The sequence below is a fragment of the Mesorhizobium sp. M8A.F.Ca.ET.165.01.1.1 genome (assembly GCF_004792065.1).
GTDB lineage: Bacteria > Pseudomonadota > Alphaproteobacteria > Rhizobiales > Rhizobiaceae > Mesorhizobium.
Map to the genome: position 1 here is coordinate 1 of NZ_SRTH01000019.1, position 82,950 is coordinate 82,950.

Sequence of the window (82,950 nt, forward strand, 5' to 3'; positions counted from 1 at the left end):
TCATCTGGGTGCGAGGCTGCCCGACTACATGGTGCCGTCGGCCTTCGTGCGGCTGGATGGGCTGCCGCTGACACCGAACGGCAAGCTCGACCGCCAGGCGCTGCCGGCGCCGGCCGACGAGGCCTATTCGCACACCGCCTATGAAGCGCCGCAGGGCCGGGTCGAGACGCTGCTGGCCGGGATTTGGGCGGAGCTTCTCGGGGTCGAGCGGGTCGGACGCCACGACAACTTCTTCGAACTCGGCGGCCACTCGCTGTTGGCCGTGCAGTTACTCAGTCGAGCATTAGATGTTGGGCTGAACTTTAGCGCCGCCGACCTCTTCCGAGCCCCTGTTCTGAAGGAATTTGCATCGAAGGTTCATTTGGAGCCACAGCCCAGGACTCCTGGACTGATTTCCGTACAGGCGACCGGATCGCAGCCACCGCTCTTCTTTGTCCCCACAGGTTTTGGCGATTGTTCCTACGTCCCCAGGTTGATGGAGGAGATGGACGTAGACTGTCCCGTCTACGCTCTGCCATGGCCCCCCTTCAATAACCTAGGTCCACCAACTCTTGAGGCGATAGCCGCGGAGACCATCGTGGCGATTAGAAAGATCCAGCCGCGGGGTCCGTATCGTTTCGCTGGATACTCATCAGGCGGAATCTTGGCTTACGCCATAGCCCAGCTCTTATCTGGTCGCGATGAAGCTATCTCTTTCATCGCGTTGATCGATGTTACGCTACCTGCAAACTTGACAAAAATATCACCCATCCAAATGGTACGAGACGTGGTGCTGGATTCTTTTGAACCCTTAGATGATCAGAGCTTCGAAGTGTTGGAGCAATTTGCTAGACAAAGTTCAATCGCTCAGCTGCTCGAAAAGGCTCAGCAAATTGGGGCAATACCTCTGGATCGTAATCTCCATAACGATGTTTTGATGTATGAAAGGACCGCCCGGTTTCACGAGGCGCTGCAGGCGTACCAAGTCCCAACCCTGCCAGTTGAGATACATCAGTTTTATGCCACCGAGGCTCTCTTCAGTTCTCGGGCACGACAAGCTAAGAGTTCATTATGCCCAGAGGCACGTTCGCCTATGCGCGGCTGGGACCGAGTCTTGAGTCCGGACGCCATTACTGCCGTACCGATTGTAGGCGACCACGTGACGATGATGAGTGTTCTGGAAAACCGCAAGGCTCTGGCCCGAGCTATTTCTACGCACTTAGCCGGGGTTCTTGAAAAAGATCCCTAGCGAACTGCACCGAAGATTCTGGCACCCAGACGAGGTTCAGTCTCGGATCGCGACAATCCCCCAAATGTCGGAGAGTTCTGGCTCGGTGATACAAAGATGGGAAGCATATTTGGTCTGCCGCCTCTGCTGCTCGACGACCGAGTCGAGCAACTTCAAGGCCAAGCTGCATGGGCTGAGCTTCTCATCCGAAAAGCTCAAAGGGGACCAGATAGAATGGAGACTATCACCATTGATCAACAGAACATCCTCGTTGGCATCCGTCCAATAGAACCGGGCGACGAATCCACCTTGTACGATTCCGAAGTTACCTCGTTGGGACGCTCTGTTACCAAAGTTCGCCGCCAAAGCGGTGCTGCAAGAATAGTCGCTAGAACACTCCTTGGGCAACTGGGATTCCCACAACTGCCGATCCTAAAGACGCGCTCTGGTGTTCCGATCTGGCCACCCGGCATCCTCGGATCTTTGGCGCACCATGATACCGTAGCAGCCGCCGCCATTGCAGGGACGAAAAGGATTGCGGCTCTCGGCATCGACATTGAGCCTAATGAACCTCTGCCGGAGAACCTGATCGAATTGATTGCCACCCCTAACGAGCAACGCGTGTACGATCTACATCTGCTCAAGCGGCGGGACCTCTTCGTTTTGAAGGAGGCGGTATATAAGGCGTATTTTCCACTGCACAAGCAGTTCATTGAATTCCATGACGTGGAAATTGATATCCCTGCGCGGTTAGGACACGTGTCGAATTCAAATTGCACGTTTTCGCTTGAGTTACTTATTTCCAACAATGTAATCGGGTTCGCGTATTCAAGCCCGACATGACCTTGCCCCGCTGATCTAATCCGGTTGACGTTCGTTCTCGCCCCATCGAGACGACCACGGCATGAAACGTAGCCGCTTCTGCCGGCCAGAGGCTGCGCACGCTCAGTGAGGGAGTGGGTTCCGAAGTCATCGAGGATGAGCAGTTGTGCGCGGGTGAGTTTGTCGATGAGGGGTGGGAAGCGGCCATCGAGGCGGGCGAGCCAAATCCTCGAACAGGCGCGGCACGCGCAGCTGTTAACGCCGGATGCCGGCGCGACCTGGCTCCTGACGGAAATTGACCCGGAGGACCCGGACCTCGCATTTGGACTTTGTGACCTGGGACTTGGCTACCCGGAGATCGGTAGTCTGAGCCTCTCCGAGCTCGCTGCTGTTCGTGGCCGCCTGGGCTTGCCTGTCGAACGCGACCTGTGTTTCAGGCCGGACAAGCCGCTGTCGGCCTATGCCAGTGAGGCTCGACGCCTCGGCCGCATCAAGGAGTGACGTTCGTCACGATGCTCAACGCCATCCTTCCGGGTGGCGTTGAGTGCCGAAGGCGATAGCGGCCAGACCTCAGGCCCTGGCCTTGCGTTTCGTCGCAGGTTTCTTGGCTGGAGCTGGCTTTCGTCCCAAGCCCAGCGACTTTGCCAATGCCGATCGGGTCGCCGAATAACTCGGCGCAACCATGGGATAGTCCTTGGCCAAACCCCATTTCGTCCGGTATTCGTCAGGCGTCAGCCCATGACTGGTCGCAAGATGGCGCTTGAGTGACTTGTATTTCCTGCCGTCCTCGAGGCTAATGATGTAGTCCGGAAAAACCGACCTTTTGGGGTTAACTGCCGGTTTGGGGGCAGGCTCTGGTGTGGGAGATGGCGGGCTAATATTCGACAATGCCGAATTCACGCTCGCGATCAAATCCGGCAATCCGGACACTGGAACAGCGTTCTTTTGGACATAGGCGGCAACGATATCGGCAGTAAGTTCAATCATATTATTGTTAGGTTCCCCGGGCATTGGCGTGCTCCTTCAATCACCACGTCCTCATATCCGTCAAGTGACGATATGCGTTCAACCTATGCCACTTGGAATTTGTCCGATCAATCCGGATATTTGATATTTCTGTATGACGCGGGGGCAAAACGAACTTTCGTTTGGCGGCAAAGCGTATCCACGCCAAACCTGCAGCCTGAATGGTATAGAGAGAATGATGTTGAAATTGCCTCAATGGACGGTAGGCTTGGGCACGAAAGGCGGGGTCTGGATTATGCGAACTAGGATATCATTTGGTATCAAATGCATAATGGAATTATTACTCCAAGATTAGTCTGAGAAAAGCGCGCCAGCTTCTTGAGGTGACAGATATGTTGGTCATTGAAGTGGCCATGGCCTGCTAGTCATACCACGTCAGTGGGTAAGCAACGTTGTGCAGGCATAGGTGGCCCAAACATGGCGCAGCGTTGAGTGAATAGCAAATGGCAATCGTCGATGGAGCTCGGGCCGTCGACAGCCTTCCATACAGCCTAGCCCGGTCGGCCATATGTATCAGGCGGTGGCCGGCGCGCTCGGCAGAAGGACTCAGGAACGTTGAATGAAGGGGAATGGACGCTGTCAACCTCGGCGAGCAAGGATGGGAACCGGCGAAGCTTCCGCTATCGCCCGGAGCTCTCCGGTATTTGGCCGATGCATTTCTTCGAGCTTCTCCAGGCGAACTTCGCCCTGCGAAGTTCATGGCCGGCTTCGAAACGTTGATGGCGTCCCAAAGGCGTGGTCGTCATGAGGTCGCGCTCCAGTTCGGCAATGCGCGCGCGCACCTGTCGAGCGTCGTCCTGGCGCAACGCTCTAATCAATCCACGTCCACGCATCAGTCTTCCTTGCACCACCCAAAAAGCATTGCGGGTCTATCCACGGAGACCCTAATTTCCGGCAAGCCGAAACGCTCGAAATTTAACTTTGGCTACTTTAGCTGGCGAAGACAAAGAGGCTCCTGGGAAAAAGTCCGGCGAGTAGCAGCAAAGGGCTTGAGCACGGGGCGGACGCGCGAAGGTAGCGCCGGCGAACAGCGCGACAGCGACGCCGCATCGGCTGCGGAGTGGCGGTTGAAGTGTGGATAACCAGCCCTGGCTATTGCTGCTTGCGCCAGCCGGCGCGCACCCTGGCAGTCATAGTGGCGGAGCATGTTGAACTGGCGTTGTTTGAGCAGTCACTCGGCGATCGCGAGGGCGTGCACCAACCGTTCGGGGATCGCGTGGCTGACGCCGCGGACAAAACCGGAGGATCGGTTCTATTCGACGTACGTGTCGACGGCGATATCTACATTCAGCGGATGGCTGCAATTGGATATGCCGAAACCGGCACAGCAATAATCGTGATGGAGAGAAGCGGACTCTACCGTGCAGCGGTCTTGAAAAATGTGACACATGGACCACAATAATCAGGCGCTCGCCTTTTGCGGTTGGCTGAAGGTGTTGTCAGGGCGCGGCAGACCGAAATGGTCCCTCAGCGTTGCCCCCTCATAGTCGTGCCGGAAAAGTCCGCGTCGGCGCAAGATCGGCACCACCTCCTCGGCGAACACGTCGAACCCGCCCTGCAGATAGGGCGGCATGACATTGAAGCCATCCGCCGCACCATTGTCGAACCATTCCTGGATGTTGTCGGCGATCTGTTCGGGCGTCCCGGCCTGGACCCAATGCCCGCGCGCGCCGGCGAGGCGGTGCAGCAACTGGCGGATGGTTGGATTCTCGCGCTCGATGATGTCAAGCACGACATGGAACCGGCTGCTCGCACCGCGCTCGCCCTCGACACTGATGAGCTCGCGCGGAAATGGGCCGTCCAGATTGTAGCCGGAAAGGTCGGCATCTACGATGCGGCGTAGCTGGTGAAGGGAATATTCGGGCTGCGTCAGCTCATTGAACTCGTCATGCAGTGCCCGGGCTTCAGCCTCGGTCGAACCGATGAACGGACTGATGCCGGGCAAGACCTTGACGTGGTCAGGGTTGCGGCCAACCGACTTCACCCGCGCTTTGATGTCGGCATAAAATTCCTGCGCGTTGCCGAGTGTCTGATGTGCCGTGAATATCGCCTCGGCATAGCGGCTTGCGAACGACCGTCCGTCTTCCGACGAACCCGCCTGGACATAGACCGGACGCCCCTGCGGAGAGCGCGGCAGCGTGAGCGGACCCTTCACCCGATGATATTTGCCGATGTGGTTGATCGGGTGGATCTTGTCGGTATCGGCAAAGATGCCGGACTGCCGGTCCGAGACGAGCGCGTCGTCCTCCCAGCTGTCCCAGAGCTTGGTTACCACATCAACGAACTCGCCGGCGCGCTCATAACGGTCGGCGTCGGTTGGATGTCGGTCAAAGCCGAAATTCAACGCTGCGGACGCGTCGCCCGTCGTGACGATATTCCAACCGGCGCGCCCACCGCTCAGATGATCGACAGAAGCAAACAGCCTGGCCAGGTTGTAGGGTTCGTTGTAGGTGGTCGAGGCGGTCGCGATGAACCCTATTCTTTCCGTCACGGCGGCGAGCGCCGAAATCCAGGTCAGCGGCTCCAGCCTGAAGCGGCTCGCGTAGCGGATGTTGTCGGCGAGCGCGGGCCCATCGGCAAAGAACAGCGCGTCGAACTTGCTCGCCTCGGCCTTCTTCGCCAGTTCCTGATAATAGACGATGTCCAGCACTCTATCTGGGGCGGAATCCTTGTATCGCCAGCCGGCTTCATGATGGCCGCCAGGATAGATGAAAAGGTTGAGCTTCAACTGCCGTGATTGGGCGGGCATATGTTGGTCCTCCTGGGTGGTGAGGCTGAGCGAGAAGTCTTGGGGGCCTTCAGACCGGCAGCACAGGCTTTGTCTCGACGCCGAGATGACGCAGAAGTTCGGAGCGGATCTCGCCGAACCGGCGGTGGCCATGATCGCGTGGCCTGGGGATATCGATGACGATGTCGGCGGCGATGCCGCCCTTGTCGAGCACCAAGACCCGGTCCGCCAGCGTCACGGCTTCGTCCACGTCATGAGTGACCAGCAGCACGGCCGGCTGGTGACGGGCGCAGAGCTGGCGCAGCAGATCGTGCATGCGCAGGCGGGTCAGCGCGTCGAGTGCGCCGAACGGCTCGTCCGCAAGCAGCAGCTCAGGATCACGAACCAGCGAGCGCGCCAAGGCCACGCGCTGCTGCTCGCCACCAGACAGTTCAACCGGCCATGCGGTCTCGCGACCGCCTAGGCCAACCTCGTCGAGAGCTATCCGTCCGCGTTCGGCGGCGTCCGGCAGGTCGAGGCCAAGAACCACGTTCTCCAGCACGCGTTTCCACGGCAACAGTCGGGCATCCTGAAACACCACCGATTTCTTATCGGGTGTCTCGAGCCGGCCGGACCCGGAGACCTTGTCATCGAGATCGGCGAGCGCGCGCAACAATGTACTCTTGCCTGACCCGCTACGGCCGAGAAGGGCAACGAACTCTCCCTTCTCGATGTCGAGGCTGAGGCCGTCCAGAATGGTCCGCGGCCCGAAACTCCTCACGAGCCTCTCGACCCGCACAAGCGGCGCGCCGCTCAATCCGCCAAGGTGCGACGCCATGACAGCGACCTTTCCTGGAAGAGCCGGACGATGCCGTCGCAGCCGAGACCGAGCAATGCGTAGACGACGAGGCCGACGATGACGATGTCGGTCTGGCCGTAGTTGCGCGCCAGATCGATCATATAGCCGATGCCGCTGGTGGCATTGACCTGCTCGACCACCACCAGAGATAGCCAGGCATAGGTCACCGCCAAACGCAGGCCGAGGAAGAAGCCGGGAAGGGCGCCCGGCAGGATGACCTCACGGATGAATTCGCCGTAGCCCATTCGTAAGGTCTGGGCCAGTTCGACATAACGGCTGTCGATGCTGCGCAAGCTGCTGTGGGTCTGGATATAGATCGGGATCAGGACAGCCAGCGCGATGGTCGTTACTTTCATGCCTTCGCCGATGCCGAACCACAGCATCAGCAGCGGGATCAGCGCGAGCGTCGGTATCGCCCGCTTGATCTGAACCGGGCCGTCGATGATGGCCTCGCCAAGCCGCGACAAACCTGAAATGAGGGCGAGGGTGGTCCCGATCAGGACGCCGAACGCCAGCCCCTGTGCCGCCCGCCAGGCAGACGTCATCAAATGATCCTGAAGCTTCCCTTCGGCTAAGAGATCGATGGCTGTGCCGACAACCGACCAGGGCGCCGGCAGCGTTCTTGGGTCGATCAGGCCGGCGATACTGCCGATGGACCAGATCACGAGAAGAAATGCAGGCCCGATCAGCGCGCCGAACGGGATCGCTCGCCCAAGCGCAAGACGACGCCTCGTCGCGGTCTTGTGGGCCTGTACAGCGGGCGTAATCACCCCCCTTTCATCCGATGCGTAGGGAACGGGAAGTGCAACCGCGGCGGTATTTGAGATTGCGTTCATCTGGGTCGTCTCCAGTCTCGGGAAGCGGCGTCAGGACGCGTTTAACGCATTTGCGGCGATCGTCTCGAAGCGCCTGTCGAAAAGGTCGTCTGCCTTGATCCTGGGCCTGTTCAGTTCCCTGGCCAGGAGATCGATCGTCGCCTGCTGGCGCGCGATCACATCGTTCCAGTCCGGGGGAATGTCGAACTGACCGTCGGCGTCGACGAGATACTGGCCATCTTCTGCGTTGAGGCCTTGGGTGGCGACGTAGTAGCCCGCGATCCACTCCTTCGGATGTTCCTGCACCCATCGCGTCGCAAGGGCCCAGTAGCGCACATATTCGCCGAGAGCGGCAGCTTTGGCCGGGTCGTCAAGCACGGCCTGTGGAGCATAGAGATGGGCTGGATCGTCGCGCAGGCCGTGTGGGATGGTGGTGGCGCCGTCGGCGCCATACTGGTGCAGATAGTGCTTGACGAGGACACCCCAGATCGGTGCGACGTCGACTTGCTTGCTGGCAAGTGCCACCGGATAGGCATCACCCTTGCTGGGCAATTCGATGAGAGTGATATCCTCTCTTTTAAGGCCTGCAGCCTGCAGCACCCTCAGCACCAGCGCGCCTTGTGCCTGACCAGGGCTGAAGGCGATCCGTTTGCCGCGCAAATCCGCGAGCGTCTTGACCTCAACGCCCGGCGCAATGCCGAGTTGATAAATCGGGTGCGCAACCGGTTCCTTGCGGAACTTCGCGGCAATGATCTTGACCTTGAGGCCCGTCCAGGTCGCGTGGATAGGCGGGATGTCGGCGACGGATCCGACGTCCAGCGCGTTGGCGCGAAAAGCTTCGATTGTCTGTGGACCGCCGCTGATATTGGCCCATTCGACCTTGAACGGCAGTTGATCGATAAGTCCGGAAAGTTCCAGAGCCCTCTGCGTCTCGGGATCGCCGATGCGAAGCACGGTGCCTTCCGGAATTTTGGACGGCAGCTTACCCGCGCCCGGACTGCCCGCCTTGGCCCCGAAAGGGGCGGAAGAAGCAACCAAGGTCACCGCAAAAGCGGCCACGAGGGCGCCAAACCTCCTTCTCGAAAATCTCTCCACAGCTGACATCCTCGTCTTGCTCCTTGGAAATGGCTCACGAGGTCAAGTATGTTTATCAAATATGTAGACGATAAAGAATCCGAGGCTGTTCTTAGCTGCCAGAGAGAAACGCTGTTCGTCTCCAATGCTCATTTGGGGAACGCGTCCCTCGAAAAGGCGGAGGGACCGCCGCAAGACCACCGCTGTCATGGCGAAGATAGGAGAAAGGCGGTCCGCCTGGCCGCCGGGGAACGAGGGGCGAGGTTGCCCATCGCTACAACAGCACGATTTCGCGGCTACATCCGCCGCAGTGAAGGGACGTTCTCTTCATACTTTGGCCGTTCGCCAACCGGGCCCACATGCTTCCCATTCGGAGCAGAAGCCCACGGTTTTATACGCATGGCCAGGTAATATTCCTTGACCGGCACGCGACAAATATGCTCGCCCCGGTCGTTGACGTTTCCCTTACGTCATAACCTGCCTTGCGCCCTGTGGGCTCGCTCGATGACGTCCATAGGAGTTCGAGCGGCAGCCGCGGTCGGTCGTCGGCCGCGACATAAGGCGGCAGACGAGATCCCAATCAGCACTCGATTGCAAAACGGGCTTTGAGAAGCGTGCGCCACCATGCTGTTCGCCCTTTACGCCATGGCTGAACCGCTTTCCCATCACCATCACTCCGTAGGGGAGGATGCGTTTGCCGTGGCAAAAAATCCAGAAGGCGCGAGCAAGCAGCGAGGTTGGATCTTCACCCTGGTGTTTTGACGTCTGACCTGCGGCCGAGACCAGCTGACTTTGCAAGACGAGAACGCTGAGCGGCATAATTGGGCGCCACCATCGGATAGTTAGGGGCAAGTCCCCATTTTGCTCTATAATCCTCGGGTGTCAGGCCGAAATGGGCTTTGAGATGCCGTTTAAGGGACTTGTATTTTTTTCCGTCCTCTAGGCAGATGATATAGTCGGGAAACACGGACCGCTTGGGGTTGACTGCCGGAACGAGCCCGGGGCCTTCTGAATCAGGCGGCAGCACGACAATCCCCCTCAACGCAGAATTGACACTAGCGATCAAGTCCGGAAGCCCAGCAACAGGGGTCGCATTCATCCGGACGTAAGCCGCGACAATATCTGCCGTAAGGGCCAGTAAATCCACGCCTGGCTCCTCGGCAATCTCCTCATCCACGTTAATGTGTTCAGTATTCTCCTCAATCGCGCCCGTCTGTTCTGTATTGTCGTCTTCTGCGCTTGTGCGCTCGGTATTGTCGTCAATCATAATCATGCTCCTTGCTTTCTGTAAGCCTTCCTATTCGAGACGTTCTGGTGGTCCAAACGCGCGGTGCAAATTGAAGGCATCATCTCAAAAGGCGCAAACTGCACATTCCCACTAGATCTCATTGCAGCCATCGAAGGGATTGCATCTCGTTTACTTCGAGTACCGGCCGATTGAGGATCGAGCCTAACCTCTCAACGAAGATTACGTGCTTGTTCAAGTAAGGGGAGGGCCTAGATCGGTGGGCCATTGTCTTCGCCAGTGCGCCCGCCCCCGGAATCCGCCCGGGTAGCATGCCAAATTGCCCGAATTCGATCGCTGGCTTCTAGGTAAGCCATCTCGACCAAATAGGTCAGGAGGCTCTCACCATCTGCCTGCGCCGTCTGACGAATTTGTCTCAACATTGCCTGGGCATGGTGCAAGTTCTGCAACTTTCTGGACTGTTTCACTGGAATCCCGGCTTCCAAACGGCGTTCTCCCCAAAGACAACTGAAACTCGCTCCAACCCGAAACCCGTACCCTCTCAGAGCTTCGCGCGACGCCCTTGCTCAGGTCGGATGTCTCGATCCACATACAGTCACCGATGATGGCATTTTGTCGCATGACGACCTCATTTCTCCCAATCCAAGCGAATCCGGCGGCCTGGTCGGCCCTATCTCGGAAGTGGGGTGGATCTCGTTTCACGGACAAATTCATGATGGAAACCTCACGCTACTATTGCGTTTTGACCGGCAAGAGCTTGCGGCTACGTTCGCGGGATTGATCTTGCCATCGCACGGCCGCCGCGGCGCCGAGCGATCCCGGCTTCGGTTTCCTGGGAGGCCTCGGTAAGCGTTCGAAGCGGCGGCTCGTTTCCATTTGCCTTCCAACCGCTCCCGAGGGGTCGAGGCTCGCCTTGTGGCGAACGGTCGACACCATCGCGAATGCAAGCATGACGAGCGAGACGTGGCGATGCCATCCGTGCCAAGAACGGGTTTCGTTATGGTCGAGACCCAGCTCGTTCTTCGCCGTGCGTAGGCCTTCCTCGACAATCCTGCAGCATTGGTGCACTGCGACAAAGGTTTCGATCTCGGTTCCCACTGGAGACCATGTTGAAAAGTAGCTGAGAGCCTGGTTCGCATCGCGTCGGATCAAGAGCCCAGCGGTCCAGAGGCCTGAGCGGGTTTTATCGAATTGCGCGACGTCCGTGTCAGTGAGCGGGCAGTAAGCCCATGATTTAGAGGCCTGGAGCGCCTCTCCTGGGGGGAAGCTCCGCCAGACGGAGAGATCGAGGTTCCGTGCGATATCTTCGGCCGTTCCTCCTTCCGGAAAAAGGCGATTTCGGAAAGCGAAATGATGGTCTGCACTAACGGCGAGCACGTATCCCTTGGACCAGCGTCGTAGAGCCATCTCGATGTCGACGCCACTGTAGACCAAGTCGACGGCTACCCAACTGAAGGGTACGTCGGCTGAGACGATACGCGCGATCATATCAAGTGCTAGGCGGGACTTTGTCGCGAAAGTCCTGCCCGCAGGCACGTGGGCCCGCGCCAGGCGGGCAGGGTCTTCCGTCCAGGCCCTCGGCAGATACAGCACACGATCGACGAAAGCATTCCCGTGCTTGGATGCATAGGCGGCGAACACGCCGATCTGGCAGTTGGCCATCTTGCCCGTCGAGACATTGACCTGCCGCGCTACCCCACAGGACGTCTTGCCTTGCTTGACGAAACCCGTCTCATCGATCACCAGGACCGCTTCGGCGTCAGCCAACGTTTCGAGGGCATATTCGCGCACAATGTCGCGCAGGGCGTCTGCGTCCCACCTGCCCCTTCCGAGAATGGCCTGTTGACGCCACGGTCCAGGGTCACCGGCAGCCTCGGCGCGCATCCACCCGGTTTTGCGATGCGCATCCCGGAGCAGACCTTCAAGGAAAAGTCCGGCCGAAATCGCCACACGTTCCTGAGGGAAAAGTCTCCTGATCCGGGACTTCACCTCGCGCAGCGCCGAGGCCCATATTTCCAGTGTCATTTCAATCGATTCAACCATTGTCAATAACCCCCCTCTGGCCGCCCAGCGCAGAATCGACAAAAACAACTAATTCACCCGTGAAGCGCAATTGTAATACTGGCCGGCTCTCCTTTGTTTTTTACCGATAACAGTAATGCCTGAGCGACAATTTGAGCGGCGCACAACTCTCACATTCTCTTGTTCAGGACAAGCTTGACTTAACAACCCGTGATTGCCATAACCCCGACGTAGACGAAAATGCAAGCATCGCCGCGAAGGATAAACGGGAAAATCGCAAACAGGGCTCGCGCGATAAAGTTAGATATGTTTAATAAGCGTTGGCTCACAGCGGATCTGTAACCCGAGAGGCAAGTACCGAATAAACAAAGCAAAAGGTGGCAACCTTATTTTGTGGCAATTACATCATTCCGGACTTCATGTGCTTGCGTGAAGTCCGGAATGGTTAAGTTTGTCAGTGAGTAATTCGCGCCACCGCAAGAGAGTCCCTCGGGCGCTGAAGTGACCACATGACGTGAACTTATCTGCATCCCTGTGCAGTCGATCTCTTTTCGAATGCACCAAGCGGTTGCAGAAGAGTACTTCCGAGACAAAGAGAAGAGAGCTGAGATGACCGGGGGTTCGATGGTGCGCGGCTTGCTAAGACTTATGATCAACGCAAGGGAGACCTATTCGAAAGGCTCACGCTTGAGACGGCGTTTGTTGATCAACGGGTGAGCATGGCCGATCCCGATGAATTCAGAAAATCCAAGATCGGGCTGCGACGATGACCTGTTCGGAGGGCAGCCTGTCGGTATCAGCGGGCGTCAGCAGCATTCGCAGAACGCCACTCTGCGTGTGACAGGGTCGTCTAGCGGGCCTATCCGTAGCCGGGCTGGTCGGTCAGTGGCGCTTCGCTCTTGGGACCTCTGCGCCCGTCAATACGGCTTCAGGCCTGCGCTTTGGCTATCACTAATATGGTATTAGTAAGTGCGAGAGCCCATGCCATGACGCGGTTGCCAGGGGGTATTGCGTTCGTGTGGGTTATCTTGGCTGGCAATGCCAACGCCCATGATTGGTACGCAGGCAAGACGGACCCTGTTCTTCATTTTAGGTGCTGCGGCAATCGAGATTGCCATCCAATCGAGTCCAGCGACGTGAGACCTACTAAGGATGGCTACTACGTCAAGCAACCTGAACCATCCTCTCGGAATGATCCGCCGACGGGAGAGTGGTTTATCCCGAGGGACCGCGTCCAGGCCGCGCCGGATGAGCGGTATCATATCTGTGAGTCTTTGTTTCCGACATTTCGCGTCGGCAGATACAAAATGAGATGGACGTGCTTCTTCGCGCCGCTTGGCACAGGCTCAATCACGAGCGCCGAACGTCGGCCATGAGGTAGGTTCATCGACCTAAGGATCCGAAGCAAATGGGAAGGTATGCAAGTCCTGCGATTTCGTAGGGCAACGACCGCCGTCGAGCGCATAACCACCAGCACGCCTATTCAGACGACGGCGCCTGCACCAATCAGGCCGAAAGCTTTTTCTCGCGCCTTCGCCGCGCCGAGATCGGAACCCACCACCAAATCAGCGGTCGCTATCTTCGCGCCTATGCGTCGGAGATGGATCCTGCGCGATGCGACGGGGTGGCTGAGGCTGGCGCATTCGCCGTCGTTCTTGAGAAGATACCGGAGGCTTTGGCTCGGCTGATTACAGAGCAAGTGGCGATCCCAACAATCGGTATCGGTGCATCGCCGGCCTGCGACGGTCAGATCCTTGTTGTCGATGACATGCTGGGCTTGTTTGGCGCTTTTCGGCCAAGATTCGTCAAGCGCTACGCAGAGCTGGGAAGCGACGCCGAGGCAGCGATTGCGGCATACGCAAAGGAGGTGCGCGACCGCAGCTTTCCGACCGCGGATCACGTCTTCGGCCATGAACCGGGCCCAGTCAGTGGAGGAGAGGCCCTATGAGCACCCCGATCGTCCGCATCGTCTCCGAACTTCGCAGCATCGTTGCCGCCTGGCGCCGCGAGGGCCTAAGAATTGCCGTTGTGCCAACGATGGGCGCCCTGCATGAGGGGCATCTCAGCCTCGTGCGAGCCGCGTTGGCCAAGGCTGATCGGGTGATCGTGACGCTGTTCGTCAACCCGACGCAATTCAACAATGCGGCCGATCTGGCCGCCTATCCTCCGCGCACCGAACATGATGACGCGGCGAAGCTCGCATCTGTCGGCACCCATATCCTTTACGCTCCCAACGCCGCCGACATGTATCCGCCAGGCTTCGCGACCAGCGTTTCGGTCGGTGGTGTGAGCGACGGGCTTTGCGGCACGTTTCGGCCCGGCCACTTCGATGGCGTGGCAACGGTGGTCACGAAGCTGCATCTGCAGACTGGGGCCGACCTGGCGTTTTTCGGCGAGAAGGATTTTCAGCAGCTCCACGTCGTGCGCCAGCTTGTCCGTGACCTCGATATTCCAATTGAGATCATCGCTGGTCCGATGGTGCGCGAAGCCGATGGCCTGGCAATGTCGTCGCGCAACGCGCGGCTCACTTTGGCTGAGCGCAACAGGGCGCCTCGGTTGGCTGAAGTCCTGGTCCAAACCGCCGGGCAGATCAGTTCAGGAGAATCTGTACCTCGCACGCTGAGTGTCGGGCGCGAGGCGATCCTCGCCGCCGGTTTCTCACAGGTCGATTACCTCGAATTGCGCGCGGATAGTGATCTTGCCCCAATGCTCACGTTAGATCGACCAGCGCGGCTGCTTGTCGCTGCGTGGCTTGGCGAAACGCGGCTAATCGACAATCTCGAGGTGGCGCTGCCGCGTCCTGAAGGGTTGCGTCAAGCCGCTGCCTGAATCCAGAGGACCTGGCGATATACTGCTTGCCTGCGCACATTGCCCCGTCACCTCTATTATGAGCGCAATGAGACCTCAAACGTCGAGCTTGGAACTTATTTTTTTAGGCGCTGCTTTGCATCGGGTGGGATCAGCCGGGTTAGAAACCGACCACAAGCGCCCCACCGACAAGACCTGCTCCCGCGGCCGCCAACAGCAGCTTCTCACCCGGTCGCAAGGGGTTGGCGCTGTGGGCAACCGACAGCGACAGGGGGATCGTAGCGGCCGACGAGTTGCCATGGTCGGCGATGGTCTTGACGATGCGCTCATCGTCGATGCCAAGCGACTTGCCGACGGCGTTGAATATGCGGGCATTTGCCTGGTGCGGCACGAAGCGGGCGAGGTCCGGCGCTGAAAGACCAGCCGCGTCCAGCGCCTCGACGGAGCAGCGGCTCATCATCTCCACCGCCTTGGCGAAGACGTCGCGGCCATTCGCGATGGTCATACGGGTTTCGGCAATGTCGATTTCTTGCGCGAACGGACGGTTGCTGCCGCCCGCCGGGATGCGGATCAGGCCATAGGCGGATCCATCCGAGGCAAAGGACGAGCCGAGAATGCCGTAGCCGGGATCGCTGGAGGGAGCCAGCACCACCGCGCCGGCGGCATCGGCGAACAGCACGGCGCTCGCCCGCTCGGCCGGGTTGATCCGACGGCTTAGTATGTCGGCGGCGATGACGATGGCCGGCTTGCTGTGCAGGCGCACGAAGCCGTCGGCGAAGGCCATGGCGTAGATGAACCCCGCGCAGGCACCCGCCAGGTCGACCCCGCCGGCATTTTCGAGGCCGAGCCTTTGCGCCACCAGCGGCGCGCTCGGTGGCAAGAGATGATCCGGCGTCGACGTGGCGAGCAGCAGCAGGCCGATCTCCTTGCGATCGAAACCGGCGGCTTGCAGCGCCATCTCGCCTGCCTTGGCCGCCAATCCGGAAAGCGTGTCGCCAGGCTCTGCCCAGAAACGCGAGCGAATGCCGGTGCGCCCCTCGATCCAGCCTGCCTCCAGTCCGAGGCCTGCCTCGATTTCGGCATTGCCGACTTTTCGGGCCGGGACGTGATGGCCAAGGCCAATGATGCGCGCCGTGCGGTTCATCGGCCAGTGTCCGCCAGCCCGGCCGCCTCGTCTATTGCCGCGTAGAGCCGGTCGAGTTCGCCCGACGTCACGCAATAGGGCGGCAGCACATAGATGACGTTGCCGAGCGGTCGCACCAGCAATCCGCGCTCGAGGAAGAAGGCGCGCAGCTTGGGCCCGACCTCGGCGAGATAGCCGGCACTGCCGACGCTGAGGTCAAGCGCGGCGATGGTACCGGTCGTGCGCACATTCTCGAAACGCGGGTCCCCGTCGAACCGCGCAACCTTCTCCGCCTGCATCCGCGACAGGGCGGTCACACGCTCCGCCACCGGCTCGTCGTTCCAGATACCAACATTTGCCAGTGCTGCCGCGCAGGCGATCGGGTTTGCAGTGTAAGAACTCGAATGGAAGAAGGTCTTGGACCGATCCGTCGAGTAATGCGCTTGGAAGATCGCGTCGGTGGCAAGCGTCGCCGCAAGCGGCAACGATCCACCCGTCAGTCCCTTGGATGTGCACAGAATATCGGGCGCGACCGCCGCCTGTTCGCAGGCGAACATGGTGCCTGTGCGGCCCCAGCCGGTCATGACCTCGTCGGCGATGAAAAGCGTCCCCGAGCGCTCGGCAATGCGCTTGAGTTCGGCGAGAACTGAGGCCGGGTACATCAGCATGCCACCGGCGCCAAGCACCAGCGGCTCGACGATCAGCGCGGCAACCTCGTCGTTACGCGCCAGCCGTTCGAAGGCGTCGAGTGTTTCCTGCTCGTGGCCCGCGGCCGGGAAGGGGATGGTATCGACCTGAAACAACAGCGGTTTGTAAGCGGCGTTGAAGACGCCGCGCGCGCCGACGCTCATCGTGCCGATGGTGTCGCCGTGATAGCTGTGTTCCATGACGACGATGCGCGAGCGCGGCGCGCCGGAGTTGCGATGAAAGCCGAGCGCCATTTTCAGCGCCACCTCGACACTGGTCGAGCCGCTGTCGGAATAGAAGACCCAGTCGAGGCCCGCCGGCGTCATGTCGACCAGCGCCGAGGCCAATCGTTCTGCCGGCTCGTGGCTGAGGCCGGCGAAGATCACCTGGTCGAGCGTCTCGGTCGCCTCCCTGATCGCCTCTACGATCTTCGGGTGGCGGTGGCCGTGGGTGATGACCCACCAGGAGGAGATCGCGTCGAGGATGCGCCTGCCGTCGCGCGTCTCGACATAGGCGCCCTCAGTGCGCACGATCGTCGGCGGCACCGGCTCGGTGGCATGCTGGGTGAAGGGGTGCCAGACGGCGGAGCGGCGACTCATGGCCGGATCTCCGCGAAATCGGCGGCGTTAAACGAAGCCTTCATGGCCGCGAAAAGTGTTCCAGGTGTCAGCGACTGAAGAAATGGGAGGCGACCCAGCACGCGCACCTTGCCCATCTGGACGATCGTTTTTTGCGTATCGACCATCCTGTCGCCGATGAACACCACGCCGAGCAGCGGGATTGAGCGGGCGCGAAGAGCCTCGATCGAGAGCAGCGTGTGGTTGATGGTGCCGAGCGCGGTGCGGGCGCAGAGCACCACCGGCGCGTTCCACTGTGCGAAGACGTCGATGTAGAGTGTGCGCCTGTTCAACGGCACCATCAGTCCGCCGGCGCCCTCCACGACGAGCGGACGGTCAGTCCTGGGCAGTGCGAGTTGACCTGCATCAATCTCCACCCCGTCCAACTCCGCGGCGCGGTGTGGGGACAGCGGCTCTCTAAGGCGCCAGGCTTCCGGCAACACCCGGTCGGCAGACAGTCCTGCCAGAAGAGAGACAACCTCGCTGTCGGTCTCTTCGCGGTTGCCCGCCTGCACCGGTTTCCAGTAGATGCCATCGAGAAGCGCCGTAAGGCCCGATGCGAACACCGTCTTGCCGATGCCGGTGTCGGTGCCGGTAATGACAATCTGCACCGTCATCGGGCGCGCTCCCAATCTGCAGCCAAAGCATCAAACAGCGCCGAGACGTCGGCCTCGCCGACATTCAGCGTCAGCGAGATGCGCAGTCTTGCCGTGCCCTCGGGCACGGTTGGCGGGCGGACGCCGCGGACATCGAAGCCGCGCGACTGTAAGGCCTGCGCCAGCCCCATGACGCGGGCATTGTCGCCGACGACAACCGGCAGGATCTGCGAGCCGCTCGCGGGCAGGCCCAAACCCTCGGCCCTCTTGCCAGCGATTGCGACCAGCCTCGCAAGACGCTCGCGGCGATCCGGCTCATGCGCGACGATGTCCAGGGCCGTGGCCGCCGCCACGGCCATCAAAGGCGAGGGCGCGGTGGCGTAGATGAAAGGCCGGCAGCGGTTGACCAGATAGTCGCACAGCACAGCGGGCGCGGTAACCAGCGCGCCGGATGCGCCCAGCGCCTTGCCGCAGGTGTGCAGCACCACGACATTGTCACGGCCTTCGAGTTCGTGCGCGAGTCCCCGCCCATTCGGGCCGTAGACGCCGGTGGCATGCGCTTCGTCGACGAACAGGAATGCGTCGTGGCGGTCTGCGACCTCGATCAATTCGCCGAGCGGAGCCGTGTCGCCGTCCATGCTGTAGAGGCTCTCGGCCACGATCCAGGCTTGGCCGGCGCCACCTCTCGCGCGCCACGTCGCGATTGCATCATCCACGGCGTTCGCATCGTTGTGCGCGGCTTGCGCCACTTCGGCGCGGCCGGCTCTCGCGCCCTCATGCGCACTGGCATGGATGAGTTCGTCCAGCACGACCAGATCGCCCTTCTGGGGCAAGGTCGTGAGCACCGCGAAATTGGCGACATAGCCGCCGCCGAAGAACAGCGCGCGCTCGGCGCCGAAAAAATCGGCCGCCTTGGCTTCGAGCGCCTCGTGTTCGGGGTCGTTGCCGCGCAGCAGCCGCGAACCGGTCGCTCCGACCGGCGTGCCGGCGGCGAGTGCGGCCGCGATCCGCCCCGCCATGCGCTTCGAGCGCGCGAGGCCGAGATAGTCGTTGGAGGCGAAATCGGCGCCTGAGCGGCCGCTGAGGCTCCGCAACCGGTCCTTGCGTGCCAGCCCGCGCAGGCTGGCCTCATAGCGGTCGAGCATGGCTCGGCCCTTCCCGCGCCCACTCACTGGGCTTCGCGCGCAAAAGGCTTGATGGCCAGCCGGCGAAACAGTGCGCTGTCCTTGTCTTCTCCGGGATTGTCGGCGGTCAGCAAGGTGTTGCCGAGGAAGATGGAGTTGGCGCCGGCGAAGAAGCACAGCGCCTGCATCTCGTCGCTCATCGCCGTGCGGCCGGCCGAGAGCCGCACATGCGATTTCGGCATCATGATGCGGGCCAGCGCGATGGTGCGCACGAATTCGATCGGTTCGATGGGTTCGGCCTCGCCAAGCGGCGTGCCCTCGATCGGGATCAGCATGTTGATCGGCACGCTGTCGGGCGGCTCCGGCAGGTTGGCGAGCGTCACCAGCATGTCGATGCGGTCGGTCTGCTCCTCGCCCATGCCGACGATGCCGCCGCAGCAGACCTTGATGCCGCTGTCGCGGACATTGGCAAGTGTGTCCAGCCGCTCAGTGAAGGTTCGTGTCGAGATGACCTCGCTATAGTAGCGCTCGGAGGTGTCGATGTTGTGGTTGTAGTAGTCGAGCCCGGCCTGCTTGAGCCGTTGCGCCTGATCGAGGTCGAGCATACCGAGCGTCATGCAGGTCTCCATGCCGAGCGCCTTCACGCCCTCGACCATGGCGATCACCGCCTCCATGTCGCGCTCCTTGGGGCTGCGCCACGCGGCCCCCATGCAATAGCGCGTGGCGCCGGCATCGCGGGCCTTCGTCGCCTCGGCGATGACGCGTTTGACCTCCATCAGCTTCGAAGCCTTGAGGCCGGACTGGTGATGGGCGGACTGACTGCAATAGCCGCAATCCTCGGGGCAGCCGCCGGTCTTGATCGAGAGCAGGCGCGACAACTGCACCCGGTTGGGATCGAAATTCTCGCGATGGATCGTCTGGGCCCGGAAGAGCAGGTCGTTGAAGGGAAGATCGTAAACCGCCCGGGCTTCCGCCCGGGTCCAAGGCGGAAGCGCCCAACCGAGAGGGTCCGATGTCAGGTCCAGGCCAAGTTCCGCGTTCATTCCACCTCCATCAGCAAAAGCGTTTGGGTATCAGCCAAGAAAACGGACTTCGGAGCCCGTCACGATCTGCCCACCAGCGCCGGCACGGGCAGGGGAGTGCGAGCTTCGTCGAGGATGGAGAAGCTGTAGCCTCCGCCCGCATCGCGCTCGACCGAATAGGTCAGGCGGTCGACGATCCGATTATCCTTGTCGAAGGTCAGCACACGCGGTTTGAGAGCGGTGAGCTCCGCCTGGTCCACATAGACCGAGTTGCAGATGATGACCTGGTCGCCTGGCTGGCAGGTGCGGGCCGCGGCGCCGTTGAGAATGCAGCAGCGCGAGCCGCGTTCGCCGAGGATGACATAGGTCGAAATCCGCGCGCCCGAATTCTTGTTCCAGATCTCGACAAATTCCATCGGCAGGATGCCTGCCTGTTCGCAATGGTCGGGATCGAGCGTGATCGAGCCGTGATAGTCGAGATTGGCCTCGGTGACATGGATGCCGTGCAGCTTGCCGGCAACGATTTTGCGCATCCCTTCCTCCAAAACGACTTTCGATCCTGTGCCCCTGTGCCCCTGTGCCGCTGTGCCCCTGTGCCTCGCGTTCGCGGCTATCGCGTGCCTTCTTCGGCTTGAGCGCAAGAACGCTCCCTTCTGATCGCGTCGCAGGATTCGGTGAAGGCGACATCCAACAGGCAACCGAGTGCTTCCAGTCCGTGAGAGGCAGCCATCTGCCGCAGTTCGTCGAGCCGGCAGATGATAAAGCCAAGTGCTTCCACGCGGTCCTTTGTTTGCCCCTGGCCCGTCGCTTTCTCCTCGCCGCTAGAGTTATGCGGTGCGCCAAGGAGCAGGCTTGGGTCAGCGGTCGGTGGAACTAAGGACGTTGTGGCGCGAGTTAGTCTGCGGCCAAAGGAGTTCCTGCGGTCCCGGTTCATGCCCTCTCCCTCAGTTCAGATGCCTGCGGCAATTCCGGTCCGCAGGCATATCCAGGCCAATGTCGAGAATGGGAGCGCTATGGGTAAGCCAGCCGACCGAGATGAGATCGACGCCGGTCGCCGCGATTGCGGGAGCCGTTTTCGGTGTCACCCGACCCGACGCCTCTGTGAGAGCTCTGCCGCCGACCATCGCCACAGCCTGGGCGAGGTCCTCGAGCGACATGTTGTCGAGGAGCACGGCGTCGACGCTCGCCTGCAGCGCCATCTCCAGCTGGTCCAGCGTGTCGACCTCGACCTCGATCTTGACCATGTGACCTATGGCGCCACGCGCCCGCTCGATGGCGGTGCGGATGTCACCGGCAATAGCGATGTGATTGTCCTTGATGAGCACGGCGTCGTCGAGTGCGAAGCGGTGGTTGGCGCCGCCACCGGCGCGCACGGCATATTTTTCCAGGACACGCAGGCCAGGCGTCGTCTTTCTTGTGCACACGATCTTTGCGTTATAGCCCCGCACCGCGTTGACCAGCGAGGCTGTCGCCGTCGCTATGCCGCTCAGCTTGCAGAGGAAATTGAGTGCTGTCCGTTCCGCCGTCAGCAGGCTGCGCGCCGGCCCGTTTAGGATCGCGATGGTTTCGCCGGTCGAAACCTTGCCGCCCTCGGGGCACCGCAACTGCATGCTGATCCCAGGATCGACCAGCAGGAAGGCAAACATCACCAGATCGAGCCCGGCGACAACGCCGGCCTGCCTGGCATTCAACACGAGCGTCGCCTTGCAATCGGCGGGGATGATCGCATCGCTGGTGATGTCGCCGGCCCTGCCAAAATCTTCCAGAAGGGCACTGCGCACGATGGGTTCCATTATCATCTGGGGAAGCGGTGCAAGGGAAGTCATATCAACGGCTCCGTTCGGATCTCTGCCAGCTGAGCGCGACGGCACTCTCAAAGGCTGTGCAGAGCGTCAGTCGCGAGGGGAGGGCGGCAGCTTCGCGCCCAGGAAAATCGGACCGGTAGTGCGAACCGCGGCTTTCCTCGCGGCGCAATGCCGCAATCGCGATCAACAGCGCAACCAGGGCCGGGTCGGCCGTTGCTGTCTCGCCAACGGCGATCGGCAGAAGGGTCGAGATCGCCTCGCGCAGCGCTTTGCCATTTCGAAAGATGCCAAGCGCATTGGAGACAAGTTGGCGTACAGGTGAAGGGTCGGGTCGCAATGGAAAGACTGCCGGCAGCCTGGGCCATTGCCAGCCGGCTGAGGTGCCGGCCACACTTGCCGCGACCCAGGCGGCTGTTGCAACGGCTTCGCTCAGCGAGTTGCTGGCGAGACGGTTGGCGCCATGCAGCCCTGTGCATGCGACCTCGCCGCAGGCCCACAAGCCGCCAACGGAACTGCGCCCTTCAGCGTCTACCGCCACGCCGCCCATGTGATAGTGCGCCGCCGGACGCACGGGAATGGGCTCCATGGCCGGATCAATGCCGGCCTGCTTGCAAGCGGCGTCGATCGCCGGGAAGCGTTTTGCGAATTTTTGCCCGAGGCATCGCCGGGCGTCGAGATAGACACGATGCCCGGCGGCGAGCTGATTGGCGATTGCGCGGGCAACCACGTCGCGCGATGCGAATTCAGCGCCAGGTATAGTGGCAAGGAAGCGGTGACCGTACTCGTCCACCAGCACCGCGCCTTCGCCCCGTACCGCTTCGCTTATAAGCGGCATTGGCCGGCGCGGCGTGTCGAGCGCGGTCGGGTGGAACTGCACGAATTCCAGATCGGCGAGCTCCGCGCCGGCATAGGCGGCCAGCGCAAGACCATGCCCGTATGAGGAAAGTGGGTTCGTGGTATCGCCAAAGAGGCCGCCGATGCCGCCGGTCGCCAGCACCACACGGCGGGTGGGCAAAGCAAACACGCGTGAATGCAAGGCGGCCAACAAGCCTACGATGCTGCCTTCAGCGACAACGAGGCGAAGCGCTGTCATGCCTTCAAGAACCGTGATCGAACGAGTTCGCCGCGCCACGGCGAGCAGCGCACGGAACAACTCGCGGCCGGTGGCATCACCGGCGGCATGGACAATGCGGCGCCGCGAATGAGCCGCCTCCAGGCCGAGCCGCAGTTTTCCGTCTAACGCGCGGTCGAAAGGAGCGCCCAGACGAATGAGGTGGTCGATGGTTGCGGGGACTGACTCGACGACTCGCCTGGCCATCGCTTCATTGCAAAGGCCGTCGCCGGCAGCAAGCGTGTCGGTCAGATGGAGTTCGGGGCTGTCGTCGTCCCCCAGGCTCGCGGCAAGGCCGCCCTGCGCCAGCGTGCTTGAGGTTTCGGTTCCGAGCGGAGCGCGGGAAAGAACAACGACCGGCTGTGGCGCCAGGTGAAGCGCGGTCATCAGGCCGGCGATGCCAGCGCCGACAATGACCGGCGCCCCGCCAATGTCATGGATGTCTGGGGTCATACGAAGAGCATGCGCTCGACGGCCCAGCGGGCCCGCTCGGCTACACGCGGATCGATGGTGACGATGTGACGGTTCTCCTCGATCGCGCTGCGGATGTTACGAAGCGTGATGCGCTTCATGTGCGGGCAAAGATTGCACGGACGCACAAAATCCACGTCCGGGTGCTCGACCGCGACATTGTCGCTCATCGAGCATTCCGTCATCAGCACGACGCGCGCCGGTTTGTATCGTCCGACATAGTCGGACATCGCCGCCGTCGAGCCGGCGAAGTCCGCTTCGGCGACCACCTCCGGTGGGCATTCTGGATGGGCAAGTACGGTCACACCCGGATGGGCCTCGCGCAGATCGCGAATGTCGTTCGCACTGAAGCGCTCATGCACCTCGCAGCGTCCCTTCCAGGCGATGATCTCGACCTTGGTCTGCGCCGCGATGTTTTTCGCCAGATATTCGTCGGGCAGCATGATGACGCGAGGCGCGTTGAGCGACTTCACGACGGCCAGCGCATTGCCCGACGTGCAGCAGATGTCGGACTCGGCTTTCACCGCCGCAGAGGTGTTGACGTAGGTCACGACTGGAGCGGAAGGATAGCGCTGGCGCATCAGGCGGACGTCCTCGGCCGTGATCGAGTCCGCCAGCGAACAGCCGGCGGCAAGGTCGGGAATGAGCACGGTCTTGTCGGGATTGAGGAGCTTCGCCGTCTCGGCCATGAAGTGCACGCCGGCGACGACGATCACGTCCGCCTCGACCGTCATCGCCTTGCGGGCCAGCGCCAGGCTGTCGCCAACGATGTCGGCCACGCAATGGAAGATCTCTGGCGTCTGATAATTGTGCGCCAGGATGACGGCGTTGCGCTCGCGCTTCAGCGCCAAGATCGCATCGATGTCGTCGGCAAAGGCCGGCCATTCCACGGGCGGGATGACCCGCCGGACGCGCTCATAGAGCGACGCGGCCGTTGGTAACGCGCCAATCATCTGCGCCTCCGCTTATATTCGGGCTGACAACAAGCGGCATATATCTACGTCGACTATAAAGGTGTCAAGCCCGCGAAAGCGGCAATTTCGTTCCGGCAACTGCCCGGTCATCGAGGACCTCGCGTCGGAAGCGAAAGAGCTTTGCCGGCCGCCCGCCCGTATCGAGGGCGGTTTCGCCTGTTTCTTCGACCAACTCCTGCTGCTCGACGAGCCTGCGGAAGTTCGGCTTGTTGATGAGCCGGCCGGCCAGCGCTTCCACGGTTCGCTGCAGTTGCAGCAGCGTGAAGGTCGGTCGCATGAGCTCGAAGACGACCGGCCGGTATTTGATCTTGGAGCGCAGCCGCGCGATGCCAGTCGCAAGGATCCGGCGATGATCGCAGACCATCGCCTTGCCTGACACTGTTGCCGGGAGCGTTATGCTCGCGTTGCCGCCAGCCTCTTCGACCAGGCCCGCCTCGAAAAGCAGCTCATAGCGCTGCAGCGTGAGGTCCTCGTTCCAGGGGCGATCGTCGAAGGCAAACGCGATCGCCGCGCGCTGACGGCGTTCGCGTCGCGCTGCCATACTGCTGGCACCCTTCGCCCAGGCAATCAGGCGCCGGTGCAGGATGCTCAGCGCTTCCGGCGCGCCGGACCGGTGGTCTTCCCATGGAAAATACGCGTACCAGCTTTTCCAGTCGCTCTTGCGTGACACGGCAATAGCTTCTTGCCGGGTCAGCGCGAGATAGCTGATCGAGATCTTGCGCTGTTTGCGCCCAGCCTCGATGCGGTCACCGTCAGCGAAGGTGTAGAGCTGCTCGATATAGCCAAGCGGGTGGCCTGTCTGTTGTTCGACCCAGTCCCTCAGGCCAGACTGCAGGGAACGGTGGCTGAGCGCGAACGGCCCGGAGGGCAATGCATCCTGCTCTCCGCTGGTGAGGACGCAAGGCTCGCGGTCTGTCACGGCAGAGACAACCGCGATCAAGTCCAAATTGATGCCGCGGCTTTCCCGAGCGTTGCTATTTTTGTTTCGTGTTGCTTGGTGGTGCATGTTGCAGAACGTGGCCGTGCTCTGTGAGGTGACGCGGCTAAACCGATTTAATCAAACGTGTACCATGCCGGGCCGCTCGTCAACGGCGTACCTGTACGGTGTTTTGGTGCTCGCACTTGCATAAACTGGTCCAAACGCGACACCCGCGGTAGGTAACGCAACGGAAGGGCGCGCCTTTCTGCCGACAGTGAAGACGCGGCGAGCGTTCGATCTCAGCCAAGTTAGGGACGGTCATCAGGTGGGACAATCTCATTAGGCGTATGGCAGAATAGCGAAGACAATAGCCACTAAGCGGGACAGGAACTGAGCTCGCAAAGCTTCGGTTTTCGGATCATGTCTCCTGATTTAACTGAGAGCGTGGGCCGATTCCCTACGACCACTAGTCTGGCAGACCGGCGCCTTCGGGTTCGCGACGAGCGCATCATCCTCCCAACTGTCCCAGAGCTTGTCCCCACGCCTACGCATTCGCCCGAGCTCAGTTAACGGTCGGCGTGGGTTGGGGTGTCCACCGGGCGGAGCTTCGGCTTCGCCCAATCTTCCTCGGTCGGCATAGTGTTCGATAGGGTAAACCGGCCTCAGCAACCGTGCGAGCGGCGCCAATCTGGAAGCCGCAGCTTCTCCGACACTTGCGGGCTACCTTCCTTGCCTTCTGCCCCGACAGGCTGCGCTATCGGCAGGGCGCTGCGCAGGAAGGGAGCAATACCCAAATCTTGAGTTCTTCGCGCGTCGGTTCTTCCTGCACAGGGAAGATTTAATTCTTCCGGGCTCCGGGGCGAGGCGCGCGCGGCGGATTCACTGGGCTGAACTGTGAGGGAAGGTGCTCGCGCGCCGCAGTGACGCCCAAGATTGCACGGCAGGGTTGCAAATTTGGTGATCTGTGATAAGGAAATGTGAAATCAGAAGAGGCCTATTGAAATGAAGCGCATGCAAGAAAAGGACATTCCCGCATTCGTGCAGGACGTGGTCGCAACCGGCTGCGATATCTGCGCCGTCGGTCCGAGTTGTTACTCCCTGGGCGATACCGATGCTCCGCGCGGCAAGCGTAGGGGATTGTACAAGAAGCTCGGCGAAATCGATGCGCGCTACGGCAGCCGCGATCACTTGCGTTATCAGATTGCGGAGCACCTGGCCTCGATTGGCCGCTACATCGACGCGCCCCCAAAGGAGGAGGAGGAGGCCTGGATCGATAATGAAACACCCGAGTTGGCCGAGGTCACGCCTTACGACGTGGCGCACTTTCAGACTTACGCCGTCCTGCTGATGTCGGAGGAGATGGGCCTCGACTGGCGCAAGGTGGCACGAGCCATCTTGAACATTGACCCAGAGCGCCAGCCGGAACGGGCACGTCGGGCTTGGACATCCCATCTGGCGCGGGCGCGGTGGCTAGCGACGAGCGGGTGCGGGCAGCTTCAGAGCGATCGGTTTGGAATAGCCGCCCCGGTTAGGAAGCTCGCATGACCAGCCAGCCGTTGCCAAAGGCGAACATGGGACTTTTTGAGCGGCGGCGTGTCGAAAAAACTGCAAGCTTTTTTCGTTATTACGCTAAATCGGGTACTAGATCGACACGTCCAGGACGGCTTGGCATCATCAGGATGTAGGGTTCGTTACGCTGCTCAACGCCATCCTTGTGATGGCGTTGAGCAGAAGGCGAGCTCCGGACCTTAGGCGTTAGCGTAGCGTTTCGCGGCTGGCTTCTTGATTGGAATTGTTTTTTCTTCCCATGCCAAGTTGCCGCCGATTAACTCGGGGCAGCCGTCCTTTGCCCAACGGCATAGCCGACAGTTCTTGCGCGTTCGGAAGGTTGGTCGTCCGATTGATCGTTTCCGTTCCTCAGAAGTCGCGAGGAGATTGGGAGGGCAACGGTATTCATCTAGAAGCTAGGATGCGCTGCTTTGCCCCTGCCCGGCGACTTTTTCAGGCGTCCACAATCATTGCATATATGGGTGCTACGGAGCGTCCGAACTGGGAACAAAACAATCGGGCGAGGCTTGATCATGACGACCCGCGGCCGAGGGAAATCGCCCGCACAGCTTTTCCGGCATCTATCGGCAAAGTGGCCTGCGGCGTTCAATCCGAAAGCGCCCAGGCCGCTTAGGATCGGCATCCATCATGACATTCGCGAGCTGGACTGCGAACTGTCAGATGATGAATTGAGGAGAGCCCTGCGCGCCTATACCAGCATGCCCAGGTACTTGGCGAGACTGAATGCTGGCGCTGTGCGGGTCGATCTTGATGGCGAGCCGGCCGGCGAGGTATCGGATGCGGAGGCGGCGAGCGCCAAGGCTTTGCTGTGCGCCCGCAAGAACAAGGAAGAGCCCAAGAAGACGCCGGAGCCAAGGGTGCCTGATGCCCCGCCCCAACCGAAGCCGAAGCAAACGGCCGTGTTCAACGCGAAAAATATGGCTGGAATAGTCGTTGAGACGAAGCGTCGCCGGTCTTTCCGAAAGCCGATGGCTTGAGCGCCACAGATCTCCCAAGACTCATGGGCTTCCGAGTAATAGCCATGATGAAGATGTCGATGCCCCAGAGGAACATCTCCGAGTCAAACGACGCCTCTTCAACCGGGATTGCCTCGCTATGGTAGCTGTGTCCTGCAGGATGGCGCACCGGGTGCAGCTGCCTACCTGTGGAAGATACGCGTGGGAGGGAAAGCCCTTTTCCGGAAGGCGTTTGCCCCTCGTCCGCACCAACCAACCCCTTGCGTTTGTCTCCAGGCAGACTCATCCTGCCGCCTGCGCGTCTGCCGCCCAGCGCTGCTTGAAGAGATGCTCTCGACCGGCGTCAAACCACCAGCTTTGTGATCATAGCATCGGGGGCACAGTTCGGCCGGAGCGCGGCAATTTCGAGAGCGGCGAGATCCGCTAAGCCCCACATTTTTCCGCTATTCCGGCGATGCATTCCTCGAGCCGCTCGAGGCGGAATTTCGCAATGCGAAGTTCATTCCCGGCTTCAAAACGTCGATGGCGCCCCTGTGGCGTGGTCGCCATGAGGTTGCGCTCCAGTTCCGCGATGCGCACACGCATCTGCCGCGCCTCATCCTGACGCAAGGCCTTGATCCATCCCCGTCCGCGCATCAGTCTTCCTGCCCGCCCCAAAAGTCATGCAAACATGCCATCGAGACCCTAATTTGCGGCAAGCTGAAACGCTCGAAATTTAACTTCCGCTAACGCGAGGAGACGAAACAGCGCGGCGAGACAGTCAACGAAGCGGACACGACCACCGCCCATTCGTTGTCTGTCGAACCCGAGGTGATGGTGGTCAGCATCAACCTGAACTCGTCAACGTGGGCGGCCATCAACCAGCATCGGCATTTCTGCGTCAACGTGCTTCGAGCCGACCAGATGGCGATCGCCGAGCGGTTCGCCGGACGCGGTGGCCTGAAGGGTTCGGCTCGTTACGAAGGAGCCAGTTGGTCTGCTCTGGCGACCGGCGCACTGGCACTTGAAGACTCGCTCGCCGCGGTCGATTGCACGTCGAGGACACGATTGTGCGCCACAGCCACGCGCTCGTCCTCGGCAGCGCCCGGCATGTGGTCAGCGGAGAGTCGGGTCTGGCTCTGATCTATCATCATGGCGCTTACGGATCGTCTTGAGCGAGCGGTACGCCGTGAGTGGGCCGCAGGCACGCGCTTTTATTCTCCTTCTGGCCCGTTGAACAGTCGATCTACCGCTCAGCCCGGCTCTGGCGCAGCGCCCACGGCAGGCGCCGCTTCCATCGTTCACTTCGCGGCAAAGGCACATCTTTCTGCCGCCGCTTCTTGCGGCGAGTTCGTCCAGTCGGTGTGTGCGATGCATCCGGAACCGGCGCTCGCTCAACCGTTGCGCGCTACTCAGGAAGCGATGCGTCGGGCATGATTATGTCCTTGGCCTGGGATACTTCTTCAGAGGTGGTGAACACGAGCTGGGAAAGATTTTCGCCAGGACCAATCGGCTGCCGCGTCGCCTCAGCGACCGCACCTTTCGTGTTCGCTTTCGCGACATCGTTCGCGATGGCTGCCAGGTCGATGCCGACCCAGATCGACTCTGGCCGCTTTACGAGGCCACGCTTCTGTCTGATCTCGACGACAAAGGGTCGCCTGCTGCTTCATAGTGCTCTCGGCGGACTTGGGGGATTGCGAACGTCGTCTAAGCCCATCGCGCGCCGTCGTCCACCCGCCCCCACGCATTTCCACATCAACCCAGCACGCGCATGGTGTCCGCTTCCGGGACGCTGTTAGGAGCCACGTCCTGACCGGATGAATTGGTCTTTGGCTTCTGTCGCGGACACAGGATATTGCGTACCCACTCGCGCGAGACAGCCTGTTGTACATCTGCGCCGCTGACCATCGAATCGCGGTGGTTGTCCCGCGCTCGCCACGACCATTAGCAGTACCAACGTTAGCAATCGCTGGTGCCTAGACGTGACGGTCAGGCTTCAATGACGGGGAAGTGGGAGGATTGCGCGTTTACGAGGCGGGCTGGTCGGCCGCTCAATCGAAAGCGTCATTTGAGGCGCTGCCTCTCCGGCCTGCAACTGGCAGACACGCTCGTCCAATTCCTTGTCTACTTCCGTGAGACGATGGTTGAGGCGAAGGTAGTCCGTCCAGGTCGGCGTGCGGAATGTCTCTGTCCATTGCATGGGCTTCTGCAGGTTGCGCTGAAGCGTCCAGTTCCGAGCACCGACGCGGCTGTGGATATGCCTGCGCTGCCGCATGAGCTCGAGGAAGGCCTCGACATTTTTCTCGGCTATCAGATATTCGACCTTGACCACGATAGGACCGCTTCTCGGCTTCAAATTGAGAGCGACAGCTGGGGCGTGGAATTCCTCCAAAGGATCGGGCTCGGACTCGCGGCGCTCGCGTAGAGGAAACAGAATGCCAGCTGCGGCGACGAGCAGCAGCGCTCCAGCGGAACCCTCCAGCGCCCACGTCAGGGAATGGCTTTGGGAGGCCGTGCCCCATACCCAGCTGCCGGCCGCGATGCCGCCATCTATCAATGCATAGTAGATCGAAATCGTGCGCCCCACGACCCAGCGCGGGCTCGCCAGCTGCACGCTCACGCCAACCCCGGACCAGGCGGTGACCCAGCCGGCGCCGCCCAAGGCGAGCGCAAGTGCGGCCACCGGAATCGAAGAGGTCAGTGCAAGGGAGAGGGAGCAGGCCGCGCAGGCGACGCACGCGAGCTTCATCAGACGTTCTTGCGACAAGCTCCGTCTGAATGTGCCGTTGGAGATGCCGGCGAAGACGGCGCCCGTCCCGAAGCCTGCCATGAGCGTGCCATAGGCGAGCGGTCCGCCTCCCAGATGATCGCGGACTACCAGCGGCAGCAGTGCGAGAATGGCGATGCTTGCCAGGCCAAACAGGGTTCCGCGTGCGATCGCCGCCTTGATTTCCGAAGACATCGCCGTGAAGCGCAGCCCGTCATAGATCGCCGTCCTCATCGACTCGCGCGGGAGAGGCGAAGAGCGAACCTTCCACTTGCAGCGCCATATCGTGCCCAAAGGGACCAGATAGGTGAGTGTGGTCACGGTAAAAGCTGCCAAAAGCCCAAACGAGGCAACCACGATGCCGCCGAGCGCCGGGCCCACGGTCCGGACCGTGTTGAAGCCGACGGAGAGCAGGGTCACGGCAGCCGGGACATCGCGGCGGTCGACGATATCGCCAACCGAGGCCTGCCAGGCGGGATCGTGAAGAGCACCCCCGCATGCGATCAGGAAGCTGAAGCCGAGGATCATCCACGGACTGACAAAGCCCAGCGCCACAACCGCCGTCAGCATTGCAGATCCTATCACCATCAGGCAGCGGCCGGCGAACATGACCCTGCGACGGCTGAAATTATCGGCGAGGGCTCCGGCGAAGACGGACAAGATGAAAGCGGGCAGGTTCGATGAAGCCTGGACCAGCGCAACCATCAGATCGGAAGTCGAGATCGTCGCCATCAGCCAGCTGATGGCGACAGTCTGCATCAACCAGCCGAGAGAAGAGACCTGGGTGGCGAGCCAGATCGAACGAAAGGTCGGCTGCATGAGGGGCGCAAACGTCGTCGGCGCAGCCAAATCTTCAACTGATCCAGCCACTCTACTCATTTTTTGCGAGCCTTTGCTTTCCGTTATCGGCCGTCTCGCATGTAATCTCGACTGAACCGTGGCGGCTGGCAAAATTGAGAGAAACTCTTTTGCCTCCGACGAATGCGGCCACAGGTGGCAACCGGCAATGCGGTCGCGCCGAACAGCCCACCAAGAATGATTGAGGCGGCGACGAGCGGCACATCCCAGAATCTACGGCCAAAACTTGAATAAAGCGCTTAAGCGGAAAATCCGCTTCGAGCTGGCGCTTGCGGTCGACGATGTCGTCGGCCGAGATCGAGATCCAGCGCAAGGGTTAATCGCTGCGCATAATCATTGCTTCAAGCGCGGCTGCATCGAAAGCTTTTCGAGCAGCTGGTGGATGGGCCTCACCACGCAATACCCTGCAGACAGGCGTCCATCGCTGCCTTTCCCTTTTCTCGATCTGACGATGAAGATCATGCAGCAGGATAGCGGCAGCATCACTAACATTGAACACGATGCGCTCTGAGCTATGGCGGCTAACCCGAACACGACCCGCTTCTCAAATCTGCTAAATCTCGACGCAATGCCGTCTCGACGTACCCCGCGCCTGGCCACTGCCTCAAACGTCCCGCGAACACCCGCGCCTTCTCCTCCCGAAACCAGCGCCGGCGCCGCTCGACCGACGTGATGCTTCGTCACAGGGCTACTGCCAGTGCTTGCACAAGGATTTGCGGCCTTCAGCCTACCTGAGCAAGGCGGCCGTCCTCGTCGAGATTCGAGACAACCAGACCATCGCCGCCAAGGTGCCGGTCTTGCTACTCGAGTACCTGCTTCTGACCAAACGGCTTCGCAGCAATGCCAGGAATGTCGTCAATCCGGACAGGTTTCCCGATTAAATAGCCCTGAGCTTCATCACATCCGACGCGGCGCAGACAGTCGAGCTGTTCGGGACTTTCGACGCCTTCGGCCGTCACCTCAATTCGAAGCTCATGCGCCAACTCAACCAATGATCTCACAATCGCGGCGCAGTCCGCATCGGTGAGCAGATCCTGGACAAAAGATCGGTCGATCTTGAGCCGCGAAAGAGGCAATTTCCGAAGATAAGTCAGTGATGAATAGCCAGTACCAAAATCGTCAAGAGCAACTGTTACGGACAGCGAACTTAACGATTGTAATAACGAAATTGTTTCTTCAAAATTCGAAATTAGAACATTTTCTGTAATCTCAACCTCCAGTCTACGGGGCTCCAAAGCGGCTTCAGCCAAGGTCTCTAAAATTCCATCTAGCAAGGCCTTGTTCTTAAGCTGCACTGCCGACAAGTTGACGGAGACCCGCAAGTCGCGCGGCCAGCGCGCAGCCGCCGAACAAGCCGTTTTGACAGCCCAGTGTCCGATGGAGTGAATCAAACCCGTTTCTTCGGCGATAGGTATGAACTCCGAGGGAGGGATCGCGCCAAGGGTCGGATGCTGCCACCGCAGAAGCGCTTCAAAACCTCGGATGCGATCGCTCCCGAGATCGAGAAAGGGTTGAAATGCAAGCCAAAGCTGGTCACTGGCGAGCGCAGATGCCAGATCGCGTTCAAGGGCATGGCGCCTTGTGGCAGCTTCATCGTCGTTTGCGCTGAAAAACTGGATGGAACCCGTCCCCAGCGTCTTGGCCCTGTGCAGCGCGGTGTCGACGCAGCGCAGGAGTTGATTGGCATCCAAACCATCAGTGGGCGCCAAGGCGATACCGATAGAGGCCCTGCAATATATTTCGCGTCCTTCAATCATGAAAGGGGTGCGCATGCCATCGATGATCTGTTTGGCTAAGGACCTGATTTGATCTGGCCTAATATCGCACGTGACGATTATAGCAAATTCGTCGCCCTCCAATCTCGCGATGCCATCGCTCTCCCGCGTCGATTTCCGAAGTCTCGCAGCCACTTCGACCAAAAGGGCATCCCCTATTGCGCGGCCAAAGCGATCGTTCACCTCGTCGAAATTGTTAAGATCGAACAAGAGTAACGCAAAGTGCTGGTCAAACTGCTTTGCGTCCACCAACGCGTTTTCCAGCCGCTCGTTGAAGCTGAACCGGTTTGGCAAACTCGTTAGAACATCCCTGCGAATGGCATTTTCGCTTTCCGCTTGCAGAATGCAGCGTCGGGTAAATTCGGACGCGTGAGCAAGCACGGCACGAAACAGCGTGATGGCGTAGCTTACCATCAGGATTGCGACGGGCAGATTGACGGCTCCATCCAGCCACACAATCGCAACCGCTGAACCGACGAAGATCGGCAGCGTATACGCGATGGCCGCAATAGGAATCGTGGAAAAAGAAGCGGCACCGCCTGCGATCATGCCAGCGCTCAGGCAGGTAATGACAACCTGGGCGGCACTCGTTGCTCCTCCGAAGAACAGAACGGGAAGTGCACCCCACCAAGTGCCGAACAGGAAGGCGTTTCGCACCAGGTTTTGCGTTGTCCGGCGAGACACTGACCTTGGTTTGACTGACTGAAACGATGATCTCGCTCTTAGGCCTACGAACCCAGCGGCGGCGATGATCACACTCGCCCAGAGGATGGCTTTCGTCTGGTCGGGCGAGCCCCAGACCGCGATAACAAAAGTGGCCGCATTGAGTATGTTCGCAACCATGCCAAGAAGCGTGCTGCGAAGCACGATACTGACCTGCTCCGCCCTGATGCGGCCGGCAAGCGGTTCGATCGTTGAGGGCCCGCCAAAAACACGCAGGTCTCCGGCCAGAAGGTCGCCGAGCCTTGCGGCAGACAGACGCTGCATCACTCCTTCACTCCCCCGCGGTAGAGTAGTCAGCTGCGTATTGGTCGGTCCCCTAACACCGAACAATTCTGAAAAAGTAAATTTCAACCGCAAATGTGGACAGCCCAGTTGGGAAGCCAAGGGCTTCGGAAATTCGAAGATAGTGAAAACGCGATGCTCCCGTAGGACATCGCCGACCCAACCTGATCCCAATTATGCCCGTTCGCCCTCCGCCTTGTAGTCGGCTAACCAAAAGAACGGCAGGCTTTGCTGCCAAAGCTCGCTGGCACAGAAAATCTACACTATGCGCCCTGAGGACCTTTGGCTCTATCCGGTCGGATCAGTCGGGCAGCATCGTCATGATCCGGTGGCCCGTGCAGGCATGCTGACCTCCCACCTTTGAAGGCTGGCACTCGACGAGCCGTCCCAAAGTCCAGCAGACACGAAGGCCTTCTCCACGATCGAGTCGGGAACGCTGCGGGACGCAGGCGAGTTTTGCAGAGATGCCGGTCTCGATCTCCTCGAAGGCGAAGCAAGCCCGCTCGTCGGTTCGCGCCGTCGTTTTTTCGGACCAAGGTTCGCCCCAAAAAAAGGGCGGCATCGCTGCCGCCCTCTCGTATGCTTTAGCCAGGTAGGCTGGATTAGAAGTCCATGCCGCCCATGCCACCCATGCCGCCGCCGGGCATGCCGCCCGGCATGCCGCCGGCAGCTTCCTTCTTCGGAGCTTCGGCGATCATGGCTTCGGTGGTGACGAGCAGGCCGGCGACCGAGGCCGCGTCCTGGAGAGCCGTGCGCACGACCTTGACCGGGTCGACGATGCCCATGGCGATCATGTCGCCATACTCGCCGGTCTGGGCGTTGTAGCCGAAGGTCGCGCCCTTGTTCTCGAGGATCTTGCCGGCAACGATCGAGGCTTCCGCACCGGCGTTCGACGCGATCTGACGGGCCGGAGCCTGCAGCGCGCGACGAACGATGGCGATGCCGGCGGTCTGATCGGAGTTGGCGCCGCTGACAGCGATGGCCAGCGAAGCGCGCAGCAGCGCGACGCCGCCGCCGGGAACGATGCCTTCTTCCACGGCCGCGCGGGTCGCGTTCAGAGCGTCGTCAACGCGGTCCTTCTTTTCCTTGACTTCCACTTCGGTCGCACCGCCGACGCGGATCACGGCAACGCCGCCGGCGAGCTTCGCCAGACGTTCCTGCAGCTTCTCCTTGTCGTAGTCCGAGGTGGTCTCCTCGATCTGCTGCTTGATCTGGGCGACGCGGCCCTGGATCTCGGCCTTCTTGCCGGCGCCGTCGACGATGGTGGTGTTCTCCTTGGAGATCGACACCTTCTTGGCGCGGCCGAGCATGTTGAGGCCGACATTCTCGAGCTTGATGCCGAGGTCTTCCGAGATGACCTGGCCACCGGTGAGAATGGCGATGTCTTCCAGCATGGCCTTGCGGCGGTCACCGAAGCCCGGAGCCTTGACGGCGGCGATCTTCAGGCCACCGCGCAGCTTGTTGACGACCAGCGTGGCCAGGGCTTCGCCTTCGACGTCTTCCGAGATGATGAGCAGCGGCTTCGAGGTCTGAACGACGGCTTCCAGGACCGGCAGCATGGCCTGCAGGTTGGAGAGCTTCTTCTCGTGCAGCAGGATGTAGGCGTCTTCCAGATCGGCGACCATCTTGTCGGCGTTGGTGACGAAGTAGGGCGAGAGATAGCCGCGGTCGAACTGCATGCCTTCGACGACTTCCAGCTCGGTCTCGGCGGTCTTGGCTTCCTCGACGGTGATGACGCCTTCGTTGCCGACCTTCTGCATCGCTTCCGCGATCATCTTGCCGACCGACTCGTCGCCATTGCCGGCGATGGTGCCGACCTGAGCGACTTCTTCCGAAGTCTTGATCTTCTTGGCAGCCTTGCCGAGGGCGGTGACGACTTCGCTGACGGCGAGATCGATGCCGCGCTTGAGGTCCATCGGGTTCATGCCGGCGGCAACGGCCTTGTTGCCTTCCTGCACGATCGCCTGGGCGAGAACGGTCGCGGTGGTCGTGCCGTCGCCGGCGATGTCGTTGGTCTTCGAAGCGACTTCGCGGACCATCTGGGCGCCCATGTTCTCGAACTTGTCCTCAAGCTCGATTTCCTTGGCGACGGTGACGCCGTCCTTGGTGATGCGCGGGGCGCCGAACGACTTGTCGATGACGACGTTGCGGCCCTTGGGGCCGAGCGTGACCTTCACCGCGTCGGAGAGGATGTTGACTCCGCGCAGCATGCGCTCACGGGCGTCGCGGGAGAATTTTACGTCCTTGGCAGCCATGGTTAGCTCCTGACAGGGGCTCGGGAAGAGCCCGAAAACTCAGTTGATGGAGAGGCCGAAATTCAGCCGATGATGCCCATGATGTCGGATTCCTTCATGATCAGAAGGTCTTCGCCATTGAGCTTGACTTCAGTGCCCGACCACTTGCCGAACAGGATGCGGTCGCCGGCCTTGACGTCCAGGGGCACGAGCTTGCCGTTTTCATCGCGGGCGCCGGAGCCGACGGCGATGATCTCGCCTTCCTGCGGCTTCTCTTTCGCCGTATCCGGGATGATGATCCCGCCCACGGTCTTGGATTCGGATTCGACCCGAAGAACGACCACGCGGTCATGCAGCGGCCGGAAATTCGACTTAGCCATTTTGATATCCCTGTGCGGATGTTGAAAGGTTTCCGTTGCCGGAGCCCGGTTAGCACTCGTCAGCGGGGAGTGCCAACGTGGCGGTGAGATAGGCTGTAGGTTCGTCCTGGTCAAGACGGATGAGCGGACAGCCGAAGAGCAAAAAGATTTGGAATCGACATGGAAGCCTGGCCTCCATTACGGGCGCATCCCAATGTCTGAGCGCGTTTCGCGCCGTCTGCTCTCGGCCGACTTTTATGTCTATTGGATTGTGAAATTATGTGAAATTAACGGTCGAGCGGTCGGCGGACTCGGCTGCGAGCCAAACAGTCTTGAGCTTTTAGCAGTTCATCCCTAACCTGGAGTTGCATCGACAAAGGAGCGTTTCTCGCTTCGAGCAGGCACTTGCAGACGATGATCGGAATGTCGCCTTGAGGTCGATATTCCCCTCGGGTTTCGGTAGCCTGTCGAAGCGAAATCTTGGACCAGTTGTTTTCGGAGCCCGATATCGTGATGAAATACACAGACGTTGAACCAGGTCTTGAAGACGAAGTCCCGTGGTCGGACAGCCTGACCGCCTACGACAAGGAGCACTCCAAGACCTACTTGAGGTTCCTGGACGCCTCCGCCGACGATGCCAGTTATGAGGAGATGGCGCAGGTCATCCTCGGCATCGATCCGGCGGAAGAGCCGGTGCGCGCGCGCAAAGCAGCGCGAAGCCATCTCGATCGAGCGAACTGGATGATAACAACCGGTTACAGGGAATTGTTCGCGTAAATGAGGGTGAACGGGCGGCGACACACGCTGCTTGTTCAGACGTCATCACGGCGTCAGCCACAAGAATGGCATGACATCCGAGCCTGCTGGATTGCAAGCTTCTGCTGACGTCTATTCATTGTCAACCTCCCTCCTCGCTGCAGCGGCGTTTAGCCACGGCGTGCGGCCAAGGTCGACCGCATTTTTCACGGTGATGGCCTCAGTGGTCTCTGCCTGTTGTTCGAGAAAGGCGATCAGTTGGGCGACGGCGCGGCGAGTGCTGGAGGCAACGTCAGGCGAATTTTGAGAGGTCACAAACTGCGCTGCGCCGTTGGCGGGAGGGAATACGATTTTTAATGGTAATGGTCAGCATCCGGTGCACCCCCATCGGGCTGGATCCGCTCTCAAAATCCGAGCTCTTCCCTGGCGGCAGAAAGCGGCTGGCTTGGCCGCTGAACGAGGTGGTAGGGATGCAACGGAGTGGAGGATGCGAAGCACAAAGCCCGCCCACAGCTGAGCCCATTTCTAGGGGGCGAACCTCGACAAACGCGCGCGGCGCGCCGTTTTGCATTTGTCACGAAACATAACACCCGCTTCTCTCAGTCTATCTCAGCAAAGGAAAGATGATCGGCTCTTGCTTGCCTAAGAGCCAGACCGACGGCAGCATGTACCGACCGCTGAGGAATTCGCCGGGTTGGCGGCGAAAAGCGGAGTTCTCGCCGCCTTTCAAGTCAGCACGCCGGAACAACGCTTAGCCCGCGCCGTTCTTGCGGCCCCTCTTTGCAGGTGCAGTCTCTTCGGTCTGACCAGGCTTTCTACCCAGACCCATGGTCTTGGCTAAAGCAGAGCGAGCCGCGGCATAATTCGGCGCGACCATCGGATAGTCTGCCGGCAGATTCCATTTGGCTCGGTACTCGTCGGGGGTCAAGCTATAGTGGGTCGCGAGATGGCGCTTCAGCGACTTGAACTTCTTTCCATCCTCTAAGCAGATGATGTAGTCGGGCGTGACCGATTTCTTGACAGGAACGGCAGGCGGGCGGGCTTCGGGCTTCGCGACCGGGCCACCGAACGTGCCTTTCAACGCGGCATGCACTTGGTCGATCAGGCCCGGAAGGTCGCCCACGGGGACCGGATTGTTCGAAACATAGGCAGAGACGACGTCGGCGGTAAGCTCGATGAGGGCGTCAGTGTTGTTCTCGGCTTCTTCTGTCACGGAGTGCTCCTGATTTTTGGCTTCTGGGAAGCTCGGCTTCATTAATGAAGCAGCCAAAGAACGCAATGAAAGTTGCGTTAGGTCTTACCACAATACCGTCTTTCCAGGGCGAAGCGCTAGCCAAATGCACATGGATGGCGCATCGGCTACCCTTAACTTCCACCGGAACGATCGATTGGCGCTTTGGCTGTGGACGAACAATTATTTCCAGCAGGACCGTTTCGTTTTGGCTTTGAAGCAGCCTTCGAAAATTACTTCGGCTCAGCACCTACAATGCCCGGATCCTGTCACTCTCCATAGGCAAACGCACGAAAGGAGAAATCTCCAAGCCTCACAGCGTAGGACGAAGAGCTGGATCGGCATTCTTCGAACTGCATGTGGGAGAGCTTCCAACATGTACCAGCTGTCGATCGAGCGGCCAACCGGGGCAACCCGCAGGCGGGAGCAGTCGGCAAGTTTCCTTTTCGGCGGTGATCGCATCGCCGCGTCGGCGTGGGATGATCGCGGCTTGAGCCGGGAGTGGATGAGCGCACAGCTCTTCCATCCAACCAGCGAACAGTCGCCCACGATCCACTTCCGGCGCCTGGTAGAAGTCCGTTGGGAGAAGCGGGTGATCTGACGGGACGAATATGAAGAAGGGCCGGCGCCTTTTGGTGGTGGTTGCCTGAACTGGGCGCCGGCCAGACAGGGAGTGTACGCAGCACCCATAGCTGAGTCTTGACGCTGCGTCACCTGTGCCTTTTTGGGGCGGCACGGTTCCTCTAGCGGGAGAGGCCACCACGCGCCGGGTCTGACTGGCAGGGCTCGAGTGACCCAGACACCGGTTGCGACAAGTCGCGGTTTCCGGGGCGGATTTGACGGTCGCTTTTCGGCTGCGCCGTTCTGGCAATTTGGCCTGTCGCGAAGACATTGAGAGGGTCTAGCCTGACCGCTTCTCGCTGAGACCTTTTGGGCATTGGCAGCTGTCAGCTTCTCAAGCCGGGTGTCAAGATCTTGGCCCGTGGCACTCCCAAGAGAGAAGTCGCGCAACCGGGGCCGCAAAGAAAAACGCTATTACCGGGAATATGAATGCGCCCCAGGCCTAGAAGTCTGGGCTTGCGTCTGGTGAGCCGCGCATGACCTTCATCAGGAAGGATGCCCAGAGCAACCCACAGCCAATTGGAATCGACGCGGCAACAACCCGAGGACGATTAGGAGAATACATCCCAACCAGCCCGGCTGCTGTTCGCCTGCATACGCCCGCCATGCCAGCCATGACCTGCGAACTTTCGCCTCCCGCCGCTGGCCCCTGACTTCGCACTTCCAATTATTGCGCCGGGTACGGAAACGGGGCATCTTCTCCCCACCGGGGGAACCTTCATGGTCGCTTTAAGAACTGCGGTCCTCGCCGCTTCCGTTGCTCTTGCATCGGCGGCAGTCGCTCAGGAACGCTATGATCTGAATGACAATGAGCTGGCTGCGATCCGGCGCGCCGTGATCCTGCAATTGAAGGACCCCGACAGCGCGAAGGTCGGGCCGATCAAAGCGGTTCTCTTTCCCGGTGCCCAGGACGGTGTCGTTCTGGCCTGCGGCTTGGTCAACGCCAAGAACGGCTTCGGGGGCTATGCTGGCGAAACGCCCTTTGTCGGCGTCTTGGCGACTTACAGACAAACGGGACAGGCAGAATTTGTCGTCAGGCAAATAGGTGGAGCGGATACCGACAGCGCCGCTATCATCTCATACTGCAAGAGCCAAGGCATCTGGTGAGACAGTGGAGCATGGATCGGAAAGAAACCTTCCTCGACTATCTCGCGCCGATCATTGAGGCCTTCATGGTCTTCATTGCCTCGGCAAGTGCGATCAGCATTCCGGTGTTGGGCTTGGCTTGGCTGGCAGGAACGGGCTTCGGCCCAGCGGCCCAGTTGGTCGTCTATGCCTTTGCCACATCCACCACGATAGCTGTCATGGTCAGGCGAGAATTAAGCAAGCTGAAGTAGGCTGCTGGACCACCCAAGCGCGCCGTCTCAGTGGGCACGCATCAGATGTGACTCATACGCGAGACCGAGCATTCCGCCCCTGGCCCGAAGAGGCACCGGAGGAAACTTGTTTTTGCCTTTCGCCCGGTCTCACCAGAATGAATACCTATCCAAATTGAGTGGTTCTCAAAGAGCTGGGGGTTATTATTAACGGTTAATGCAGGGAATGTGAGTCGCGCCGGCAAATGGTGGCTTCTTTGAACCGGGTGAGTTGTCGCTTCTCCAAGACATCTTCGACCAAATCTGCGCCCAAGGCGGGTTCGCCCGCGAAAGCGAGAAGGCCGGCCGCTGACCTGATCGCCCACTATCAGGGTGGGCTGCGCGGGGAAGAACTATTCGATGCGGTCGCGTTGAAGAAGGCCGGTCCAGTGCCGGCTCCGCTCGGGATACCTTGACAAACCAGTGGACGAACTGAGGAAAGACCCTGAAGAGTACCGGCGAGAACCAACGGGCTTTGATCGCGTCCGTGATCTGCCCGATCTCGTCCTCCTGGACAACCTCATCATCCTGTAGCAGCCGCTGCCATTCCACCTCCAGCTTCTCGTCGCGTGATGGCGGTTCGGTGAGGAACGAGTCCCGCTTCAGCCGATTGATGCTTCGCCGTGGGTTTCCTAGCTGCCTCTGCACATGATCGGCCAAGCGCCGGCTCGCTGGATCGACCGCGCGCGAGAGAGAGAGAGTCCACATCTGTCTAACATCTTATCTTTGCAGCTTCGAGAACTTCGACTGGATCCGGCAGTTGTCGGGGACCTGAGTGGCGCCTGCGCGCTGATCGCGCGGCACCGGGTGCTCGTGAACCGAGCCCGCTTTGTCATCGACAAACTCAGGCGGTCTCGGCCATTCGGCTTCGCCCCCTGGCGCAGGCAGCCCTTGCAGGCTGTGACGGTTGCCGACATTCTGGCGGAGCTGTCTTTTTGGTTGGCCTTCCCGGCGGCACGGTGTGGGCGGCTCTCCCTTCTAGGCCCGCCGCGGCGGCCCGCAACCCTTCGCTTTCAGCTCAGGGTCCTCCACTTCGTTTCGGCCCTGCGGATGCCGGCCACCTCTGACGGCGGGCCTTTCCGGTCGTTCTCGCCGCCCACCCCGCTTTCCGGGAGGGCGCAGCGAGATTGGCGAGCGGAGATTTCATCGTGCGCAAGACCGGCAAACGCAGTACCCGTGGAGACGTTGGCGGCAAGATGGGCGAGCAGCCCAGAGCCAGCCTTTATTCCGAAATCACCGACCGCATCATCGCCGATCTGGAGCGGGGCGAGGTGCCTTGGGTCAAGCCTTGGGGTAGCGCAAAGACTGGCCTTGGGCTGCCAAAGAACGCCGCCACCGGGCGCAACTATTCCGGCATCAACATCCTGATCCTTTGGGGCGCGGTGATTGATCGCTCATACCCCGGCCAGAACTGGCTCACCTTCCGGCAGGCGCTTTCGCTGGGCGGCAATGTCAGGAAGGGCGAGCATGGCACGACCATCGTTCATGCCGATCGCTTTGTCCCGAAGGATGAGAAGGAACGCGCCAAGGCCGAGGACGCGGAGCCGCAGGCGGTTCCCTATCTCAAGCGCTTCACCGTCTTCAATGTCGCTCAATGCGAGGGCTTGCCGGAACATCTTTGGCGCGATGCCGAGCCACTGCCGGAACGTGAGATCATCCCGCAGGCCGAAGCTCTCACCCGTGCAAGCGGCGCCGATATCCGCATCGGTGGTGATCGCGCCTTCTACATGCCGAGTGCCGATTTCGTGCAGCTGCCGCCGCAGCCCGCGTTCTTCGAACAGGTCAATTACTACCGAACGGCTCTCCACGAGTTAGGCCACTGGACCGGACACCCGACCCGGCTTGCCCGTGACTTCTCCGGCTCGTTTGGCACCAAGACCTATGCCCGCGAGGAGCTGGTCGCCGAGCTTACGGCCGCCTTCACCTGCTCTAGCCTCGGCATCGAGCCGACGGTGCGCCATGCCGACTATATCGCCTCATGGCTCAAGGTGCTGCGCGAGGACAACCGCGCCATTTTCCGCGCCGCCAGTCTTGCTTCGAGGGCCGCCGATTTCCTTCTCGCCTTTCAGGCTGAAGCGGCAAGCGAGGCGCAAACGGGGATCGCGGCGTGAGCCTGCGCGATGCCAAACGCAATCAACTCGACCTGGGAGTTTTGCCATGATCCTGATCATCGATGAATTGCGCGCGGCTGCTCGCCAACGGCGCGACCGAGCTAGAGGCCGACCATGTGCCGGTCGTAAAACTGTTCAAACCGATTGGTACCGCGACCTGGCTTTTGACCGAACTCGACGCCGACGGCGATACGCTGTTTGGCCTTTGCGACCTCGGTTTCGGCTTCCCGAACTCGGCAGCGCTCAAGGGACCGCTTGGTCCCGTCGCCGGCGGCAATTGCGATGACTTCGCGCTGGCGAGCGTCTTTGCCCGTCTGCTGACGCTTCCGGACGACGATGTCGCTAGTGTTCTGGCGCTCGTCATGGCCGAAACACTTGGCGTCGGCAGTGCCATCATCGAGGCGCTTGGCAATCATCTTGGCCTCGACATGCGCGCCCATTGGCAAGCGGACGGTGCCTTCTTCGAGCTGTTGCGCGACAGGCAGGTTGCCAACGCAATGCTCGCCGATGTCGGCGGCAGTGACGTCGCCGATGGCAATGCATCGGAGAAGGTGAAGACGCAAAAGAAGATTATGCGCGACTTCCTTGCCGGCGAAAAGGGTCGGCAACAGATCGAGGGCTGGCTGCCCCGCTGGTTGAACTTCCCGGTCGAGTCCTACACCGATCGCGGCCGGTTCCGCACCGCCGATCAGTGGACGAAGGTCCGTTCGTTGTTCGTGTCTGAATGATCGTTTGTGGATGGTGGGCGGCGACGTTTGGAACGTCGCCGCATGTCCGCCTGTGGCGCTGCATCGACAGCCAGGCATTCCATGCGACAGCGCTGCTCCGCTCCGGTGTTGAGCAGTTCGTACTCTCTATTGACCGAAGATCAGCACCGCCACCGGGAGCAATCGCGCTTGCTGTTTGAGCACGATTGCGCTGGCACGCCACTGAAGCGTCCGCAATCCTTATCGTCGCCTTGACCACTGCCTGGCTGCGGCGACCGCGTCTCGCAGCATCTCTTTTTACTGTCGCCCGGGCCCATTCCCCTGCCGCTGGCTTGATGACCTATGAGCGATCCTGCCCGCCCTAAACCCTCGACCGACAGCTTTTTTCCCCGCCGCCTGCGGCGGCTCCTCGCGCCGCTCGCGCTTCAAAAAAGCCGTCCGCTCGGGTCCTCCGCTGCCGCTTCGGCCTCTTAGGTTCGGGCGGGCCGGACGCGCCCATCACGGTCCGCCATCGCAGGGGAATGGTCCCCGGCGACAGCAAAAAGGAAACTTCGAAATGACCGCGATCGGATACGTTACCAAGCAGGAAGATGGCAGCTACAAGGGCCAGCTCAAGACGCTCAGCGTCCGCGCCGAGATCGCCATCGTGCCCAACCAGGCCAAGAGCGCCGAGAACCATCCCGACTTCCGGGTGCTGACCCAAGGGATCGAAGTCGGCGCCGGTTGGATCCGGACCGGCGAGGCTTCCGGCAAGGATTATGTCAGCTTGTCGATCGCCGCACCCGAGTTCGGCCCGCGAAAACTCTACGCCAATCTCGGCCGCGCCGCCGGACAGGACGATGACGACACCTACGCCATCATCTGGAACCCGGCCGACTGATTGCCTGACTCGGGCCCCGCGCCGCAACCGGCGCGGGGCTCTTCCGAAAAAAGCGGCGAAAACTCGCTCCCTACTCTTCGCCCGTCCCCAAGGCGACCTTGCTCGACCATCCTTCGCCCGCGCTTCTCCTTAAGCGACGAGGATCATCATGGACGATGAGAACCAGCGCGGCGGCCCGCCAAGAAGGGCAGTCCGTTTCTCAACACCGCCCAGGCCGCCTTCTATATTGGGCTTACCCAGCGCGCTTCCTCATGCCCGCTGGCCCACGCTGCGCTCGCAAGGCGATTTCCGCCGGCAAGGTTGGGACTCGATGCGCAGCGATTGGATTCGCGGCCATGAGGTGGTTGCGGGTGTCGAGGCCGAGACGATCTGGACCGGGATCGGCACCACGTTGGGGGACATCAGCCACTCGAGACGATCGTGGACGGCTGGGCTCCTAGCCAGTATCGGCGAGCATCGCCCGACCTCGCCATGGACGGCGATGAGTGCCGTTGTGCTGGACTGCAAGCCGGTGTGTCCTCGCCGTCCTTCGCCACTTCGACGATGTCCTTGAACGCGACGCCGAAGGGCCTGCTGTCCCCAGCCTCAGGCCGGATCGGAGGCGCGATATCCGCGCCGACGCTTGGCGCGCTCAACCTTCATTGACGCGATGGCCGCATCGTCTTCGCTATCGAAGGTTTCCATTATCCACTGGCCGTTGGTGCCGATCCGGCCCCAGTTGCGGATGACCGACGCCCCGCCGAACAGGGTTGGTTGGACCACAAGGGGATAGAAGCGCCGCATGTTCTGCGACGGGTCTATGCGGCGAAGATAAACCGGGCCTGCCTCCTTGTTCTCCATGGCCGGAGTCTCGCTTACTTCGAAAGCGACGTCCAACGAGTTCTTTGAATCGAACCGGCTCGACCGATTCAGTGCGGTCATGGGTCGGCAGCGCGCGCATTATTTCGCAGTGCTCTTGCGAAGGGACCTCTTTACGGGAGCTGTAGTCCTTGCAAACGGCGACGAGGAGGCCAAAGACATGTCGCGATTGTTCAGGCCGAGGGCCCCGGCAATTGCTCGCATAAGTCCAGCTCCCATCACCGGGCCTCAAGCAGGACAAGTCAGCCAGCGCCCCTTTAAGGATCAATTTTTGACACTTTACTTTGTGCAACCCGCCTTGCAATCATACCAGGTGAGTCTGAACGGAGGAAAAATCGAGCACAAAAAAACCGGCGCGGAGGCCGGCTTTTCCAGGGAATAGGCTACAGGAGTTGGCGCTCCTGATCTCGCCCGAAGATTTTGCGAGACCGTAGCCCGACCTTCCCGGCATTGCAAGAGAAATTGCGCTTCCGCGCCACGGCTTTGCACGACCTGGCGAAGGGAAAGAAATGGATCTCTATTCAACGTTGAGCCTATGGCTCACGAACATTCGGTCATTGGCCGAGCTGGACGATTTTTGCCGCCAAATATGGAAGCTCTACGGCGAGGAGTCCCTGGGCGAGGATGAAGCGGAACGGCTTTGCGAGAAGGCTAATCGGCAACGCTCCGATCTCAAAAAGACACGTGCCGGTGGGGCAGCACTGCCTCGCTCCTGTTATCCGCAACGGCCTCGCAGCGAGCGAAGCCGGCGCGAGGCTGCCCGCGGCCACCGAGATCCTGTGCGGTGGGTGCGCAAGCGGCGCCTCGCCCGCATGCAGGCTGTCCGGCCAGAGTTCGCCGGCGCGTTCACCGAAGGGGAGAGTGCGGCCCTCTACATCGTGATGTGCGACTGCCGACAGCACGGCAGATGCGACCGATCGGTGAAGGAAATCGGCGATCGCGCAGGCGTCGGGCCGACCACGGTTCGCAATGCGCTTCGCAAAGCAAGCAGGCTCGGTCTGCTGCGCGTCACCGAGCGCCGGCAATGGCGTGCCAGGAACCTCACCAATCACATTGTTGTCGTGCATTGGCGTCAGATCGACTGGATCGCGAAATTTCGGCCCAATCTCGGCCTGAAATTTTATCCGACTGCCTTCAAAAAAGCGGCGTCCACAGGAAGCTCCCGCAATAATCAGAGCGGACGACCATTCGGCAGCCGATCCGACTGGCCGCCGGATGGGCCGAAGCCATTCCCTAGTCACGCATTGCCGACCGGCTGACGCCTTAGTCGCCAAAACACGCTTGCCGCGGAACCCCCTAAAGGCGGCCCGAGGCTGTTTGAAAAACAGCCCTTGCGATCGGCTGCGCCATATCAGGCCGGTTTATGCTTGCTCTCGGGTTCCTGAAACAAAAAGGTCGCTGGGTCGCGACCGAGCGCATCGCCGACGGCGGCGATCGTATCGACACTGATATTGCCAGCCGCGCGCTCAAGCTTGGTGAAGGTGATCTCCGACACGCCCAGGAGCTCCGCCATTTGATAGCGGACCAGGTTGCGGCGCTTACGCTCGCTGTCGATGATGGCGGAGAGGCGCGCGCGGATCGATTTTTCGGTGAGCTTGTGCGCCCAGGGTTCCAGCTCGGCGCCGCCGACCAGAAGTGTCGCGATCGACACCTCTAGCGCCTGGGCCATCTGTTCCACCGTGCGCAGCGTCACGTTGTTTCGTTTTCTCATGGTGCGGATGTAGGTGCGGTATGCCAGCCCTTGACCAGGCGAGGTCTTGAACAGTTCCGCCATGTGTTGATGGCGAAGCTTTCGCTTACGGCGTTCGGCTTCGAGGAACCACGCGATATTGTCCCGAAGCGGGTTGTTCACCTCGCCCGCTTCGTTTGGCAGCATGAATCTATGTATTCGCACGAACCCGCCTGTTCGGTCTGCCCTTTTCCCGGGCCAAAAACCATAGTAAAGTGTCAAAAACCCTCAGAGGAAAAGAGCCATCACCATTCTCAAATGTCTCGTTGTGGGCGCTGCCGCGATCGCGGGCACCGCATCTGTTCCGTCCCAAACATTCGCATCCGAGTGGGGCTGCCAGGTCCTGCTTTGTCTGTCTGGTGACTGGCAGGCCACGCCCTCTTGTCATCCGCCGATAGATCGGCTGATCGACGCCATGGGCTTGCCCGGGTTTTCGTGGCCAACTTGTCCGCAGGCCAATTCGTCCGGGGCCCGCTACGACCCGTACGAGGCCTGCCCACAGGGGTGGGCGCCTTACGCGCCGGCCAGCGACCGGCCGGGGCAAGAGCAGGCCAGCATGTGCCGAATCGCGGCTGGCAATCTCGGTCAGCCTGCCAACTTTGGAGCGCGGCATGGTCAGGCCGACGGAAGTCTGACGGGAACCATCCAGCTCGGCGACCGCACCGTGCCGGTCCAGCTTACTCATGTCTCCAGCGGAGCACATAACGATCGAACGACCACCTATTACGACATTCAACGCCCGCGCCGCGCGAAGCCTTACTACATCGATTACGACGACGCGAACGGGCTGCGGCAGCGCACCTGGTTCAACCTTAGCAGACCGTAATCTCGAGTCACCCCGGCTGGCTAAATTAGTCGCACGAAATGAGGGAGTTACCCAGATGAAAAGCGTCAACAGATTCACCATTCATGGCAATGTGGGGTCGGTCGCGCCCTTCGACAAAAGCACGAGGGTCAACATTGCCACCAACCGCAATTGGCGCGACGAACAAGGCGTTGCCAAGGAAGCCACGGATTGGGTCCAGGTAACGGTCCTGGAGGAGAAGCAAGCCGCCTGGGTGGCGGAGAACGCCAAGTCCGGCGATGTGGTCTTGGTCGAAGGCCGCATCAGCAACAACTCTTTCAAACGCAACGGCGAAACCGTCTATACGACGGACCTTATCGCGTCGACGTTCAACGTTTTTCCGAAACCGTAATCATGTTCAATGCGGGGGCCCTTATCATGGCGGCATCCGGAACATTGGTCGGCATAGGCGGCACGCTCGCATTCTATCCGACTCAAGGCCAGCTCTCCGCGGCGATTGCGTCCGAGCCGGCACTGTGTGCGAAACTTGCCGCGTCCGGCCTTGAGATTCCATCGCCGGCCGAGGCTTTGGGCGCTTTCCGGCGAGCGAAAAATACTGATCAAGCGACGTTGCGCATCGGAGAGTGCTCGAAGAACATCATGGGACCCGGCGTGCAATGCGCCGTGAAGTACAAGCTTCGCACATCCTGGAAAGGCGAAGGTGATGGCGAGGTCGCGTTCTCCAGGGGACCCGATGGTTGGCAAGCAGTGCAGCTGCAATAATGTCTGCCTGCGAAGGTCCGGATTCGGCGCAGCTCTGCGGTCGATCAGTACGCCCCTCCAAATCCTTCCTGCGGTTATCGCCCGCTGGTGGCACCGGGCCTATCTGACCCGCAATCCGGTCCGTCCCGTCGAAGCATCTTCTTGTGTGTCGCCGCAATTCCCATGCCCAAAGAGCCGGAGCCGGAGCGCGCCTCCAATAGCGCCGTAGGGACGGCGGAGGCCGGAGATAACGGGCCGCTGGCAGGAAGCCCTGCCGTCTGGCGCGGGCCCGGTTCGCGGCGTTCACTTGTGTGGGGTGCAATAGACGCCTTGGGATTCCAAAAGGACGGCGCCACCCTTCAATTCAGTGAGGGCACCCACCCAGGCGTCGGAATAGGTGCGACTGGCGTCCACCGCTGTCAGCCAGATGACGCGGTTGTCGGCAAGCTCCACCTTGATCTCGCTTTGCAGAGGGCTTGCCTGCACCGTTTGCTGATAATGCCGCTTGATGCGCACATCGCCGCTGGCAAACTCGATATTGTTGTTGTCGTAGTTGAGCAGGAATGAAGCATCCCCTTTTGCGACCTTGCAGGAGCCGTCGCGTTCACACACGATTTTTGCTGCCGTGGCGCAATCCCATCGCAGCCCGGCGGGCCACATCGGATTGCTGCCGGTCGCCTTGGACTGATCCCCTGGAGCGGCCGCGCCGACGCTCGCAGCCGCCGCTACGGCCACCAATACTGCTCTAATCATCCGTTGCGCACACCTTACTGTTCGGCACCATCAAGATCAGCTCGCGCTGGCGCATCATCCCGACGGAGGCAAGCGCGCTGTAATGCGCCAGCGTGGCGGCTGCCGCATCAAGCGCGGCCTCGCAGCCGTCGCGCGTCGAGATGTCGGCCAAAGCTGCCCTGAACATCACTGTCCTGTCCGGTTGATCGCTCATAAATTGACACTACACTTTGGGTTCAGTTATGACAATCGCCGGGCAGGCGGTTGCATAAAAGCGGTTCATCGAAGGTCCCCCGAGCTATGATCATATCTGCCGCTATCGCCAAAGGTGGCACTGGCAAATCGACCCTGCTACGCGCGCTCGCCTCGGTCGCCCTTAAGCGCGGCTACGCGGTGACACTCATCGACGGCGACGTTCGCCAGAACATGAGCCGGTGGGCTCAGATGCTCAAGGAGGCGGGCAATCGTCCCGAGACACTCCAGCTGGTCGGCGCCACGACGCCGCGCGAGATCCTGGAGGCGGCGGAGCTGCATAATGGCGAGCGTAGCGTGGTGCTGATCGACACCGAAGGCACCACGAACGACAATCTCATGGCCGGGCTGTTTGCCGCCGATATCGTCGTGGTGCCGATCTTCTTCGCACTCGACGACGTGACCGCAGCAATCCAGATCACCGACCACTACATTCCGCTCGCGGTCGAAACACGCGGCCGACCGCTGCCAGCCGTGTTTGTCCTGACGAAACAGACCATCATCGATGCGAAGGCGAGAGCCTTGAGCGAACTGCGCGCGATCATCCAGGCGAACGGCACGCCGATCGCCGACCATGCGCTGCAAAACCGTGTCGCCTATCGGGACCTGCAAAGCGGCCAGACACTCTACAGCCCAGACCAGCCCGACCGGAAGGCGATTGCCGAAAGTGAAGGGGTCTTCGACGATGTCCTGAAGACCTTCACCGAAGCAATGAGGCAGGCGGCATGACCGAGAAAAGCCTCCCGGACACACAAGACGACAAGAAGGCTCGCATGATGCGAGCGATAACTGAGCCGCCGGCGCTTCCGAGCATGTTCATAGCTCCGAAATCCGATGCCGCCCCTCAGCCGCTTGCCGCCGCATCTGCGGTGGCAGCGGAGGCTGAAGCTGCGGCGGCGGTCCATCGGCCGGACTTCCGCAAAATGTTGCGACAGGGCCAGAAAAAGGATCCGGTTGCCGGCAAGAAGATGCGCGAAGAGGAAATGGTGCGCTGCGGCTATTACCTTACGGCCGGCGAACAGCGGCAATTCAAGCTGCTCGCCATCAGCAACGGCCACAGCATGACCGAGCTGCTGCGCCAAGCGGTGCAGGACTACATCAAGGCCCATAAGCACAAGCTGCCGAACGATTAGGACAGCCCGCCCCGGGGCATGTCCCCACAAGGTTCCAGAGAGCGCTGCGGGCCACACGGCCGAGGCCGGGCCATCGATGCTCGGCCCGGCGCAAATCAGCCGTGCTCGCCGGCCTGGGGCGCGTGACTCAGCTTACGCGCTTTTCCTAACCCACAAGGGTCCCGCGATTCCCGGTCGCTCGCGCTCACGTTCCCTGCTCTATGCGATTTGTCTCCATGTTAGCATGATATTTCCGCAGCAAGGCAACATGTTGAGTTTGAGACATGTCGCTAAGTTGGCTTGTCTCCAAGTTGAAAATGCAAAATGTCTCTGGGGAAACGTGTTTCCTTGCTAATGTTTACAGATTATTTCGAAAGGAAAGCTCTGGGCAGCCAGAATGATACCTCAAAGGTATTTCAGTAACGGTGGTTTTTGTCTTTGGCAGGATAGCCTTTTTTGTGTTACACACGAAAAAAGGACGGCGCGGCCCAAGGGCCTTAGCGCCCGCAAGCGGGCTTGAAGATCAGACCCAAGAGTGGCCAAACAGAAAGTCAGAACGCATCCCGTCGCTATGGCGAAGTCCTGCATGTGCGCTTCTCAAGCGTCGAACTGGAGCGGCTGCGCGCCATCGCTGATGGGGAATCGGTGACGGTCAGCGAAGTCGTTCGCCGCTTTGTCCGCACTGAGGCGGGCTTTCTGCCGGCAGCAACAGGGGAGCTGCGACCCGCCATTGAAGTGGCCACCGACCAGCTTCGCCGCGTCGGTGTGAATTTCAACCAGGCGGTCCGCGCGATGAACGAGGGCCGGGTGGCGTATGACGAAGACCTCGAGCGCGCCTTGATCGCGGTTGGCGAGCTCGTGCGCCGGTTCCGCGAAGAATTGAAGGCAATGATTGCCCGGCCGCGCAAGCGAAGCGAGGTCAAGGCATGAGCTGCCGTCTCGCCGGATACGCTGCCGAGATCGAACGCTATCTGGGCATATCGGGCGCCGGCGATCTCGAGGACCTCGAGGAGGATAAGCTTTTGCAGTCGGCTGGCCGGGAGACGGCCGATCGTCAAGCGATGAATATCCGTGCGAGTGGCGTGACCCAGGCCCACCCGGCTTCGCCTATGGCTGGCGTGCAATCGTCGATGGGGAATGCGAGGCACCCGGGAGCGAGCTCCCGCGTCGCAAAGGCCCCTGTTTCATCCTCAGGTCGAGGAGGACCGCTTAGCGCGATACCGCTGTCTGTGGGCACCAGCGAGAGTCTGCGTTCATCCAGCGACGCAAATGAGGCGATAGCGATTTTCGACCTGGCACTCGGCGCTTTCGTCACCGAAGAGGAAGAAGAATGGCGGCGCCGTGGCGGCGGCGGAAGGTCGGGCGCGCTCCCGTCCGCTCGACACTTCGCCCGGTCGACGCGTGAGGCGAGGGCCGTGGCGGCGCGAGCGGCCTATGCCGCGGGGGCGCAGCCGGCGGTGTTCAAGGTCTTGTCGAGCGCGGCCGATGGCAAGCAGGCCGGCGCCTTGCTTGCCTATATCGGCACACGCGTCAATGAACAGGGCGAGAAGCGTGATATCGAGATCTTCACCGACAGCGGACAGGGGCTTGCCAACGCGCAGGACCGTCGCGGCTTTCTGCACCAATTCACGGAGACATTCCAGGCGCAGCTTGAGAATACGAATTTCATTGAGGTGCGGTTCGAGCTCGCTGGCGACGTCACGGACGAAGCACTTGGGGAGGCGTTGAACACGGCCTTCGGATCGAAGCCTTTCGTCTATGCTCGCACGGGCGATAGCGTCGCCGTTTATGGCCACACAGAGGAACGCGCCGGACCGCTTGCCAAGCTTCTATCGGCCGGGCGTGCAAATTCGCGCAGCAAAGCGATCGATAAGATCGAAGCCGGCTTGCGCGAAGCCCTAGGGGAGGCCGGTATTTGCGCCACAGCGGAAGTGACCGCGGCTGTCGGTAACGAGCGCAAGGCGCAATACTTTCTGCAAAAATTCATTCGATCGCACGATCAGGTTCGCCAGGCGAATGGACAGGCGGTTCCCAACAAACAGCCCACGAAGGCGGCCGCGGCGATCTATGAGCAATGGCGGCCACAACTTTCCGGCCGGGAGCGGCGCAATGCCTATCACCTGCTTTTCTCTGCCCGGGCTGGTACGGACGCGCAAGCCATCATGGCGGTCGCGCGGGCCGTGCTCGAGGAGCGCGCGCCCGGGCACAAATTCGTGCTCGCACACCATGCCGAGACGAAGCACGTCCATATTCACGCCATGGTGCAGGCGCGGTCGAACGACGGCGAGCGGCTGACATTCTACAAGGCTGATCTCCATGCCTGGCGGGAAGCCTACGCGGAGAAAGCGCGCGAAAATGGCATAGCGATGGTCGCAACCCGCCGGTACGATCACGCAATGAGCCGACCGTATACGAAGGAACATGCGGGCGCCTACAAGCGCGCGCAGAACGACCCGCGCTACCAGGTCAGTGACAAGACAAGCGCGCGCGTGGAGGACAAGCGGCAGGGTCGAATGGACCGCGGATTGCTCGTCGCCAATGGCGGAGCGATCGCCGGCGTGTGGCAGCGGACGGCCGCCGTGATGCGGGCGGCTGGCGTGACCAGCCAGGCCCTGACCGCGGCCGAGGCGATCGGCAACACTGTCCTCCGGATTCATGCGCACAGGGCAGGCGAGAAGCCGGCCACTGGCGTCTTCAAAGATGGCGGGGGACCGGGGCGGACCCCGTCGTTCTTGTCCCATCCAGGCATGAAAGAATTGACCAGGCTGATAGGAGCTACCGAAATGGCGCAGACACCTTTGGAAATGCGGCAGAAGATGGCACGTGTGAATCAAGCGTTGGATCAGATGCGGGATACGCTTCCCGACGCCGAGCAAACGCGTTTCGAGCAATACCGTGAGGGCGTGAACGACAAGATGCACGATCGTCTCGCCCGCCTTCAATACGAGCAGACGGGCGTGGGCGGAGCCGGCGAAGCAGCGCCCGAAAGGGAGGCGCGCGGCCGCGATTTGCCGGCCCGAGAAGACACGCGTCAGCCCGAGACGCCGGCGCGGCAGGCCGAGAAGGCGCGGCAACGCGTTCAGCAGCAGAAAGACTTAGCCAAGCAAAAGGGCCGGCAGGCCGACGATCAGGACCGCAAGACACAGCGCAGCCAGGACAACGAATACGAGCGCTAAGCACTTACTTTCGAAGGTGGGTCCGGTTTCGGCAGAAGACATGCTTAATTCAAGCCCTTAGACAGGGCGCGTGAGTCCTTTTCAGGCGCCGTGTTTTATGTGCGGCCACCGCGCGCCGCCAAACCCAATGGCCGGGTCTTTGCCGCCAAAGTCAACTCTTCTCAGCAGAAACGGAGCTTGTTGGACCACCAACAATGACCGCCGCCGCGCGGTTGTAGGACTGGATCACTCGTCCACGACATCCGGCAATGCTTCCGCGACGACGCTGAAATTGCGATCGAATGTCTCGGAGTCAGTCGACTGCGAACGGAAAGATTTAGCCTCGGCGAGAATGGCCGCAATCACGGCCTCTTTTTGCGGCGAGATCCTGGTCGCCGCCGCCCGGGCCGCCAAAGCCGAAAAATCGACGGCATTGCCCGCTGCGGGCGCCGCCGCTGCCGGCGGGATGAGGCTCGCCTCAATCCCGGCTGCCTTTTGCGAGGCGGGCAGGCGACGGCGAGCGACTGGGGGCTCGGCACACCCAACCTTTGCAGCGAACGTCGCACCGCGCTGCAGCCGCGACCGTGTGATGCCGGAGCGGTAGCGTGGCCCAACCGGCACGATCGACTGGACGGGCGGGGAGGGGAGGACAGCGGCGGCAGCGACGGGTTTGGTTCCCTTTGCATCCGTCCTTTCCGGCAGCACCATGAAAGCCCGCTTGGAGAGCTCCCGATCCGCGAAATAGAAATTCCGGGTTGCAAGGATTGCGTTTTCGCCACGCGGCAAAATGACGACCTTGCTCTTGTCCATGGTGCGAATTTCGTCCGGCCGCATGAGCGGCCGACGCACTTGCCTGCTGTGGACGGAGCGCGTGTAATAGGTGTCGAAAAGGCTGGCTTGGGTCCTGGTGACGTCCTTCTGGGGTTCGGACGTTTCGCCTATCTGCTCGGAGACGTAGCGCAGATCGTCGGTCTCCTGGGCGCCGAAGAAAATCTGGACACGGGCAGCGTTGATCAGCGTTTCGCGGCTTTCCTTGCGGTAGATCTCGTCGACCGATTTGAGCGACTGCACGAAAAACCACATCGGCACGCCGTGGCCGCCAAGGACGGTCGCCATGTCCGTCACATTCTCAAGCTTGCCGAGGTTCTGAAATTCATCGAGCAGGACAAGTACCTGGTGCTCGCCGGGGCGCGGCATGGACTCGGACATGAAATTCATCATCTGCGTGATGAGCACATTGAAAAGCGGGCCCAGCGAAGCCATCTGCTCGCGCCGGAAATCGAGATAGAGCGAGACCCGCTCGCTCTTGAGATTGCGGATGTCGAAGGAGCTCCGCGCAGTTGCCCGCATCAATCGCTCGTTCAGGAAGGGCGCCATGCCGGTGCGCACGCCGGCATAGAGACCGGAAAACTGCTTCTCCGCCATATCCGCATAGGGCAGAAGCGTCTGCAGCGTAAAATCCGAGACTTCCTGCCGGCGGGTGTCGCGCAGGCTCGCCAGGAACTCCAAGATCGGCTCATCGGCGCCGTTCATGATCTTAAGGATGGTGGCGAAGCTGCGGTTTTCGTCGGCGATCTGCTGGGACTCCATGACGTAAGAGGCAATGCCGGTAAAGAGGAGGCGGGCATCGTTGACCCAATAGGGATCGGCGTTCGCAGGCGGCCGTGGAAAGAGCGCGGCCGCCATGTTGCGCAGGTCGATGTCCCGCTGCGCCGAATCGAGCGAAATGAAGTCCATCGGATTATAGAAGGCGGTGTTGCCGTCGCGGTCGGCCGGCGCGAAGCGGACGACCTGGGTGAAGGTGGCCCGGTGGCCGGCCGTAGCTTCATAGGTCTCGCCGCGCAGATCGAGCACGACAAGCGAATGTGGCCACATCAGCGCGTTCGGAATGATCAGCGCTGCGCCCTTGCCCGACCTTGGCGGTCCGATGACGAAGCCGCCGACGTCATCGCCGTCGATCCAAAGTTTCTTGCCGCCGCGAACTCTGGGGCGCGTCAGGCGCAATTTGCCGGTGCGCCGATCGCGGTGCGGGGCAAAGACGTTGACCAGTCTGCCGCCGGCTCGTCCGATGAAGATGCCCTTCGGCTTCAGCAGGCCAGCTCGGCGAACGTCCGCCATCGACATGAATTTTGCGTCGTTGCGCTTGGGCGGCCGGATCAAGAATGCGATCGCGAGCGGCAGGACGAAGCCGAATAGGGCCGCGGCGCCGGCGTATTGAAGCTTTGCGAGGCGTCCGGCCTCCAGATCCGCCCAGGCGTAGCCGAAGACTGGCCGCGGGTCCGCATTGATACTGTCGAAGAGAAAATGCGATCCGGTCCTGTACCAGTCGGTCGCCGCGTATGCGACCACAAATGCCAAGGCGCCCAGCACCACAGCCATCAACGCCAGGAAGATCCCGCCGGCGATCTTTTCCATAATGGGCGCCCCCGTCAGATCGTCTCGGCCTTCGTGAACTTGATTTCGCTGATCGATCGGCTTCCGCCTTCGCCGCGCACCATCTGCACGACGACCGGCATCACCTCGCGCAAATAGTCGAGGATCTCGCTGCGAGAGAGCCCGACATTTCCTTGCATGACCATGAGGGCCAGGCGCTCATAGGCCGAACGGGCCGAATTGGCGTGAACGGTTGTCAGCGAACCCGGATGACCGGTGTTGATGGCTTGCAGGAAGGAAAATGTCTCGGCACCGCGTAACTCGCCGAGCAGCAACCGGTCGGGCCGCATGCGCAATGACGCCTCGAGCAGCTGTTGCGGCGTAACCCTGGCAAGGCCCTGGTCACCTTTCGAGGCAAGCAGCGTCACGGTGTTGCCAGTCGCCGGCTTGAGTTCGCGCGTATCCTCGATGGTTATGATGCGCTCATGAGAGGGGATGATTTTCAACAACGCATTGAGGAAGGTTGTCTTGCCGGTCGACGTGCCGCCGGAGACAATGAGGGGAATCCGATTACGAACCGCGTATTGCAGAAATTCCAACGGCGAGGTGTCATGCAGCATCTCGGCGAGCTGCTTTTCTTCGGCCGAGAGCACCAGGCCGCTGCCCATCTCGGTCTGTTCGAAGGCGCCCATCTTGGCGTAGTCGCCAAGGGTCATGTCCATGATGACCTGCTTGCGGATGGAGATCGCGCCGCCATCGGGTGCGGCCGGCGGCAGCACGCATTGAAACCGCTCGCCTGAGGGGAGAGCGGCCGACAAGACCGGGGTGACTTCGTTGACGACCTGGTTGGTGGCCGAAGCGACGCCAACCGAGACCGAGCGGATCCAGTTTCTGGTGAGCTCGCGTTTGACGACGTACTCCATCTCCTTTGCACCCAGGCGCTCAATGAAAACTTCGCCGGGTCGGTTGATGGCGATTTCGGAAACCGATTCTTCCTCCATATAGGGCCAGATCGGTTCCAGTTCGGCGCGCAGCACCGGTGCGCGCGCCCAGGGGTTCGGAACAAGCTGCACATTCATCGGGCCGGAGTCCCGTAGCCTGGATAATAGGGATCAGCCTCAGCCTTCGGCGTCATGAAGAGCAGCGTCGGATCGAGCGCTCTTGCCGGCTTTCCGCCGCGCTTCAGTCGCGCCAGTTCCTCTTCTACCGGATCCGCATAGAGCTCGGAGAAATCCAGATCCCGGCGCACGAAGACGATGATCGGCGTGCCCTGGTCAACGTAGATGGTCGGCGGGATGTTTTGTGTGTCGCGGAATGCCTCTTGCGCCAGCTGCTGCAGCGCCGTCGAGGATTTGTCGAAGGCGATGCCGCGCGCGTCGCGTTGCGAACCGGAGCCGCCATAGGTGGTGGTGACCGTCTGTCCCGTAACGGGGTCAACAGTTGTCACCTGCCGTTGCTGGCTGTCGCCGCCATTGTTGGCAAGCGAGGACAGGTACTCCGAAACGCCGCCAACGACCGAAAGCATGATCGCATTGCCGTAGCGTTCGAGCCAATGCGTATCGACGCGGCCGCCGAGACCGCCCCGTCCGAGACGGTCGGCGCCAGGCGAGGCAATGTCGACCGACACGCCGTCGGAACGTATGACGCGGTTCCAGACGATGAACACACGCTTTTGTCCGCGCGCGATCCCCGAACGATACTCGCCGGTGAGCCGAGACCCTTTTGGAATCAGAATGCGGCGGCCATCGAGCGAATAGACGTTCTCGCGCGCCACCGCGCGAACCATGCCGGGCAGATCGGTGTTGATGGCGGTTTCCAGAAATCCGCGGATCATCGTGCCTTCGGGGATCAGCGCATCGGTGCGACGGAAAACCCGCGCCTTCGCCATCGCGTTCGAATGGGTTTCCGATTGCGCGAGAAAGGCTTTGTTCGGATCGTTCTCGGCGCCCGGCACTGGAACAAGCTGACCATCGGCGGCGATTTGCGCCTGGGCCGGCTGATCGTGCCCGGCGGTTGCTTGCTCGCTGGTAATCATCTGGTTCGACCGCAGGCGCTCCCACATTGCTTTTTGCCGCTCAGCCTCCTCGGCCTTTCGGCGGGCCTCCTCGTCGGCGGCTTGCTTGCGGCGGGCCTCTTCTTCTTCGGCTTTGCGGCGCGCCTGCTCGGCCGCCAATTGGGCTTCGATCGCGCGCCGCTGCGCGTCGAGATCGGCGCCCTGCTCAACCGTCTGATCGACATTGTCGGCCTGTTGCTTGTTGGCTTCGCCTTCCACGGGCGGCGGCACGACGATCTGGTCGATTGTCTTGTCAGCCGCTTGTGGCGTCTCGGCCAGCGCCGGCGGGCGAAATTCAGGCGGGTTGAAATTGTCGTTGGCATCCGAGGCCGCATCGCGAGAATGCGGCTCGCGGGGCCAATTGATCCAGATGAGCGCGATGGCCACGATCAGCCCCGCGGCGACCATGGCGACTTTTGTGCCCACGCCGGCATAGCGCCTGGCGACGGTCGGCCCGCCATCCAGCTCGTTATAGTCGATGTTGCTCATTTATCGTCCCCTCGCGGTCGGGGAAGTGAAGGGGTCGGGCCTCGCGAGCTTCTTCGGCCCGTAGACGGCGGAGACGGGATCCGCCTTGGACGGCCGGGCTCGATTGTAGAGGCAGAGCGTTTTGCCGTCGGCTCTCAGCGTAAATTGCCGGCCGATCTTGTCAACGATCGTGTATTTTCCCTGGGTGCGCTGATTGACCAGCGATTCCTGACCTTTTTCGTCCACCAGGAAGATGGCCGGAATGTCGCCGGTGAACTCCAGGAACATCTTGGTGCCGTCGTCGAAAGCAACGCGCGGCTTCAGGCCATCGTCGCCGGCATAGACGTAATTGTAGTTGAGATCGGCATAGTTGAGGTTCTTGAGGTCAGGATCGGCAGCACTTTGCTGGGCCTGGGAAAGCAGGCGCGCATTTTGATCCTCATCCGCATATTTGAACCGGACCTGGAAGGACGCACGATCGCGATCGCTGTCGGTGGCTTTGAGCAACAGCGAATAGACGCGCCGGTCGGTGATGACGTTGACGTTCGTCCAGGCGTCCCGTTCGAGCGGCTTGATGAAAAGAAACCGCGAGCCGCGTTTCGGCACGATCGACCAGCCTTTGGTGTCGCCGGCCGAAACGGTTTCGATGACTTCCGACGGGCTGAGCTCAATCATCGTGGAGACGCCGAGCGCGGCGTTGACCGTGGTCACATTGTCGTTGTCGAAGGGCACGTATCGGATACGATAATCCCGGGCGGCAGCTGAGCTGGCCGAGCCAAGCAAAATCAGCAGGGAGAGAGCAGCCCTAAGATGGATCTTCATTGCGCGCTCCCTGCCGTCGGCGCGGACTCCTGATCGCGACGGTATTCGATCACCTGGAAGCCAAGCGGATTGTCGAAACGCCATTCGTTTTTGATCGGCGTCGTCGTGTAACGGAATTTCACCACGGCCACCCAATTGTCGGTCGCGGAGGAATTCTCGCGACGCGTCGTGGTCGAAAACCGCACCGACGCGGTCGTGTTGTTGAGCAGGGAAACCGACTTGACGTCGACGGAAATGGTGACGTTGCGCCCGTAGACCTTGTCGAGCGACTGCGCGTTGGACGGCGTGTAAGCCCAAGTCAAATCGCTGGACGCCGTTCCCGTCGAATAAAGCTGCGCCAGATCGTAGTTCTGCTTGATCTCGCGCGCGTCATAGGTTTCGCGGGCGCGGATATAGCGGACGAGATTGGCGGCCGTGACCGCCTCATTCTGCGACAGATCGCCGGGTTTCAGCGCGCGCGCAACTTCGAGATATCCGGTCGTCTTGTCGACCTCGATGACATAGGGCTCAAATTGCTTGAGCGGAAGGATGAGCACGAGCGTCAGCAATGACAGGCCCGCAACCACACTGGCGACGCCGCTGACAAGCCACGCCAACGTGCGCGAACGTCTGAGAGACCGGTGTGTGTCGTCCTCCCATGTTGCGCCGGCCTTATAGTAGCGCTGGTCAACGAGTTTGCCGGTCTCGGCGGGGATGCTTGCCTGCATTTTTGTCACTTTACTTTAGCCTCACGTCCAAGCTCCCACTGCGGCCCTCGAGCAGCACTTCTCAGGCGCATGTTTGCGCCTCTAGGCCAACGGCCTCGCGTTATCGCGCGCTGCTTGCTGAATGGATGATCGCGCCGCCTCGCTGGTGCGGGATAATCTCAGCCGCTGCCACCGGTTGGCGACAAACCGCGTGCCACGCGCGACATTGCCGGGCACATTGCCATAGGAGCGGTATGCGCCGACTGTGCTCAAATACCCGCCGCCGTTCAGGATCGACGCGATCGCCGGGATCTGCATCAGCACATAGATGCCGATGATCGTGACCAGGACGAGCGGCAGGACCATCGACATCTTGTTGTCGACGCTGGCGCCTCCCGAGGTGGCAGTGTTCAAGGCCAGATTGACCAGCGAAAAATAAAAGCCCAGGAAGCCGTAGATGAGGATTTGCTGGATGATCAGATAGGTGGTGAGCGAAATGAATCCCTCGCTCATCCGCGTCGACCACCGGTAGAGCCAAAGCACAATCCAGACCGGCGCCAGCGCCAAAGTGATGAACAGCATGATCTTGGCCGCGATAATTGCCGCAATGGCAAGCGCCGAAAAGATGATGGCGGCCAGAAGCACGATGGTGGAAAGCAGCGCGCCGAATATGTCGTAGAAAGTGCCGCTGTAGACCTGATTGGCAACGTCCTGGGCACCGCGGTAGAGATTGTCGATCAGTGCCGGAATCGCATCTTGATCCGAGAGCTGGTTGCCGGTGGCGCGCGAGACGGCCCCGACGATGATCTTGCCGATTCCGCTCGGCACCGCCTGCACCAGCTTGTAGATCGTCTCGGAGAATGTGCCCCAGCCAGTCAGCAGCAGATAGATGACGACCACGCGACCGAGCCGGTATGCCGACTCGATCGGAGAGATCGCCTCGCGGCCGCTGAGGATCGAGTATCCCCACCAGATGATATAGACGGTGAGCATGAGCGCGTAGACATTCCCCAGCGCATAGCCGAGCTGCATGTAGACGCTGGAGACAAAGCCTCGCCCGACGTCGTCGATGCCTCCCAGAATGCTTGTCGCCAGCCCGTTCATCCATCCTCAACACGATCGAAGGGCGGGGCGTTGACCGGCTTCAAGGGTCCGCAGCTCGTATCGCCGGCATAGGCTAGCGGCGCGCACGGGGCCTTGAGCTCGCGACCCGGCCCGGCGCAGCCGCCCAGCATAATACTCGCCGCCGTTGCGGCGACGACACCGGCCCGCCGCCACCAAGCTGGCACCCGTTTCGCTCGGCACCTCACGATCAGTTCCCGCTGGTGCCGAAGTTCTGGAACGGATTGACTTGCGCCGGCGTCATCAGCTTTTGCACCTGGCTTTGCCGCAACAGCCGGGTCTTCATTTCCTCGTTGAGCGCGGCGACGGCTCCGTTCTGCACGCCGATGAGCTCGTTGACCGCACGCGCGTTCTCGAGCTGCATGCGCGTGTTTTGATCGACCGATCCCTTGACGTCCTCGGACTGTCCGATCTGGCCGCTGGCCGACTGCAACGACTGCTCGCGTTGCGCGACGCCTTGCGAGGCCTGCGAGGTGAGGGCGCTCAACAGCGACGCGACGTTGACGCTACCGCTATAGGCTGTGTTGACGGCACTGCTGCCGTTGCCGCTGATTTGCTGGAGCTGTTTGACCAGCTGCAGGCCGTTGATGACCGCGCCGGCGATCTTCTGGATTTGCGGCGACAGCCCGCCGAAGGAGAGGGCGCCGCCATTGAGGATCGAGCCGAAGCTCGGGGCTTGCGCAATCGACATGTTGCCGCCGAGGCCCATTTGGCCGATACCGAGAGAGCCGTTGCGGCTGCCCGTCAACGCTTGCAGGATCTGATTGCTCTTCTCGAGGATGTCCTTGTTGGAGCCCATGATCGAATTGGTGTTGTCAGCGTTCTGGCGGGCAATGTCCAAATTCGCATTGTCGATGACGGCGATCTGCGCATGAGCGACGCTGGACAGAAGTGTTACACATGCCGCGAAAGAGAGTTTTCTCACATCAGCCTCCTATTCCTGGATTGCTTCGATCGCGCGAGCCGCGCCGCTTGGATCGGCGTTGATTGGCACGGACTGCGCTTTTCCCGAACCGCTCTCGGCGTTCCGGCTCGCACAGGGTAGCCATTGGCTTCGATCGATCCGCAGGCGTTCAAGCTCGGCCGGGTCGCATGAAAAGGGATTTGGCCCGCCATCCGGCGGCGGGGCAATGATCCGCGCGGTCTGCGAGGCTCCGACGTTGTTCAACGAAAGAAACTGGCCGAGCAGGGCGGTGAAGTCCGATGCCTGACCGATATATTGGCCGGTCACGCCGGCATTGAGACTTCGAGCGGACGAGTTGAGCTCCCAGGCGTCCTTGTATTCGCCAACCTGTCCGACCCCGCCGGCGAGCGCGGCGATCTGCGAGGAATTGGCAGTCATCCGTGCGGAGCTGGTGTCGAGGTTGGCCGCGGCTTTGGAGACGGAATCGAGGGCGCCGCTTTGGGCAGACCCGCCCGGTCCGCTTGATGTCACGATGCTGATCGCTGGCGGGGACGCCACCGGCGCCTCTCCGCTGGAGACGTAATTGTCAAAATAGCCGTGCCATCGGCCGACGCCCGAGGCCCACCCAGCCTGTTCGGCGGCGTTCGAGCCGTTATAGAAACTCGCCAGGCAACTGTAGTTGCTGGCGCCGCATTGTGCGACGCCTTTGCCGAGATATTTGACCCCGCCCTCGATGTTTTGCTCGTTGATGTCGCGATCGAAGCCGAGCTGCCTGCCCGTTCCCTTCGTCAGTTGCATCACGCCCTTGACGCCGGTGTGCGAGCCGGCACAGCTGTCCAAGCGCGATTCCTGGTAGGCGACCGACAGCGCTAGGCCCTCCGGAACGCCATATTTTTGCGCATAGTAGCTGATGAGCCTTGCGTTTTCCGCGTCGCGGCTCAGCGCCTCGCCTGGGGGGCGGCTGAACATTTGCGACCTGTATTTGTTCGTATAGGTGCAAACGAGGCTCTTTTTCTTCCCCTGCTCGTCCGATTTGGAATCGTGCGATTTTGCGCTGTGCTGCTCGTCTTGCGCACGCTTATCCAGATTGGAATTGTCGATGACCGCGATTTGCGCCAGCGCCGGGGCAACCGCCATCTGCCCCGGCATAATCGCGGCCGCGACAATCGCGCTGCTAAGCCGCTTCTTCATGCTCGCTTTCCCATCCACAAAGGTAGGGCAGCCACGCTTCCGGCTCTTGCCCGTAAGTCTCGCGCAGCCGTTCGCATTCCTTGATGCTGGTTTCGTTGGTCGACAGCACCTTGATGAGGTCGGGCATGGCCGAGAGGTCGAGCTTGGCCACGACGGAATCGCTGTCGTGCTTGACCAGGAATGTGCGCGTCTCCTTGGCGGTACGGCGCACGAACTCGAACTCCTTCGCCGTCAGCGAGAAGCGCGCCATGTAAGAATCCTTGCTCGCCTTCGGATTGGGGAAAAAAATGTTGGTTTTCGTCTGCTCGATCAGCGAGGACGAGATCGACGAGTTGACCACATCCTCGGCCGTCTGGGTGCCAAAGCCGACGACGCCGTTGCGGCGGCGGATCGTTTTCAAAGTCTCGTTGATGAAGGCGGCGAACACCTCGTCATCAAGCAGCTTCCAGCCTTCGTCGAGGAACATCAGAAGCGGAGTGCCGTCCATGATCTCTTCGAGCCGATGGAAGATGTAGAGCAGGGCGGCCGAGCGCAATTTTTTGTCGGCCAGGATCTTGGTCATGTCGAACCCGACCACCGGCTTCGAGAAATCGACGAGATCGACAGGGTTGTTGAAGAGCCAGCCCTTGTCGCCAGGGTTCAGCCACGGTTCAATTCGCGCCGCGAGGTCGTTCATTCCGGGCGTCAGCGAGCCGCGCAGCACCTCCGGCAGCAACCCGAACGCGCGCTGTTGGCGCGGGATCTTGTAGACCTTGTCGACGGCCGTGTTGATCACGCGCATTTCAGCCACGTCGAGCGATCCGTCGTCGGGGGTCAGGATATAGCGCAATAGCCCTTCGAGAAACGTGCGGTTTTCCGCCGTGTCCTCGAGCTGGAGCGGCGCAAAGCCGGTGGCCTGCATCGGCTCCATGACCTCGTAGCGGCCGCCGAGCGCGCGGATGAAGAGCTCGGCGCCGCGCATATAGTCGAAGTAGACGCATCGGGGTCGCGGCGAAATCCGCATCGCCTGGGCCATCAGGAACGACAGCACGACCGTCTTGCCCGAACCGGTCGGGCCGAAAACGGTGAAATGGCCAACGTCGTGAACGTGAAAGTTGAAATAATAGGCGGTCTGGCTGGTCGTCTCGAGGAGCGCGATCGGCCGCTTCCAGTGCAGTCCCTCACGCTGGCCCGAGGGAAAATTGTGACCCGAGAACAGCCCAGCAAAGTTCAGCGACGAGATCAGGGCGCGGCGCGCGATGTAGCTGAAATTGCCGGGCAGCTGTGCCCAAAACGCTAGTTCGGTGTTGAGCGTTTCCCGCACCGGCACGATCGACATGCGCGACAGTTCGGCCGTGATGTCGGACAGGGAGCGGTTTAGCGCTTGGACGTCGGCAGCGAGCGCCATCACCGTCATGTGGTGCTGCCCGAAAATGACCTCGCCACCGGCAAGCTTGTCAGCGCCGGCGTGCACGGAATCCTCGACCGTGGTTCCGGCCTCATCCGAACCGCTGACCTGGTTCGAGATCGTGTTGATGCGGCGCATGGCCGTCACGCGATCTTCAATCGCGAACGACTGCGTGAGGATGAATTCATGCGGTAACCGCAACAGGCCATCAAGCGACCCGGGTGCGGTGAAGGGCGGGTATTCCTTGATCGACACCATGGCGCCGATCTTGCTTGTCTGCGCTCCCGTGATCTCCAGCGCGGATTTGCCGAAGAAGATTTGCCGGGTCGCACAGGCGCTCGCCAAGCTCATGCGCGGCAGCGGCATTTCGACATCCGCGCCGCCGGCAAGGATCTTGGCGATGAATTCGGCAGGTTCGGAAAACAGGCTGCCGCGCCGCGTCATCACGCCCAAAAGCCGCGCGCCATAGGCCGAAAAGTCCTTGGTGACGCCATTGAGGACATCGTGCAGTTCGGCCATGGCCTCTTCACGTGTCTCTTCGCCGGCGGTGCTGATGCGGAACGCGTTGAGCGCCTTGTCGACCCAGCCGACGCGCCCGACCATCGGGCGGCGGATGAGCGTCAAAAAGGCCTCGTTGACGAACAGGTTCTTCGAGCCCAGCTCATCCATGTAGCGGGCATCGAGCTCCGCCACGAAAGGGTTGTCGAAATCCCCTTCGATTTCTGGCGTCACGTGACGCCGGATGATGGTCGCATAGGCGGCAAAACGGGACGTGGAGAGGTTGCGGAATGTCGTGTTGCGATTGAACAGGCGGTTGTTGAGCTCTGCCTGATCCATTGTCTGGAAGGGCAGGCCGCCAAGCTGAATGACCCCGACGAGAAAGCCGCTTTTGGTGACGACCAGATTGTCGTCGACATGGCGCAAATAGGGGACATGTGCCTCCACAGGCTTTTCCCGTTTGCGCGCTTTGGCGAATTTCAGGTCGGCGGTTACGGTCACGGCGAATAGCTCCTCGCGCCCCAAAAGCCTGAGTTGGCGACCGCGCCCCGCTTCGACAGCCGGCGCTCGACTATGTGAAAAATGTACGGGTCGCGCTGGCACAGATAAGCGCTGATCAAATGCGTAGCGCTGAATAGGCCGAGGCCAAGCGTGAAGCTGCTGGTCGCAATGAATCCGATGACCGCAGCCATGCCGTTAAGCGCGAACACCTCGTAGCGCACACCCCATTTCATCGGCGGGCGCGTCAGAGGCAGGCTTACCGGTTCGACATAGACCTCTTCGTCGTCCATTGCTCACGCGCCTCCAGCGGTCGACCGGATGGAATCGACCAGAGCTGCGGCGCCAAAGACCAGAGCGATGCCGATGATGATCGAAAGCGCCATCATCCACACCAGCCTGCCGGTCATGGCGAGGAAGCCGAGAAAGCAAACCGCTATGATCCCGAAAGATCGGGCAATGCTGCCCTGCAGCACACCGACGAACCATTCCAGCACGCCCTCGACCGGGGCAGCTGACTGCGCGTATGCGCTCGCCGGCGCCAGCGCAATGCCGATCGCCGCGGCGGCCGTGAACTGCAGGGCGAACTTGCCCGCCTTTTTATAGTCCATCCTCATTTCACTCCTTTTTCAGTTGCCAAAATCCATGACGTGACCATCTTGCCAGGCGACGCCATCGACAGCGCCGGTCGCGGCTGCGTGACGCTCGTCAACAGGGTTGGGGAGGGGAGCCTTGATCAGCTTGCCGAGCTTCCAGCGATTGAGCACCTTGACCACGTATTTCGTGGTCTCGTCGTTCACCGGGATGCCTTTGGCCTTGTAGACGTTCTGCTCGCCTGCATTGTAGGCTGCCAACATCAAAAGCGGATCATGAAACTCATCATAAAGCGCTTTCAGATAGCGGACGCCGGCACGGATATTGGCTTTCGCGTCACATCTGTCAGCAACACCGAGACGGGACGCTGTCGCGGGCATGAGCTGCATGATGCCGAGAGCGCCCGCGCGAGACGGCCCTTGATTACCGCCCATGTCGCTTTCCGCCCAGGCAACCGCCTCGGTCAGGTCGGGATCGAAGCCTTCGTCCTCGGCGATCTGGCGCACCAAGGCCGCGGCTGCCGCTCGATCCGCCGGCGCACACCCGCCGCCGATCGGCAAACCGTTCTCAGCGGCCGAATGGGTCGAAACCGCTGGGCGGGCCGGCAGAGCAAATGCCACCGCGATGCGTGTTGAACTCGTGTTGTCCGCATGTGCGCCGAATGGCGCCATGACGGCTGAGAGAGAAAGCGCAAGCGCGATCCGGTTTTTCATTGCGCCACCAAGGTTGACACTTTACTATGGGTACATGGTGCCAAAGTAAAGTGTCAATACGAGAAGCAGGATCGAGGCCAATTTTCCGATGAAGCAGTTCTTCTTCCTCGCGGCATTGTTGTTCCACAGCACCGTCGTAGGCGCCGCCGATCTGGGCACCAACGAGCCGCATCCGTTCGAGCAGCCCTCGACCGCGTATCTGCAGAAGTTCGCAAAGCCTGGCGAAAAGACCTTCGTCTACGAGCGCTACGACGCACGCGGAGGCCTTTTTCAACGCGAGGTGATAACGCTGGCAAAGCCGGTGGACATCAGGTCCGCCACTGAACGCGTCATCAACGGCGTCATCTACAGGCTGCGTGGGCTCGCGGCCTGCCCGAAACCCAATATCACCTACAAGGCTGAGAAATGGGATTGCACGAAGGCCGTGCGGGACTATGACGAGGCTGTCTATAACACCCGCGCCTCCGTCGTGTTGTGCAAGACGCTGGTCCTGAAAAGCCAATCCGGGGTGCCGGACGCGGTTTCGTGTTTTGCACTCGTCGGAGCTGGCAATGCCAACGATCCCTATTCGGTCTCCTATGACGACGATTCCATGGTTTTCTTCGAGATGGCTGCGATCGGCCGCAACAAGGACGGCAAGTCCCTGCGGCCGGATCTCGAACATGCCTTAGATCTCGGCAAACAGTTCCAGACCGATGAAGCGAACTAGCCTCGCAGCGCTTATCTCACTCGCGACCGCCCACGCCGTGAGCGCCGCAGGCGTCGAGCCAAGAAGCGCGACAGCCGCGCCCTTCCTGGTGTCGAAAAGCGTCGAGCTGCTGACCGGAGATACGTGGCGCGACGATGGCAAGCTCTACCGGCTTTATGGCGTGCAATCATGCTTGCGGGGCACGATCGCCGCGGATGCCAATGGCAAAGAGCTCGATTGCGGCAACGTCTCGCTCGCGCACCTGGCCGCCTTGTTTTCGACGGCGGCCGTGACCTGCCAGCCGATCGCCTTGGCGCTCGACGAAGCCACGTTTGTGGTATGTGGCGCGAAACTCGACGGCGATACGGTCGACCTCGGCACCGCGCTCATCGGGGCCGGCTACGCCTTCGCCGCTACTGATGCGAAAGGCAAGGCGGTCAGCGCCACCTATCTGGTGGCTGAGCTCAACGCGAAGATGAAAGCTGATGGTCTCTGGGCGACGAAGTTTCAACATCCCATTGAACTTCTGCTGAGACGGGCAGGGGAGCGCAAGCAATGAACCACGAAGATGAATCCAGCCGTTATTACTACCCGGTCGAGGGCCGCACGCACGGTGCCATAGCCGGGGCGCTCGCATTCATCGCCATCATCGCGGTGCCGGCGTTGGCCTATGCCGCATGGCACGCGCTCATGTCGTGGATTTCCGCTCTCTTTTCTTAGATCGGCAACTCGGCGAAAGATCGCAGCAGTTCCTGCAGGTCTTCCGCATCCACGTCGCACCAACCGTTGTTCATGAGCCGCTTAAAATATGCGGCTTTGATTTTCAGCTCGCCAAGATTGGCCACCGGCGCCATCGCTGCCTGCCGTCGAATCACCGTCTCGTTCTTCATCGCAGCGTCAAGCCGCGAACCGATCAGCTCCGCCTCGACCTCTTCGGCGTGCATCAAACGTTTCCCGAGACACTCCAGCTCTGAAATGGCGCGGCGGTGCGCCGCGATCAGACCCACGACTCCTTCCGCCTTTTGCGCCTCTCCGTTGCTGCATGCCAGTTCAACAGCCATTGTCCTGCTCCGAGTAATTCGCGGCCCGCCCCTCGCCCGTTGCATCGAGTTGAGAAATACGTTGATCAGGAACGATGGCACGATAGGATACGAAACGAAGCGAAATCAGAGCCTGCAAGTCGTTGTTTAAGAATGAAAAGTTATTTCTCCCGCCACCGAGAGATGGGAGTGATTTCAAGGAAATATTCAGACGGTTAGCGGCTGCGGGTGCGGGTCGGCCGTTGGGCAAGGATGGATTTCCTGCAGGCCCATGGACGCCCGAGCTTCTTGCAGAGGCGATTTCACAAATTGATTCCAACCGGATCGGGGTCGATCTGCGAACAGTGCAGCTTTGGTTTCAAGACAACGACAAGGGTATTAGCGCTGCCAACATTCGTTGGCTGGCGAGGGTTTTTGGCTGCGGTGATCCGGTGGCCACCAGCGAATGGCAGATGGAGCTCAGTGCTGCGCAATCGCGGTTATCGGCCAAGAGACGAGAATCAAAGAGCGCCGGAAGCAACGTTGCACGGGAGATTCCAGATACAGCACTGGCTGCGACCTTTGATGACGACACAGCGTCTCCGGCAGAGCTAAAACGGGATACTGACGCCAAGGGGCCAAGGCGGCGTTTTAGTTTGGCGAGGAAATCGGAGGCGTTTTTTACTCACGGATCTCCTCTGAATTTGCCGGCGTCGGTGTTTGCAGGTGTCACCGCTCTTGGGTATTTGTCATATACTCTGGGGATTCACAGCGTGAGGTATTTCCGGGCGGATGGCGTCGTCAAGCAGGTGGGGTTTCTTTGGACAGCGAATTGGACATTCGTCTTCATGGTATTTTTGCCACTGTTTTTTGCCTTCGTGACCGAGCTAGTGACCTTTTGGAAAGATGAAGGCCGCCCAAAGGTTGTGGGGAATGGCAATAAGATGGAAAGCGACGATGCCTGGGCGCGCAGCGTAGAAGCTTCTTCGTATTCATATTGGGCGGTTTTTTTGATTTGTGTGCTGTTCGCCGGTCTTTTTCAGTGGATCGGCGTGTCATTGATCCCGTTGATGAAAGGTGGTGGCGACTATGCGACGGATTGGGGCTCGTTAGCGATTGTGCGCCCCGAGGTCATATCGGTTCCAGAAGCGGTCGTATTCACCGGGCTCGCTTACCTATACATGTGCCTTTGCTTTTATCTGTTCTTCGTAGGTCTCATTTTGCTCTATACGGTTGTCCATGATCTTTGCAGAATTGGAGAAGCAGCGAGTAATCGACCGGAAGTGGATTATCAACACGAGCTCAACGAAGCCAGCCTCAGAGTGATGTGCGGAACTTTTCGCTGTACTGTTTTGGGGGTTCTGATCGGCATAGTCATGAAGGTTCAGAGTGCTTACCTGACATCGCGTGGAGAAAATGTCGTGGCTTGGTTGGTCGGCGATATGTCTTCAGCCTTCCATGGCGGCAACGACGTGAGCGATGGCATCGCCTATAGGATGCCGACGCATTACAGCAGCTTTCTTATCGTTATTTCGACCTGTGTGGTTTTTGTGTATGGGACCGTCCGTTTGGGCGTCGGAAGTCGGTTTCCGGTTCCTTTGTGGAAAATGTCGGCGATCGTGGCGTTACTCGTTACTGGCTACTTGCTAATCGATGCATTCGCTGGCTTTTCGATCCTTCTGGGCGTTGGAGGGCTGCTCGCGATATACGGCCTCATTAATCCCGGATTTGGGCGATGGCCAGCGAGCGAGTTAGGAAAAAATCACAGTGTATCATAGCTGGCTTGATCGTTGGGATGAGCGGCGTGCGCGACGCGGTGAGGAAGGGAAGAAGACAACGGATTTCATCCTTGACGCGGACCGTGCCTTTCCAGGCGCGGGGAAGATTGCAAGCATCGAAGAGTTTTGTGTCCTTGCCGACCAGGCCGTGGCCGATCCAGCCTTTTTCGATGAGCCGAGTGAGAGCGATGAGCGTTTTGAATGGAAAGACGGGTGGCTAAAATTTCCATCGGACATCGCGACTGATATTGCGCCGAACAATGTTGTGTGGGCGAAAGTCACAGAAAGCGGTTCGTTCGACCGGGCGTTGGTGATCTTTCACCATTGGAATGCAAGCGCGCGGAACCCTCAGATCGCCAACTTTCTCTCGCGGCGTGGTATCACGGTTGTCGAGATTGCCATGCCGTATCACTTCGAGCGCAGCCGTCCCGGCTCCCTCCACGCCGACCATATGCTTAGCCCCAATCTCGGCCGAACGGTCCAGTCAATGAGGCAGGGGGTATTGGACGGGCGAAAGCTCATACGTTGGTTGAATAGCGAAGGCTACAGAGAGATTTCGGTTCTTGGTATGAGCTTAGGGTCCTGGGTCGCGGGGTTGATTGCTGCGCGCGATGCCGCCGTGTCAAAAGCCTCGTTGTATCTGACGGCGGGGAGTCTGGCGGACATGGTCTGGACGGGCCGCGCGACACGATCGATACGCGATAGCCTTGAGGCCGAGATTGAGCTGACCGATCTCAGAAGGGCCTGGGCTCCACTTAAACTGGAGAATTACGCACATAGTCTGGCACGGCCTGATCTCGATCTTCACGTTGTGTTGGCCAAGAGAGACAAAGTGGTGTTGCCGGAGCTCTCGGCGAGGTTCATGCAGAGGCTCAAGGACGCTGGAGCTAGGCCGACTGTTTTGGCATTGAACTGTGGTCACTATTCGCTCGCCATGCCGCCTTACATTTTGCTGGCGGGTTTGAGCTTGAATCGGTTTCTGTCGCGTGCGGACAACTCTGCCCTGGGTTGGCGGCGGAAGCGGTAGTTTCCTCGTGCGGCGCGCACTGCCTTGGCGATCGCCTTGCATATGGCGTCGAGGTCGCAGTTTTCGGGATGAAATTTGCGGCCGGCTCACCGGCGCCTGGCCTTGTGCTCTTCGTGACTGCTGTCGCGCCATGCTTCGAGGAACTCGGCATAGCCGTGCGGGCCGCCGACGTCCTCTGGCGGCCCTGACCGGCCAGCTGGATTGCAGCGCGGATAATTGACGCCTGCGTCGCGCGGAAGGCGTTCCAGACGGATCAGATGGCGCCAGTTGTCGCCGAAGTCGTACTCATAGAGGATCGTGATGGGCTGTTCGTCGGGATCGCAGGAACAAACGAATTCGACCATCCGTAACTCGGTTGCCTCGAAGTTCGATTGGCGGTGAAGCCGTCGTCGTCGAACTCCGGCGCGCCATAGATGATGCCGCCGAAGTTGAACTGGTGCAAATGGCTATCGGTCCAAGCAAAGGAGGCCTGGAGCACCTCGTGGAGTTGGGCAAGGTTGAGCGCCATCGGCAGCTCGAGGGTTCGGCTAATCCTGGGGGGTCGAGCATGTGGCAAGCATGCCGCGCGTGAATGGGCGTGGGCATGGGGGCGGCAATTACGGCGCGCGACGAAGTGGCGACGGGTGCCACGACATTTCGCGGGTAGGTACGCTGCTGCGAAAACAACCCCGATTGTTGATCGGCCAGCCGTCCCAGCTTATTCATAGGCGCGCAACGCCTCCTTCTACGCCAGCCGAGAGAACATGAGCAGGTACAAAGACCATCGCAAGCCGCGTCGGCATCGAGATGACGGCGAGCCGTTTTCTTTTCCGGAGAAGCCTATCGTACCCAACTTCTTTCAGCGGCCACCGTCCGCGGTCGCGGCACCTGTCGACACCCAGGTGAAGTGGTTCAACGCAAGCAAGGGGTTTGGGTTCGTCAAAGCCTCAGACGGCACAGGGGCCTATTTGCCCTTGCGCGTGTTGGAGGCGATTGGAAGCCACGGTGTCGCCGAAGGAGCGCATCTGAAGGTCACGTTGGAGGAAACGAAAAAGGGACATCAGGTAGCGCAAGTCCTGGAGATCGGAGAGGACATTCCGAAAAGTTCTGCAAATGCGCCTGCCGGTGGCACAGCCATCGTTCGGCCGCAAACGCAGTTCGCAACCAGAGGCACTGTGAAGAGGTACAATGCCGAAAAGGGCTTCGGTTTCATTGCGCCTGAAGGCGGAGGTAAAGACGTCTTCGTTCATGCCTCGGCGCTATCTCGCTCTGGGCGCTGGCCGAGGGACAGAAGGTGCGGTTTGAGCAGGGACCGGGCAAGAAAGGCCTGGAAGTTCAGACTATTCGTATTGGCTGAAAGCTACCCCGCCGTACCCAACATTGATCCGCAGCCGGCCGGCGGCCGGCGCATGCTGTCGGGGGTACATGAAAGCGTCGGTCGCCGGCTCCAGGCGAAGGCTCCGCAAGGGCGGACGGCAGGTTAGGCGCGAGGCAGCGCCTACGCTCACAATGCCTATTCACAGTTAAGGAGCCGTTACTGTCGTACCGTCATCAGCGCTATCCGTCGGCACCTTTCGCCCGCAGTCGTGAGCGACGATGTTCGGAGCCTTGATCGCAACGTCACCAGCGTGCCATGGCCGCCTCGCCTCAGGGCAAGGCCTGTTCTCTCTCCAGAGTTTTTTGCAGAACCTTTCAGGACATGTAAAAGTTGCGACAATGTCTGACCTGCGACATTGCAGAGTTGGCGCCATCCTATTGGCTAAACGGTTTCTTCTTTGGCACGCCCTATGCAACGTGAGGTATAACCGTCCCAGAACTAAGGAAAGCATTCGGAGCGTATGACCCTTTCCGCTGAACACTGGACTTTCATCCCGTGACGGTTAGCACCTCGGCTGTTTCCTTTCTTGATCGGCATGCAGTAACACCCACAGAGGGTTGCGGCGCCAGTGGGTTTGGGAGGGACAGGCGGCGACTCCGTCGATGTTTTCTCATAGAGGTAGGCGTGCTGATGCAGGATCGTACTGGACGTCGAGAGGCACCGAGTCAGCTAGAAAAGTTCAAGGCAAGGTTCCGCCGTGCTCGATTGGGTCCGGCCAGAGAAGTCGCAGGGGCGAGGACAGAAATTGTCCAGACCGTACATACGATTTGCCCAGGAGCGTGAGATGACCCGGTCCTCCTCAACCTTTGAAACAGGCAATCGGAATGAGCACCGCTCTGGAGCCAGATCAGTCCCGTCCAGCATCGTTATTGGCAAGGGGAAGCTCGCGGTCAGTTGCGCTCAGCGGGCAATGGAGATGGGCCATCACATTCGCGCGGTGCTGTGTGCAGATGCGATATTCGCCAACTGGGCGGCTCGCGCCGACGTGCCATGCATTGCAGGTGTAGAAGAGCTCTCGACCTTCCTGAAGACCGTGCCGGTGGATTGGCTTTTTTCCGTTGTCAATCCGTTCATCTTGCCGCCCGATGTGCTAGGGCTGATCAGTCAAGGTGCTTTCAACTACCATGACGGCCCTTTGCCGCGATATGCCGGAACTCACGCGACGTCTTGGGCTCTGCTGGCGCAAGAGACCGAGCATGCCATCACGTGGCATCGTGTCGCTGACGGTGTTGGTACGGGTGACGTGGCGGTTCAGCGCCAAGTGTTGGTGACGCCCGCTGATACGGCGCTGACCCTGAACCTCAAATGTTATGAAGCCGCTGTCGAGGGCTTCCGAGAGCTTCTAATTGGCTTAGCGGGGGGCAAGCTCAGTACCCGTCCGCAGGCACTGGAAGACAGAAGCTACTTTCCCAGACATATGCGTCCCGATGCGGCAGGTATTCTGCGTTGGGATCGATCCGCGCAAGCTCTGTCGGCGATGACGCGGGCTTTGGATTTTGGGCTTTACCATCCCAATCCATTGTGTCTGTGCAAGGCCCTCGTAGGGGAAGAGGTTGTTGCCGTCAGGCGCTTGGAGGTGCTGCCTCGCCGCTCGGGCTTTGCGGCAGGTCGCCTGCTTGAAATACATCCGAGCCATTGGCGTGTGGCGACGGGTACACAGGATGTGGACGTCTGGTTTGGCAGCTTGGACGGTCAGGCTCTCGAGGGGCGGGCACTCGCCAGCCGCTGCAATTTGGATGAAGGCGAGGCCCTTCCTGTCTTGAGCGACGATCAGGTGCGGCGCCTAACTGCTATCCATGAGGAGGTAGCGTCTTCAGAGGACTTTTGGCGGCAGCGGCTTGAGCAGTTCAAAATAGTGGAGCCGCCTTTCCTGTCGTCCGACAAAGCCGAAACGCCGGCGAGATGGCAGTCGAGTTCGTGGCTAAGTCCAGGGACCTTGGCCGAGCTGTCGGCCATTGATCGGGTCGAATACTTGGTAACGACTTGGCTGATCTATCTGGCCCGCATCACAGGCCAGGCAGAGCTTCAGCTGGGATGGACGCCGGCGCCGAAAGCGTCGCGAGCCGGCATGCAAGCAGTGGAGTCCGTTATCGCTTCTGCCGTGCCGATGGAAGTCACCATTGACCTTGCCGATGACTTCAAAGAAATACGCAAAGCGGTGGCGGCCGAATGTGTTCAACTGAGGGAGCGCGACAGCTTTGCGCGCGATCTTATCGGGCGCTTCCCGTCATTAAAGGGGATGGAAGCGCTACGATCGCGTCGGCCCTGGCCAGTTGGAATGGCGATTGCGGCAGAAAACAGTGCTGCCGTTGTTCACTCAGCGTCGAAGGTGTGTTGCGAGGCAGCCCTGCCGGGCGCGTTGCTGACGTTTGAGGTTCGCATTCTGGATGGGAGCTTTCGCTGGCACTTTGATGCCAGTCGATTGGCGCCGGAGCAGGTCGAGCGCATGACACAGCATTTGCAAGCTTTGTTGTGCGGTGTGCTGGCTGATGCTGGGCAGCCGGTTGGCCGCATCGAGCTTTTGTCGGCCGCCGAGCGCGGCCATCTGCTGGAGGAGCTGAACCGGACGGTGGCGCCTTATCCGTGGGAGCGGTGCATCCACGAGCTGTTCGAGGCGCAGGTACGCGAGGCGCCGGATAGAATGGCGGTGGTGCATAAGACTGAGGAACTGAGCTATGGCCAGCTCAACGCGCGGGCCAATCGCCTGGCGCATCACCTGATCGGGCTCGGTGTGAAGCCGGACCAGCCGGTGGCGATCTGCCTGGAGCGCAGCCCGGCCATGGTGGTGGGTGTCTTGGCGATCCTGAAGGCGGGCGGCGCCTATGTGCCGCTCGATCTGGCCTATCCGAGCACACGGCTCAACCAGGTGCTCGAGGATGCCGCACCCCGGCTGCTCCTTTGCGATGCAGCGGGACGCGCAGCCCTCGGCGACGATGCTCCTGGTCAAGTGAGCGTGGTCGACCTCGACACAGCCACGCCGGCCTGGGCCGGGCTGCCGGCGTCGGATCCCGACCCGCGCGCGCTGGGGCTCACCTCGCGCCATCTCGCGTACATTATATACACATCGGGCTCGACCGGAACGCCAAAGGGTGTCATGGTCGAGCATCGGGGATTGGTCAATCTTATAGCATGGCATGTGCAAACGTTCTGTCCGCAACCCGAAACGTGCTGCGCACTGACGGCCGCATCAGCATTCGATGCCAGCGCCTGGGAGCTATGGTCTGCGTTATGCAATCGTAGCACATTGCTGCTCCCGCCCAGAGCATCAGCAGGAGATTCCCAACGTCTGTTGCAATGGTGGCGTGAGCAATCACTTTTCGCCGCCTTCTTAGTTACGCCGCTGGCTACAACAGCGCTGGAAGCCAATCTGGTAAATCCCACTTTGGAGTACCTGCTGATCGGCGGTGATCGTCTCCAGCATGTGCCTTCCCTGCTACCGTCGCCTCTCAAGCTAGTAAACAACTATGGCCCCACTGAAACTACCGTCGTGGCAACCTCGGGACGGATCTTCAGTGACGACGCTGTGCCACATATCGGCCGCCCGATCGCGAACACGCGTGTGTATCTTGTGGACAGTCATGGTGCGCCGGTGCCGTTCGGGGCGGTGGGTGAGCTTTACATCGGCGGGGCAGGAGTTGCGCGCGGCTACCTGAACCGGCCCGAGCTGACGGCGGAGCGGTTCATCGCCAGCCCCTTTGTGGAAGGCGACCGGCTGTACCGGACCGGCGACCTGGCGCGCTATCTGCCGGACGGCAATCTGGAGTTCCTGGGCCGCAACGACGACCAGGTGAAGATCCGCGGCTTCCGCATCGAGCCGGGCGAGATCACGGCGCGCCTTGTCGAGCACGAGCTGGTGCGCGATGCGGTCGTGGTGGCGCGTGAGGACCGAGCGGGCCAGATGCGGCTCGTCGCCTATGTGGTGTGCGCGCCGCACGGCGGCGCGAAGGACGCGGCCGGAGCCGAGGGCCAAGGAGGGCTTGCCGGCGCCTTGCACGCGCATCTTGGCGCGCGGCTGCCCGACTACATGGTGCCGTCGGCCTTCGTGCGGCTGGCGGCGCTGCCGCTGACGCCGAACGGCAAGCTCGACCGCAAGGCGCTGCCGGCCCCCGACGACGACACCTATGCGCGGGCAGCCTACGAGGCGCCTCAAGACGAGATCGAGACCGCGCTGGCGCAGATCTGGGCGGAACTGCTTGGTGTCGAGCGCATCGGCCGCCACGACCACTTCTTCGAACTCGGCGGCCATTCGCTGCTGGCGGTGCAACTGCTAAGTCGAACCTCAAACCTTGGACTGAAGTTGAGCGCCAGCGATCTTTTCCGGACGCCCATTCTAAAGGACCTTGCATCGAAGGTTAAGTTGGAACCGCAGCCAAGTAGTCCGCGAGCGATTTCCATTCGTGAGACTGGATCGCAACCGCCGCTCTTCTTTGTTCCGACAGGCTCGGGAGACTGTTCCTACGCCGTCAAATTGGGGAGCGAAATGGACATAGACTGTCCCGTCTATGCTCTGCCATGGCCGGATTTCAATGAGCTTTGTCCACCCACTCTTGAAGAAATGGCCGCGCGAGCACTTCTGAGGATCAAGGACATTCAGCCGTCCGGACCGTATCGCTTTGCTGGATACTCGTCAGGCGGCATTTTGGCCTACGCAATTGCGCAACATCTCTTGAGGCTGGGCGAAGCTATATCATTCATGGCGTTCATCGATGTTGAGCTACCTGAAAATGGCCCCACCATATCACCAACCAAAATCATCAACGAACTCGTTCTGGTAGGGCTCGAATCGTTGGATGACGAACGCTTCGCAGAGCTTGAGCGATTCGCTGAACAAAGCTCAACCGTCCAGCTCCTGGAAAAGGCGCAGGAAATTGGAGCGATTCCTAGTGGTCGTGATTTACACGCTGACATTTCTAGGTATGAAAAGGCCGCAACGTTCCAAAGGATGCTAAACGTATATGAAGCTCCATCCCTGCCGGTCGAGATACACCAGTTCTACGCTAACGGGCCTTGCCGCCGTCGGGCGAAACCTCCAGAACAATCAATAGGTTCAGACAGAGGTTTCCTGGGTTGGCAACGTATTTTGAGTGTACAGGCTATTCGTGCCTTGCCAATTCCAGGCGACCACGAGACTATGATGAGCGCCTCGGAAAACCGCCAAGTTCTGGCTCAACGGCTATCAACGGCCTTAAGAGTCCCTTTTGAAAATCGCGGATGAGCGTTTCGGCGAATGAGATCGCCGCCCATTGCGACAAGGATCATGGCGTGAGAGACGTCGACGCGCTGCTCGTAGTCGCGTACGACGCGGCGCCATCTTGTCATCCAGAGGTCCGCTCGACGAAACCCAGCGGCGGGCAAGACTTCGAAGCCCTTCTGGTCGTCGGATCGACGGATGATCTCCACCACGAAGTCGAAATAGGTGGCTTTGTCCATGAGTTTCAGCCGGTCATAGGCGCCGTCCGCGAACAGACGCTTGACCCAAGGCCAGCGCTTGCGGATCCCATCCAGGATCGCCTGAGCGCTGGCACTGTCGGAGATGTCGGCGGTAGTGAGGTTGACCATCAACAGCCGTCCATCCGTATCGTGTCGTTTGCGGGCGACAATCTTGTTGCCGGCGTTGTAACCCCTTGTTTCAGCTTGCGGGGCCTTGACCGACTGGCTGTCGATCACGCCAGCCGTGGGACTGGCCTCGCGCCCAGCTCGCTCGCGATCCAGCATCGGCGCCACGTCGTGGATGGTCTGAAACAGAAAGCGCCGCGCCAATTCGCGGAACCTCCCGTAGACCGTCTGCCAGGGGCCGAAATGGATCGGCAGCATCCGCCAACCGCAACCGGAGCGGACCAGGTAGCGCACCGCGTTGACCACCTCCCGGAAATCAACCTCGCGCGGACGCCCGCGACGCTCAGGCTTGGGCATCAGCGGTGCGAACTGCTCCCACTCCTCGTCCGTCAAATCAGACGGGCAGCCCTTGGTCTTCTTGCCAATCTGGGCCATCCACCCACGGCTCGCGGCTTGGGCGTCAAGCATCTATCGCGCGGATACGGCGCGGCCGGGTGCACGGTTTTGTGGACGACGCACTTTGCTGAGACAGCAGTGCAACCCGGCTTCGGCCAATGTCTAGGGGCCGATGAGGTGGAAGCGCGCGAAAATCCATCGGGGCTCGCGGCGAAGACGTTGTCCAGCCGCATTAGGAAGCCGGATATACGTCAGCAGTTGTGACCAATGATCCTGATCCAGCCGACCTGTTGCAATCGGGCGGGGTCCATATACGTCCACACATGAATCATTCAGCCTCAGACCGAACCCATAGCAGGCCGATTTTCAAAACGGTCTCTAAGGGTCTGCTCCAAAAAGAAGTGAGTGATTTCAGCGGGTTGTGATTCAGTCGGATTGCTGAGATTCGACGGAGATCACGATGCCCTGGACCGAAACCACTCGCCCTCACTATGCACGGTGCTGCCGGCGCTACGCAAGCGACCTGACGGACGCGGAGTGGGCGCTGATCGAGCCGCTGTTGCCGGCACCGAACCGCATCGGCCGGCCGCGCGAGACGGACCTGCGCGAGGTTGTGAACGCGCTGCTTTACATGGCTTCGTCGGGCGGAGCTTGGCGGCTTCTGCCGAAGGACTTCCCGCCGTTCTCGACGGTGCAGAAATACTTCTGGCGCTGGCGGGACGAAGGATTGCTGCGCGCCATCAACAAAGAACTCGTCATGGCGGCGCGCGAACGGGAAGGCCGGGCGGCAAGCCCGTCCGCCGGCGTCATCGACAGCCAGAGTGTGAAAACCACGGAAAGCGGCGGAGTTCGTGGCTTCGACGCCGGCAAGAAGGTCAAGGGCCGCAAGCGGCACATCGTCGTCGACACGCTGGGCCTGTTGGTCGGCGTCGTCGTTCACGCCGCCGACATCCAGGACCGTGACGGCGCGCCCGCCGTCCTGAAATCCATACTCGGGCGCTGCCGTGGCTACGCCATGTCTTCGCCGACGGCGGCTATGCAGGGCCGAAGCTGCGCGGCGCCCTGCAAAAGATCGGCAAGTTCACAATGGAGATTGTCAAGCGCTCGGATCGCGCCAAAGGCTTCGAGGTCCTGCCACGCCGGTGGGTGGTGGAGCGCACCTTCGCATGGCTGGGCCGATGCCGCAGGCTGGCCAAGGACTTCGAGCGATCCATCGAATCCGCCCAGGCCTGGGTTCTCGTCGCAAACATCCGCATGCTCACCCGACGGCTCGCAAGGGCATGAAAACACCGCCATCGTTCCGATTCAGACACTAAGGGCCTGGGTAATTAGGCTAACAAGCTGTGTGGCGAGCCCGACAAACCGGACAGAAAATGTCGGAAGGCTTTGATGAGAAATAGTCCTCTTTTACCGATCCGAGGCCTGGCCGAAAACGCTACAGAGGAAGACTGCTGCGTCATTCCGATCGATCACTTCGTGAATATGGACTTGGCGACCCGCCCAAGGATGCCATGGATAGAGAAGCTCGCGCTCCGGGCCGGTCCCGTGGGTGTTGCGTCGCTGAGTTGTACAACGAGGAGCGCCCACATGCGGCGATCGGGCACAAGGTCCCGATCTCGTTGCTCAATCCCGATGCGCATCAAGCCCGCCATCGTGAACAGGCCGGGAAACTCTACTCTCCGGTGGTCCAAAGAATGGGTTCGGAGCAAAACCGGTCGAGGCTCTAATCGCCGCTGGATGAATGTTCAGTGGCATGTATGGACGGCCTCCGCGTGGCAAGGTGATTTTGGCGCTTCTTACGGGTTGGTCGGGTGCAGGGATGTATACGGCCTTTGAAGTGCGGCGCGTTTCATGCCGCTGGCCCTGATGAAGTCCGCTGATCGGATCCCAGACAGGTCAACGCGCTTTTTCGAGCGGCACCCACTGAGCGGGTTTGTCCGATCCCGGCTCGACCGTCCGGGGACTGTCAGGAATTTCGTGTGCGGGCGGACGGTTAAACATTACGCCGCCGTTGCTCTTATGAAGCGCTCACCGAAGACTACGGCGAACTGGGCCTTTGCCATGGACCATTCACGTGGCGGCATTTTCCACTCTTTCTCGGATCGGTTCAAGATCAGATAGAGCAGTTTTGTGGCGGCATCGTCGCTCGGGAAATGGCCCCTGGCCCTGATTGCGCGCCTGAGCTTCGAGTTCAGCGCCTCGATGGCATTCGTGGTGTAGACGATCCTGCGCACCGCCTCCGGGAAGGCGAAGAACGGGATGACCTCGCCCCATGGCCGCCGCCAGCTCTGCCCGATAGCGGGGTAACGCTGGCCCCAGGAGCCGGCTTCGAACGCGGTCAGCGCCTGTTCGGCGGCGTCGGCGCTTGGCGCGCGGTAGATCTCCTTGAGCGCTGTCGCCAAGCCTTTGCGGTCCTTCCAGGACACGAAGTCCATGGAGTTGCGCAGCAGATGGACGATGCAGGTCTGAACGATCGCCTCGGGGAACACGGCGGTGATCGCTTCGGGGAAGCCCTTGAGGCCATCGACGACGGCAAGCAGGATATCTTCCGTGCCGCGGTTGCGAAGTTCGTTCATAACCCGCAGCCAGAACTTGGCGCCTTCATTCTGCTCGAGCCACAGGCCGAGTACCTCCTTGGCGCCATCGGCGCGCACGCCCAGCGCGATGTGGATGGCCTTGTTGCGGACCATCCCTTCATCACGGATCTTGACCCGGATCGCATCGAAGAAGACCAGCGGGTAAATCGGATCGAGCGGCCTTTGCTGCCAGGTGACGACTTCGTCGAGCACGGCGTCCGTCACCGTTGAGATCAGATCGGGCGATACATCGAACCGTACAGATCATGCAGGTGCCCGGTGATCTCCCGGGTGCTCATGCCGCGCGCGTACATCGATACGATCTTGTCGTCGAAGCCGGGAAAACGGCGCTGGTACTTGGCGATCAGCTGCGGATCGAAACTCGACTGGCGGTCACGCGGAACATCGATCTCCAGCTTGCCGGTCTCGGTCGTCACCGTCTTGCGGCCATAGCCGTTACGCGTGTTGCCAGCGTCTTCGCCGCCGGCAAGGTGATGGTCTATCTCCGCGTTAGCGCGCGCTCGGTCAGAGCCTTCTTGAGCGTATCCAGCAGCCCGCCCTGTTCGAAGGCTGCACTGGCCGCCCCTCCCGCCAGCAACTGGTCAAGAAGGTCATTTGGTATCGCAGGTTCTTTGCGTCGGGTCATAGTGGGAATCCTTTTTACCCATTATGCCCGCCCGCACACGGAATTCCTGACAGTCCCACCGTCCGTCATCACACCATTAGCACCTCACCAATCTCTGCATCCTCTACGGCCGCGTCACGCGGTGGCCGAAGCTTCAAAGCGTTTGCCGGTGATCATCAGAGCCCACACGATTCGCGCCATCTTGTTCGCGAGTGCAACGGCGACGACATTGTACGGCTTCTTCGTCAGAAGCTCGGCAGCCCAGCGGGTCGGCGCCGCTTTGCCCTTGCGACTGAACCTGAGGACGGCATGGGCGCCAACTACAAGCAGTCGACGGATATAGGGATCGCCCTGCTTACTGATCCGGCCGAGACGATCCTTGCCGCCTGACGAGTTCTGCCGCGGCACAAGACCGAGCCACGCAGCCAACTGTCTGCCGGATCTGAACAGCGACGCGTCTGTCACCGTCGCGGCGATCGCGCTGGCGGTGATCGGGCCAATTCCAGGTATTGTCTCTAGGCGCCAGCTAAGTTCATTCGAGCGGTGCCAGGCGTGGATCTGACGATCCAGGTCAATGACCTTCTCATGCGCCGCTCGTAGCTGCTCGACCAGGGGAAGGAGCGCGGCCTGCGCAAGCGGAGGAATGAGTTCGTCACCCTGGTCTTCGACGAGCGCGATTAGCGTGCCCACACCCGCAATGCCTTGGCGCGTCACGACACCGAACTCCGCCAGGTGGCCGCGCAGGCCGTTCACCAGCATCGTCCGCTGGCGGATCAACAGCTCACGGACCCGATGCAGCATCAGTACACTTTGCTGCTCCTCGCTCTTCACCGGAACGAAGCGCATCGTCGGTCGCGTCACCGCTTCGCAGATCGCCTCGGCATCGGTCGCATCATTCTTCTCTGGTTGCCGCCCTTGATGCAAGAAGCCTTCCAACCTGATGTGCCGGTGATCGAGTGCGTTCTTCTCTCAGGCTTTTCGTTGCGGCCTTTCAAGAAGCGCGGGCCGGTATGGTGATCTGCGGATCGGGTCCAAAT

74 protein-coding genes and 8 pseudogenes are annotated in these 82,950 nt (G+C 60.7%); 36 read left to right on the top strand and 46 right to left on the bottom strand.

What is annotated here, in order from left to right:
• From EN808_RS30815 to EN808_RS30825, 3 genes are all read left to right on the top strand, one after another.
• Positions 1–1,228: thioesterase domain-containing protein (locus EN808_RS30815; RefSeq protein WP_245525160.1), on the top strand; the 1,228-nt coding region annotated here is incomplete at its 5' end.
• A gap of 96 nt (positions 1,229–1,324) precedes the next feature.
• The gene (locus EN808_RS30820) at positions 1,325–2,050 is read left to right on the top strand and encodes a 4'-phosphopantetheinyl transferase superfamily protein (RefSeq protein WP_245525161.1); all 726 of its coding nucleotides are present in this window, start codon (positions 1,325–1,327) and stop codon (positions 2,048–2,050) included.
• A 165-nt stretch (positions 2,051–2,215) separates the two neighbouring features.
• Positions 2,216–2,530, top strand: coding sequence for a DUF2958 domain-containing protein (locus EN808_RS30825; protein WP_245525162.1), 315 nt, complete (start codon positions 2,216–2,218; stop codon positions 2,528–2,530).
• Positions 2,531–2,599: 69 nt separating this feature from the next.
• On the opposite strand, the gene EN808_RS30830 is transcribed toward EN808_RS30825, so the two are convergent.
• Positions 2,600–3,040 (bottom strand): MucR family transcriptional regulator, encoded by a 441-nt coding sequence (locus EN808_RS30830; protein WP_127407752.1) that lies wholly within the window; start codon positions 3,038–3,040, stop codon positions 2,600–2,602.
• Between the two features lie 584 nt (positions 3,041–3,624).
• Between EN808_RS30830 and EN808_RS36540 the strand changes: the two genes are divergently transcribed.
• Both EN808_RS36540 and EN808_RS30840 read left to right on the top strand, forming a co-directional pair.
• Positions 3,625–4,137 (top strand): hypothetical protein, encoded by a 513-nt coding sequence (locus EN808_RS36540; RefSeq protein ID WP_189524202.1) that lies wholly within the window; start codon positions 3,625–3,627, stop codon positions 4,135–4,137.
• Between the two features lie 20 nt (positions 4,138–4,157).
• Positions 4,158–4,457, top strand: a complete 300-nt coding sequence (locus EN808_RS30840; RefSeq protein ID WP_189524203.1) for a hypothetical protein — start codon at positions 4,158–4,160, stop codon at positions 4,455–4,457.
• Here the strand turns inward: EN808_RS30840 and EN808_RS30845 are convergent, their stop codons facing one another.
• From EN808_RS30845 to EN808_RS30860, 4 genes are read right to left on the bottom strand one after another with little or no spacing between them, the layout of a single operon-like run.
• On the bottom strand, positions 4,458–5,804 hold the full coding sequence (locus tag EN808_RS30845) for an LLM class flavin-dependent oxidoreductase (protein ID WP_135917813.1): 1,347 nt from the start codon (positions 5,802–5,804) through the stop codon (positions 4,458–4,460).
• Between the two features lie 49 nt (positions 5,805–5,853).
• Positions 5,854–6,600 carry an ABC transporter ATP-binding protein gene (locus tag EN808_RS30850; RefSeq protein WP_135917814.1) on the bottom strand — a complete coding sequence of 249 codons (747 nt, stop codon included), beginning with the start codon at positions 6,598–6,600 and terminating at the stop codon, positions 5,854–5,856.
• Positions 6,576–7,457: an ABC transporter permease gene (locus EN808_RS30855; protein WP_135917815.1), complete on the bottom strand. Its 882-nt coding sequence runs from the start codon at positions 7,455–7,457 to the stop codon at positions 6,576–6,578. The genes EN808_RS30850 and EN808_RS30855 overlap by 25 nt, the downstream gene beginning before the upstream one ends.
• Positions 7,458–7,487: 30 nt before the next feature.
• The gene (locus EN808_RS30860) at positions 7,488–8,540 is read right to left on the bottom strand and encodes an ABC transporter substrate-binding protein (RefSeq protein ID WP_135917816.1); all 1,053 of its coding nucleotides are present in this window, start codon (positions 8,538–8,540) and stop codon (positions 7,488–7,490) included.
• A gap of 594 nt (positions 8,541–9,134) precedes the next feature.
• Between EN808_RS30860 and EN808_RS36545 the strand changes: the two genes are divergently transcribed.
• Positions 9,135–9,272 (top strand): hypothetical protein, encoded by a 138-nt coding sequence (locus tag EN808_RS36545; RefSeq protein ID WP_189524204.1) that lies wholly within the window; start codon positions 9,135–9,137, stop codon positions 9,270–9,272.
• On the opposite strand, the gene EN808_RS30865 is transcribed toward EN808_RS36545, so the two are convergent.
• Positions 9,256–9,777, bottom strand: coding sequence for a MucR family transcriptional regulator (locus tag EN808_RS30865; RefSeq protein WP_135917817.1), 522 nt, complete (start codon positions 9,775–9,777; stop codon positions 9,256–9,258). The two genes, EN808_RS36545 and EN808_RS30865, sit on opposite strands and share 17 nt — an antisense overlap.
• Positions 9,778–10,488: 711 nt before the next feature.
• On the bottom strand, positions 10,489–11,799 hold the full coding sequence (locus tag EN808_RS30875; RefSeq protein ID WP_135917818.1) for an IS701 family transposase: 1,311 nt from the start codon (positions 11,797–11,799) through the stop codon (positions 10,489–10,491).
• Between the two features lie 1,444 nt (positions 11,800–13,243).
• Here EN808_RS30875 and EN808_RS30880 point away from each other — a divergent pair.
• The 3 genes and pseudogenes from EN808_RS30880 to panC form a co-directional block, all read left to right on the top strand.
• Positions 13,244–13,381, top strand: a pseudogene (locus EN808_RS30880) (transposase); the annotation flags it as partial.
• A gap of 27 nt (positions 13,382–13,408) precedes the next feature.
• A pseudogene (locus EN808_RS30885) lies at positions 13,409–13,726 on the top strand (3-methyl-2-oxobutanoate hydroxymethyltransferase); the annotation flags it as partial.
• A complete protein-coding gene (panC, locus tag EN808_RS30890; protein ID WP_135917819.1) occupies positions 13,723–14,607 on the top strand; it encodes a pantoate--beta-alanine ligase in 885 nt (294 codons plus the stop codon). The pseudogene EN808_RS30885 and the gene panC, both read left to right, overlap by 4 nt.
• A gap of 139 nt (positions 14,608–14,746) precedes the next feature.
• On the opposite strand, the gene EN808_RS30895 is transcribed toward panC, so the two are convergent.
• The 10 genes from EN808_RS30895 to EN808_RS30940 all read right to left on the bottom strand — a co-directional run bounded on the left by EN808_RS30895 (position 14,747) and on the right by EN808_RS30940 (position 25,122).
• Positions 14,747–15,730: a beta-ketoacyl-ACP synthase III gene (locus EN808_RS30895; RefSeq protein WP_135917820.1), complete on the bottom strand. Its 984-nt coding sequence runs from the start codon at positions 15,728–15,730 to the stop codon at positions 14,747–14,749.
• Positions 15,727–16,995: an adenosylmethionine--8-amino-7-oxononanoate transaminase gene (locus tag EN808_RS30900; protein WP_135917821.1), complete on the bottom strand. Its 1,269-nt coding sequence runs from the start codon at positions 16,993–16,995 to the stop codon at positions 15,727–15,729. Before EN808_RS30900 ends, EN808_RS30895 begins: the two co-directional genes overlap by 4 nt.
• Positions 16,992–17,630, bottom strand: coding sequence for a dethiobiotin synthase (gene bioD / locus EN808_RS30905; protein WP_127423202.1), 639 nt, complete (start codon positions 17,628–17,630; stop codon positions 16,992–16,994). The genes EN808_RS30900 and bioD overlap by 4 nt, the downstream gene beginning before the upstream one ends.
• Positions 17,627–18,754 carry an 8-amino-7-oxononanoate synthase gene (locus tag EN808_RS30910; RefSeq protein WP_135917822.1) on the bottom strand — a complete coding sequence of 376 codons (1,128 nt, stop codon included), beginning with the start codon at positions 18,752–18,754 and terminating at the stop codon, positions 17,627–17,629. Before EN808_RS30910 ends, bioD begins: the two co-directional genes overlap by 4 nt.
• A gap of 23 nt (positions 18,755–18,777) precedes the next feature.
• Positions 18,778–19,776 (bottom strand): biotin synthase BioB, encoded by a 999-nt coding sequence (bioB, locus tag EN808_RS30915; protein WP_135917823.1) that lies wholly within the window; start codon positions 19,774–19,776, stop codon positions 18,778–18,780.
• Positions 19,777–19,835: 59 nt separating this feature from the next.
• Entirely contained in the window at positions 19,836–20,288 is a 453-nt protein-coding gene (gene panD / locus EN808_RS30920; protein WP_135917824.1) for an aspartate 1-decarboxylase, read from the bottom strand.
• Between the two features lie 411 nt (positions 20,289–20,699).
• A complete protein-coding gene (gene nadC / locus EN808_RS30925) occupies positions 20,700–21,581 on the bottom strand; it encodes a carboxylating nicotinate-nucleotide diphosphorylase (protein ID WP_135917825.1) in 882 nt (293 codons plus the stop codon).
• 1 nt (position 21,582) lies between these two features.
• The gene (locus EN808_RS30930) at positions 21,583–23,124 is read right to left on the bottom strand and encodes an L-aspartate oxidase (protein WP_135917826.1); all 1,542 of its coding nucleotides are present in this window, start codon (positions 23,122–23,124) and stop codon (positions 21,583–21,585) included.
• The gene (nadA, locus tag EN808_RS30935) at positions 23,121–24,095 is read right to left on the bottom strand and encodes a quinolinate synthase NadA (protein ID WP_135917827.1); all 975 of its coding nucleotides are present in this window, start codon (positions 24,093–24,095) and stop codon (positions 23,121–23,123) included. The genes EN808_RS30930 and nadA overlap by 4 nt, the downstream gene beginning before the upstream one ends.
• Before the next feature lie 64 nt (positions 24,096–24,159).
• Complete coding sequence (locus EN808_RS30940) at positions 24,160–25,122, bottom strand: hypothetical protein (protein ID WP_135917828.1); 963 nt, start codon at positions 25,120–25,122, stop codon at positions 24,160–24,162.
• Between the two features lie 915 nt (positions 25,123–26,037).
• Here EN808_RS30940 and EN808_RS37840 point away from each other — a divergent pair.
• Together EN808_RS37840 and EN808_RS30955 are read left to right on the top strand one after the other, a co-directional pair.
• The gene (locus tag EN808_RS37840) at positions 26,038–26,580 is read left to right on the top strand and encodes a hypothetical protein (RefSeq protein ID WP_348630948.1); all 543 of its coding nucleotides are present in this window, start codon (positions 26,038–26,040) and stop codon (positions 26,578–26,580) included.
• A gap of 536 nt (positions 26,581–27,116) precedes the next feature.
• On the top strand, positions 27,117–27,581 hold the full coding sequence (locus EN808_RS30955; RefSeq protein WP_135917829.1) for a ProQ/FinO family protein: 465 nt from the start codon (positions 27,117–27,119) through the stop codon (positions 27,579–27,581).
• 402 nt (positions 27,582–27,983) lie between these two features.
• Here the strand turns inward: EN808_RS30955 and EN808_RS30960 are convergent, their stop codons facing one another.
• The gene (locus EN808_RS30960) at positions 27,984–28,196 is read right to left on the bottom strand and encodes a hypothetical protein (RefSeq protein ID WP_066991369.1); all 213 of its coding nucleotides are present in this window, start codon (positions 28,194–28,196) and stop codon (positions 27,984–27,986) included.
• 138 nt (positions 28,197–28,334) lie between these two features.
• Here EN808_RS30960 and EN808_RS30965 point away from each other — a divergent pair.
• A pseudogene (locus EN808_RS30965) lies at positions 28,335–28,682 on the top strand (flavin reductase family protein); the annotation flags it as partial.
• A gap of 853 nt (positions 28,683–29,535) precedes the next feature.
• Here EN808_RS30965 and EN808_RS30970 read toward each other — a convergent pair.
• Entirely contained in the window at positions 29,536–31,185 is a 1,650-nt protein-coding gene (locus EN808_RS30970; protein WP_135917831.1) for an MFS transporter, read from the bottom strand.
• A gap of 205 nt (positions 31,186–31,390) precedes the next feature.
• On the opposite strand from EN808_RS30970, the gene EN808_RS37845 reads away from it, so the two are divergent.
• Positions 31,391–31,675: a hypothetical protein gene (locus EN808_RS37845; protein WP_348630949.1), complete on the top strand. Its 285-nt coding sequence runs from the start codon at positions 31,391–31,393 to the stop codon at positions 31,673–31,675.
• A 289-nt stretch (positions 31,676–31,964) separates the two neighbouring features.
• Here EN808_RS37845 and EN808_RS30980 read toward each other — a convergent pair whose 3' ends face one another.
• The 4 genes from EN808_RS30980 to groES all read right to left on the bottom strand — a co-directional run bounded on the left by EN808_RS30980 (position 31,965) and on the right by groES (position 36,558).
• A complete protein-coding gene (locus EN808_RS30980; RefSeq protein WP_135917871.1) occupies positions 31,965–33,926 on the bottom strand; it encodes an EAL domain-containing protein in 1,962 nt (653 codons plus the stop codon).
• A gap of 319 nt (positions 33,927–34,245) precedes the next feature.
• The gene (locus EN808_RS30985; protein WP_135917832.1) at positions 34,246–34,506 is read right to left on the bottom strand and encodes a hypothetical protein; all 261 of its coding nucleotides are present in this window, start codon (positions 34,504–34,506) and stop codon (positions 34,246–34,248) included.
• Positions 34,507–34,546: 40 nt separating this feature from the next.
• Positions 34,547–36,199 (bottom strand): chaperonin GroEL, encoded by a 1,653-nt coding sequence (groL, locus tag EN808_RS30990; protein ID WP_135917833.1) that lies wholly within the window; start codon positions 36,197–36,199, stop codon positions 34,547–34,549.
• A 62-nt stretch (positions 36,200–36,261) separates the two neighbouring features.
• On the bottom strand, positions 36,262–36,558 hold the full coding sequence (gene groES, locus EN808_RS30995; protein WP_135917834.1) for a co-chaperone GroES: 297 nt from the start codon (positions 36,556–36,558) through the stop codon (positions 36,262–36,264).
• 492 nt (positions 36,559–37,050) lie between these two features.
• Between groES and EN808_RS31000 the strand changes: the two genes are divergently transcribed.
• Positions 37,051–37,314, top strand: a complete 264-nt coding sequence (locus tag EN808_RS31000; protein WP_135917835.1) for a DUF2285 domain-containing protein — start codon at positions 37,051–37,053, stop codon at positions 37,312–37,314.
• A 150-nt stretch (positions 37,315–37,464) separates the two neighbouring features.
• Here EN808_RS31000 and EN808_RS37320 read toward each other — a convergent pair.
• Together EN808_RS37320 and EN808_RS31010 are read right to left on the bottom strand one after the other, a co-directional pair.
• Positions 37,465–37,569, bottom strand: a pseudogene (locus EN808_RS37320) (histidinol phosphatase); the annotation flags it as partial.
• 475 nt (positions 37,570–38,044) lie between these two features.
• Positions 38,045–38,506 (bottom strand): MucR family transcriptional regulator, encoded by a 462-nt coding sequence (locus EN808_RS31010; protein ID WP_189524205.1) that lies wholly within the window; start codon positions 38,504–38,506, stop codon positions 38,045–38,047.
• 394 nt (positions 38,507–38,900) lie between these two features.
• On the opposite strand from EN808_RS31010, the gene EN808_RS31015 reads away from it, so the two are divergent.
• The 6 genes and pseudogenes from EN808_RS31015 (at position 38,901) to EN808_RS31045 (ending at position 44,198) form a co-directional block, all read left to right on the top strand.
• Positions 38,901–39,125, top strand: coding sequence for a hypothetical protein (locus EN808_RS31015; RefSeq protein ID WP_135917837.1), 225 nt, complete (start codon positions 38,901–38,903; stop codon positions 39,123–39,125).
• A 740-nt stretch (positions 39,126–39,865) separates the two neighbouring features.
• Complete coding sequence (locus EN808_RS31020) at positions 39,866–40,252, top strand: hypothetical protein (protein WP_135917838.1); 387 nt, start codon at positions 39,866–39,868, stop codon at positions 40,250–40,252.
• An 11-nt stretch (positions 40,253–40,263) separates the two neighbouring features.
• On the top strand, positions 40,264–40,482 hold the full coding sequence (locus EN808_RS31025; protein WP_128315807.1) for a hypothetical protein: 219 nt from the start codon (positions 40,264–40,266) through the stop codon (positions 40,480–40,482).
• 1,214 nt (positions 40,483–41,696) lie between these two features.
• Positions 41,697–42,611 carry a zincin-like metallopeptidase domain-containing protein gene (locus EN808_RS31035; protein ID WP_135917872.1) on the top strand — a complete coding sequence of 305 codons (915 nt, stop codon included), beginning with the start codon at positions 41,697–41,699 and terminating at the stop codon, positions 42,609–42,611.
• A gap of 46 nt (positions 42,612–42,657) precedes the next feature.
• Positions 42,658–42,841 (top strand): annotated as a pseudogene (locus EN808_RS37325) (DUF2958 domain-containing protein); the annotation flags it as partial.
• 1,033 nt (positions 42,842–43,874) lie between these two features.
• Entirely contained in the window at positions 43,875–44,198 is a 324-nt protein-coding gene (locus EN808_RS31045) for a DUF736 domain-containing protein (RefSeq protein WP_135917840.1), read from the top strand.
• 585 nt (positions 44,199–44,783) lie between these two features.
• On the opposite strand, the gene EN808_RS31055 is transcribed toward EN808_RS31045, so the two are convergent.
• The gene (locus EN808_RS31055) at positions 44,784–45,119 is read right to left on the bottom strand and encodes a WGR domain-containing protein (protein WP_348630950.1); all 336 of its coding nucleotides are present in this window, start codon (positions 45,117–45,119) and stop codon (positions 44,784–44,786) included.
• Positions 45,120–45,565: 446 nt separating this feature from the next.
• On the opposite strand from EN808_RS31055, the gene EN808_RS31060 reads away from it, so the two are divergent.
• Complete coding sequence (locus tag EN808_RS31060) at positions 45,566–46,315, top strand: hypothetical protein (RefSeq protein ID WP_135917841.1); 750 nt, start codon at positions 45,566–45,568, stop codon at positions 46,313–46,315.
• 92 nt (positions 46,316–46,407) lie between these two features.
• On the opposite strand, the gene EN808_RS31065 is transcribed toward EN808_RS31060, so the two are convergent.
• Complete coding sequence (locus EN808_RS31065; RefSeq protein WP_135917842.1) at positions 46,408–46,932, bottom strand: helix-turn-helix transcriptional regulator; 525 nt, start codon at positions 46,930–46,932, stop codon at positions 46,408–46,410.
• Positions 46,933–47,341: 409 nt separating this feature from the next.
• On the opposite strand from EN808_RS31065, the gene EN808_RS37330 reads away from it, so the two are divergent.
• The 3 genes from EN808_RS37330 to EN808_RS31080 are packed head-to-tail and all read left to right on the top strand — an operon-like array spanning position 47,342 to position 48,352.
• On the top strand, positions 47,342–47,611 hold the full coding sequence (locus EN808_RS37330) for a hypothetical protein (protein WP_245525166.1): 270 nt from the start codon (positions 47,342–47,344) through the stop codon (positions 47,609–47,611).
• A 55-nt stretch (positions 47,612–47,666) separates the two neighbouring features.
• A complete protein-coding gene (locus EN808_RS31075) occupies positions 47,667–47,981 on the top strand; it encodes a single-stranded DNA-binding protein (RefSeq protein WP_135917844.1) in 315 nt (104 codons plus the stop codon).
• A 2-nt stretch (positions 47,982–47,983) separates the two neighbouring features.
• Complete coding sequence (locus EN808_RS31080) at positions 47,984–48,352, top strand: hypothetical protein (protein WP_135917845.1); 369 nt, start codon at positions 47,984–47,986, stop codon at positions 48,350–48,352.
• A gap of 282 nt (positions 48,353–48,634) precedes the next feature.
• On the opposite strand, the gene EN808_RS31085 is transcribed toward EN808_RS31080, so the two are convergent.
• A complete protein-coding gene (locus EN808_RS31085; RefSeq protein WP_245525167.1) occupies positions 48,635–49,066 on the bottom strand; it encodes a hypothetical protein in 432 nt (143 codons plus the stop codon).
• Between the two features lie 10 nt (positions 49,067–49,076).
• Positions 49,077–49,277 (bottom strand): hypothetical protein, encoded by a 201-nt coding sequence (locus EN808_RS31090; protein WP_135917846.1) that lies wholly within the window; start codon positions 49,275–49,277, stop codon positions 49,077–49,079.
• An 86-nt stretch (positions 49,278–49,363) separates the two neighbouring features.
• On the opposite strand from EN808_RS31090, the gene EN808_RS31095 reads away from it, so the two are divergent.
• The 4 genes from EN808_RS31095 (at position 49,364) to EN808_RS31110 (ending at position 53,603) form a co-directional block, all read left to right on the top strand.
• Complete coding sequence (locus EN808_RS31095; protein WP_135917847.1) at positions 49,364–50,044, top strand: ParA family protein; 681 nt, start codon at positions 49,364–49,366, stop codon at positions 50,042–50,044.
• Positions 50,041–50,448 (top strand): hypothetical protein, encoded by a 408-nt coding sequence (locus EN808_RS31100; RefSeq protein ID WP_135917848.1) that lies wholly within the window; start codon positions 50,041–50,043, stop codon positions 50,446–50,448. The genes EN808_RS31095 and EN808_RS31100 overlap by 4 nt, the downstream gene beginning before the upstream one ends.
• A gap of 495 nt (positions 50,449–50,943) precedes the next feature.
• Positions 50,944–51,357, top strand: a complete 414-nt coding sequence (locus EN808_RS31105) for a MobC family plasmid mobilization relaxosome protein (RefSeq protein WP_135917849.1) — start codon at positions 50,944–50,946, stop codon at positions 51,355–51,357.
• Positions 51,354–53,603 carry a relaxase/mobilization nuclease domain-containing protein gene (locus tag EN808_RS31110; RefSeq protein WP_135917850.1) on the top strand — a complete coding sequence of 750 codons (2,250 nt, stop codon included), beginning with the start codon at positions 51,354–51,356 and terminating at the stop codon, positions 53,601–53,603. Before EN808_RS31105 ends, EN808_RS31110 begins: the two co-directional genes overlap by 4 nt.
• A 225-nt stretch (positions 53,604–53,828) precedes the next feature.
• Here the strand turns inward: EN808_RS31110 and EN808_RS31115 are convergent, their stop codons facing one another.
• The 12 genes from EN808_RS31115 to EN808_RS31170 all read right to left on the bottom strand — a co-directional run bounded on the left by EN808_RS31115 (position 53,829) and on the right by EN808_RS31170 (position 66,891).
• Positions 53,829–55,997: a type IV secretory system conjugative DNA transfer family protein gene (locus EN808_RS31115; protein ID WP_135917851.1), complete on the bottom strand. Its 2,169-nt coding sequence runs from the start codon at positions 55,995–55,997 to the stop codon at positions 53,829–53,831.
• A gap of 14 nt (positions 55,998–56,011) precedes the next feature.
• Complete coding sequence (gene virB11 / locus EN808_RS31120; RefSeq protein WP_135917852.1) at positions 56,012–57,034, bottom strand: P-type DNA transfer ATPase VirB11; 1,023 nt, start codon at positions 57,032–57,034, stop codon at positions 56,012–56,014.
• Positions 57,031–58,497, bottom strand: a complete 1,467-nt coding sequence (gene virB10, locus EN808_RS31125) for a type IV secretion system protein VirB10 (protein ID WP_135917853.1) — start codon at positions 58,495–58,497, stop codon at positions 57,031–57,033. The genes virB11 and virB10 overlap by 4 nt, the downstream gene beginning before the upstream one ends.
• Positions 58,498–59,298: a TrbG/VirB9 family P-type conjugative transfer protein gene (locus tag EN808_RS31130; protein ID WP_189524206.1), complete on the bottom strand. Its 801-nt coding sequence runs from the start codon at positions 59,296–59,298 to the stop codon at positions 58,498–58,500. It abuts the gene before it with no gap.
• Entirely contained in the window at positions 59,295–60,005 is a 711-nt protein-coding gene (locus EN808_RS31135; RefSeq protein ID WP_135917854.1) for a type IV secretion system protein, read from the bottom strand. Before EN808_RS31135 ends, EN808_RS31130 begins: the two co-directional genes overlap by 4 nt.
• Before the next feature lie 81 nt (positions 60,006–60,086).
• Positions 60,087–61,088: a type IV secretion system protein gene (locus tag EN808_RS31140; protein WP_135917855.1), complete on the bottom strand. Its 1,002-nt coding sequence runs from the start codon at positions 61,086–61,088 to the stop codon at positions 60,087–60,089.
• Between the two features lie 208 nt (positions 61,089–61,296).
• Positions 61,297–62,031, bottom strand: a complete 735-nt coding sequence (locus EN808_RS31145; protein ID WP_135917856.1) for a type IV secretion system protein — start codon at positions 62,029–62,031, stop codon at positions 61,297–61,299.
• Positions 62,032–62,040: 9 nt separating this feature from the next.
• Positions 62,041–63,201: a lytic transglycosylase domain-containing protein gene (locus tag EN808_RS31150; RefSeq protein WP_135917857.1), complete on the bottom strand. Its 1,161-nt coding sequence runs from the start codon at positions 63,199–63,201 to the stop codon at positions 62,041–62,043.
• The gene (locus EN808_RS31155; protein WP_135917858.1) at positions 63,185–65,587 is read right to left on the bottom strand and encodes a VirB4 family type IV secretion system protein; all 2,403 of its coding nucleotides are present in this window, start codon (positions 65,585–65,587) and stop codon (positions 63,185–63,187) included. Before EN808_RS31155 ends, EN808_RS31150 begins: the two co-directional genes overlap by 17 nt.
• Positions 65,584–65,877 carry a VirB3 family type IV secretion system protein gene (locus EN808_RS31160; RefSeq protein ID WP_065010537.1) on the bottom strand — a complete coding sequence of 98 codons (294 nt, stop codon included), beginning with the start codon at positions 65,875–65,877 and terminating at the stop codon, positions 65,584–65,586. The genes EN808_RS31155 and EN808_RS31160 overlap by 4 nt, the downstream gene beginning before the upstream one ends.
• A 3-nt stretch (positions 65,878–65,880) precedes the next feature.
• Positions 65,881–66,195 (bottom strand): TrbC/VirB2 family protein, encoded by a 315-nt coding sequence (locus tag EN808_RS31165; RefSeq protein WP_189524207.1) that lies wholly within the window; start codon positions 66,193–66,195, stop codon positions 65,881–65,883.
• Between the two features lie 18 nt (positions 66,196–66,213).
• Positions 66,214–66,891, bottom strand: coding sequence for a lytic transglycosylase domain-containing protein (locus EN808_RS31170; RefSeq protein ID WP_135917860.1), 678 nt, complete (start codon positions 66,889–66,891; stop codon positions 66,214–66,216).
• A gap of 88 nt (positions 66,892–66,979) precedes the next feature.
• Between EN808_RS31170 and EN808_RS31175 the strand changes: the two genes are divergently transcribed.
• The 3 genes from EN808_RS31175 to EN808_RS36550 are packed head-to-tail and all read left to right on the top strand — an operon-like array spanning position 66,980 to position 68,299.
• The gene (locus EN808_RS31175) at positions 66,980–67,600 is read left to right on the top strand and encodes a hypothetical protein (protein ID WP_135917861.1); all 621 of its coding nucleotides are present in this window, start codon (positions 66,980–66,982) and stop codon (positions 67,598–67,600) included.
• 37 nt (positions 67,601–67,637) lie between these two features.
• Positions 67,638–68,138 (top strand): thermonuclease family protein, encoded by a 501-nt coding sequence (locus EN808_RS31180; RefSeq protein ID WP_135917862.1) that lies wholly within the window; start codon positions 67,638–67,640, stop codon positions 68,136–68,138.
• Complete coding sequence (locus EN808_RS36550; protein ID WP_189524208.1) at positions 68,135–68,299, top strand: hypothetical protein; 165 nt, start codon at positions 68,135–68,137, stop codon at positions 68,297–68,299. Before EN808_RS31180 ends, EN808_RS36550 begins: the two co-directional genes overlap by 4 nt.
• Here EN808_RS36550 and EN808_RS31185 read toward each other — a convergent pair.
• On the bottom strand, positions 68,296–68,640 hold the full coding sequence (locus tag EN808_RS31185) for a hypothetical protein (protein ID WP_135917863.1): 345 nt from the start codon (positions 68,638–68,640) through the stop codon (positions 68,296–68,298). The genes EN808_RS36550 and EN808_RS31185 overlap by 4 nt on opposite strands.
• A 122-nt stretch (positions 68,641–68,762) precedes the next feature.
• On the opposite strand from EN808_RS31185, the gene EN808_RS31190 reads away from it, so the two are divergent.
• Both EN808_RS31190 and EN808_RS31195 read left to right on the top strand, forming a co-directional pair.
• Positions 68,763–70,376, top strand: coding sequence for a hypothetical protein (locus tag EN808_RS31190; protein WP_135917864.1), 1,614 nt, complete (start codon positions 68,763–68,765; stop codon positions 70,374–70,376).
• Positions 70,366–71,403, top strand: coding sequence for a dienelactone hydrolase-related enzyme (locus EN808_RS31195; RefSeq protein WP_135917865.1), 1,038 nt, complete (start codon positions 70,366–70,368; stop codon positions 71,401–71,403). Before EN808_RS31190 ends, EN808_RS31195 begins: the two co-directional genes overlap by 11 nt.
• Here EN808_RS31195 and EN808_RS37850 read toward each other — a convergent pair.
• A pseudogene (locus EN808_RS37850) lies at positions 71,319–71,941 on the bottom strand (plasmid pRiA4b ORF-3 family protein); the annotation flags it as partial. The gene EN808_RS31195 and the pseudogene EN808_RS37850 sit on opposite strands and share 85 nt — an antisense overlap.
• 205 nt (positions 71,942–72,146) lie before the next feature.
• Here EN808_RS37850 and EN808_RS37715 point away from each other — a divergent pair.
• Both EN808_RS37715 and EN808_RS31210 read left to right on the top strand, forming a co-directional pair.
• A complete protein-coding gene (locus EN808_RS37715; protein ID WP_135917866.1) occupies positions 72,147–72,866 on the top strand; it encodes a cold shock protein in 720 nt (239 codons plus the stop codon).
• Between the two features lie 678 nt (positions 72,867–73,544).
• Positions 73,545–77,975 (top strand): amino acid adenylation domain-containing protein, encoded by a 4,431-nt coding sequence (locus EN808_RS31210; RefSeq protein WP_135917867.1) that lies wholly within the window; start codon positions 73,545–73,547, stop codon positions 77,973–77,975.
• Here the strand turns inward: EN808_RS31210 and EN808_RS31215 are convergent.
• Positions 77,927–78,784 carry an IS5 family transposase gene (locus tag EN808_RS31215; protein WP_189524209.1) on the bottom strand — a complete coding sequence of 286 codons (858 nt, stop codon included), beginning with the start codon at positions 78,782–78,784 and terminating at the stop codon, positions 77,927–77,929. The two genes, EN808_RS31210 and EN808_RS31215, sit on opposite strands and share 49 nt — an antisense overlap.
• Positions 78,785–79,172: 388 nt before the next feature.
• Between EN808_RS31215 and EN808_RS31220 the strand changes: the two genes are divergently transcribed.
• A protein-coding gene (locus EN808_RS31220; protein ID WP_135917869.1) for an IS5 family transposase occupies positions 79,173–79,996 on the top strand; the annotation gives its coding sequence in 2 pieces (ribosomal slippage) (positions 79,173–79,704 and positions 79,704–79,996; 825 coding nt in all).
• A 716-nt stretch (positions 79,997–80,712) separates the two neighbouring features.
• Here EN808_RS31220 and EN808_RS31225 read toward each other — a convergent pair.
• Both EN808_RS31225 and EN808_RS31230 read right to left on the bottom strand, forming a co-directional pair.
• Positions 80,713–81,934 (bottom strand): annotated as a pseudogene (locus EN808_RS31225) (IS256 family transposase).
• Between the two features lie 114 nt (positions 81,935–82,048).
• A pseudogene (locus tag EN808_RS31230) lies at positions 82,049–82,816 on the bottom strand (IS110 family transposase); the annotation flags it as partial.
• Positions 82,817–82,950 lie beyond the last annotated feature (134 nt).

Coding starts and splice junctions, on each gene's coding strand:
- EN808_RS30960 (WP_066991369.1), bottom strand. CDS start 28,196: ATGCGCGGACGGGGATGGATCAAGGCCTTGCGTCAGGATGAGGCGCGG.
- EN808_RS30980 (WP_135917871.1), bottom strand. CDS start 33,926: ATGCAGCGTCTGTCTGCCGCAAGGCTCGGCGACCTTCTGGCCGGAGAC.
- EN808_RS36550 (WP_189524208.1), top strand. CDS start 68,135: ATGAACCACGAAGATGAATCCAGCCGTTATTACTACCCGGTCGAGGGC.
- EN808_RS31025 (WP_128315807.1), top strand. CDS start 40,264: ATGGATCGGAAAGAAACCTTCCTCGACTATCTCGCGCCGATCATTGAG.
- EN808_RS30930 (WP_135917826.1), bottom strand. CDS start 23,124: ATGACCCCAGACATCCATGACATTGGCGGGGCGCCGGTCATTGTCGGC.
- EN808_RS30955 (WP_135917829.1), top strand. CDS start 27,117: ATGACGACCCGCGGCCGAGGGAAATCGCCCGCACAGCTTTTCCGGCAT.
- EN808_RS31080 (WP_135917845.1), top strand. CDS start 47,984: ATGTTCAATGCGGGGGCCCTTATCATGGCGGCATCCGGAACATTGGTC.
- EN808_RS31135 (WP_135917854.1), bottom strand. CDS start 60,005: ATGCAGGCAAGCATCCCCGCCGAGACCGGCAAACTCGTTGACCAGCGC.
- EN808_RS31115 (WP_135917851.1), bottom strand. CDS start 55,997: ATGGAAAAGATCGCCGGCGGGATCTTCCTGGCGTTGATGGCTGTGGTG.
- EN808_RS31170 (WP_135917860.1), bottom strand. CDS start 66,891: ATGAAAAACCGGATCGCGCTTGCGCTTTCTCTCTCAGCCGTCATGGCG.
- EN808_RS30850 (WP_135917814.1), bottom strand. CDS start 6,600: ATGGCGTCGCACCTTGGCGGATTGAGCGGCGCGCCGCTTGTGCGGGTC.
- EN808_RS31165 (WP_189524207.1), bottom strand. CDS start 66,195: ATGGACTATAAAAAGGCGGGCAAGTTCGCCCTGCAGTTCACGGCCGCC.
- EN808_RS31215 (WP_189524209.1), bottom strand. CDS start 78,784: ATGCTTGACGCCCAAGCCGCGAGCCGTGGGTGGATGGCCCAGATTGGC.
- EN808_RS31060 (WP_135917841.1), top strand. CDS start 45,566: ATGGATCTCTATTCAACGTTGAGCCTATGGCTCACGAACATTCGGTCA.
- EN808_RS30875 (WP_135917818.1), bottom strand. CDS start 11,799: ATGGTTGAATCGATTGAAATGACACTGGAAATATGGGCCTCGGCGCTG.
- EN808_RS36545 (WP_189524204.1), top strand. CDS start 9,135: ATGCTGTTCGCCCTTTACGCCATGGCTGAACCGCTTTCCCATCACCAT.
- EN808_RS36540 (WP_189524202.1), top strand. CDS start 3,625: ATGGACGCTGTCAACCTCGGCGAGCAAGGATGGGAACCGGCGAAGCTT.
- EN808_RS31185 (WP_135917863.1), bottom strand. CDS start 68,640: ATGGCTGTTGAACTGGCATGCAGCAACGGAGAGGCGCAAAAGGCGGAA.
- EN808_RS31160 (WP_065010537.1), bottom strand. CDS start 65,877: ATGGACGACGAAGAGGTCTATGTCGAACCGGTAAGCCTGCCTCTGACG.
- EN808_RS30940 (WP_135917828.1), bottom strand. CDS start 25,122: ATGCACCACCAAGCAACACGAAACAAAAATAGCAACGCTCGGGAAAGC.
- EN808_RS31090 (WP_135917846.1), bottom strand. CDS start 49,277: ATGAGCGATCAACCGGACAGGACAGTGATGTTCAGGGCAGCTTTGGCC.
- EN808_RS37330 (WP_245525166.1), top strand. CDS start 47,342: ATGTGCCGAATCGCGGCTGGCAATCTCGGTCAGCCTGCCAACTTTGGA.
- EN808_RS30830 (WP_127407752.1), bottom strand. CDS start 3,040: ATGCCCGGGGAACCTAACAATAATATGATTGAACTTACTGCCGATATC.
- EN808_RS31140 (WP_135917855.1), bottom strand. CDS start 61,088: ATGAACGGGCTGGCGACAAGCATTCTGGGAGGCATCGACGACGTCGGG.
- EN808_RS30970 (WP_135917831.1), bottom strand. CDS start 31,185: ATGAGTAGAGTGGCTGGATCAGTTGAAGATTTGGCTGCGCCGACGACG.
- EN808_RS31015 (WP_135917837.1), top strand. CDS start 38,901: ATGTACCAGCTGTCGATCGAGCGGCCAACCGGGGCAACCCGCAGGCGG.
- EN808_RS30895 (WP_135917820.1), bottom strand. CDS start 15,730: ATGAACCGCACGGCGCGCATCATTGGCCTTGGCCATCACGTCCCGGCC.
- EN808_RS30860 (WP_135917816.1), bottom strand. CDS start 8,540: ATGTCAGCTGTGGAGAGATTTTCGAGAAGGAGGTTTGGCGCCCTCGTG.
- EN808_RS31095 (WP_135917847.1), top strand. CDS start 49,364: ATGATCATATCTGCCGCTATCGCCAAAGGTGGCACTGGCAAATCGACC.
- virB11 (WP_135917852.1), bottom strand. CDS start 57,034: ATGAATGTGCAGCTTGTTCCGAACCCCTGGGCGCGCGCACCGGTGCTG.
- EN808_RS30855 (WP_135917815.1), bottom strand. CDS start 7,457: ATGAACGCAATCTCAAATACCGCCGCGGTTGCACTTCCCGTTCCCTAC.
- EN808_RS31100 (WP_135917848.1), top strand. CDS start 50,041: ATGACCGAGAAAAGCCTCCCGGACACACAAGACGACAAGAAGGCTCGC.
- groES (WP_135917834.1), bottom strand. CDS start 36,558: ATGGCTAAGTCGAATTTCCGGCCGCTGCATGACCGCGTGGTCGTTCTT.
- panD (WP_135917824.1), bottom strand. CDS start 20,288: ATGCGCAAAATCGTTGCCGGCAAGCTGCACGGCATCCATGTCACCGAG.
- EN808_RS30900 (WP_135917821.1), bottom strand. CDS start 16,995: ATGAGTCGCCGCTCCGCCGTCTGGCACCCCTTCACCCAGCATGCCACC.
- EN808_RS30845 (WP_135917813.1), bottom strand. CDS start 5,804: ATGCCCGCCCAATCACGGCAGTTGAAGCTCAACCTTTTCATCTATCCT.
- nadC (WP_135917825.1), bottom strand. CDS start 21,581: ATGACTTCCCTTGCACCGCTTCCCCAGATGATAATGGAACCCATCGTG.
- EN808_RS30820 (WP_245525161.1), top strand. CDS start 1,325: ATGGGAAGCATATTTGGTCTGCCGCCTCTGCTGCTCGACGACCGAGTC.
- EN808_RS31035 (WP_135917872.1), top strand. CDS start 41,697: ATGGGCGAGCAGCCCAGAGCCAGCCTTTATTCCGAAATCACCGACCGC.
- groL (WP_135917833.1), bottom strand. CDS start 36,199: ATGGCTGCCAAGGACGTAAAATTCTCCCGCGACGCCCGTGAGCGCATG.
- EN808_RS31150 (WP_135917857.1), bottom strand. CDS start 63,201: ATGAAGAAGCGGCTTAGCAGCGCGATTGTCGCGGCCGCGATTATGCCG.
- virB10 (WP_135917853.1), bottom strand. CDS start 58,497: ATGAGCAACATCGACTATAACGAGCTGGATGGCGGGCCGACCGTCGCC.
- EN808_RS31020 (WP_135917838.1), top strand. CDS start 39,866: ATGGTCGCTTTAAGAACTGCGGTCCTCGCCGCTTCCGTTGCTCTTGCA.
- EN808_RS31065 (WP_135917842.1), bottom strand. CDS start 46,932: ATGCTGCCAAACGAAGCGGGCGAGGTGAACAACCCGCTTCGGGACAAT.
- EN808_RS31055 (WP_348630950.1), bottom strand. CDS start 45,119: ATGACCGCACTGAATCGGTCGAGCCGGTTCGATTCAAAGAACTCGTTG.
- EN808_RS31045 (WP_135917840.1), top strand. CDS start 43,875: ATGACCGCGATCGGATACGTTACCAAGCAGGAAGATGGCAGCTACAAG.
- bioD (WP_127423202.1), bottom strand. CDS start 17,630: ATGACGGTGCAGATTGTCATTACCGGCACCGACACCGGCATCGGCAAG.
- EN808_RS37840 (WP_348630948.1), top strand. CDS start 26,038: ATGAAGCGCATGCAAGAAAAGGACATTCCCGCATTCGTGCAGGACGTG.
- EN808_RS31175 (WP_135917861.1), top strand. CDS start 66,980: ATGAAGCAGTTCTTCTTCCTCGCGGCATTGTTGTTCCACAGCACCGTC.
- EN808_RS30985 (WP_135917832.1), bottom strand. CDS start 34,506: ATGCCGCCCTTTTTTTGGGGCGAACCTTGGTCCGAAAAAACGACGGCG.
- nadA (WP_135917827.1), bottom strand. CDS start 24,095: ATGATTGGCGCGTTACCAACGGCCGCGTCGCTCTATGAGCGCGTCCGG.
- EN808_RS37715 (WP_135917866.1), top strand. CDS start 72,147: ATGAGCAGGTACAAAGACCATCGCAAGCCGCGTCGGCATCGAGATGAC.
- EN808_RS30825 (WP_245525162.1), top strand. CDS start 2,216: ATGAGGGGTGGGAAGCGGCCATCGAGGCGGGCGAGCCAAATCCTCGAA.
- EN808_RS31130 (WP_189524206.1), bottom strand. CDS start 59,298: ATGAAGATCCATCTTAGGGCTGCTCTCTCCCTGCTGATTTTGCTTGGC.
- EN808_RS31210 (WP_135917867.1), top strand. CDS start 73,545: ATGACCCGGTCCTCCTCAACCTTTGAAACAGGCAATCGGAATGAGCAC.
- EN808_RS31075 (WP_135917844.1), top strand. CDS start 47,667: ATGAAAAGCGTCAACAGATTCACCATTCATGGCAATGTGGGGTCGGTC.
- panC (WP_135917819.1), top strand. CDS start 13,723: ATGAGCACCCCGATCGTCCGCATCGTCTCCGAACTTCGCAGCATCGTT.
- EN808_RS31110 (WP_135917850.1), top strand. CDS start 51,354: ATGAGCTGCCGTCTCGCCGGATACGCTGCCGAGATCGAACGCTATCTG.
- bioB (WP_135917823.1), bottom strand. CDS start 19,776: ATGAACGCGGAACTTGGCCTGGACCTGACATCGGACCCTCTCGGTTGG.
- EN808_RS30865 (WP_135917817.1), bottom strand. CDS start 9,777: ATGATTGACGACAATACCGAGCGCACAAGCGCAGAAGACGACAATACA.
- EN808_RS31000 (WP_135917835.1), top strand. CDS start 37,051: ATGAAATACACAGACGTTGAACCAGGTCTTGAAGACGAAGTCCCGTGG.
- EN808_RS30910 (WP_135917822.1), bottom strand. CDS start 18,754: ATGCTCGACCGCTATGAGGCCAGCCTGCGCGGGCTGGCACGCAAGGAC.